108 protein-coding genes and 1 pseudogene (1 of these 109 only partly in view) are annotated in these 113,409 nt (G+C 62.9%); 46 read left to right on the top strand and 63 right to left on the bottom strand.

Annotation, left to right across the window (positions count from 1 at the left end):
* The 4 genes from B0G75_RS04990 to B0G75_RS04975 form a co-directional block, all read left to right on the top strand.
* Window positions 1–1,324, top strand: partial view of a TonB-dependent receptor gene (locus B0G75_RS04990; protein ID WP_106301232.1) — the 3' portion only. Its footprint begins 1,079 nt before the window's first position; only the last 1,324 of its 2,403 coding nucleotides appear in the window; its start codon lies beyond the left edge, outside the window; its stop codon occupies window positions 1,322–1,324.
* Window positions 1,325–1,398: 74 nt separating this feature from the next.
* Window positions 1,399–2,937 carry a PepSY domain-containing protein gene (locus B0G75_RS04985; RefSeq protein WP_106301918.1) on the top strand — a complete coding sequence of 513 codons (1,539 nt, stop codon included), beginning with the start codon at window positions 1,399–1,401 and terminating at the stop codon, window positions 2,935–2,937.
* 185 nt (window positions 2,938–3,122) lie between these two features.
* Window positions 3,123–3,917, top strand: a complete 795-nt coding sequence (locus B0G75_RS04980) for a DeoR/GlpR family DNA-binding transcription regulator (protein ID WP_106301230.1) — start codon at window positions 3,123–3,125, stop codon at window positions 3,915–3,917.
* Window positions 3,914–5,080, top strand: a complete 1,167-nt coding sequence (locus tag B0G75_RS04975; protein ID WP_106301227.1) for an MFS transporter — start codon at window positions 3,914–3,916, stop codon at window positions 5,078–5,080. The genes B0G75_RS04980 and B0G75_RS04975 overlap by 4 nt, the downstream gene beginning before the upstream one ends.
* Window positions 5,081–5,146: 66 nt before the next feature.
* On the opposite strand, the gene B0G75_RS04970 is transcribed toward B0G75_RS04975, so the two are convergent.
* The 14 genes from B0G75_RS04970 to B0G75_RS04905 all read right to left on the bottom strand — a co-directional run bounded on the left by B0G75_RS04970 (window position 5,147) and on the right by B0G75_RS04905 (window position 17,950).
* Complete coding sequence (locus tag B0G75_RS04970) at window positions 5,147–5,860, bottom strand: isoprenylcysteine carboxylmethyltransferase family protein (RefSeq protein WP_106301225.1); 714 nt, start codon at window positions 5,858–5,860, stop codon at window positions 5,147–5,149.
* 7 nt (window positions 5,861–5,867) lie between these two features.
* Window positions 5,868–7,220, bottom strand: coding sequence for a VWA domain-containing protein (locus tag B0G75_RS04965; RefSeq protein ID WP_106301222.1), 1,353 nt, complete (start codon window positions 7,218–7,220; stop codon window positions 5,868–5,870).
* 53 nt (window positions 7,221–7,273) lie between these two features.
* Complete coding sequence (locus B0G75_RS04960; RefSeq protein ID WP_106301219.1) at window positions 7,274–7,903, bottom strand: TadE/TadG family type IV pilus assembly protein; 630 nt, start codon at window positions 7,901–7,903, stop codon at window positions 7,274–7,276.
* Window position 7,904: 1 nt separating this feature from the next.
* Window positions 7,905–8,435, bottom strand: coding sequence for a TadE/TadG family type IV pilus assembly protein (locus tag B0G75_RS04955; protein WP_106301216.1), 531 nt, complete (start codon window positions 8,433–8,435; stop codon window positions 7,905–7,907).
* Window positions 8,432–9,298 carry a sterol desaturase family protein gene (locus tag B0G75_RS04950; protein ID WP_106301213.1) on the bottom strand — a complete coding sequence of 289 codons (867 nt, stop codon included), beginning with the start codon at window positions 9,296–9,298 and terminating at the stop codon, window positions 8,432–8,434. Before B0G75_RS04950 ends, B0G75_RS04955 begins: the two co-directional genes overlap by 4 nt.
* 26 nt (window positions 9,299–9,324) lie before the next feature.
* Window positions 9,325–10,281 carry a type II secretion system F family protein gene (locus tag B0G75_RS04945; RefSeq protein WP_106301209.1) on the bottom strand — a complete coding sequence of 319 codons (957 nt, stop codon included), beginning with the start codon at window positions 10,279–10,281 and terminating at the stop codon, window positions 9,325–9,327.
* Window positions 10,282–10,324: 43 nt separating this feature from the next.
* Window positions 10,325–11,302 carry a type II secretion system F family protein gene (locus tag B0G75_RS04940; RefSeq protein WP_106301206.1) on the bottom strand — a complete coding sequence of 326 codons (978 nt, stop codon included), beginning with the start codon at window positions 11,300–11,302 and terminating at the stop codon, window positions 10,325–10,327.
* 27 nt (window positions 11,303–11,329) lie between these two features.
* A complete protein-coding gene (locus tag B0G75_RS04935; RefSeq protein ID WP_106301203.1) occupies window positions 11,330–12,712 on the bottom strand; it encodes a CpaF family protein in 1,383 nt (460 codons plus the stop codon).
* Between the two features lie 54 nt (window positions 12,713–12,766).
* A complete protein-coding gene (locus tag B0G75_RS04930) occupies window positions 12,767–13,969 on the bottom strand; it encodes an AAA family ATPase (RefSeq protein WP_106301201.1) in 1,203 nt (400 codons plus the stop codon).
* Window positions 13,970–14,015: 46 nt separating this feature from the next.
* Window positions 14,016–14,309 carry a hypothetical protein gene (locus B0G75_RS04925; protein WP_106301915.1) on the bottom strand — a complete coding sequence of 98 codons (294 nt, stop codon included), beginning with the start codon at window positions 14,307–14,309 and terminating at the stop codon, window positions 14,016–14,018.
* 23 nt (window positions 14,310–14,332) lie between these two features.
* The gene (locus B0G75_RS04920) at window positions 14,333–16,138 is read right to left on the bottom strand and encodes a type II and III secretion system protein family protein (protein WP_106301198.1); all 1,806 of its coding nucleotides are present in this window, start codon (window positions 16,136–16,138) and stop codon (window positions 14,333–14,335) included.
* 88 nt (window positions 16,139–16,226) lie between these two features.
* Window positions 16,227–17,060 carry a Flp pilus assembly protein CpaB gene (cpaB, locus tag B0G75_RS04915; protein ID WP_106301195.1) on the bottom strand — a complete coding sequence of 278 codons (834 nt, stop codon included), beginning with the start codon at window positions 17,058–17,060 and terminating at the stop codon, window positions 16,227–16,229.
* Between the two features lie 37 nt (window positions 17,061–17,097).
* Window positions 17,098–17,634: a prepilin peptidase gene (locus B0G75_RS04910; RefSeq protein ID WP_106301192.1), complete on the bottom strand. Its 537-nt coding sequence runs from the start codon at window positions 17,632–17,634 to the stop codon at window positions 17,098–17,100.
* Between the two features lie 139 nt (window positions 17,635–17,773).
* Entirely contained in the window at window positions 17,774–17,950 is a 177-nt protein-coding gene (locus B0G75_RS04905) for a Flp family type IVb pilin (RefSeq protein WP_106301189.1), read from the bottom strand.
* Between the two features lie 1,358 nt (window positions 17,951–19,308).
* On the opposite strand from B0G75_RS04905, the gene B0G75_RS04900 reads away from it, so the two are divergent.
* A complete protein-coding gene (locus B0G75_RS04900) occupies window positions 19,309–20,148 on the top strand; it encodes a metallophosphoesterase (protein ID WP_106301186.1) in 840 nt (279 codons plus the stop codon).
* A gap of 57 nt (window positions 20,149–20,205) precedes the next feature.
* Here B0G75_RS04900 and B0G75_RS04895 read toward each other — a convergent pair.
* Window positions 20,206–20,847, bottom strand: a pseudogene (locus B0G75_RS04895) (amidohydrolase family protein); the annotation flags it as partial.
* Window positions 20,848–21,277: 430 nt separating this feature from the next.
* Here B0G75_RS04895 and B0G75_RS04890 point away from each other — a divergent pair.
* The 5 genes from B0G75_RS04890 (at window position 21,278) to B0G75_RS04870 (ending at window position 26,423) form a co-directional block, all read left to right on the top strand.
* The gene (locus tag B0G75_RS04890) at window positions 21,278–22,174 is read left to right on the top strand and encodes a LysR substrate-binding domain-containing protein (RefSeq protein ID WP_106301181.1); all 897 of its coding nucleotides are present in this window, start codon (window positions 21,278–21,280) and stop codon (window positions 22,172–22,174) included.
* Window positions 22,175–22,372: 198 nt separating this feature from the next.
* A complete protein-coding gene (locus B0G75_RS04885; protein ID WP_106301178.1) occupies window positions 22,373–23,122 on the top strand; it encodes an SDR family NAD(P)-dependent oxidoreductase in 750 nt (249 codons plus the stop codon).
* Window positions 23,123–23,215: 93 nt separating this feature from the next.
* Window positions 23,216–24,544 carry an MFS transporter gene (locus B0G75_RS04880; protein WP_106301175.1) on the top strand — a complete coding sequence of 443 codons (1,329 nt, stop codon included), beginning with the start codon at window positions 23,216–23,218 and terminating at the stop codon, window positions 24,542–24,544.
* A 35-nt stretch (window positions 24,545–24,579) separates the two neighbouring features.
* Complete coding sequence (locus B0G75_RS04875; protein ID WP_106301172.1) at window positions 24,580–25,425, top strand: transketolase; 846 nt, start codon at window positions 24,580–24,582, stop codon at window positions 25,423–25,425.
* Entirely contained in the window at window positions 25,422–26,423 is a 1,002-nt protein-coding gene (locus B0G75_RS04870; protein ID WP_106301169.1) for a transketolase family protein, read from the top strand. The genes B0G75_RS04875 and B0G75_RS04870 overlap by 4 nt, the downstream gene beginning before the upstream one ends.
* A 114-nt stretch (window positions 26,424–26,537) precedes the next feature.
* On the opposite strand, the gene B0G75_RS04865 is transcribed toward B0G75_RS04870, so the two are convergent.
* Both B0G75_RS04865 and B0G75_RS04860 read right to left on the bottom strand, forming a co-directional pair.
* Complete coding sequence (locus B0G75_RS04865) at window positions 26,538–26,870, bottom strand: DUF2322 family protein (RefSeq protein WP_106301166.1); 333 nt, start codon at window positions 26,868–26,870, stop codon at window positions 26,538–26,540.
* Between the two features lie 86 nt (window positions 26,871–26,956).
* Window positions 26,957–28,873, bottom strand: coding sequence for an SMP-30/gluconolactonase/LRE family protein (locus B0G75_RS04860; protein ID WP_106301164.1), 1,917 nt, complete (start codon window positions 28,871–28,873; stop codon window positions 26,957–26,959).
* 315 nt (window positions 28,874–29,188) lie between these two features.
* Here B0G75_RS04860 and B0G75_RS04855 point away from each other — a divergent pair, with 315 nt between their 5' ends.
* Entirely contained in the window at window positions 29,189–30,862 is a 1,674-nt protein-coding gene (locus B0G75_RS04855; protein WP_106301162.1) for a cyclic nucleotide-binding domain-containing thioredoxin-disulfide reductase, read from the top strand.
* Window positions 30,863–30,892: 30 nt separating this feature from the next.
* On the opposite strand, the gene B0G75_RS04850 is transcribed toward B0G75_RS04855, so the two are convergent.
* From B0G75_RS04850 to B0G75_RS04840, 4 genes are read right to left on the bottom strand one after another with little or no spacing between them, the layout of a single operon-like run.
* Window positions 30,893–32,218, bottom strand: coding sequence for a HAMP domain-containing sensor histidine kinase (locus B0G75_RS04850; RefSeq protein WP_106301159.1), 1,326 nt, complete (start codon window positions 32,216–32,218; stop codon window positions 30,893–30,895).
* Window positions 32,215–32,955, bottom strand: coding sequence for a response regulator (locus tag B0G75_RS04845; RefSeq protein WP_106301156.1), 741 nt, complete (start codon window positions 32,953–32,955; stop codon window positions 32,215–32,217). Before B0G75_RS04845 ends, B0G75_RS04850 begins: the two co-directional genes overlap by 4 nt.
* A gap of 7 nt (window positions 32,956–32,962) precedes the next feature.
* Window positions 32,963–33,085, bottom strand: a complete 123-nt coding sequence (locus B0G75_RS41165; protein ID WP_258194222.1) for a hypothetical protein — start codon at window positions 33,083–33,085, stop codon at window positions 32,963–32,965.
* Complete coding sequence (locus B0G75_RS04840) at window positions 33,082–33,453, bottom strand: GFA family protein (protein ID WP_012426489.1); 372 nt, start codon at window positions 33,451–33,453, stop codon at window positions 33,082–33,084. The genes B0G75_RS41165 and B0G75_RS04840 overlap by 4 nt, the downstream gene beginning before the upstream one ends.
* 209 nt (window positions 33,454–33,662) lie before the next feature.
* On the opposite strand from B0G75_RS04840, the gene B0G75_RS04830 reads away from it, so the two are divergent.
* The gene (locus B0G75_RS04830) at window positions 33,663–34,229 is read left to right on the top strand and encodes a thioredoxin family protein (protein WP_106301150.1); all 567 of its coding nucleotides are present in this window, start codon (window positions 33,663–33,665) and stop codon (window positions 34,227–34,229) included.
* Between the two features lie 213 nt (window positions 34,230–34,442).
* A complete protein-coding gene (locus B0G75_RS04825) occupies window positions 34,443–34,694 on the top strand; it encodes a DUF4148 domain-containing protein (protein WP_106301147.1) in 252 nt (83 codons plus the stop codon).
* 148 nt (window positions 34,695–34,842) lie between these two features.
* Here B0G75_RS04825 and B0G75_RS04820 read toward each other — a convergent pair whose 3' ends face one another.
* The 4 genes from B0G75_RS04820 to B0G75_RS04805 all read right to left on the bottom strand — a co-directional run bounded on the left by B0G75_RS04820 (window position 34,843) and on the right by B0G75_RS04805 (window position 38,629).
* Window positions 34,843–35,697, bottom strand: coding sequence for a helix-turn-helix transcriptional regulator (locus B0G75_RS04820; protein WP_106301144.1), 855 nt, complete (start codon window positions 35,695–35,697; stop codon window positions 34,843–34,845).
* A gap of 133 nt (window positions 35,698–35,830) precedes the next feature.
* Window positions 35,831–36,499, bottom strand: coding sequence for an OmpA family protein (locus B0G75_RS04815; RefSeq protein WP_106301141.1), 669 nt, complete (start codon window positions 36,497–36,499; stop codon window positions 35,831–35,833).
* A gap of 48 nt (window positions 36,500–36,547) precedes the next feature.
* Window positions 36,548–37,312 carry a flagellar motor protein gene (locus B0G75_RS04810; protein WP_012426485.1) on the bottom strand — a complete coding sequence of 255 codons (765 nt, stop codon included), beginning with the start codon at window positions 37,310–37,312 and terminating at the stop codon, window positions 36,548–36,550.
* A gap of 72 nt (window positions 37,313–37,384) precedes the next feature.
* Entirely contained in the window at window positions 37,385–38,629 is a 1,245-nt protein-coding gene (locus B0G75_RS04805) for a Crp/Fnr family transcriptional regulator (RefSeq protein ID WP_106301138.1), read from the bottom strand.
* Window positions 38,630–39,095: 466 nt separating this feature from the next.
* Here B0G75_RS04805 and B0G75_RS40505 point away from each other — a divergent pair, with 466 nt between their 5' ends.
* From B0G75_RS40505 to B0G75_RS04775, 7 genes are all read left to right on the top strand, one after another.
* Window positions 39,096–39,245 (top strand): hypothetical protein, encoded by a 150-nt coding sequence (locus B0G75_RS40505; RefSeq protein ID WP_181309163.1) that lies wholly within the window; start codon window positions 39,096–39,098, stop codon window positions 39,243–39,245.
* A 62-nt stretch (window positions 39,246–39,307) separates the two neighbouring features.
* A complete protein-coding gene (locus B0G75_RS04800) occupies window positions 39,308–39,658 on the top strand; it encodes a DUF4148 domain-containing protein (protein WP_106301135.1) in 351 nt (116 codons plus the stop codon).
* Window positions 39,659–39,775: 117 nt separating this feature from the next.
* Window positions 39,776–40,570 (top strand): alpha/beta hydrolase, encoded by a 795-nt coding sequence (locus B0G75_RS04795; RefSeq protein ID WP_106301131.1) that lies wholly within the window; start codon window positions 39,776–39,778, stop codon window positions 40,568–40,570.
* Window positions 40,571–41,130: 560 nt separating this feature from the next.
* Complete coding sequence (locus B0G75_RS04790; RefSeq protein WP_106301128.1) at window positions 41,131–43,476, top strand: TonB-dependent receptor; 2,346 nt, start codon at window positions 41,131–41,133, stop codon at window positions 43,474–43,476.
* A gap of 27 nt (window positions 43,477–43,503) precedes the next feature.
* On the top strand, window positions 43,504–44,151 hold the full coding sequence (locus B0G75_RS04785; protein ID WP_106301125.1) for a MotA/TolQ/ExbB proton channel family protein: 648 nt from the start codon (window positions 43,504–43,506) through the stop codon (window positions 44,149–44,151).
* Window positions 44,148–44,546: a biopolymer transporter ExbD gene (locus B0G75_RS04780; RefSeq protein ID WP_106301122.1), complete on the top strand. Its 399-nt coding sequence runs from the start codon at window positions 44,148–44,150 to the stop codon at window positions 44,544–44,546. The genes B0G75_RS04785 and B0G75_RS04780 overlap by 4 nt, the downstream gene beginning before the upstream one ends.
* Before the next feature lie 85 nt (window positions 44,547–44,631).
* Window positions 44,632–45,234, top strand: a complete 603-nt coding sequence (locus B0G75_RS04775) for an energy transducer TonB (protein ID WP_258194221.1) — start codon at window positions 44,632–44,634, stop codon at window positions 45,232–45,234.
* A gap of 45 nt (window positions 45,235–45,279) precedes the next feature.
* Here the strand turns inward: B0G75_RS04775 and B0G75_RS04770 are convergent, their stop codons facing one another.
* The 6 genes from B0G75_RS04770 to B0G75_RS04745 form a co-directional block, all read right to left on the bottom strand.
* The gene (locus tag B0G75_RS04770) at window positions 45,280–45,780 is read right to left on the bottom strand and encodes a lysozyme inhibitor LprI family protein (RefSeq protein WP_106301116.1); all 501 of its coding nucleotides are present in this window, start codon (window positions 45,778–45,780) and stop codon (window positions 45,280–45,282) included.
* 380 nt (window positions 45,781–46,160) lie between these two features.
* Entirely contained in the window at window positions 46,161–47,012 is an 852-nt protein-coding gene (locus B0G75_RS04765) for a carbohydrate ABC transporter permease (protein ID WP_012426475.1), read from the bottom strand.
* Between the two features lie 10 nt (window positions 47,013–47,022).
* The gene (locus B0G75_RS04760) at window positions 47,023–48,000 is read right to left on the bottom strand and encodes a carbohydrate ABC transporter permease (RefSeq protein WP_106301113.1); all 978 of its coding nucleotides are present in this window, start codon (window positions 47,998–48,000) and stop codon (window positions 47,023–47,025) included.
* A 243-nt stretch (window positions 48,001–48,243) separates the two neighbouring features.
* A complete protein-coding gene (locus B0G75_RS04755) occupies window positions 48,244–49,497 on the bottom strand; it encodes an ABC transporter substrate-binding protein (protein ID WP_106301110.1) in 1,254 nt (417 codons plus the stop codon).
* Window positions 49,498–49,587: 90 nt separating this feature from the next.
* A complete protein-coding gene (locus tag B0G75_RS04750; protein ID WP_106301107.1) occupies window positions 49,588–51,570 on the bottom strand; it encodes a beta-galactosidase in 1,983 nt (660 codons plus the stop codon).
* Window positions 51,571–51,581: 11 nt separating this feature from the next.
* Window positions 51,582–52,736 carry an ABC transporter ATP-binding protein gene (locus B0G75_RS04745; protein ID WP_106301104.1) on the bottom strand — a complete coding sequence of 385 codons (1,155 nt, stop codon included), beginning with the start codon at window positions 52,734–52,736 and terminating at the stop codon, window positions 51,582–51,584.
* A 194-nt stretch (window positions 52,737–52,930) separates the two neighbouring features.
* On the opposite strand from B0G75_RS04745, the gene B0G75_RS04740 reads away from it, so the two are divergent.
* From B0G75_RS04740 to B0G75_RS04715, 6 genes are all read left to right on the top strand, one after another.
* Window positions 52,931–53,962, top strand: a complete 1,032-nt coding sequence (locus tag B0G75_RS04740) for a LacI family DNA-binding transcriptional regulator (RefSeq protein ID WP_106301101.1) — start codon at window positions 52,931–52,933, stop codon at window positions 53,960–53,962.
* 249 nt (window positions 53,963–54,211) lie between these two features.
* Entirely contained in the window at window positions 54,212–54,976 is a 765-nt protein-coding gene (locus B0G75_RS04735) for a flagellar brake protein (protein ID WP_106301098.1), read from the top strand.
* 446 nt (window positions 54,977–55,422) lie between these two features.
* Window positions 55,423–56,427, top strand: coding sequence for a sugar ABC transporter substrate-binding protein (locus B0G75_RS04730; RefSeq protein WP_106301095.1), 1,005 nt, complete (start codon window positions 55,423–55,425; stop codon window positions 56,425–56,427).
* 90 nt (window positions 56,428–56,517) lie between these two features.
* A complete protein-coding gene (locus B0G75_RS04725; protein WP_106301092.1) occupies window positions 56,518–57,504 on the top strand; it encodes an ABC transporter permease in 987 nt (328 codons plus the stop codon).
* A 19-nt stretch (window positions 57,505–57,523) separates the two neighbouring features.
* Window positions 57,524–58,321 carry an ATP-binding cassette domain-containing protein gene (locus B0G75_RS04720; protein ID WP_106301089.1) on the top strand — a complete coding sequence of 266 codons (798 nt, stop codon included), beginning with the start codon at window positions 57,524–57,526 and terminating at the stop codon, window positions 58,319–58,321.
* Window positions 58,322–58,351: 30 nt separating this feature from the next.
* Complete coding sequence (locus tag B0G75_RS04715) at window positions 58,352–59,578, top strand: ROK family transcriptional regulator (protein WP_106301086.1); 1,227 nt, start codon at window positions 58,352–58,354, stop codon at window positions 59,576–59,578.
* On the opposite strand, the gene B0G75_RS40500 is transcribed toward B0G75_RS04715, so the two are convergent.
* The 3 genes from B0G75_RS40500 to B0G75_RS04705 form a co-directional block, all read right to left on the bottom strand.
* The gene (locus B0G75_RS40500; protein WP_181309162.1) at window positions 59,575–59,724 is read right to left on the bottom strand and encodes a hypothetical protein; all 150 of its coding nucleotides are present in this window, start codon (window positions 59,722–59,724) and stop codon (window positions 59,575–59,577) included. The genes B0G75_RS04715 and B0G75_RS40500 overlap by 4 nt on opposite strands.
* Entirely contained in the window at window positions 59,721–62,801 is a 3,081-nt protein-coding gene (locus B0G75_RS04710) for a transglycosylase domain-containing protein (protein WP_106301083.1), read from the bottom strand. The genes B0G75_RS40500 and B0G75_RS04710 overlap by 4 nt, the downstream gene beginning before the upstream one ends.
* A 195-nt stretch (window positions 62,802–62,996) precedes the next feature.
* Window positions 62,997–63,980, bottom strand: a complete 984-nt coding sequence (locus tag B0G75_RS04705) for a LysR family transcriptional regulator (protein WP_106301081.1) — start codon at window positions 63,978–63,980, stop codon at window positions 62,997–62,999.
* 188 nt (window positions 63,981–64,168) lie between these two features.
* On the opposite strand from B0G75_RS04705, the gene B0G75_RS04700 reads away from it, so the two are divergent.
* The 5 genes from B0G75_RS04700 (at window position 64,169) to B0G75_RS04680 (ending at window position 69,103) form a co-directional block, all read left to right on the top strand.
* Window positions 64,169–65,101, top strand: coding sequence for a dihydrodipicolinate synthase family protein (locus tag B0G75_RS04700; protein ID WP_106301078.1), 933 nt, complete (start codon window positions 64,169–64,171; stop codon window positions 65,099–65,101).
* Between the two features lie 435 nt (window positions 65,102–65,536).
* Window positions 65,537–66,106, top strand: coding sequence for an RNA polymerase sigma factor (locus B0G75_RS04695; RefSeq protein WP_106301075.1), 570 nt, complete (start codon window positions 65,537–65,539; stop codon window positions 66,104–66,106).
* Window positions 66,106–66,900, top strand: coding sequence for an anti-sigma factor domain-containing protein (locus B0G75_RS04690; RefSeq protein WP_106301072.1), 795 nt, complete (start codon window positions 66,106–66,108; stop codon window positions 66,898–66,900). Before B0G75_RS04695 ends, B0G75_RS04690 begins: the two co-directional genes overlap by 1 nt.
* Window positions 66,901–67,032: 132 nt before the next feature.
* Window positions 67,033–68,313: an FAD-binding oxidoreductase gene (locus tag B0G75_RS04685; RefSeq protein ID WP_106301069.1), complete on the top strand. Its 1,281-nt coding sequence runs from the start codon at window positions 67,033–67,035 to the stop codon at window positions 68,311–68,313.
* A 94-nt stretch (window positions 68,314–68,407) separates the two neighbouring features.
* On the top strand, window positions 68,408–69,103 hold the full coding sequence (locus B0G75_RS04680) for a TetR family transcriptional regulator (RefSeq protein WP_106301066.1): 696 nt from the start codon (window positions 68,408–68,410) through the stop codon (window positions 69,101–69,103).
* A 71-nt stretch (window positions 69,104–69,174) separates the two neighbouring features.
* Here the strand turns inward: B0G75_RS04680 and B0G75_RS04675 are convergent, their stop codons facing one another.
* Genes B0G75_RS04675 through aroQ form a run of 3 tightly spaced genes read right to left on the bottom strand, consistent with a single transcriptional unit; the run spans window position 69,175 to window position 71,964 of the window.
* Entirely contained in the window at window positions 69,175–70,560 is a 1,386-nt protein-coding gene (locus B0G75_RS04675) for an MFS transporter (protein ID WP_106301063.1), read from the bottom strand.
* A gap of 49 nt (window positions 70,561–70,609) precedes the next feature.
* Window positions 70,610–71,512: a shikimate dehydrogenase gene (locus B0G75_RS04670; protein ID WP_106301060.1), complete on the bottom strand. Its 903-nt coding sequence runs from the start codon at window positions 71,510–71,512 to the stop codon at window positions 70,610–70,612.
* Window positions 71,509–71,964, bottom strand: coding sequence for a type II 3-dehydroquinate dehydratase (aroQ, locus tag B0G75_RS04665; protein WP_106301057.1), 456 nt, complete (start codon window positions 71,962–71,964; stop codon window positions 71,509–71,511). The genes B0G75_RS04670 and aroQ overlap by 4 nt, the downstream gene beginning before the upstream one ends.
* A gap of 318 nt (window positions 71,965–72,282) precedes the next feature.
* Here aroQ and B0G75_RS04660 point away from each other — a divergent pair, with 318 nt between their 5' ends.
* The 3 genes from B0G75_RS04660 to B0G75_RS04645 all read left to right on the top strand — a co-directional run bounded on the left by B0G75_RS04660 (window position 72,283) and on the right by B0G75_RS04645 (window position 75,301).
* A complete protein-coding gene (locus B0G75_RS04660) occupies window positions 72,283–74,166 on the top strand; it encodes a bifunctional sugar phosphate isomerase/epimerase/4-hydroxyphenylpyruvate dioxygenase family protein (RefSeq protein ID WP_106301054.1) in 1,884 nt (627 codons plus the stop codon).
* Between the two features lie 384 nt (window positions 74,167–74,550).
* Complete coding sequence (locus B0G75_RS04650) at window positions 74,551–74,883, top strand: hypothetical protein (RefSeq protein WP_106301912.1); 333 nt, start codon at window positions 74,551–74,553, stop codon at window positions 74,881–74,883.
* A gap of 157 nt (window positions 74,884–75,040) precedes the next feature.
* Window positions 75,041–75,301, top strand: a complete 261-nt coding sequence (locus B0G75_RS04645; RefSeq protein WP_106301051.1) for a hypothetical protein — start codon at window positions 75,041–75,043, stop codon at window positions 75,299–75,301.
* Between the two features lie 121 nt (window positions 75,302–75,422).
* Here B0G75_RS04645 and B0G75_RS04640 read toward each other — a convergent pair whose 3' ends face one another.
* From B0G75_RS04640 to B0G75_RS04610, 6 genes are all read right to left on the bottom strand, one after another.
* A complete protein-coding gene (locus tag B0G75_RS04640) occupies window positions 75,423–75,752 on the bottom strand; it encodes a hypothetical protein (protein ID WP_007177862.1) in 330 nt (109 codons plus the stop codon).
* 10 nt (window positions 75,753–75,762) lie between these two features.
* A complete protein-coding gene (locus tag B0G75_RS04635) occupies window positions 75,763–76,530 on the bottom strand; it encodes an AraC family transcriptional regulator (RefSeq protein ID WP_106301048.1) in 768 nt (255 codons plus the stop codon).
* Between the two features lie 514 nt (window positions 76,531–77,044).
* Complete coding sequence (locus B0G75_RS04625; protein ID WP_106301039.1) at window positions 77,045–78,331, bottom strand: FAD-dependent oxidoreductase; 1,287 nt, start codon at window positions 78,329–78,331, stop codon at window positions 77,045–77,047.
* A 159-nt stretch (window positions 78,332–78,490) separates the two neighbouring features.
* Window positions 78,491–78,748 (bottom strand): (2Fe-2S)-binding protein, encoded by a 258-nt coding sequence (locus B0G75_RS04620; protein WP_106301036.1) that lies wholly within the window; start codon window positions 78,746–78,748, stop codon window positions 78,491–78,493.
* Window positions 78,741–79,868, bottom strand: a complete 1,128-nt coding sequence (locus B0G75_RS04615) for an FAD-binding oxidoreductase (RefSeq protein ID WP_106301033.1) — start codon at window positions 79,866–79,868, stop codon at window positions 78,741–78,743. The genes B0G75_RS04620 and B0G75_RS04615 overlap by 8 nt, the downstream gene beginning before the upstream one ends.
* On the bottom strand, window positions 79,865–80,821 hold the full coding sequence (locus B0G75_RS04610; protein ID WP_106301030.1) for a 4-hydroxyproline epimerase: 957 nt from the start codon (window positions 80,819–80,821) through the stop codon (window positions 79,865–79,867). Before B0G75_RS04610 ends, B0G75_RS04615 begins: the two co-directional genes overlap by 4 nt.
* Before the next feature lie 350 nt (window positions 80,822–81,171).
* Here B0G75_RS04610 and B0G75_RS04605 point away from each other — a divergent pair, with 350 nt between their 5' ends.
* Complete coding sequence (locus B0G75_RS04605) at window positions 81,172–82,077, top strand: dihydrodipicolinate synthase family protein (protein WP_106301027.1); 906 nt, start codon at window positions 81,172–81,174, stop codon at window positions 82,075–82,077.
* A gap of 20 nt (window positions 82,078–82,097) precedes the next feature.
* Here the strand turns inward: B0G75_RS04605 and B0G75_RS04600 are convergent, their stop codons facing one another.
* Window positions 82,098–82,838 (bottom strand): response regulator transcription factor, encoded by a 741-nt coding sequence (locus tag B0G75_RS04600; protein ID WP_106301024.1) that lies wholly within the window; start codon window positions 82,836–82,838, stop codon window positions 82,098–82,100.
* 397 nt (window positions 82,839–83,235) lie between these two features.
* Between B0G75_RS04600 and B0G75_RS04595 the strand changes: the two genes are divergently transcribed.
* Together B0G75_RS04595 and B0G75_RS04590 are read left to right on the top strand one after the other, a co-directional pair.
* Entirely contained in the window at window positions 83,236–84,537 is a 1,302-nt protein-coding gene (locus B0G75_RS04595) for an MFS transporter (protein WP_106301021.1), read from the top strand.
* 144 nt (window positions 84,538–84,681) lie between these two features.
* A complete protein-coding gene (locus B0G75_RS04590) occupies window positions 84,682–86,166 on the top strand; it encodes an MFS transporter (RefSeq protein ID WP_106301018.1) in 1,485 nt (494 codons plus the stop codon).
* A 118-nt stretch (window positions 86,167–86,284) separates the two neighbouring features.
* On the opposite strand, the gene B0G75_RS04585 is transcribed toward B0G75_RS04590, so the two are convergent.
* The 6 genes from B0G75_RS04585 to B0G75_RS04560 form a co-directional block, all read right to left on the bottom strand.
* Window positions 86,285–86,557 carry a hypothetical protein gene (locus tag B0G75_RS04585; protein ID WP_012426442.1) on the bottom strand — a complete coding sequence of 91 codons (273 nt, stop codon included), beginning with the start codon at window positions 86,555–86,557 and terminating at the stop codon, window positions 86,285–86,287.
* A gap of 64 nt (window positions 86,558–86,621) precedes the next feature.
* Complete coding sequence (locus tag B0G75_RS04580; RefSeq protein ID WP_106301015.1) at window positions 86,622–87,053, bottom strand: DoxX family protein; 432 nt, start codon at window positions 87,051–87,053, stop codon at window positions 86,622–86,624.
* A 212-nt stretch (window positions 87,054–87,265) separates the two neighbouring features.
* Complete coding sequence (locus B0G75_RS04575; RefSeq protein WP_106301909.1) at window positions 87,266–87,673, bottom strand: VOC family protein; 408 nt, start codon at window positions 87,671–87,673, stop codon at window positions 87,266–87,268.
* Window positions 87,674–87,828: 155 nt separating this feature from the next.
* Window positions 87,829–88,293: an RbsD/FucU family protein gene (locus B0G75_RS04570; protein ID WP_106301012.1), complete on the bottom strand. Its 465-nt coding sequence runs from the start codon at window positions 88,291–88,293 to the stop codon at window positions 87,829–87,831.
* Window positions 88,294–88,373: 80 nt separating this feature from the next.
* Window positions 88,374–88,799 (bottom strand): hypothetical protein, encoded by a 426-nt coding sequence (locus B0G75_RS04565; protein ID WP_106301009.1) that lies wholly within the window; start codon window positions 88,797–88,799, stop codon window positions 88,374–88,376.
* A 25-nt stretch (window positions 88,800–88,824) separates the two neighbouring features.
* Window positions 88,825–89,193, bottom strand: a complete 369-nt coding sequence (locus tag B0G75_RS04560) for a nuclear transport factor 2 family protein (RefSeq protein WP_106301006.1) — start codon at window positions 89,191–89,193, stop codon at window positions 88,825–88,827.
* 275 nt (window positions 89,194–89,468) lie between these two features.
* Between B0G75_RS04560 and B0G75_RS04555 the strand changes: the two genes are divergently transcribed.
* The 7 genes from B0G75_RS04555 to flhC all read left to right on the top strand — a co-directional run bounded on the left by B0G75_RS04555 (window position 89,469) and on the right by flhC (window position 94,615).
* Entirely contained in the window at window positions 89,469–89,840 is a 372-nt protein-coding gene (locus B0G75_RS04555; RefSeq protein WP_106301003.1) for a type II toxin-antitoxin system RelE/ParE family toxin, read from the top strand.
* Window positions 89,837–90,139 (top strand): addiction module antidote protein, encoded by a 303-nt coding sequence (locus tag B0G75_RS04550; RefSeq protein WP_106301000.1) that lies wholly within the window; start codon window positions 89,837–89,839, stop codon window positions 90,137–90,139. Before B0G75_RS04555 ends, B0G75_RS04550 begins: the two co-directional genes overlap by 4 nt.
* Window positions 90,140–90,306: 167 nt before the next feature.
* Window positions 90,307–91,173, top strand: a complete 867-nt coding sequence (locus B0G75_RS04545; RefSeq protein ID WP_106300997.1) for a helix-turn-helix domain-containing protein — start codon at window positions 90,307–90,309, stop codon at window positions 91,171–91,173.
* Window positions 91,174–91,246: 73 nt separating this feature from the next.
* Window positions 91,247–91,786, top strand: coding sequence for a GNAT family N-acetyltransferase (locus B0G75_RS04540; RefSeq protein ID WP_106300994.1), 540 nt, complete (start codon window positions 91,247–91,249; stop codon window positions 91,784–91,786).
* Between the two features lie 168 nt (window positions 91,787–91,954).
* Window positions 91,955–93,178, top strand: coding sequence for a YeeE/YedE family protein (locus B0G75_RS04535; RefSeq protein WP_106300991.1), 1,224 nt, complete (start codon window positions 91,955–91,957; stop codon window positions 93,176–93,178).
* Between the two features lie 532 nt (window positions 93,179–93,710).
* Window positions 93,711–94,031 (top strand): flagellar transcriptional regulator FlhD, encoded by a 321-nt coding sequence (gene flhD, locus B0G75_RS04530; protein ID WP_007177882.1) that lies wholly within the window; start codon window positions 93,711–93,713, stop codon window positions 94,029–94,031.
* Window positions 94,032–94,045: 14 nt separating this feature from the next.
* Complete coding sequence (flhC, locus tag B0G75_RS04525; protein WP_007177883.1) at window positions 94,046–94,615, top strand: flagellar transcriptional regulator FlhC; 570 nt, start codon at window positions 94,046–94,048, stop codon at window positions 94,613–94,615.
* A gap of 139 nt (window positions 94,616–94,754) precedes the next feature.
* Here the strand turns inward: flhC and B0G75_RS04520 are convergent, their stop codons facing one another.
* From B0G75_RS04520 to B0G75_RS04465, 12 genes are all read right to left on the bottom strand, one after another.
* Entirely contained in the window at window positions 94,755–96,083 is a 1,329-nt protein-coding gene (locus tag B0G75_RS04520; RefSeq protein ID WP_106300988.1) for an Nramp family divalent metal transporter, read from the bottom strand.
* Window positions 96,084–96,143: 60 nt separating this feature from the next.
* Window positions 96,144–97,346 carry an acyl-CoA dehydrogenase family protein gene (locus tag B0G75_RS04515; RefSeq protein WP_181309160.1) on the bottom strand — a complete coding sequence of 401 codons (1,203 nt, stop codon included), beginning with the start codon at window positions 97,344–97,346 and terminating at the stop codon, window positions 96,144–96,146.
* 156 nt (window positions 97,347–97,502) lie between these two features.
* A complete protein-coding gene (locus B0G75_RS04510; RefSeq protein ID WP_106300985.1) occupies window positions 97,503–98,159 on the bottom strand; it encodes a methionine ABC transporter permease in 657 nt (218 codons plus the stop codon).
* Window positions 98,152–99,312 carry a methionine ABC transporter ATP-binding protein gene (locus tag B0G75_RS04505; protein WP_106300982.1) on the bottom strand — a complete coding sequence of 387 codons (1,161 nt, stop codon included), beginning with the start codon at window positions 99,310–99,312 and terminating at the stop codon, window positions 98,152–98,154. Before B0G75_RS04505 ends, B0G75_RS04510 begins: the two co-directional genes overlap by 8 nt.
* A gap of 18 nt (window positions 99,313–99,330) precedes the next feature.
* The gene (locus B0G75_RS04500) at window positions 99,331–100,737 is read right to left on the bottom strand and encodes an LLM class flavin-dependent oxidoreductase (protein WP_106300979.1); all 1,407 of its coding nucleotides are present in this window, start codon (window positions 100,735–100,737) and stop codon (window positions 99,331–99,333) included.
* 43 nt (window positions 100,738–100,780) lie between these two features.
* Window positions 100,781–101,620, bottom strand: coding sequence for a MetQ/NlpA family ABC transporter substrate-binding protein (locus B0G75_RS04495; RefSeq protein ID WP_106300976.1), 840 nt, complete (start codon window positions 101,618–101,620; stop codon window positions 100,781–100,783).
* A gap of 340 nt (window positions 101,621–101,960) precedes the next feature.
* Entirely contained in the window at window positions 101,961–102,563 is a 603-nt protein-coding gene (locus B0G75_RS04490; protein WP_106300973.1) for a PIN domain-containing protein, read from the bottom strand.
* Window positions 102,563–103,030, bottom strand: coding sequence for a helix-turn-helix domain-containing protein (locus tag B0G75_RS04485; protein ID WP_106300970.1), 468 nt, complete (start codon window positions 103,028–103,030; stop codon window positions 102,563–102,565). Before B0G75_RS04485 ends, B0G75_RS04490 begins: the two co-directional genes overlap by 1 nt.
* A 192-nt stretch (window positions 103,031–103,222) precedes the next feature.
* A complete protein-coding gene (locus B0G75_RS04480; RefSeq protein WP_106300967.1) occupies window positions 103,223–104,824 on the bottom strand; it encodes an efflux transporter outer membrane subunit in 1,602 nt (533 codons plus the stop codon).
* A 13-nt stretch (window positions 104,825–104,837) separates the two neighbouring features.
* Entirely contained in the window at window positions 104,838–108,023 is a 3,186-nt protein-coding gene (locus tag B0G75_RS04475) for an efflux RND transporter permease subunit (protein WP_106300964.1), read from the bottom strand.
* Between the two features lie 56 nt (window positions 108,024–108,079).
* Window positions 108,080–109,330: an efflux RND transporter periplasmic adaptor subunit gene (locus B0G75_RS04470; RefSeq protein WP_106300962.1), complete on the bottom strand. Its 1,251-nt coding sequence runs from the start codon at window positions 109,328–109,330 to the stop codon at window positions 108,080–108,082.
* 45 nt (window positions 109,331–109,375) lie between these two features.
* Complete coding sequence (locus B0G75_RS04465) at window positions 109,376–110,230, bottom strand: alpha/beta hydrolase (RefSeq protein ID WP_106301903.1); 855 nt, start codon at window positions 110,228–110,230, stop codon at window positions 109,376–109,378.
* 183 nt (window positions 110,231–110,413) lie between these two features.
* Here B0G75_RS04465 and B0G75_RS04460 point away from each other — a divergent pair, with 183 nt between their 5' ends.
* Window positions 110,414–111,418: a LysR family transcriptional regulator gene (locus B0G75_RS04460; RefSeq protein ID WP_106300959.1), complete on the top strand. Its 1,005-nt coding sequence runs from the start codon at window positions 110,414–110,416 to the stop codon at window positions 111,416–111,418.
* A gap of 234 nt (window positions 111,419–111,652) precedes the next feature.
* Window positions 111,653–111,961 (top strand): DUF4148 domain-containing protein, encoded by a 309-nt coding sequence (locus B0G75_RS04455; RefSeq protein WP_106300957.1) that lies wholly within the window; start codon window positions 111,653–111,655, stop codon window positions 111,959–111,961.
* A gap of 222 nt (window positions 111,962–112,183) precedes the next feature.
* On the opposite strand, the gene B0G75_RS04450 is transcribed toward B0G75_RS04455, so the two are convergent.
* Window positions 112,184–113,257, bottom strand: a complete 1,074-nt coding sequence (locus tag B0G75_RS04450; RefSeq protein ID WP_106300955.1) for a purine nucleoside permease — start codon at window positions 113,255–113,257, stop codon at window positions 112,184–112,186.
* Between the last annotated feature and the right edge of the window lie 152 nt (window positions 113,258–113,409).

The following is a 113,409-nucleotide window of genomic DNA, read 5'->3' as shown; positions in this document are numbered from 1 at the left end:
AGTCGCGATCGACGGCTACGAGTACACGATTCCCGCCGCCGCGCTCGCCCCGAGTCTCGGCCATAGCGAGAACTGGCTGTATGGCGTGTCGCTGAAAACGCGCAATGCCACCGGCTGGAACGGCGAAGCGATCGCTTCGTACTACGACGTCAGCAACAGCGTGGCGCGCACCGCGAATTCCGGCGCGCCGGGCAACGGTCCGGGCACCGTGCTCTTCGGCGACGGCGCCGGCTGGAAAACACTCGATCTGCGCAGCACCTACACGCCCGCGACGAATCACGCCGGGCTCGCGAATCACGCGCTGAGCTTCGGCTATCACTACGACAACTACTTCGTCGACAACGAAAGCTACAACACGCTGAACTGGCGCGACGGCGCGGCCACGTCGTTCGCCAACGCGTTTGCGGGCAAGACGCAAACCCAGGCGCTGTACGCGCAGGACGCCTGGCGCTTTCTGCCGCGCTGGAAGCTCGTCTACGGCGCGCGCTATGAAGACTGGCAGGCTTACGGCGGCTCGCAGTCGCTGCGCGGCACGACGCTGCCGTATAGCGACGTGAGCCAGCAGCATTTCTCGCCGAAAGCCTCCTTGTCGTTCGACGTCACCGACGATCTGATCTTGCGCGCCTCGATCGGCCGCGCCTATCGCTTTCCTACCGTCGGCGAGCTGTTTCAAGGGCAGATCAACGGCTCCGCGATCGTCAACAACAATCCGAACCTGAAGCCCGAAGACGATCTGTCAAAGGAACTGACCGCCGAATGGGCGCACTGGAACGGCATATTCCGCTTCTCGCTGTTTCAGGACGACGTGAAGAACACGATCTTCAGCCAGACCGATACGACCGTGATTCCGAACGTGACGAACTTCCAGAACATCGGCAAGGTCCGCTCGCGCGGCGTGGAAACGAGCTACTCGGGACAGGACGTGCTGGTGCGCGGCCTGGACCTGCTGGCAAGCGTGGCCTACACGCAGTCGAAGATCATCGCCAACGCGCAGAACCCGGCCTCGGTCGGCAAGTACTTCTACCGGATCCCGCTGTGGCGCGCGAATCTCGCCGCGACGTACCACTTCGACGAACGCGCCGCGCTCACACTGGCCGCGCGCTACTCGGGCCGCCAGTACAACACGCTCACCAACACCGACACGAATCCGGATGTGTTCGGCGGCACCAGTTCGTACACGGTGGCCGACGCGAAATTCAGCTACAAGCCGACCAGGCTGAGTGAAGTCGGCATCGGTGTCGACAACCTGTTCGATGCCCGCTACTTCGTCTATCACCCGTATCCCGGCCGTACGTTCTACGTGGAAGCGAAGCTGCGCATGTGAGCGCGCTGAAACGAACCGCTTACGCATCCACGTCGTTCGAACTGATCGATTCATCTTTGCTTCAGGAGGATTTCATGTCCACCACCACTGGCGCCGACGCCCGGCGCGTCACGCCGGCAACCATCGCTGTCCATCCAGGCTATCGCACGCTCTGGCGCTGGCATTTCTATGCGGGCCTCTTCGTGATGCCGTTTCTGGTCGTGCTGGCGATCACCGGCACGCTGTATTGCTTCCAGCCGCAAATCGAGCCGCTGCTCTATCCGGGGCGCCTGCTGGTCGCGCCGCAAGCGGCGCCGAGACTGCCCGAAGAAGCGCTGCTGGCGAGAGCGCGTGCGGCCATGCCACCAACCGCGTTGGCGCTGACCGCGGTTGTTACGAACGCACCGGAGCGCAGCGCCGAATTCGTCTTCCGTCTCGCGGACGGCGATAAGCAGAGCGTCTATGTGAACCCCTATACCGGCGCGGTGCTGGGCACGCTAAGTGTCGAACGCCGCTTCATGCAAGTGGACCGGATGCTTCATCGCAAGCTGCTGCTTGGCAAACCCGGCGAGCTGCTGATGGAACTGGCCGCATGCTGGACGCTCGTGATGATCGGCACCGGCGTCGCGTTGTGGTGGCCGCGCGAGAAAACCACGGCACGTACGGCGCTGTTGCCGCGCTTCGCACTGAAGGGACGCGCGCTGTGGAAGAACGTCCATGCCGTGATGGGCGTCTGGCTCGCGCTCGGCGCGCTCGCGTTCGTGTTGACGGGACTGCCGTGGACGGGTTCGTGGGGCAAGCAGTTCAAGGCGCTCGCGACCGCCGCGAATCTCGGTGCGCCGCCGGGTTCGTGGGGCGGTTTGCCGTTGCGTTCCGCCATGCCAGCAAAGAATGGCACGCAGCACTCCGCCACGGATACGCACGGGGAAAACACGGCGAACGATGAGCACGCCGAACACAACGGCCACGGCGCCCATGCCGCCAACATGGACTCGATGCCCGGCATGGTGATGGACGACCTGCCGCTGCCGCTCACGCCCTGGGCCGTCGGCAACACACGCGTGCCTGACTCCCGCTCACCCTCCTCCGCCGATGAGGCAAGCGCCGCGCATCCGCTGCCGCTCGGACGCGTCGTCGCACTGGTTGCCTCGCTCGGTGTGACGGACGGCTACAACATCGTGCTGCCTGCTTCCGCGACCGGCGTCTACACGGTCTCGTACTTTCCGGACGATCCGAAAGACCAACGCACGCTATACATCGACCAATACAGCGGTGCGATTCTGAAGGACATCCGCTATGGCGATTACGGCGCGGTGTCGAAGGCCGTGTCGTACGGCACGTCGCTGCATATGGGCCGTTATTTCGGCGTCGCCAATCAGATTCTCTGCGCCGTGATTTCTTTGGGGCTGGCGGCGATGGCCGTCACCGGCTGCGTGATGTGGTGGAAGCGGCGGCCGCAACGCTCGCTCGGGGCACCGTCGCGCGAACGGGCCGCGCCGCCTATGCGCGGCTGGAAAATCGGCCTCGTCCTGCTCGGCATCGTGTTCCCGATGATGGGCGCCACGCTGCTCGCGGTGTGGCTCGCGGATCGCGCGATCTTCGGGCGTGCCGCGCGGCGTGTGGCGACGCCGTGACGGCGGTCGCGTGGCCGTGGTGCTGCGCTCGGAGTCAGATGCGGCGCGGCGTCTCTGCGCTCGACGCCGCATGTCGCGCGAAACCGGCGCGGAGCACGGTCCGAGAGAACCGATTGCCAGCCTCGCTCGTTTACGATACATTTTGCTCGATTATGATCGTTTAATAAACCGAGCAAGGTGAAGACATGCAACGAACGCGACAGGAAGCCATCGACGGGTTGTTGCCCGAGCAGCGCGAACAGCTGATTCTCGAACGGCTGCGAACGCACGGGCGCGTGCTGGCGTCGGCACTCGCCGCTGAGTTGCAAACCTCGGAACACACGGTGCGCCGCCATTTGCGCGATCTCGCCGAGCAGGGCCATTGCAAACGCGTCTACGGCGGCGCCCTGCTGATCTCGCCGGCCGACAAACCCGCGTCGGTACGCATGGGCGAGGCCGTGGACCGCAAGGCCTGCCTCGCTGCCGCAGCGGTGTCGATCGTGCGCTCACGGCAGATCGTTCTTCTGGACGCGGGGACGACGAACGTCGCAATTGCCGAGGCGCTGCCCGGCAACGCGGACTTGACCGTCGTGACGAATTCACCCGAGGCCGCTGCGCGCCTGCTGAACCGGCCCGGATTCGAGGTGATTCTGGTCGGCGGACGGATTGCGCGCGGCGCGGCGGGCTCGCTCGGCGCGACCGCCTTGCTGCAGATCCAGCAGATCCGCGCCGACCTCTGTTTCCTCGGCGCGTGCGCGCTCGACCCGGACGAAGGCGTCGCCGCCTTCGACGCCGAAGATGCCGAACTCAAACGGGCGATGATCAAGGCAAGCGGCCAGATCGCCATTGCCATGACCTCGGAAAAGCTGATGACGGCGGCGCCGTTCTCGGTGGCGCCCGCCTCCGCCGTCGACTACCTGTTCGTCGAAGCCGACCTGCCCGCTGCTCGCCTCGCCAGTCTCGAAGCGGTCTGCGACAACGTAATGGTGGCGCGCTCATGACATCGTCCGCTATCTCCCGGATCAAACCGGTCAAGGAACGCGCCGCGACCTTGGGCGTGTTTCTCGCCAACGGCTTCGGCATCGGCGCATGGGCTGTCGAAGTCCCGCGCATCAAGGAAAGCCTCGCGCTTGGCGACGCCTCGCTCGGCATCGCGCTGTTCGCCTTCGCGCTCGGCGCGATCGTGACAATGCCGCTGGCGGGGCAACTGGCGCCGCGCTTCGGCAGCGGCCGCGCCACCGCCCTGCTCGGCGCGGCGTTCGTCATCGCGCTGCCGCTGCCGGCCGTCGCACCCAATATGGCCGCGCTATGCGTCGTGCTGTTTCTGCTCGGCGCGGCGAACGGCGCGCTCGACGTCTCCATGAACGGCCACGCCAGCACGATCGAAACGCAGTGGCATGCGCCCATCATGTCGTCGTTTCATGCGGCCTGGAGCGCGGGCGGCCTGCTCGGCGCCGCCACGGGCGCGATGTTGCAAAAGAGCGGCGTTGGGGTGATCGGCGGCCTGTTGATACCGGACGCGTTCATCGCGGCCCTGATCGTCGGCGCCGCACTGCTTGCATTGCGTGACCTCGGTCCGCGGGCGGCTGGCGCGTCGAGCGGCCTGGCGTGGCCCTCGTCCGCCGTGATGAAGCTCGCGTTGCTCGCGTTCCTTTGCATGCTGGTGGAAGGCGCGGTCGCCGACTGGAGCGCCGTGTATCTGCGCTCGGCGCTGAACCGCGAGGCTAGCGTCGCCGCGATCGGCTACTCCGCGTTTGCGTTCTCAATGGCCGCGTGCCGCATCGTCGGCGATGTGTCCGTGCGCCGTTTCGGCTCGAGCAAGGTCGTTGCGCTCGGCGGCTTGATCGCGGTGGCCGGCCTTGCGCTCGTGCTGAGCTGGCCGACGGTCTTCACTGCTTGCGTGGGCTTCGCGATGGTCGGTGTCGGCCTCGCCAATATCGTCCCGGTGATTTTCAGCGCGGCGGGCCGCTCGACGCTCACGCCGGCGACCGGCGTTTCGATGGCCGCCACCTTCGGTTATGCGGGCTTTCTGGTCGGGCCGCCGTTAATCGGTTTCGGCGCGGGCCTGCTTGGTTTGCGCCTTGCCTTGTGCGTGCTTGTCATGGCGACGCTGGTCGTTTGTCTGGTTGGGGGGAAGGCGGTGCGGGGGGCGCGGTTTGCTTAGCGGGCCACTCACGCGGAGAACGGGCTTGCGCTGGCCACCGGAGGGCCGAGCGCAAGCATTGCAGCCCTAGAAAATGCCCGGAATCACGCGATAACGCACGCGGCCCTTGTAGGTCCGATAGCCTTCATCTGCGGAGAGAAGCCGCTCCTCGCGCACGATGCGCCCCACCTGCAACGCGAACTGGCATCCGTACACCAGCAGGTTTTGCAGGCCGAAGTTCACCAGCAGGAAGCCGATGTCGGTGATGAAGTAACCAAGGTACATCGGATGCCGAATGAAACGATAGGCACCGCGCGATACGACGCCGCGATTGGCGGGCAGGATGCCGAACGAGCGGCGCAGCGACGCCTTGGCGAACAGTTGCCAGCATATCCCCAGCAGTTGCAGCGCGGCGCCCACAGCCTCCGGCACGAGCTGCACGCCGGGAGCGAGACGCACGGCGAGGAAATAGTACGTGCCGCCCATTGCACACAAGAAAGCGAACGGCCGCCAATCGCGTTTCATGGGCACCCGCGATACGAGCGACAAGCCGACCGTGAAACATGCGGAAACCACCAGAAATAACAGCGTGATCCGCGAGGGTGCCGCGCGCCATTGCGTGATCGCGGCATAGGCGAACAGGCTCAGCATGGTTGCCGCGCCCGCGCGCGCGGCCACTTCCACTAGCGCCTCGCGCCAGCCGCCGGCATTGCCCGTTTCCGCCGGCATGGCACTGGTTAGGGTGTCGCATTCGGTACTGACGGCGAGTGGCAGGTCTTGCAAAGGTGTCGTCGGGGTCATGGCGCGCTCACTTGGAAATACGCAGGATTTGCGAAGCCAGTTGCGAAAAGCACGGCTTCAGATCGGCTGGTGTCGCGGCGTAGCAATACACGCCGACCGGCTGTTTTGGGTTGTAGCATCGCGATAGCGAATCCGCTGTGTTGGCCATGCACTTGAGCACGTCCTGGCCGAGCTCGTTGTCCGGACCGGCGGGCTGCGCCAGTTCGGGTCCGTACCCGAGCGTGAACACGTAGGTTCCTTCGGCGCGCGCCGCCGCAGCCATCGCTTCGAGCAGATTGCGCGACGCGCGGTTGACGTTCACATACGTAATGTTGCCGTTCGGCACGGCGCGCGGCGCGCTCACAGGCCAGATCGGGAAGACCTGTTCGTTCTTGTCGTGCGCGTTGTACCAGTGCGGCATGGCCGTCACGAGCTTGGTCACGTTGCTCTGGTAGCACGGCGAACCGAGCGTCTGGTTCAGCGAATTCATGTTGTACAGCCCAGACATCGTGCCCGCGCTGTCCGGGCTCGAGATGGTGCCGGCGGTGTTATTGCAGCCGCTCTGATTGGTCGTGAAGAACGAAGAGAAACTGTTTGGTGCGCCGTCCGAGAAGAATACGATCACTCGCAAGCTCGACGGCTGCGTGATCACCGTATTCAACTGGTTGCGCGCGTTCCAGATCGCTTCGGCAGAATTGGTGCTGCCGTTGAACGAGTATTTATTGATGTCGGCAGTCATCGTCGCGCGATCGAATCCGCGCGTGTTGCCTTTGAACGGCACATCGACCACGGTGCCATAGGCGAAGTGCATCAGCGCCACACGGTCGTTGGTGACATCGAAGTTATTGAGGAAGGCCACCGCATTCGAGCGTACCGCGGCCGGCACGCCGGAAGTATTCAGCGAGCCTGTGGTGTCGATCACGAACGCCATATCCAGCGTCTTGCGAATCGCCTGCGAAGACGAACTCACGTTCAGCACGTTGAATCCGAGTACTTTCGAGAACGTAACCGGCACGCTCGCCTGCGCGGTCATGCCGATCGTCACCGTGCCGGCGTTGAACACGATCGACGGCGTGCCCGCCGTCGCGCTCGAGCCGAGAAAACCCGCTGGATAGTTCGCCGCGAAAAACGCCGTTGCGGCCTGCTGTGCGTTATTGGTCTGCTCCGTCTGGTTATTACCGCGCGTGACTGCTTCGCCGGCCGCGATCACCGCGCCGTCGGTGGCGGCGTCCAGACGCGCCTTGATCATATAGCCGAAACCGGAATCCACCGCGAGGCCGAGGATGCCCAACAAGGCGATCAGCGACACCGCCACGAAAATGCTGACCGATCCTCGCTGCGGTCTTCTGAATGCCGCCGTTGTTTTCGCTTTTGTTTTCATTGCTACCCCCGGTCCTGCGTTCTTCTTATCTAATCAGGCATTTCTTCGCCGCGTCAGAACACCGTCATTGCATAGAGATTCGGCGAAAGCGCGGGCGTCGTGAAGCCGCGGCCCAGATTCAGCGAACCGATCAGCGGCGTCTGCAAATAGAACGCCTCGACCGCGTACGCGATCTGGCCGTCCGAAAGCTTGCCTTGCAGCAGATTGACCACCGGCGACGTCGTCCCGGCCGCGGGAATGCCGCTGCAGCTGCCGCTGCCGTCCGTCGCCCAGTTGGTGCCGCTGCTGCCGCAGCTCCACAACTTGCTCGCCGGAGCGTAGTTGCCGCCGTTCCAGCGATATTGCGCGACCACCACGCCCGTGCAATTGTTACCGTTGCTGTCGCAGTTGTTGTTGCCCATGATCTCAGTGATGTAGATCATGCCGTGTGCGCTCATGTTGAGCGGCGGCGTGGTTGCGCTGAGCGAGGACATGATGGTCTGCATCGGAAACGTAAGCGATGCGCGCGAGGACAGGTTGGCGCCTTCGCGGCTCACGTTGATCAGAATCATCTGCGCCTGGATGTTGCGCGCGATGTCGTACACCGGCAGCGCGAGCGCCACCATGATCGGCAGCAACAGCGCCATCTCCACCGTGACGATGCCTTTGGACGCGCGGCGGCTTCGCGAGGAACGTGTGCGCATGTCAGAAGCCCTCGTTGCGCATCGTCGCCGCGACGCTGAAGCTGAACTTGCCATTGGCGAAGAACGGCCTAACCAGCGGCGTCAGAAGCGGCCAGATGCAGTTGATCTGCAGCACGACGATGTCGCCCGGATTGCCGAACATGCCGGTGCTGTAACTTGTCTGCGTGTTGTAGCTTTGGGTCGCCCCGTTGATGGTGATCACGTAACTCGGTGAGACGAGCGAATAGAGACCCATCGAGCTGTTTTTGATCTCCTGCACGACAGCCAGATAGCGCTGCTGATTGGTCGCGTTCGGATCGAGGTTGGTCTGCCCCGTCACCGAATAGCGCGCGCCTTCCCGCACCGCGTATTGCATGGTCAGGTTGACCCACAGCGCAATGCCCAGATCCATCGCAAAGCACACCAACAGAAGCAGCAGCGGCGCGATCAACGCGAACTCGATCGTGGCCACGCCGCGTTGCTTGCGCGTGAGCCCGCGCTTGCCTGCGCGCGCCTCCCCGCTAAAGATGGACTTGTGGCGAGCGGATTTCATTTCGTCTCCTTGTCCAGCACCGGCACCGGCTTGCGGGCAAGCCCCGCGCTGCGTCCGGCGTGCAGACGCAGCGGCCAGCACAATGCTTCCAGCAACGAGCGCGGCTGCGCACCGTCGTCGAGACCGGTGGCCGGCCACTCTTCTTTGGCGGGCACCCACTGCGTGTCGAACAGGTGATCCCACAGCGGCAGCAGTTGCGTGAAGTTATGGTTGAAATGCTCGGCGCGGTTCGAATGATGCAGCCGGTGATACTGCGGATTGTTGACCCACGTGATGTAGCGGCCGAGGTCCACGCGCAGGTTCAGATGCGCGAAATAGTTGCCGAGCATGAAAATGATCGACGTCGACCCGACGATCCACGGTTCGACCTTGAACAGCACGCCGATCAGCGGATAGAGCAGACAACCCTTGATGAGCGATTCGACCCAGTGGTGCCGCCACGTGACCGTGACATTGAACTCGACCGCGCTATGGTGCAGCGAATGCAGCTTCCACAGCACGGGCCACGTATGCTGCAGCCGGTGAAACGCGTACTCGAGCACGTCGATGGTGAGCAGCACGACCACGAACGAAGCCACCGCGCCCACCCCGTGCGAGTTCAGAACGACCAGGCCGCCACCAAGAGCGTTCACGATCGCGACGCTCGCCGCCGCCGTCAACGGTTTCATCGCTTCCGCAAGCGCCAGATACACGCCCGCATAGGTCACGTTGAAACGCTGGCCGGCGCGCGATTGCAGCATCGCGGCGGGCCAGCGCCGTTCGAGCGCCGCCCCTGCGGCCATCATCACCAGTCCGAGCGCGTACATGCGCAGCCACAGGCTTGCGTGTTGCAGGAGGTCAGGAAACGGGCTGGATGCGAGCATGGGATTCCCCGGTGTATGCCTGGCGTTCAACCGCCCGCCATACCTTGGACGGCCGGTGACAACTGACGCACGATCTGGATCGCCGACGGACCGACGAGCACGGCCAGCAGTGTCGGAAAAATGAAAAACATCAGCGGAAACAGCAGCTTCAAAGCGATCTTCGCAGCCTGTTCTTCCGCGCGCAAGCGTCGTTTGGTGCGCAGGTTGTCGGTATAAACACGGAGCGAGTCACCCACGCTGGTGCCGAAGCGGTCTGCCTGGATCAGCATCGCGGCGAGCGTGTCAATATCTTCGACACCGGTGCGCAGCGACAGGTTGCGCAGGGCCTTCTCGCGCCCCGAGCCGGCGCGCAGTTCCAGCAGCACCATGTCGAGTTCGTCTTTGAGCGCGTGGCTTTTCACGCCGATTTCCTGGGTGACGCGCATCATCGCCGCGTCGAGGCCGAGGCCCGCTTCCACGCAGACGGTCATCAGATCGAGCGCGTCGGGCAGATCTTCGAACAGCTTGCGCTGACGGCTTTCAACGAGGCGCCTCATGACGACGTTCGGCAGATAGAAGCCGAGCGCCGAGGCAGCCAGCACGGTCAGCAGCAAATAGATGCGCTCGCCGGCCTGGAAGGCGTTGCCGAAAACGATCAGCGCAATGGCCGGCAGCGCAAGCGCCAGCACCGTCTTGGCAGCGAAATAGATGGCTGCCGCGGACGGCGTGCGGATACCCGCGTTCGCGAAGCGCAGACGCAGCACCGACCTGTCCCAGTCCTCTTTCGGCAGCGAAAGTCTGGCGACCCGCTCGGACATCTTCGTGACGGTTTCGACCCAGTTCTTTTGTGCGCCGGCGTCAGCCTCCGCGGCGACACCCGGCTGCCCGATCTCTTCAATGCGCCGTTGCACAGGGTCCGGGCGCAGCAGCGTCATCGCCTTCAGCGCCGCGCCGAACACGATCAGAAACATCACCCCCAGCAGCACGATCTGTTCTATTTTCATGGTCTGCGGGCCGAACCCGCTCTCCTCGTGTCGAAACCGTGATCTAGACGCGGATGCGCACGACTTTGCGCATCCACATGATGCCGAACAGCATCATCGTGATGGCCACGCCTGCGATCTGCGGGCCCGCCGGGTCCTTCCAGAATACGCTGATGTAACCCGGATTCAGCACCGACAGCAGTCCAAGAATCGCGAACGGCAATATGCCCAGCACCCAGGCCGACAGGCGCCCTTCCGCCGATAGCACGCGCACCTTGCCGAGCAGCTTGAGCCGCTCGCGAACGATGCCGGCGATGGATCCGAGAATCTCGGCCAGATTGCCGCCCGCTTCGCGCTGGATCAGCACGGCGATCACGAAGTAGCGCAGATCTTCGACCGGCACGCGATTCACCATGTTCAGAAGCGCGTCGTTCATCGACACGCCGTAGTTGATCTCGTCGAACACCAGCGCGAATTCGCCGCCGAGCGGATTGGGCAACTCTTCGCCAACCATGCCGAGCGCGGCGGGAAATGAATGCCCCGCACGCAGTGCGCGGGCGATCAGATCGGCCGCGTCGGGTAACTGGCGCTCGAGCTGCAGCACGCGTTTGGTGCGCTTGCGGCGAAGAATCAGGGCAGGCAGCAGGCTCGCCACCACGGCGAACACGCCCATGACCGGCGCGGGCACTTGCAGCACAAACCCGCCCAAGGCGCCCAGCACCGCGCACAGCAACGTGTAGGTAACGAAGCGCGCCACCGACCACTTCAGCCCGGACTGTTGCAACTGCCGGTCGAGCGTATGCACGCGCGGTATGCACAGCAGTAGCTGCGTGACGAACGGCGACTCGCTCAGCATGCGCTGCTTGAGAATCGAGAGCTGTTGGCTGCTCACGTTGCCGCCGGCGGAGAGCGCGCGAATGCGCTCGTCCATGCGCTTGACTTCCTTGCCGTGGTGGCTGCTCCAGAACAGATAGACAGCCTCGATGGCCAGCACCACCGCGAGAAACGCGAGCACCGCAAAGCCGATAAACGACGTGTTCATGTCCTTCTCCTCAAAGCCGTGGCGCGCTCATACTTCGAAACGCCGTGCCGGATCGAACATCTGGTCCGGCAGCACGATGCCGAAGCCCGCCAGCCGTTCGCAGAATTTCGGCCGTACCCCGCTCGCACAGAAATAGCCTTTGATCATGCCGTTTTCGTCGACACCGGTACGCTTGAACGTGAAGATCTCCTGCATGTTGATGATGTCGCCTTCCATGCCGGTGATTTCGGAGATGCTCATCAGCTTGCGGCGTCCGTCGGTGAGGCGCGAAGCCTGCACCACTACCGTGATGGCTGACGCGATCTGCTGGCGGATCGCCTTGATCGGCATCGTGAGACCCGCCATGCCGACCATGTTCTCGAGCCGCGTGAGCGCGTCGCGCGGCGTGTTCGCGTGCAGCGTCGCCATCGAACCTTCGTGGCCGGTGTTCATGGCGTGCAGCATGTCGAGCGCTTCGGCGCCGCGCACTTCGCCAAGCACGATACGGTCGGGGCGCATCCGCAGCGCGTTCTTCACCAGCGAGCGCTGCGAGATTTCGCCCTTGCCTTCGATATTCGGCGGCCGCGTTTCGAGCCGCAGCACGTGTTGCTGGCGCATCTGCAACTCGGCTGCGTCTTCGATCGTCACGACCCGCTCGTCCTCGGGAATGAAGCCGGAAAGAAGATTGAGCAGCGTGGTCTTGCCGCTGCCCGTGCCGCCCGAAATCAGTACGTTCAGCTTCGACTTGATCAGCGCTTCGAGCAGTTGCGCCATCGCGGGCGTGAAGCTCTGGTTGTTCACCATGTCGGTGACGGTGAGCGGATTCACCGCGAAGCGGCGAATCGACACCAGCGGTCCGTCGATCGCCGACGGCGGAATGATCGCGTTGACCCGCGAGCCGTCCGGCAGGCGCGCGTCGACCATCGGCGTGGATTCGTCGATCCGGCGGCCCACGCGCGAGACGATGCGCTCGATGATCTTCATCAGGTGCGCGTCGTCGTAGAAAGTCACGTCGGTGTGTTCGAGACGCCCGCGTCGCTCCACATATACGTGCTGAGACGTGTTCACCAGAATGTCGGAGATGGTCGGGTCGTTGAGCAGCGGTTCGAGCGGACCGAGGCCGACCATTTCGTCGTGCACGTCCTGAGCGAGACGGCGGCGCTCGAGTTCGTTCATCGGAATCTTGTCTTCGTCGACGATCCGCTCCACCAGTTGTGCCAGTTCGCGCTTGATCTGCTCGGGCGACAGGCGTTGCAGCTTGTCGAGCTCCACCCGGTCGATGATCGCCTGATGAATGTTCATCTTGAGCTGCTGATAGGCGCGCCGCGCCGCCAGGCTTTCAGTGGCCGCGCTGGCCACGGCAGCTGCGGGACTGGCGCCGTCGAACGACATCGCCCCGCTCTGGATCATCAACTGTTCGCGCAATGACATGGTGCTCTCCGCATTCTTTTCGATGGCAAGCTGCCCTGAACGAATTCAGGCGGTTCAGTGTCCGGGCTTCAATTGCGGCGGCGCATTCGGCCGGCTCTGGAACAGGCGCCCGAGCACGCTCTTGCGCTCCGCAACCGGCAATGGCCACAGCAGCGCGGCCAGTTGCGAGATTCCCTGAGCGAGCGCGCCGCCCTTTGCGCCGGTCACGAGCGGCACGCCATGATTCAGCGCCTCCGTGGCCTGCTTTTCGTCGCGCGGCAAGTGATGCGCGACCTTTGCGCCGAACGTTTCTTCGAGCGTCGCCAGGTTGATGCGCGCGTTCTTGTCGTACTGGTTGACGATCACTTTCACCTTGCTCGCCGGATAGCCAAGCTCCTTGAAAATGTCGAGCATGCGGCGGCCCGCGTGCAGGTACAGAATGTTCTGCCGCACCACCATGCAGATCGAGTCGCTGTGATCGAGCGCGTGGATCGCGAGCGGATTGATGTTCTGACCGACGTCGATCAGCACCGCGTCGTATTGTTCGCGCACCAGCGTGAGAATCCGTTCCAGATGCGCGGCGCGCAGTTCGCCCGACTTGACGGGATCGCCCGCGCCGGCCAGTACGTCGAGATTCGCGTGTACGTGCATCACGCAAGATTCGAAGAAAGCGGCATCGAGCCGGTCGATCTGCGAGCACAGGTCCGCGAGCGTGGCGGGCGGCGCCTTGTCGGCGACCAGCAGGCTCGCATCGGCGAATTGCTGGTTCAGATCGATCAACAGCACGCGCTTGTCGCGCAAGGCGGCCAGTGCGTAAGCGAGATTCACGGCGATCAGTGTCGTGCCGCTGCCGCCCTTGCAGGAGGTGAACGACACCACACGACCGTCGCGGCGCGTGCCGGCGTGTTTCTTTGCCGAGACGTGAGCGAGCGCGTCGGCGATCTCGGCGTCGTTCAGCGGCCAGGAGAGCACATGCCGCACGCCGACCCGCATCGCCGCCATCAGCAGCGCAGTGGACGGCGCCGGGGTGACCAGCATGCAATGCAGGTTCGGCAGATGCGACAACACCTCCTCGATGCCGCCCAGATCGCGCGGCGCCAGGTCGGCGTCGTCGACGATCAGCAGATCGGCGCTCCTGATCGCCGCATCGTGCACGCGCAATTGCTTCGCCGTACCGTGCAGCGTGCGCAGACGAAACGCAATGCCGCTTGCCTCGAGACGCGCCGCGATGTGCGGCGCACGCTCGGCGCTGGACGAAACGAGAAGGGTGTCGATCATGGTAAGTCTCCGCTGGCTCTACAGCGAGCCGCCTGGTTGTGCCGCTTCAGTACGAAATCGATGAGCCGACGCCGATCGTCAAGGAATTGGTGGGCGGGGGCGGCGCCGTGAAGGATTTGGTGTAGCTCTTCTGTGCGGCGGCGGCCGCCGTCCCGTCGATACCCGCGACCGGATCGGTGTTCGCCGAGGCGTTCGGATTGAGCGTCTGCATTTCCTTGAGCCGGTTGACCGAGTCGCCGAAAGTCGCGTCCCAGTGCGGCGTCGAACTCAGGCAGCCGGCAAGCGCGGCGCTCAAGCCGGCGCACAGCGCCGTGCGGATCAGTGTCTTGGTGTTTGTCATGTCGATCTCCGGTAGGCCGCGCATTACTGCGCGGCATTTGAGGCGCTGGTTTCCGGCGCGGCCGGGATCACAGCCACGGACGCAGCCGCGCTCGGAGCGGGTGCGGGAACCGGTGCGGGTGCTGGCGCGGTTGCCGGTGCCCCGACCGGTGCCGAGGCTCCCGCAGCCGGTACGGCGCGCTTCGTGCCTTCCATGTGGCCGGTCAGGTACACGTTCGCTTCGCTGGCGTCGCCGAAGCCGTCGGTCGGTAACGGGTAATGCTGCGGCAGCGGTTTGGCGAGGCGTGGCGTCACGACGAACACCAGTTCGGTCTTGTCCTGTTCGTAGCTGGTGCTGCGAAACAGCGCGCCGAGCACCGGCAATTCGGCGGCGCCGGGCAAGCCCTTGATCGACCCCGTGATGTTGCTCTTCAGCAGGCCGCCGATCGCGAAACTTTGACCGTCGAACACCTGCAGCGTGGTGGAGGCGCGGCGCGTCGTGATCAGCGGCAGGATCGTCTGGTTGTTCGAGTTGCCGGCGCTGACGACCACGCCGGTAGACGACAGCTCGGACACCTCAGGCGACACCTTCAGGTTGATGCGGCCACCTTCGAGCACGGTCGGCGTGAAGGTCAGGCCGACACCGTACTGTTCTTCCTGCAGCACGATGGTCGTGCCGTTCGCGCCGTTGCTTTGCGGCACCGGAATATAGACCTTGCCGCCCGCGAGGAAACTCGCTTCCTGGCCGCTGATCGCCATCAGGTTCGGCTCGGCCAGAATCTTCACGAGCTGGTCGGTCTTTTGCGCGTCGATAGCGGCCCTGAGCGGCGAATTGTTCGCCTTCGAAGCGATCAGCGCGCTCAACCCGCCCGACAGATAATCGGCCAGCAAGCCGAAACTCCAGCTGCCGATGCCGCCGTTGATATTGGCCGCCACGCCGAGTTGGTCGATCAGCGTCTTCGAGACTTCGGCAACCTTCACTTCGAGCATGACCTGCTGCGGCGCGGCCACATGCATCATGTTGATGATGCGTTCGCCGCCCGCGCCGCCGAGCGTCGGCGCCGGCATACCTATCGCGCGCGGCGCGGCGCCGACTGGAAGCGGGCCGCTGCCCATAGGCACGGCACCTTGCAAGGCGGTGGTCGGACGGGCCACGAAGGCGCGCGCCAGTTCAAACACGCGTTCGGCCTTGACCGCATCGGTGACCGTGCCGGTCAACACCAGTGTATCGGCGGCGGCTTTCACCTGGATGCCGGTTTCCTCGGGCATCAGCGCGGCGAGGGTTTGTTGCAGACCGCCCGGATCCGCGCCGACGCTCACGTCGATGATCGTGCAGGAGCCGCTGCGGCCCTGCACGATCATGTTGGTGGTGCCGACATCGGAGCCGAGCAGGTAAAGCGTTTGCGGCGAAACGAGCATGGCCTGCACGATGGCCGGATTGCCGACGCTGCGGCTCTTCACCGGTTCGCGCACATCGACCATCGTGGATTTGCCGACCGGGATCGTCACCGAGCTATGTTCGGCGACCGGGCCGCTGCAGTTCGGGCCGCGAGCGCCCTGCTGCGCGCCGCCGGACGAAGCACCCGGGCCCATGCCGCTCGCGGCGATGGTCAGATGCACCGAACCATTCGACGCCACCGTGAGCGGCACGTCAGGCAGTCCCGGCACACCCGCTGCGGCGTTCTGGCCGGCCGCTTGCGCCACCGGCAGCATCGTCAGATACATACCCAGCAGCACACACGTGCAGGCTTCGGCGATCCGGGTGCGGCCCCGTGGCAGGCGCGCATTCGCTTCGCGCGGGCCGAGCGGGTGCTGCGGCGCGCTAGCGCGCTGAGTGGTTCTGGCGTTCATGTCCTACCCCCGTTATGTGCCGCATTTTTTTTGCGTGCCGCTCTGAACGTCAGTCACGCATCGGTCACGGCCTGCAGGCTCGAGCCTGTCAAAAGCATTCTTGTCTTACGTCGGCGCCGTCGAGTACCCGCACACAGTTGGCCGGCGCGTGCGCCGCGACTTTGCGCAGGATATGCACCGGCTTCGGTTCGGGCGCGGGCACCACGGCGACCGGCGTTTGCAGCAGGCTGGCCTTGGTGGCGCCGGCGGTGTCGATCGCTTTCGGATCGATCTGGTTGCGCAACACCAGCGACAGCGTGCCGATGCTGCGCGCAAGGTCGATCTTCTCGGCCTGTTCCGGCGACACTTCGAGCGTCACCGCGTCGACCACCTTCGGCTTGGTTTCATCGCGGCCCACTTCCTGCGCGACGGCCAGCACGAGAATCTTTTCGAGCACGATCTTCGAGATGTTCTGGTCGCGCTGGGTGCCAGGGTCGCGGCCATCCTTCTGCGTGTTGACGATGATGTCGACGTAGTTGCCCGGCAGCGCGAAGCCCGCTACGCCGATCACGTCGTTCACGCGCACCGTGATGGCGCGCTTGCCTTCGCCGATCACCGCGGAGAGGCCGCCGAGCGTGCCGACCGGCGTGAGCTTCGCATCGAGAATCGGTTCACCGCGCAGCAGGCTTTCCTTTAGCACGCGGCCGTCGAGTTTCTGGATGTCGGTGTACGAGCCGGGCGGCACGCTATTGGACGGCCAGTCGGTGAGTTTGAGGTAGTCCGGTCCGATCCGTTGACCCAGATTGATGTCGGCTGCCGCCACCACGACCCTGGTCGTGGCATTCGACGACTGCGAGACCATCCAGCGCGAGGCGAACACCACTGCGGTGAGGCCCGCCAGCGTCGCGATCAGCAGCATCGTTACAGCGCGCGCGTTTTTCATTTTCAACTCCCGATTTTTTGTCCAGCTCCGGCACGCGTCACACGCTGGCGAACAACACGCATGCGCTGCCTATTGCTATCGCAATGCCGTAAGGCATGGTCCCCGTCGCACTGCCTTCGGCCACACTGCCCGACCTGCGCAGCGCGCCGTGGCCCGGCGTCGCGCAGCTGATCAGCAATGCTGCCGCGCCGTTCAGTCCGGCGCGCATCTGGCGACGCCGGAGCCATATTGCGAGCGACCCGATTGCACCGATCACACAGGTCGCCAAACCGATTTCGAATGCGCCGTAAGCGCCGCAGAAGGCGCCGATTGCCGCCATCAGCTTCACGTCGCCGGCGCCCATCAGCCGCATCGCGTAGCCCGGCAGGAAAAACGCGCCGCCGGCCAGCGTGCCGCCCATCCACATCGTCATGCCATCGACCGCACCGTGCGTGAACCACTGCACCGGAATCGCCACGATCAATCCTGTCGCCACCAGCCAGTTAGGAATCCGGCGCGTTTGCAGATCCCACAGTGCGGCGACGAGTACTAGCGTCATCACGCATGGACCAACTGGAAAAGGAACCCCGTTCATTGCCCGCTCCGTTTCGAGGATCGAATTGCCCTTCTTTACTGGAGTCGCTTCGTTTTGCGCAAGGCCGTCGCTACCCTGTCCCGAAGGACCGTCGAGACAGGGCGAGCGATCGGATTCGCATCGGGTGCTGCGCGGTGTGTCAGGCCGCGGCGCTGCTCAAGGCAGTGCCAATCGCATTGAACAAGGTTTTCAGATTGGTGGTCATGTTCTGCACCGTCACAATGATCGCCACCGCGATCAGCCCGGCCAGCAGGGCATATTCGATCGCTGCCACACCGTCTTCTTCGCGCAAAAACTTCTTGATCGTGTTCTTCATGCTAACCCCCGTAGAGTGAAAGTTGACTTCAGTTTTGTGCCCTCTGCGGCCGCCTGAAAACAGGTGCGCCGAAGCGGCGTTTATGCCCGTCACGAGGACGGAAAAAAGGGGCGAGGCCAGCGCACTACTTCATCACGATCACGAGAGGCTGATACCCCGTATCCGTCGCCGTGTCGTTGTTTATTGACAGCCGTTTTTCGTTGGCCCCGCCGCACCCCGTAAAAACGCGTGGACTTCCCCGGACGCGATTCACGAAGACTGTTGTTGCTGTCGGAGATCTTTTGCTGCCTTCCGTCTGCAACATGTTTTTCGCTTTGTGACTCTCTATTTGCAACGGCTATGCCAACAGGCCTCCAAGCCTTGCTGGGCAACGATCGGCGCTCCAGAGAAGGGTGCGGGAAGGAGTTCGCAACGCGCGATGGTTCGGATTTGAGACATCGGAAAGCGCCGGGCGGGAGTCCGCTTGCCATGCTTCGCCCATTATTTCCGCGGGGTGGAAAACCCGTAGGACCATTGGCCGGTAATGGTTCGACAAATGCTCCGGTCAAATTTGCTGCCATTGAGCGGACAAAAGTAGGTTTTACTTGGCAGGTCCGGAATGTTGCAAACCTGAGACTGACAGACTGAGACGAGCGCGTCGGCGCGGCGGCCGAAAGCGATATCCGCACGCTTCGCTATGTGGGGTAACGCGCATTGCGCAATTGACGGTGGATCGCCCCATCGTTCTCGCGTGCGATGGAACGCCGGGATCGATACCGCGGCAAAAAGTTTTGGGGTCGCCGCGAGGAATGCATGCGTTGCTCTCGGACGATGCGGCGCGCCTTTGTGGTAGCGCCTGTCAGAGCGATCCGGATTTCATTCGGCGTCGCAATTTCGCGAGCGCAACGATAAAACGACGGCTGATCGCGCGTGCCGTTTCGACCGGGACTGCGAAGAAGCCTGACGCGTCCAGTTTCGTTCAGCCCTGCGAGCCGGCCCAAGAAATGAGTGCGCCTACAACGGCGGTGGAGAGCATCGCCGTGAACGGTGAACGCCTTGCTGCTCCATATGTAACGGAGCGTAAAAGACACTGCCGACGCCACTCCATTGATGCGACGATGCCGCCGCTCCGTCGCTCCAAGGCCGCGTTCGTTCCGAAGCTCGATCGGGACGATGGGAACGCCATGCGGGTTCCAACACCTCGTTACAAATCGACACTGAAAGCGCCCAATTGGCGGTCGACACTAACTAAAGCGTAGAAAGTGCGCGCGACACCCGGCCAGCAAGGACACGTTCGCGGCCGAAACGGTAGAGGCTTCGCGCAGCAAGCCCCTCAGAAGTCTTTGGTCGTTTCACGTCAACCTCATTGCGGTGAAAACATGCAGCAGACTTTCATACCCGTGCGACGCTTCAAAAAGAACACGGCCGGTCGCGACTTCGTCGTAGGCGATCTGCACGGTTGTTTCAGCCGGCTTGGAAAAGAACTGGAACTGCGCCGCTACGACCCATCGCGCGACCGGCTGTTTGCGGTCGGCGACCTGGTGGACCGGGGCATCGAATCGCCGGCCGTGCTCGAATTCGTGGATCGATATCGCATTCAATCGGTGCGCGGCAATCATGAGGACACGATCGTGCGCTGGCATCGCCACGGCGGAAAAAACGCGTCGATTCGATCCAACGGCGGAGACTGGCTGTTCGATATGGCCTACGACAAAGCGGCGCTGCACGACATCGTCACGTATATGGCGGCCCTGCCCTACGCCATCGAAATCGAAACGGACGAAGGTCTGGTCGGAATCGTGCATGCCAACGTGCCGATGCAATCGTGGCCGAAGATGGTTCAGGCGCTCGAACAGGAGGACCGCGACGGGCCAGTGCGCCGCAAGGTCATCTGGGACCGCTCGCGCTGGATCCCAGGCAAAGCCGCAGGTTTTGTTTCGATGCGGCGGGCCTTCGCGCAACTGTGCCAACGGTTTGCGTCAGGATGGCGAGACCCCGGCAGCCGCGTCGACGGCGTGGCCGCGGTGATCGTCGGGCACACGCCGGTGCGGGAGCCGAAGATTCGCGGCAACGTCATCAATGTCGACACGGGACTCGTGTACGGCGGAGCGCTGACGCTGCTGCGTCTGGACGAGATACCCATGCTGCTCAACCGAGCGGCTCGCGAACAACCGGCGTTCGGCCGCTCGAAAGGATATCCGGCGGGTTCAGGCGCGTGATAACGGGGCGAAGAGGCGCTGCGCGCCTCTGGTCCCCTGCGAGAGCGGCCGCAGCCATCACAGCATGTACACCCGTTCCGCGTTGTCATGAAACAGCGCCGCCCGCTCGCCCGCCGAAAACTCCCGCGTAATCTCCTTGAACGCGTTGAACACATCGTCATAGCTGCTGAACAGTTTGTCGACCGGAAAGTTGCTCGCGAACATGCAGCGCTTCACGCCGAATGCTTCGATTGCGTGCAGGACGAACGGACGGATGCTGTCCACCGTCCACTTCCAGTCGCCCATACCCAGACCGGAGATCTTGCAGAAGACGTTGTCCGCCGAAGCGAGCAAGCTCATGCTCTTTTTCCATGCTTCGATCTCTTCGGGCTTGCGGTCGACCGGCATGCCGGTGTGGTTGAGCACCATCGGCGTATCGGGAAAGTCGCGCGCTAGCGCGAGCGCTTCTTCCATCTGCGTGTAATAGAGATGTAGATCGAATGACAAGTCGTGTTCCTTGAGCAGTGCGTAGCCGCGCCGCCATTGCGGATCGCTCATCAAATGCGGACTGTCGATAAACGTCTTCACCGGATCGCGGTGGAAATTCAGACATTGGCGAATGCCCCGCCCGTTCCTGTACTGACAGTGCTCTTCGATCACAGCTTGTGCGTTCGGCGAAGACAGATCGGCAAAGCCCACAATGCCATGCGGATAGCCGTGGTCGGTCCAAAGCTCTTGACGATTGCGCGCGCCGTCAACAAGTAACGCCGCTCAGCCATGTCCTTTCTCCTTTCGCGTTTTCCGCGCACGGCGCATGTTTTGCGAGTGCGCAGTACGACGTTCACTAGTACGCCGCATAGGCGCTAGCCGGTGAAATGCCTTTACACGATATGGAAGCGAACAGGACGAGAGCGCTGCGTGTGAGCGGTTGCCGATCGCGCGCTCAGCGGGAAAGTCGGATAATCCATTACTGTCTCGTGCGCAGTTGTTGCACGGCGCAACCTATGTTTATGATTAGCCACCTGGCGGCAGTGAAGCTGCCGGGTTAGTACCGAGAGGACTTCATGCATCCCTGGCTGCGCGGCTTGTCGACAGAATGGCAGTGCGAACAAGGCGGTTTCATTCAACTGCATCTGAAAAAAATTTGACTATGCGCATTCCACCGGTCAAGGCCATCGTCGCGTTCGAGAGCGTGGCCAGAACGAAAAGCGTCAACCGGGCCTCGGAAGAACTCGGGCTGACCGCATCGGCAGTCAGTCATCAGATCAGCAATCTGGAGTCTGTAATCGGCCAGCCGCTCTTCTATCGCTCGGGCCGTGGGCTCGTTCTCACGCCGACCGGCGAGCGGTATCTGTCCGATGTGACGGGCTCGCTGGCGGATCTGAGCCGCGCCACCGAGCGCGCGTCGAGCCGCACCGACGTCGATATCCTGCGGGTGCATTCGAGTCCGAGCTTCGGGCTCATGTGGCTGTTGCCGCGGCTTGCGTCGTTTCAGGAGGCCAATGACGATATCCAGTTGAATCTCGCCTGCTCGTACGAGGACGTCTCGTTTACCAGCGGTTATTACGACATCGACCTGCGCCACGGCTACGCGAATTGGCGCGACCTCGAAGTCAGAACGCTGCGCGGCGAATTCATCGCGCCGCTCGCGTCGCCAAAATATCTGGAGAACAATCCGGTCAAAACGCCCGAAGATCTGCTGCAACATCGGCTGATCTACTCGGAGACGCCGCTCGTGCAGTGGAAGCAGTGGTTCGGGCGTACCGGCGTGTCGGCTGCCCACAAGACCTTCGACTTTTCCTTCGACCGCTCGTACATGTCGCTGGAAACGGCGGCGCTCGGCCTCGGCATCGCGCTCGAAAGCGTGATGCTCGCCTCGGTCCGCATCAAGGAAGGCGCGCTCGTGCCGGTCTTCGACGATACGCACGCCGTGGAGGTCGGCGCGCATCATCTGGTCTATCCGCCGCAAAACGCCGAACTGCCGCGCGTCGCGCGCTTTATCGCGTGGATCGAGCGTGAGGTCGGGCGCATGGAGCGCAAGGCCTGAGTCCACGTCGATCTGTGTCAGGGTTTTCCGGCACCCCATGCGCGCGAGATTGCGAATGCGGCGTCGCACCATGCAATCCCTGCTTCTAAGCAGCACGTCACCTGAAAATTTCTCAAACATAGTTGAGCAGTACGTCGTTGATGCGACCGGCCGCGCGGTAGACACTTCGGCCATCACATCAACACTCAGGAGACAACCATGCTGCTCGAGAACAAAGTCGTCATCGTGACCGGCGCCGCGTCACCGCGCGGAATCGGCAAGGCAACCGCTAAAGCAATGGCCGCCCAAGGCGCCCGCATCGTCATTCTCGATCTGCGCGCAGAAGACGCGCAGCGCGCCGCCGCCGATCTCGGCGACGATCACCTCGGTCTCGCCTGCGACGTCACCGACAAGGACGCGTGCGTCTCGGCCGCCAAAGCGACGCTCGAGCGCTACGGGCGCATCGACGGCCTCATCAATAACGCCGGCATCACGCAGCCGGTGCGCACGCTGGACATCACGTCCGAAAACTTCAACGCGATCGTCGACGTCAATCTGCGCGGCACGCTCTACATGTCGCAAGCCGTGCTGCCGGCCATGAAAGAACAGAAAAGCGGCAGCATCGTTTGCATGTCGTCGGTTTCGGCGCAGCGCGGCGGCGGCATTTTCGGCGGTCCGCACTACAGCGCGGCGAAAGCCGGCGTGCTCGGTCTCGCGCGTGCGATGGCGCGCGAGTTCGGCGGCGACAGCATTCGCGTGAACTCGATCACGCCAGGTCTGATCCAGACCGACATCACCGGCGACAAGCTCACAAGCGAAATGCGCGCCGACATCATCAAGGGCATTCCGCTCGGCCGGCTCGGCGATGCGAGCGACGTGGCGAACGCGTGCCTGTTCCTCGTCAGCGACCTGTCGACCTATCTCACGGGCATCACGCTCGACGTGAACGGCGGCATGCTCATTCATTGATTGACATTGATTGATCGCGACGCGAGGCCGCTCGCTGGGAGCGGCCGCGTGACTGGCATCCGGGCCAACCCGGAGCCATGGAAGGAGACACACATGAAACCAAAGTACCCCGCGGCATCCATTGCCGCCGACACGCTGCCGCAAACCGACTCGACGAGCTTCGAGTCGAAAACCTACGCGAAAGTCAGCCGTCGCCTCATCCCATTCCTGATGCTGTGTTATCTCGGCGCTTATCTCGACCGCGTCAACGTCGGCTTCGCGAAACTGCAGATGCTCAACGACCTGCGCTTCAGCGAAACCGTGTATGGGATGGGCGCGGGGATTTTCTTTCTCGGCTACTTTCTCTTCGAGGTACCGAGCAATCTGGTGCTGCATCGTGTCGGCGCGCGCAAGTGGCTCGCGCGGATCATGCTGACGTGGGCGGTGATCTCCGCTTCGTTCATCTTCGTGAAGTCGCCTACAACCTTCTACGTGCTGCGCTTTCTGCTCGGCGTCGCGGAAGCGGGCTTCGCACCCGGTGTGATTCTCTACCTGACTTACTGGTTTCCCGCGGCGCGCCGCGCCAAAGCGCTGTCGCTGTTCTTCATGGCGATTCCGCTGGCCGGCATTATCGGCGGCCCGCTGTCGGGCTGGATCATGCACTCGCTGCAAGGCGCGATGGACATGGCCGGCTGGAAGTGGCTGTTCCTGCTGGAAGCGCTGCCTTCGCTCGTGCTCGGCGTCGCGATCCTGCTCTATCTCGACGACGGCATCACGAAAGCGAAGTGGCTGACGGACTCCGAAAAGACGCTGCTCGCACGCAATGTGGCCGGCGACAACGCGCATAAGATCGCCCACGTCTCGGTCAAGTCGTTCATCGGCGACCGCCGCTTGTGGCTGATGGCGGCGATTTACTTCTGCGTGGTGCTCGGCCAGTACGGCCTGACCTTCTGGCTGCCGACCATCATCCGCAAATCCGGTGTAGCCGATCCGCTGTGGATCGGCGTGTTCACCGCGATTCCTTATCTATGCGCCATCATCGCGCTGCCTCTCGTCGGCATGAGTGCGGACCGTCATCGCGAGCGCCGTCTGCACCTGGCGATTCCGATGCTGATCGCCGCAGCGGGCTTCATTCTGCTGCCGGCCATCGGCAGTGTGCCGGCCTCCATCGTTTGTTTGAGCATCGCCGCCGCCGGCATTCTCGCGTCGTCTTCGCAGTTCTGGTCGCTGCCGACCGCGTTGCTCGGCGGCATGTCGGCCGCGGCGGGAATCGCGGCGGTGAACTGCGTCGCCAATCTTGCGGGCTTCTTTTCTCCGGCGATCGTCGGCTGGCTGAACGATCTGACAGGCAAGTCGACCGCCGGGCTGATCTTCATCTCGGTGGCCGTCACGTTCGGCGCCTGCCTCGTGTTCCTCGTGCCCGCCAGGTCGGTGAACCGTTAAACCCTTTCTATTCACGACTGATCACAGGAGACAACATGAACAGTCCAGACCGCGTACCGACGGCAACCCTTGCCGAGCACGCTTACCGTATCCGTAGAAACGCGCTGTTGATGGGTGAAGTGCAGGGCCAGGGTTATATCGGCCAGGCGCTCGACATCGCCGACGTGCTCGCTGTCGCCTACTTCGGCGCGATGCGCTACCGGCCGGACGATCCCGATTGGGAAGAGCGCGACCGCTTTCTCCTGTCGAACGGGCATTACGCGATCGCACTGTATGCGGCGCTATTCGAAGCCGGCATTTTGCCCGCCGAGGAACTCGAAACCTACGGCAGCGACGACAGCCGTTTGCCGATGTCGGGCATGGCGAGCTACACGCCCGGCATGGAGATGTCCGGCGGCTCGCTCGGCCAGGGCTTGACGATCGCGGTGGGCCGGTGCCTCGGATTGAAGCGCAAAGGTTCGAAGTCGTTCGTGTACACGCTGTTCTCCGACGGCGAACTGGATGAAGGCGCGATCTGGGAAGGCTTGATGTCGGCGAGTCACTGGAAGCTCGACAACCTGATCGCAGTGGTCGACGTGAACAACCAGCAGGCCGATGGTCCGTCGACGCAGATCATGGCGTTCGAGCCGCTCGTCGAAAAACTGGAGGCGTTCGGCTGGTTCACGCAGCGCGTGGACGGCAACGATATCGCCGCCGTGGCCGCCGCGTTCGATGCGGCCCGCACGCATCCTGAAGCGCAGCCGCGCATCATCATCGCGGACACGCGCATGGGTCGCGGCGTGCCGTTCCTCGAACAGCGCGAGAAGAACCACTTTATTCGCGTCGATGCCGATGAATGGCAATTGGCGCTGGAAGCACTCAAAGAAGGGAGACAAGCATGAGCAACGCAACCGCGAGCAAACCGCGCCTGAAGACCTCCGCTATGATCGCGTCGATCGCGAGCGAAGGACAGGTCACACGTTCCGCACCCTTCGGCCACGCGCTGGTCGAACTGGCGCGGCAGAAGCAGAACGTGATCGGCATGACGGCCGACCTCGGCAAATACACCGACTTGCACATCTTCGCCAAGGAATTTCCGGAGCGTTTCTACCAGATGGGCATGGCCGAGCAATTGCTGATGGGCGCGGCATCGGGATTCGCGCATGAAGGCGCGCAACCTTTCGTCACCACCTATGCGGTGTTCGCCACGCGCCGCGCGTATGACTTCATGCATCAGGCGATCGCCGAAGACAACCTCGACGTGAAGATCGTCTGCGCGCTACCGGGTCTGACGACCGGCTACGGTCCCAGCCACCAGGCCGCGGAAGATCTCGCGCTGATGCGCGCGATGCCGAACATGACCGTGATCGATCCCTGCGACGCACTCGACATCGAGCAGATGGTGCCCGCGATCGCCGCGCATAAGGGTCCCGTCTATGCCCGGCTGCTGCGCGGCAACGTGCCCGCCGTACTCGACGAATACGACTACACGTTCGAGCTTGGTAAAGCGAAGCTGCTGCGCGACGGCACCGAAGTGCTGGTCATCTCGTCGGGCATCATGACGATGCGCGCACTCGAAGTGGCGAAGGCACTGGAAAGCGACCGGATCGGTGTAGCCGTGCTGCATGTGCCGACCATCAAACCGCTCGACACGGAAACGATCGTGCGCGAAGCGAAGCGCTCAGGACGTCTCGTGGTGGTGGCCGAGAACCACACGGTGATCGGCGGTTTGGGCGAGGCGGTCGCCGCGGAATTGATGCGCGCGGGCGTAGCGTGCCACTTCCGGCAAGTCGGATTGCCCGATGCGTTCCTCGATGCCGGCGCGCTGCCGACACTGCACGACCGCTACGGCATTTCGACCGCCACGATGTCCGAGGCGATCAAGGGCTGGTTGAACTGAGCGTGTCGTGTCTTGATGGACGACGCCGGCATGCTGCGGCGTCGCTTCATCGGTACGGCGCGACCGAGCGGACCGACTCGTCCGCAGCGCTACGCCGATGATAAACAACTCACTTCAGCCGGCGGCGACCACGTCGATCCGCAAAGCTTCCGCGCCCGCGGCAATCGCGAGCAGGATGTCGACGTTAGGATGCGCGCCCGGGCGATTGCGCGCATCGGCCGTGTGCTCGGCAAACACGACGAGGCCGTGCTCGGCCGCTTTGGCGTCGAGTGTGCCGAAGGTCTGCTGCAGGTAGTTGTACACCGCCAGCGAACCCTGCTTGCCCGGCTTGTTCTCGATGCTGGCCACCACGGCGCCCTTGCCATCCACCAGATCGATACGCGCGATTGCGCCGATACCTGGCATCTGCGCGACGTTGTCCTTGAATACGTTGCCCGGTTGAATCATTGAAACCACTCCTTGTGTTCGAAAAATTTGCGGCGCGGGCGTATCTTATCCGATAGGGTGGCATGCCATACCGATGCGCACGGCCGTCACGGCGTCCAGCGATACACCACGATGCTCGACCCGTTGTAGTTGTCTTTCGTGATCACGTACTCGCCCGCCGCCCTCAGATACGCACGCAGGCCGTACATCGAATCGACGTCGTTGCCGACATCCACGGTGCCCGGACTCGAATTGATCAGCGTAGTAACGAGCTGGCCGGTAGTGAGATTGAAGGCGTCGATATTGGGCACTGTGTGCACGTAGCCGACGAACAGATAATTGCCCGCCGCCGTGATCGACTTGGGATTGGCGCTGGTGAGCGCGATCACCGGATCGGGCCGCGTGGTGTTGCCCGCGCTCCAGCCGTGATAGACCTCGATGCGCGACTGCATGGCGGTCCAGTCCCAGCTTCCGGCGATGCCTTGCGCGAGGATCATGGTGTCGCTCTCCGCGAGGTAGAGGATGCGCGTGAGCGGCCGTATGCTCTGCGGTATGGAGATCGTGACCGCCGGGCCCCATGACGGTTTGCCGTTGCCGTCGAAGCCGCTGAGCGGATAGTGATAAATGTGATTGGTCCGGTCCAGACCGGCCCACACGTCGCCTCTGCTATCGATGCAGAAGCCGCCCGTGACCTGCACGTTCGTATTGAACGCCGCCCCCGGAATCGACGCGTCCGGTATCGCAATGTAACCGCTCGCCGGGTTGAAATGAAAGAAGTAGAAGATGCCCGGGTTCTGCCCGGATGCCACCAGAATCCGGTTGCCGCCGACCGTGACGAGCTGGCCGAAGTGTTGGCCGCGCTGCGTGTCGTTCATGTTCAGGCGCGGATCGGACGGATACGTAAAGGGATCGACCGTGTTCGCGACGAAGGTGCCGCCTGCCGTGCCGGTGTAGATTTGCATGCCGCTGTAGAAGTAGGCGGCGTCCGTCGATGGGTCCGGCGCGGCGATCGCCTCGAAGTTGAGCGACTGTAGCTTCCATTCGAGGTTGCCGGCGCTGTCGTACGCGTGAAGGTCGGTAGCGCCATTGCGGCCGAGATCCCAGCCGCCGCCCCACGGATTGTTGAGCACGTACAGATTGCCGGCAGCGTCCTTGCCGACGCCGACCACGCGTGTGAAGCGCTTGTCGCCCACCTGCCCCTTGATGCCGCTGGTGGTGTCGAGATAACCGCCCTGAATTCCGAACGTGCCGGCGAGCGTCGGCGTGCCCGCGATCGTGTAGCGCTTGATGTTCATGTCCGGCCCCTGGTCGCCGACCATGAGTTGGCCGGACGCGGCGTCGAAATACAATGCGGAAGGCCGCGACGCCGCCGGCATCTGAATCGTATTCAGCAGCGCGCCGGCCGGACTGAACTCGACGATCGTGCCCGCGCTCTGCTGCGCGACCCACAGGTTGCCGGCGCTATCCAGCGTGAGCGCGCCGGGGCTCGATACCTTGATGTCCTGCTGCCAGACGCCGTCGGTCGTAAACACACGCACGCGATTGCCGAAGAAGTCGCTTGCATACAGCAATGAGCCCGCGGTCGCGAGTCCGGTGATGACATCGGCATGCGGTATCGACGTCCATACGCTGACGGGGATGATCAGGTCGCGCGTTTGCTTGACCCGGTTGTAGCGTCCCACTGACCCGCTGCCGAATGACCTGTTGTATTGCAACGCTGCGAAAATCGACGTGGCATTGCCGGTAATGGCGCTGCCCTGGAAGTCGGCGTGCGTGCCGATCGAGCCGAGGCTCCGGCCATTCTGATAGATCGCGACGCCGCCCTCGTTCTCGTCCCACAACGAAGCCGTGTAGATCACGCCTTCGGGCGCGACCCACAGCGAGCGCGCGGTGTTGCCCACGTGCGCGGCGAGCGTGCCGAACGTATTGCCCAGCCAGTCGGTGGTGTATTGCGCGTAACAGGTCTGCGCGAACATCGTGATCGCCGCGCATAGCAGCGCGGCACGCAGGCGGTGCTGGACCATGAATGATGCTCCCCGAACAGTCGTTCCTCGTCAATGTACCTCGCCAGATATGAAATGTCGGTGATTGGTATGAAGATATGTTCGGGTACAGTGATTAAACCATGCAGCGTGCATGTAAAAGGAAAATGAGCCGCCCGCCAGCAAGCGGAACACCCCTGTTTTTCGCACTTTACCGACCGCCAATCTCAGGCGCACAATCTCTGCGGACAGGACGGTCCGCCGTCTTTTCCGATCAATCAGATCGTTCGCGCCGATGCCGCATCCGGCCGCGAGTTCAACCAGGGCGCAATACGCGCCCTCCATTCGGAACGCTCCATGGGCAATAAATCGTCAAGCAGACCCGAAGACCTGGTGGCGGGCGGCAGCCGTCATCATCAGATTTTCCCAAGGCTCAATGAAAAACAGTTTGCCGTGCTCGAACGATATGGTGAACGCAGGCGGCTGAAAGCGGGCGACGTTCTGTTCACTGAAGGGGACCGGCACATTCCCATGTTCACTGTCGTCTCCGGCACGATCGAGGCATCGCGAGGCGCCGGAGACAAGCACCACGTTCTCGGCACGCATGGCCCCGGCAGCTTCACCGGCGAAGTGGGAACGCTCGCGGGCCGCGGCGCGGTCGCGACGGCACGCGCCACCAGCGATTGCGAAGTGATCGTGATCGACGAGGAATCGCTGCGGGCGCTCGTCGTCGCGGAAGCCGAACTGAGCGAAACGATCATGCGCGCCTACATCCTGCGGCGCGTCGCGTTCATTCAGGATCAGCACGGCGGCACTCTGGTGATCGGCAGTTCGGCTTCGTGGAGCACGCTCGTACTGCGGCATTTCCTGAGCCGCAACGCGCAGCCTTTCGCGTACTTCGATATCGTCGAGCACGAGGAAGCCAAGGGCTTACTTGAACGTTACGACGCGACCGAAGCCGACATACCGGTGATCGTCACCCTGCAAGGCAATGTGCTGAAGCAGCCGACCAACCGCGCGGTGGCCGATGCGATCGGCCTGAGCCCCGACCGGCTGAACGGCGAACGGTTCGACGTGGTCGTGGTCGGCGCGGGACCGGGAGGCCTCGCGGCCGCGGTGTACGCGGCGTCTGAAGGGCTACGAGTCGCGGTGGTCGACACCAAGGCTCCGGGCGGGCAGGCCGGCACCAGCTCGAAGATCGAAAATTACTTCGGATTCCCGACCGGTATTTCAGGGCAAGCGCTTGCCGGACGTGGGTTGTCTCAATGCCGCAAGTTCGGCGCGGAAGTCGGCGTACCCATCGAAGTGCTTGGCATCGAATGTGAGAACGCGCCACCCTTTCACTTGCGCCTCAATTACGGCGAGCATGTCTATGCCAACGCTGTCGTCATCGCGACCGGCGCGCGCTATCGGAAACCGCAGTTGCCCCGCCTCGAAGAGTTCGAAGGACGCGGCATCTATTACAGCGCGACCTATATGGAAGCCGCGTTCTGCAACAACCAGGAATTGATCATCGTCGGCGGGGGAAATTCGGCTGGGCAGGCCGCGGTGTTCCTGTCGGGATTCGCGCGTCACGTGCATATCGTGATTCGCGGCGACGGACTCAGCGCGAGCATGTCGAACTATCTGATCCGGCGCATCGAGGCGGCGGCGAACATCAGCGTTCATGTGCGCACGCAAATCGTCGAACTGAGCGGCGAGACACAACTCGAATCGATCAAGTGGGACAGTGAAGGCCACATCGAGGAGAAACCGATCCGCCATGTGTTCCTGTTCCTTGGCGCGCAACCAAGTACGGGCTGGCTCGGCGATTGCGTCGCGCTCGACAAACACGGCTTCGTGCTCACGGGTCCCGATGCAATGCCGCAGTGGTCGTCGGACCGCCCGCCGCATTATCTGGAGACGAGCCGGCCCGGCATCTTCGCGGTGGGCGACGTGCGCAGCGGCTCGGTCAAGCGGGTCGCCGCCGCTGTCGGCGAAGGAGCGGCCGCGATTCAATCGCTGCATCAATATCTGGCGCTCAACCGCTGAGGCCGGGCGCCTGATGGTTCGCGACGGCCGTTACGCCTTGCGCAGATTCCTCAACGTCAAGCGGGCTTCCAGACCGCCGCCGGAACGGTTGTGCAGCGTGAGGGTCGCGTCCATCGCCATGGCCAGTTGCCGCGCGATGGCGAGGCCAAGCCCCGTGCCGCCCGTATCGCGATTGCGTGACGCTTCGAGCCGGTAGAACGGCTCGAACACTGCTTCCAGCGACTCGGCCGGTATGCCGGGGCCACGGTCGAGCACTGCGATCGCTGTCTCTCCGCTGGGTAAAGTAGCCGCCGTAATCTCGGCGGCGCCGCTGAACTTCAGCGCGTTGTCCACCAGGTTGCCGAGTATGCGGCGCAAGGCCTGCGGACGCGTCACCAGCGAATTGCCGAGCCGCCCTTCCAGGCTGACCGCCTGGCCGGCGTCTACATAATCGCAGACGAGGCTGTCGAGCAGTGCGTCGGGATCGACACGGCAAGGGACTTCAGTCGCGCCGTGCAGCGTGCGCGCGTACGTCACGCCCTCCTTCACCAGGCTTTCCATTTCCTGCAGATCCTGGCGCAGTTTCGCGCCTTGGGTGTCGTCGTCCATCACGTCGACGCGCAGGCGCATGCGCGTGATCGGCGTTTGCAGGTCGTGTGAAATTGCCGCCAGAATCTGCATGCGTTCGGTCATATAGGTGGCGATGCGATCCTGCATCGCGTTGAAGGCGCGCGCGGCGCGCGACACTTCCGACGGCCCGTCCTCCGGCAAGCGCGCCGCCTTCAGGTCCGGGCCGAGCGTATCTGCAGCAAGCGCCAGCTGATGCAACGGTCGCGTAGCGACCCGCACCGCCAGCCAGCAACACGCGGCGAGCACCGCCAGTTGCAACACCAGCACGAGCGGCAGCCAGCGCGACAACGGCGCGCCCGACATGGGCCGCATATCGATGGTCAGCGGCGTGCCGTCGCTCAATTGCAGATGCACCTGCAAGCGCTCCCTGTCGCCGGGAACGCCATTCACCGTCAGCGGATAGCGCCTGCCGATGCCGTCCGCGATGGATTGCGCCACACGTTCGGACAGATGCGCGTCGATCGGGCTGCCGGCAATGCCCGGACCCAGGATGAACTCATAGCTGCGTCGCGCGAGCCGCGGCAACCACTGCGCGCGTTCGTTCGGCGGCAGATGATCGAGCAGCGCCACCGAGCTGCTCACTTCCCGCTCGATGTAACCCATCATCACGTTGGTCATGGTCTGGTCCCGCTCGGTCAGCGTGATCCAGAACGACAAGGTCTGCGCCAGCGCGAGGCCGACGAACAGAATCAGCGCGAGCCGCGCGAACAGCGTGCGTGGCCAGTGCAGCCAGGACCAGCGGTTCATTGCGGATCCTCGATGGCCGTCACCGCTGAGGAAAACACATAACCCTCGCTGCGCAGCGTCTTGATGTAACGCGGCTCGCGCGCGACATCGCGCAAGCGTTGACGCAGACGGCTCACCATGAGATCGATCGAACGGTCGAACTGATCGGCCTGGCGGCCCTGTGTGAGGTTGAGCAGTTGATCGCGCGTCAGCACCCGCTGCGGATGATCGAGAAACACGCGCAGCAAGCGGTACTCGGCGCCGCTCAGCGCGACCATGGTGCCTTCGGCATCCAGCAGATGACGCACGGTGGTGTCGAGGCGCCAGTCGCCGAAGGCCAGCATCGGCGCCGATTCCGTCACCTGCATGCCGGGCGGCAGCATGCGCGCGCGCCGCAGCACGGCGCGAATGCGCGCGAGCAACTCGCGCACGGCGAAGGGCTTGGGCAGGTAGTCGTCCGCGCCCATTTCCAGTCCGACGATACGGTCCGCCTCTTCGTTACGGGCCGTCAGCATCAATACCGGCACTGCGCGGAACTTGCCGGCGCGCAGTTCGCGGCACAGCACGAGACCGTCCTCGCCGGGCATCATCAGATCCAGCACGATCAGATCGGGCGCGCCCTGCTCCAGCGCCGCGCGCATCTGCCGCCCGTTCGCCGCGAGCGACACGCGCATGCCGTTCTTCTCGAGATAACCGGCCAGCAATTCGCGGATGCCGCGGTCGTCGTCGACAATCAGTACGTGATCGATGGTTTCCATCAATGCATCATCTCTTTTGGCGTTTCAACTGCACCCGGCTCGCAGCCATCAATGAACACTGCACCGGATGCGCCAGTTCGGCGGCAAGGCCGCCGGTCAGGAAGACGACGATAGCCAGCAGGCGTTTCATGCGTCCTCCAGCACGGAGAGGCTCGCGCCGTCCGCGACCCCTGCTTCCAGACTATACGGATCGACGCCTTCCAGGCAACCGATGTTGACTCGCCACGACTGCGGGTCTTTACGCGTCTGATGAAACGGATAGATGCCGCAATGTTTGCAGAAATAGTGCCGGGCCACCCGCGTGTTGAACTGGTAGAGCGTCAACGAATCTTCGCCGCTCAGGATCTTCAACTGGCTTGCCGGGAACAGCGGCGTCATCAATGCGCCCTTGCGGCGGCACAGGCTGCAGTTGCAGCGGCCGGCCGGGGTGATCGGGCTACGTACTTCGAATTTAACGGCCCCGCAATGGCAGGATCCGTGCAGCAAGTCGGCGCTCATGGTGCTCTCCGTGATTTGGCAATGCCTGCTTTATAGCCTGGCTCGCACGGGGAATTGTGTCGCAGTGTATCTGGACCTCGTACAGATACACAACATTGCACCACGCGGTTTGGGCGACACATGCCAGATACCTGCGGACGCTTCAATACAGTCATTCGCGGCCGATACGCGAATTGCCGCTTTTAGCCTCTTCCTGAAAGGACCCTGACATGCTCTCCGCATCCAAGATCAAAACGCTTGCCGTCGCAACCGTGATTGCCGCCGCAGCCGCGAGCGGTATTGCCGCCTTCGCTGGTTCGCCCGAACCGGGCGCGAGCGTGCCCGCGCTCGGGACCAACGCGGCGGCTCCCGACTTCACCGGCATTTCACAATGGCTCAACAGCGATCCGCTCACCTTGCAGCAACTGCGCGGCAAGGTGGTGCTGGTCGATTTCTGGACTTACACCTGCGGCAACTGCATCAACACGCTGCCTTACGTGAAAAGCTGGAATCAGAAATACAAGGACCAGGGGCTGACGGTGATTGGTGTGCATACGCCCGAGTATCCGTTCGAGCGCGACACCGACAACGTGAAGACCGCCATCAAGCGCTTCGGCATCACTTATCCAGTGGCGCAGGACAATCGCTATGCGACCTGGAACGCGTACAACAATCAGTACTGGCCGGCTTTCTATCTGCTCGACAAGCAAGGGCGCATTGTCTACACGCATTTCGGCGAGGGCGACTATGCGAAGACGGAAGCGAAGATTCAAGCCCTGCTCGCGCAACAAGGATAGCCGCGGGTTCGTATCGGAATGTATCCGAGAATGGCGGCGATACACGACATTGCAATTCGCCGTTTTTCCGACACATGCGAGATACACCCGCGCGGTTCAATACATCACCGCCGCTTCTCTGACGAGAGTCGCATCGCAGCAAGTCCTGGTCGACCTCTGCTCTTGCGTTCAGATCCGCGGACGTCTCTTATCCAACCGTTCAAGGAGAACGATATGAAAGTTTCCATGATTGCTTTGACCTTTGCTGCCTGCGTGATCGGAAGTGTTGCTCACGCCGCGGTTCCGGCGCCCTCGACCGCTAGCGTCGATTCTTCGCAGATCGCACAGGCGGCTCAGCCGCAATGGTCCGCGAGCACGGACAGCGCCGCACGGAAAACGCGTGCACAGGTTCGCCAGGAACTCGTGCAAGCCGAGAAGGATGGTCAGCTCGCCAATCTGAATCGTTCGCTTTATATGGGTAGCTGAGTGACCGTTTGGCGTTGACATCGGCGTCACGCGGAGCGCTTCGGGCGCTCCGCGTGACGTGGGTGCCCGGTGATCTGCCGGGCCGATGCCCGTTTGAATTCATGCCCGCGAAGACGTCTTGCAGCAGTTTTGAACTGACCCGCGTTCGTCACGCAGCTTGAGTGGTTCGCGCGATGAGCGCTTCCACGGCACGAAGGTCCGCGGCTGAGGCCGGCGCAAAGACGACCAAACTCAGACCGTCGCCGCCATCCACGGCGAAGGCCGAATACTCGAGCGTGATCGGTCCCGCCTGCGAGTGGCGCAGCCGCTTGATTCCAATCCAATGGCTGCGCACGTCGTTCTCCGCCCAAAGGCGCCGGAAGTCCGCGCTGCTCGCCTGCAGTTCGGCGACGAGCGCCGCGGCTTCCGCAGACCCGCCGATGCGCGCGATATCGATGCGAAACACGGCGAGCGCGGCACGCGCGCTTTCCTCCCAGTCCGGCTGGCTTTCACGCACTGCCGGGTCGCCGAACAGACGTCTGAGCACGTTGCGCTCGCGCGCCGGCACAGCTGCGTAGTCGCCGAGCACCGCCACCGCGGCCGCGTTCCAGGCCACGACGTCCCACGTCGGCGTCTTCACGATGGCGGGACTGCTGGGCATGCCGTCCAGTACTCTCTGCAAAGCCGGCGTGACCTGCTGCGGCGCGAACGGGCCGAGCGGCGGCGGCCGCTGCTGGGCCAGCAGGAACACCATCTCGCGGCCAGCGGCGTCGAGTTCGAGTGCACGGACGAGCCGCTCCAGCACCTCGTTCGAAGGTAAGCCGCCACGCCCCTGCTCGAGCCACGTGTACCACGCGACGCTGACGTTGGCCCGCGCCGCCACTTCTTCGCGCCGCAAACCCGGCGTACGACGCCGGCTCGGCGCGTCCGGCCCCGGCTGTAAACGCGAGCGACGATCGCGCAGGAAACTGCCCAGTGAAGTGCATGCAGCACCGAGCGGATCAGGCGGAGTGTTGACGGGCATAAAGGATCTCGACAATTTTTTCGTGCGTCGGAATCCGTGTCGTTGCGGCGACGCTACTGTCGATACTCTAGCGCGAAATGGGTGCCCGGATCCCGCGAGGCGCGCATTAGCGCCTTACTCCACCCGCGCAAACTCAGTACTCGACGAGAATCGTCACGCGACGATTCGCGGCGCGCGCCACCGCGTCGTCGCCGATGATCAAAGGGAAATTGTCGGCCCGTCCGATCGCTGCCATTCGGTGCGCCTCGATGCCTTTGTCCGCGAAAAAGCGAACCACAGCGCCGGCCCTTGCGGAAGACAGCTCCCAATTGGATTCGTATTTCGCTGTCGAAATAGGCACATTGTCTGTGTGACCTTCGACGAGAATGTTGTTCTTCGACCGCTCGCGCAGCACGCCGGCAATCTGAGTCAGCACGTCGAATGATTCCGGCAACAAACGCGCGTCGCCCGAGGTGAATAGAATTTTAGCGTTGATGGCGATTTCCACGCCTTGCGCCGCGTTTGAAATCGTAATCTGGCGATTGTCTCGAAGCGGCTCCAGCAGAGAAAGGAGCTGCTTCTTCGACGCATCCGGCGTAGCGGGCGCCGCCTCTTTCACCACATGACGCTCCAGCGCCTTGATTTCGAGTTCTCTGGTTTTGGCCAACTGCAGCACATAGAGCGCAAGGAACAACACCATCAGCGTGGTGATGAGGTCGGAGTAAGAGATCAGCCAGCGCCCGGACTCTGCCTCGCCGTCGTCGGCGGCGTCATAGCCGGTCTTGTCCGCCGTGAGGCGCTTGTTACCCGAGGAGGTGTTCATATCCGAAAAGTTTGCGCCCGAAATTACGTATGATTGCCGTCAAGCACACTAGCCCAGCAACTCGGCCGATCTTTCCCGCACGTCACCCGCGAGCCGCGTCTCGATAGTGTGAGGCGACTCCTTGCGCGAGATCGCGAGCAGACCGTCAAGATATAAGCGCCTGAAGCGCAATTCGCTGTCCACCTGCGCCCTGATCTTTCCATACAACGGCAAAAAGACCAGATTAGCCAATGCAAGACCGTATAGCGTCGCGACGAAAGCCACCGCGATACCTTGTCCGAGTTGCGCCGGCTCGAGCATATGACCGGTCACCTGAATCAGACCGAGCACCGCGCCGAGAATGCCGAACGTCGGTGCGTAACCGCCAGCCTGTTGCCAGATGCGCGCGGCCAACATGTGATTGCGCTCATACGCATCCAGTTCTCGCTGCAAGGCGTCTTCCAGCACGGCCGTGGACACACCGTTTGCCAGCAACTCCAAACCTCGTTTGGCAAACGGATTAATGCCGCCCGCCTCGATCGACTCGAACACCAGCATGCCGTTCAGTTTGGCCTGATCGCCCCATTCGAGCAGGACGGACAGGCTCTCGCGATCGACCTGCCGCGCCTTCACAAAAGCAAGGCGCAGTTGCTTGATGCCGTCGAAAAACCTTGCCCAGGTGTTCTGAATCATCACCGCGCCGAAAGTGCCGCCCAGAACGATGACGAATGCCTCCAACTGAAACAGCGAAGTAAAGTGCCCGCCTTCGAGCGAGAAACCCGCGACGATCGCCGTCACGCCGAACACTGCGCCAAATAGCGTCAACAGATCCATATGTCCTCTCGAATGGCCGGCCGCGGCTTCGAACCCCGAAGCCGACGCGGCCTGCCGTTTGCGTGTTGCGCGTCAGGCGTCCAGATTGGAAAGCGGCGCAGCCGTGGCTGCCGGAGCTTTGATTGCTCGCACGATCTCTAGAAAGCGTTCTTCGATCTCGGCGATTTCGAGTGGATCGATCTTGATCTCCCGACGCATGACCCACGACACTTCTTTCTTTCTCGCCTCGGTCATCACCGAGAGCAACCGCTCGGCGATCGGCTGGCCCGTCACGGCGGAAAGCAGTTTCGCGAGGTCGTATGTGTCGAACGCGCTCACCGCTTCGAACAAGGTTCGCTGGTCGACAAACTCCAGATCGTCGAGCGACTTCAGGTCGGTCAAACCGCGGGTATTGCGGCGCGAGAAATAGCTGATGCCTTTTTCCTCGACGTAATTCAACACCTTGCTCTTGCGAAACGCAAAAAGGTCTTCCGCGATTTCCGCGTGGGACAGCTTGTTGAGAATCACCTTCTTCTCGACGCCAATCAAAGCTTCCAGGTCGTCCAGTTCGATCAATTCCAGTTCGCTGCTGATGGAGAGATCGAGATCGTGGTCCGCTACCTGTTGCGCACGCTCGGTGATTCGCACGGGATCGAAGGTGACCAGTTGCCGGCTCGTTGCGCCGTCCTGCGCGGAATAGCGCGCCGAGGCGGTGCTCGGGCGATCGGTCCGGCCGGGTTCAAGCGAGACGAGATTCAGTTTCTCCATTCGTTTGAGCATGGCCATCACATGCGGACGCGAATGGCCGGCGATGGCATGGCACTTTCTGATTACGTCAGGCAGAGGCACCGAGAATTCCTCCGCTTGCGCGCGACGCATGCGGCCGTCCTGCCTGTCGGCATTCTCGCCGCCCGCCATCAGCGAAAGGACATGCGCGTAGGACACGACACCCGGCAGAAAGTCCGCGTGCGTATTGGTGGCGAGGACATCGTCCTTCTTTTTCACCCGCCGGATCAGCGTGCGTACGATATGGCGAAGCAACGGCGAGACGCGTTCGAGTTCCTCCTCCACGACGTTCGCCGCGATGACGGTCAACTGGCAGAAGCTCAGTGCCTTCGCGGTGTGCGCTCGTGGTTCGGGCGGCAGCAAAGCCGCCTCGCCAAAAAACTCACCTTTACCCAGCGTGGCGAGAATCACCTTCTTCTCGTCGCACTGGGTGGAGATTTCGACTTTGCCATCCGCAATGACGTAGACGACGGCGTCGCCCGCAAAGCCCTCGGAATAGATGACTTCGCCCGGAGCCGCTGTACGCGACCATGGCGATCGTTGGTGATTCAAGATGATTCCCCCCGAAGAGCGATTTCCTCGTCCGCGCTTGCCGTGTAGAAGCTCGCGCATGTCCGATGGTCCAGATTATTTGACTGGATAACGACATGCAAAACGCAAAGCTTTAATAAATGTAATCGTCAGACTTAACGGCGCAAACGTTTGGGAGCCCGACTGGATAAGGCTTTCCGCGATACCGGTTTTTTCTTCGACAGCAGGAACACCCGTCGTCCGCGCGTCGAACGTTCAGGAAAATGTAAGACTCAAATTTTTCTATACGACAGCGAAAAAAATTTGGAATAAGAGGAGACCCGATGTGTTCGCCCCTACAAGACAGCGACAAACGCTGCACGGTAGTGACGAAACAGGCATGTACGCGCGGCTCTCATTGCAAGCGAGTCATGTTGGTGGATAAGCAAAGACGTGGCTTCACTTAATTCGCAAGGCATCTTCAATCTCTCACTAGTTAGGCATCCAAATGAAAAGCAAACTTTCCGTCATTCTCTCGCTGATCGTTCTTGCTTCGGCAGGTTTCGCCACCCAAGCTTCAGCGAAAGAACATATGCACACGAACACGCAGCAGTGTGTCGGCCCCGCAGGCTTCTGCACGCCGTACTTCGGCAGCTAAATCAGCACTCTTCAGGCAATCGTTGCCTCTCTACTCATCGCATTTATCAAGGAATTTTTATCATGAAAAAAGCTCTTGTTTGTTTCGCTCTCGCCGTCGGCACGTTGGCCGCCCCTGTTTTGAGCTTCGCACAATCGAATGGCCCCGTCACACGTGCTGAAGTTCGTGCCGATCTGGTGCGCCTCGAACAGGCTGGCTACAACCCTTCGCTTGGCGACGACGCTAATTATCCGGCTGCCATTCAGGCAGCCGAAGCAAAGGTCGCCGCGCAGACCGCTCCGCAAACGACACAGTCGTCGTACGGTGGCGTGGCGCAGAACGGCAACTCTTCGTCCGGCATGGGCAAGCACGCGTCGACAGATTCCAGCTGCGTCGGCCCCGTCAGTTTCTGCAATGTCTACTTCGGCAGCTGAATGACACGTATCGGGAATCCTGTTTCGCCCTTCATTTCAACAGGATTCCTACTTTTATAAAGCGATTTGAAAACATCTTTCCACAAATAATTTCTTACTTATAAACCGGAGTATGTCATGAAAGTTTTGCCTCTCGTCGCCACGGCCTTGTCGTTGTCAGCGGCCCTTTTCGCCTCTACTGCCGCGATGGCGCAAGACGCTCAACCGCAAACCGCGCCCGTCCACAACATTGTTCTCGTACACGGCGCGTGGGTAGACGGCTCGGGCTGGAAGCCGGTCTATGACAGGCTGACCAAAGACGGTTATCACGTCACCATCGTGCAGGAACCTCTGACATCGCTCGACGACGACGTCGCCGCAACGAAACGCGTGCTCGATCAGCAGGACGGCCCGACGATTCTCGTGGCTCACAGCTACGGCGGCTCCGTCATTACCGAAGCCGGCGTGCACCCGAAAGTGGTGGGCCTGGTGTATGTGGCCGCGCACGCACCGGCCGTCGGCGAAGATGAAAGCGACCTTGGCAAAGGCATGCCGAGCTACACATCGAAGCAACCGGGCGCCATCATGAAGACCGGCGACGGATACACTTATCTGAATCCTGCGGATTTCCCGAAGGATTTCGCTGCCGATCTGCCACTCAAGGAAGCGCAGTTCGAATCGCACGCGCAAATTCTGACGGCCGCGAAAGTCTTTTCGGCGCCGATAACGGTCGCGGCCTGGACGAGCAAGCCGAGTTGGGGCATCGTGGCAGCCGACGACAAGATCATCAACCCCGATCTCGAACGCTGGTACTACGCACGCGCGCACAGCCATACGACGGTGATCCCGGGCGCAAGCCACTCGGTCTATGAATCGCGACCGAAAGAAGTGGCAGCCGTCATTGAAGACGCGGCGAAGCACGCGCGGTCCTGAACTGCCGTGTCGACAATCCCGAGCCATTCGAAGAGCGTCATTTCACAAGGCAATCGCTCTCTGCCCGCCACGCTGCCCTCAGCGTGGCGATGCTCGTGGCTCGTCAACAAGCCACACCCTGAACTTTAGCGCCCACGGCTGGAACTGCGTCGCATCTGAAATGAACCGCGTCGTCAGCGAGAGCAACGGCTGCCTGCTCAAATCGACAAAAGCGTCCGGTACGCGATCAAAACCGCCTCCCCCGCCGCATTAGCCGGCACGCGAGACCCACGGCCAATAAGACGCATTGAACTACGCCGGCTGCCCAAAACCGGCTAACCACGTAGCCGTGAATTGCCCCCGCCATCTCATCCCACGCCTCAAAACCAACGCGCCATCAATTTGTCATTGTTTTCCGCGAATGTAATGATATAACATTCCGGCGGCGAAGCAAAAGATTATCGCGGCTGAAAGGAGATCCACCCCGCGAGTCGCAGCAGCACACGTCAGCCTCAGCAAAACCGTCGACCAAGACAGAGCAACGCACCCACCCAGTCGCCAACACACTCGAACACATAACGATGAAAATCCGCACGCGCGTCTCTTTTGCAGCTTTGCTGCTGTTCGCCATGGCCGCCCGTGTCCATGCTGCGACTGACGAAAGTTCAGTAACCGGCGCAGTCACAGACGCAGCCGGCCAACCCGTCAACAACGCCACGGTAATGGTGCAGAACGCGAGCGGCGCCGCTGTCAGTGAGGCGAAAACGAACGCCGAAGGCCGCTTCTCCATCGCGCACCTGACCCCGGGCACCTATGCGATCGCCGTCACCGCACCGGGATTTGCAAGTGGCAACAGCATCGCCACCACGAGCCCCGGCGCGGAAAGCACTGTCAGCGTTAGTCTTGCGAAGAGCGGCACACTCGACGTTCAGGTGAACGCGAAGCGACTGGACAGAGCGCGTAATGGGTTGTTGCCCGAAACCGGCAGCAGCGTGTACCGCTTCAGCCAGGCCGATATCGAAGCGCTACCCGCGGGCCAGGACACGCCACTGAATCAGGTGCTGCTTCAGGCGCCCGGCGTGGCCAGCGATTCATACGGACAACTGCACGTGCGCGGAGACCACGCCAACCTGCAGTACCGCATCAACGGCATCATCATTCCTGAACCGATCAGTGGTTTTGGGCAAGCGCTCGACACGCGCATCATCGACCAGGTCAATCTGCTGACCGGCGCGTTGCCGGCACAGTACGGTTACCGCACGGCCGGTGTCGTGGACATCCGCACGAAGACGGGTGACGCGGGCAACGGCGGCACCGTCGACGTGTTCGGCGGCAGCCACCAGACCCTCAAGACCAGCGCCGACGTGTTCGGCACGCAAGGTCCGTTCAGCTACTTCTTCAGCGGCTCGCTCGGTGTCAACAACCTCGGCATCGAGAATCCGACTGCAAGCGCGAACGCGCTGCATGACCACACCCGTCAGGGCGATGCGTTCGGTTATATGTCATACATCATCAATCCGATCACGCGAGTGAGCCTGATGTTCGGCACCACGAGCAACCAGTTCGAAATTCCCAACACGCCCGGCCTGCAGACCAATTTCACGCTCAACGGCAACAACACGTTCGATTCGAGTCAGTTGAACGAAACGCAATCGGAGTTGAACAATTTTGCGGTGCTGGCGCTTCAAGGCACCAACGGCGGCGCCCTGGACTATCAGGTCGCGCTATTCACCCGTTACACGCGAACGCAATTCAATCCCGATCCGGTGGGCGACCTGCTTTTCAACGGCGTTGCGTCCCAGGACTTTCACAGCAACTCGGCTAACGGTGCGCAAGTCGACACCACGTGGCGACTCAACGAAAAGCATACGATTCGCGCCGGCCTGTTTTTCCAGCAGGAACACGCTGTATTCGACGACAGCGTCGACGTCTTCGCAGCCGATGCCGACGGCAATCAGCTATCGGATCAGCCCTTCAACATCCACGACTCGAGCAGCAAAACCGGCTACCTGTACAGCGCATACTTGCAAGACGAATGGAAAATCACCGACAAGCTCACGCTCAACTACGGGCTGCGTTACGACAGGATGGATGAGTACGTCAGCGCGAGCCAGTTGAGTCCTCGCATCGGGCTAGTCTATGCGCTGACACCGACCACCACCTTTCACGCCGGCTACGCGCGCTACTTCACACCGCCCGCATTCGAACTGGTGTCAGGGTCCACCATCAGCCGCTTCAACGGCACCACCAACCAGAGTCCGTCGAGTCAGAACGATCAGGTGCAACCGGAACGCAGTCACTATTTCGACCTCGGCGTCACGCAGCGTCTCGGTTCGAACGTGACGATCGGCATCGACGCCTACTACAAAAAATCCACTAACCTGCTCGACGAAGGTCAGTTCGGCTCCGCCCTCATCTTCACGCCGTTCAACTATCAGTACGGACGCGTGTACGGACTCGAGTTCACCGCGAACTACAAGCAGGACAACGCGTCCGCCTATCTGAACTTCGCCTACAGCCGCGCGCAAGGCAAACAGATCGACTCGGCTCAGTTCAATTTCGAAGCGGACGAACTTGCCTACATCAACGACCATTGGGTGTATCTGGATCACGACCAACGCATCACCGCGTCATTCGGCGGCACGTATGACCTCGGCAGAACGACATTCACCTTCGACGGCCTGGTGGGTAGCGGCCTGCGAAGCGGCTTTGCCAACACCGATCACCTGCCCGTCTATGCGCAGATCAATCTCGGCGTAATCCAGCATTTCAACCAGCCCCTGGTGGGCAAGTTCGACGCGCGCTTGCTGGTCGTCAATGCATTCAACCGCGTTTATGAGTTGCGCGACGGTTCGGGCATCGGAGTGGGCGCTCCGCAATACGGCCCGCATTTCGCCGTCTACGCCGGTATCACCAAGCATTTCTAAATTTGTCACGCAGCAACGGGGTCGCTCATGCAAGATTGGACGAATATTCTGGCGGCGGTACGCGTGGGTGGATGGGTGATCTATCCGCTCACGGTACTTGCTGTTGTGGCGGTTGCGATCGTCCTCGATCGCGCCTACGTGTTTTTGCGTTTCGGCCGTCTGCCGCCGGGCACCGACGACGTGCATGAAATTCACATGCCCGCATCTTCCACCGACATGGCCAACGGATTAAGTCATGCACCGCGTCAGAACGCATTCAAACGTATGAGTACATCGTGGCGGCCCGATGTGTCCGTTCCGCTGTGGCTGCGCGAAGCCAATGCGCAATCGATCGCTTCGCAGATCGAGCGCGACATGAGCAGGGGTTTCTGGGTGCTGGAGACGATCGTCACGGCGGCGCCGCTGTTGGGCTTGCTCGGCACCATCGTCGGTATGATGCATTCGTTTCAACTGTTCGGCGGCACGGGGCTCGTCGATCCGGCCGGCGTCACCGGCGGCGTCGCGCAATCGTTGGTGGCGACGGCGATCGGTCTCGTCGTCGCGCTGTTCGCACTCTTCGCGTTCAACTATTTTTCCCGCCGGCTTGAACGCCTGATGGATGAACTCGAATCGTTCGCGACTGCGCGGCTCGGTGAAATACGTCTTGCCACGAGCGTCGCGGGAGCGCAGTCGTGAAGTTCAAGCGTTCGCGCGCGGCCAGACGTGGCCGCATCGAAATCATTCCGATGATCGACGTCATGTTCTTTCTGCTGGCGACGTTCATGCTCGCATCGCTCGCTATGCAGCGGCTCGATGCCGTCAAGCTGACGCTGCCTGCGGGCCGCGCGCAACAGATGGCCGAGCATGAGCCGCTAACCATCTCAGTCGACAGTCGCAACGAAATCTTCGTGAATCATCTGCCGGTGCGCCCCGATCAGATCGAGTCGACGGTGAAACGACTGCTGCGGTCCGACGCCAATGTCGTCATTGCCGCCGACGACGCAGCGGGCCACGGCGCAGTCGTGCAGGCCATGCTCGCCGCACGCCGTGCCGGCGCGGTGCGGTTTCTGATCGCCGTGCGTCGTGAATAGCGCGATGCGTCCGACCACTTCAATCGATGATTCGCCGACGCTTCGGATCGTACTGGCGATCGTCGTCGCCCTCGTAGTCTGGATCGTGTTTCTGCTCGCGCTTGGACATTGGCTCGACGCAACGACACCGCAGCGGGCACCAGACAAGCCGCTAGAGATGCGCGTGGTGGAACTCGATCCGCAGCCGCCAGTGCATCCCGAACCGGTGCCCACGGTCAAGCCACAGCGACCGGTCGAGCCACGTCAGCATGCTGCACCGAAACCCATTCAAGCACGCGCACCGCGGCAGCCGACACCGGACGTTCAGCCAACTCGAATCCTCGCGCCCAATGAACCCACCGCGTCCACCGAGTCCCCCGCGCGTTCACCTAACTCCCAAGAGGAACGACAAAGCACATCACAACCCACGCTCTCTCCCGGCGACACAGCCGCGCGCTCTATCGCGCAACCGTTACCCGAATTACCCGACGATCTACGCGAGCAAGCGTATCAAACCGTCGCGACCGCGCGCTTCGCGATTCATGTCGACGGCTCGGTCGATGTCGAACTGCTCAAGCCGACTCAAAATCCACGTCTCAACCAACTTCTCCTCGAAGCCCTACGCAAATGGCGCTTCTTTCCGGCATTGCAGGGCGGCCGTCCGATCGAGAGCAAGCAGGACGTCCGCGTGCATTTCAATGTGAGCTAGCGCGTCGAGGCATCGTGTCCGCCGCCGCGCCTTAACCACCGGCAACTACTGCGCACTGCCGGTCGTCGCATTCGCAACAGACTCGCCTTTCATCTTCCGAACCGCGTCGGCGGCCGAAGGCGCGAGGTTCTGTCCGGCCAGCGACGCGTCGAACGCTTCGTGGCGCGCCTGCTTCGCCTGCACGTAGTCGGCGTCCAGTTCGGCGATGCGGCGGTCGTACCAGCTCTTCACGCAAGCCTCATCGGTGCAGTTGTACTGACGCCAGAGCCATTGATGCGTACGTGCCGCTTCGAGCGCCGCCGTATCGAGCGTTGCCTCTTTCGCGCGTTGCCACGCGGCGGCAAGACGATCGTCGAGCGCCGACAGCGCCGGCTCCTTACAGACGATCTTTTCCGATGCGGACGACTTGCTCGTGCACTTGAAGCTTGCCGCGGACGCGTCCACAGCGAGCGTGGCGCCTGCGAGCAGCATGCCGATCGACAGCAATGTGGACGGCGTTGCGAGACGTTGAAGAGCGCGGGACAAAACGATGTTCAAGGTAGACATACCGGGCCTCTGTTCATGGAAATAACCAGGCTCAGGCGCGACGAGACTATGTCGCGACCTGCTGCCAGGCAATCAGGGATTGCGCTAGCTATGGCGGTAGATTAGCGGCCGCGAAATGCCGCGATGGTGGGAGAACACGCCGTGATTCAAAAGTGCTTACACGATATTTCCACGCCCGCCTATATTGAACCCGCGCGCCGAGGTCGATGTGCAACACGAGGCTGGCTGCCGGCAGTACGGGCCTGGCTTCTTCAACGGACCGTCAGCTGCAAATCGATTGTCGCGCTAATGCGCGCCGCGCTCATTGCGCTGCTCGGCATGCCGATCAAAAAAAAGCCCGCTATCGCGGGCGAACCTTCTCAACACGACACGCAACCACTTCAACCCTTCGTCGCCCCAAACGTCAAACCGGCGACAAAATGCTTCTGCATCGCAAAGAACATCGCCACCGAGGGCAATGCCGCGAGAATCGATCCCGCCGACACGAGATTCCACGCCGTGGTCCACTGCCCTTTCAACGCGGCTACGCCCACGGTAATCGGCGCGGCATCGTCACCTTGAGTCAGACACAGCGCCCAGAAGTAGTCGTTCCAGACGAACGTGAACACGAGAATCGCCAATGCCGCGAGCGCGGGCCGGATCAACGGCAGCACGATCTTGAAGAACACCGTCCATTCATTCGCGCCCTCGATGCGCGCCGCCTCGACCAGTTCGAATGGCAACTGCTTGATGAAGTTGCGCAGAAACAGCGCGCAAAACCCGGTCTGGAACGACACATGAAACAGAATCAGCGCGCTGACGGTATTGAACAGACCGAGTTGCAACGACAGATCTCGCACCGGAATCATCAACACCTGCACCGGCACGAAATTGCCCGCCACGAAGGTCGCGAACAAAGTCGAATTACCACGGAACCGGTAGATCGCCAGAGCGAAGCCGGCCATCGCCGCCAATGCAATCGAACCCACCACGGCAGGCACCGTGATCAACACGCTGTTCCAGAAGTAATGCAGCATGGGCGACGTGGTCAGCGCCTCGCGATAGTTATCGAACATCGCGAAGTGCTTCGGCCATCCCCAGTAGTTGCCCTCGCTCAATTCTTCCGTTGAACGCACGGACGTGACGAGCACGGCGATCATCGGCAGCAGCCAGATCAGCAGCGCGACCGGCAGCGTCAATTTGTACATGCGGCGAGTGGCCGGCTTCCATTTGTCGATGGGAATCGGAAACATGGTCGGCTCCTTATTGCTCGGCGCGCAGCATCCGCCGCAAGTGATAAACGATGTACACCAGCATGATGGCGAACAGCACGACCGCCACCGCCGCCGAATAGCCGATGCGGTAGTACTTGATCGCCTGGTCGTACATGTAATACGCGAGCACGGTCGAGCTTTCGAACGGCCCGCCGCTCGTCATCACCGAGATGAGATCGAAACTGCGCAGCGCGCCGATAATCGTCACGACAATCGCCATGAACGTGGTGGGCCGCAGTTGCGGCAGGATCACATGCCACAACATCGACCAGCCGCGCGCGCCTTCCATGCGCGCGGCCTCGATCTGCTCGGCGTTCAGCGAGGTTAGCCCGGTCAGATAGAGAATCATGCAATAAGCGGTTTGCGGCCACAGTGCCGCGAACACGATCCCGAACGTCGCATAGCGCGGATCGCCGAGTACTGGAACGCCGTGACCGAGAATCATCGCGAGCAGGCCGAAGGTCGGGTCGTAAAACCACGAGAAGATCAAGCCGACCACCACGCCCGACAACACGAACGGCGCAAAGAATAGCGATTTGACGATACGGATGCCGGCCACTGCCTGATTCAGATACAACGCGACGGCGAGTCCCAGCGGCGGGGCGAGCAGGAACAGCAGCAGCCAGATGACGTTGTTCTTCAGCGCGGTGTAGAACGTCTGCGCATGAAATAACTCGACGTAGTTCGCGAGTCCGACGAACGACGGCTCGCTCATTCCGTCCCAGTTGAAAAAGCTCAGGCGGATCGTGGAGAGGATCGGCCACACCACGTAGACGGCCACCATCACGCAGGCCGGCGCGAGGAACAGAAAAGCGGCGCGCCGCTGCCGGCGCGCGGTGGGCGACGGACCGCGCCGCCGCGAACTGGCCGGCTTGCCGCCGCGCACGGCGCCGCCCGGCGTGGGCAAGCCCGGGCCGCCGGCTTCAGCAGGACCGCTCACAGTGTGGCGGGTGACGGAATGCGACACGATCGTTCTCCTGTCGACCAGAGTTGGCGCTTTAGCGCTTACTCTGGTCCCATGCAAAGCTGTCGACCAGAGTTGGCGCTTTAGCTGTCGACTGGAGTTCGCGCTTTAGCGCGTTACTCCAGTCCCATGCAGAGCACTTACTCTGGTCCCATGCAAAGCTATCGATGGAGGTAGCGCTATAGCGCTACCTCCGGTCCATATACAACTCAATGCAACGAAAGACGGCCCCGCGGCCGCCGTCGCTCACTTCTTGTAGATCCGCTTGCGCGTCTGCTCGAGTTGCGCGAGCACGTCGTCGAGCTTCGTGGGGTCGGAGATGAACTGCTGCATCCCCTTCATGCCCTCGTCGGCCATTTCCTTGGTCATGTCGCGATCATAGAACTGCGCAATGCCGCCCTTGGTGTTCGCAAGAATCTGGAAGCCGATCCTGGAGATCGGATCTTCCGGTTCCGGCGACTTGCTGTTGGCCGACAGAGAGCCCAGACCGGTCGCCAGCTTCGCGCCGATTTCCGGCGTCTCGACGAACGCCAGGAACGTGTGCGCATCCGCCTTGTTCTTCGCCTTCGACGGAATGTGCAGCGACTCCACCGGGCCGTCTTCAGCGGTCGGCACCTTCGCGTCGATGATCGGGAACTGGAAGTAGCTCATTTCCGGCTTCACGTTCGGCGGAAAACCGGCGGTAATGAACGTGCCCATCAGCATCATCGCGGCCTTGCCCTGGAACAGGAACGGCTGCACCGAATCGAGATCGTAGGAGAGCGAGTTGTCGATGAAATAGCCCGCATCGATCAATTGCTTCCACGTCGTGTAGACCTTCTTCACGCGCGGATCGGTGTACGGAATCTCACCCGCCATCAGCTTCTGATGGAACGCGTTGCCATTCAAACGCAAGTCGAGATAGTCGAACCACCCTGCGAGTGTCCACGAATCGCGGCCTGCCACGGCGATCGGCGTGATGCCGGCGGCCTTCAGCTTCTTGCAGTCTTCGAGAAACTGATCCCACGTTTTCGGCTCGCCGCTAATACCTGCCTTTTGAAACAGATCCTTGCGATAGAACATGCCCCACGAGTAGTACACGGTCGGCGCGGCATACTGCTTGCCCTTATACGACGACGCCTCTTTGGTCGATGCATACATCTCGTTCCAGCCGTTCTTCGCCCAGTCTCCGCTCAGGTCTTCGAAAAGACCGCGCTGCGCGTAATAGGCCATGCGTTCGCCGTCATGCCAGTTGACGATGTCGGGCGCGACGGTCGTCAGCCAGCCGGGCAATTGCACCTTGTACGCTTCTTCGTCGACGAACGACACTTTCACGTCGATCCCGGGATGCGCCTTCTTGAAGTCGTCGATGACCGACTGCCAGACCGCGCGCTGGCTCGCGCCCTTGAACGCGATATTGGCCGTGAGCGTGCCCGCCTGTGCCGTGCTGACGGCAGACGTCCCCACCGCCGCGGCGGCCAGCGCGAGTGCCAGCAGAATCTTGCGTGGTTTGATTTTCATGTTGCCTGTCTCCTTGATTCCTTGATTTTGCGTCGTTGTCGTTACTGCATGGAATTTCGTTGGACACTGCGTCGGCGCATCAGGTCGTCATCATGATCGATAGACGGCCACGCCCTGCGGTTCGATCGCGTGCGAACCGAACACGAAGGCGTCGTCGGCTACGCCGGTGAGCGTATGCGTTTCGTCGCCGTAGTTGAAAACGTAGGTCAGCGCACCGCGGCGGCTCACTCGCACGCCGTCGCCGAGCGGCATCGTTTCGAGTCCCGCTTCGTGTGCGATCCGCGCGAACAGACGCACCGTGAGCGCGTCGTCGAACAGACTCGCCAGGTAGTGGAACGCGCCGCCGTGTACATACGCGGGATGGCCGTCCCCGAATCGGGCCCGAACCTCGAGCGAATCCGCCGCGTCGGTGTCGATGAAATCACGCCAGTGACGGGCGAAACCGTCTTCTCCGCTAGCACCTTCGCCGTCGGCGAGCCGCACTGCTTCTGTCACGTTCGGCCGCATCGATTCGACGCGCCACACGCGCAACGGCAATACCGAAGCCAGCGCGCCGGGCGGCAGGTTCGCCGGAATCTGCAAATCTTTGGTCTTCGAACCCGTGCGCGGACCAAGCACGACCTGCGCACCCGAACTCGCCAGACGCTCCGCAAACGCGTCGGGCACGACCGGCAGCGGCGGCACCACGATCAGGCTATAGCCGTCCAGCGGCGCGTCGACCGGCACGACGTCCACGTCGAGCCCAAGCGCGCGCAACGCCGAGTAATATTCGAAGGCGAAGCGCGGATAGTGAAAGTCCGCTCCCTGCGGATGAATCTCGAACAGCCACTTCGCCTCGTAGTCGTAGACGAGCGCGACCTTCGAACGGACCGCGGCGTCGGCGTCGGCATGCGCGGCGAGCACCGCGCGAATCTCGGCGGCAACTTGCGATGCTTCGTTGCCGCCCACGTCCAGGCGGTTGTCCGGCGTGTTCAAGCCTGCATGCATCTGCTCCTGCGCAAACGGCGCCTGACGCCAGCGGAAATACGACACGCAGCCCGCGCCATGCGCGAACGCCTCCCAACTCCACAGCCGCACCATGCCCGGCAGCGGCGCCGGATTCCACAGTGCCCAGTTCACCGGACCCGGCTGCTGCTCCATCACCCAGAACGGCAGCTTCGACATGCCACGATAAACGTCGTGATTGAAAGACGCGAAGTCCGGATGCCCGCTGCGCAGCCAACGCGCCTTCACCTCCGGCGCGAACCATTGCTCTTCTAGCGCGCCGAGCGGATAACTGTCCCACGTAGCCACGTCGAGATCGGCGGCGACCTTGTAGTGATCGAACTCGGTGAAGAGTTGCATGAAGTTGTGCGCGACCGGCCGCCCCGGCGAATGCGCGCGGATAATCTCGACCTGCATGCGGTTATAGCGCGCCACTTCGTCGGAGGCGAAACGCCGGTAGTCGAGGCGATGCGAAGGATGCGCTTCCGTCACGGTCGCTACAGGCGCGTCGATCTCGTCGAAGCTGCGGTACTCCATGCTCCAGAACACGGTGCCCCAGGCGCGGTTCAACGCGTCAATGGTTTGATAGCGCGCTTTCAGCCACTCGCGAAAGCGCCCGACAGCCGCCGGCGAATAACTGACCACAGTGTGGTGGCAGCCGAACTCGTTATCGGTTTGCCAGTAAGCGACAGCCGGATGCTTGCCATAGCGCTCGGCCACCGCCGTGCAAATCTTCTGCGATGCGGCGAAATAGGACGGCGACGAAAAGTCGTAATGACGCCGTGAGCCGAACGCACGCGGACGGCCATCGGCGCCGACCGGCAGAATGTCGGGATGGCGGTCGATCAGCCACTTGGGCGGCGTCGCGGTCGGCGTGCACATCACCACTTGCAGGCCCGCCGCGCCGAGCACATCGATCGAACGGTCGAGCCAGCCCCAATCGTATTCGCCCGGCGAGGGCTCAATGCGGCTCCAGGCAAATTCGGCGATCCGCACCTGCTCGATGCCGAGGGCTTTCATCCGGCGAGCGTCGTCTTCCCACATCGACTCCGGCCAGTGTTCCGGGTAATAACAGACTCCAAGGCGCATCCGAATATCCTCTATGCGTAGTGTTCGACGGATTCCAGCGAAGCGGCGGCAAAGCCGTCTTCGGCAAATAAATGGCAGGCGGAACGGGGCACGCGCAAGCTCGCGCGCTCGCCGGGCGCGAGGCGCGTATTGCCCGGCGCTTTGGCGATCAGCGCGGCGCCGCCGGGCTGATCGAGGTGGACATAGCTGTGTTCGCCGAGTTGTTCGACGAGCGACACGGTGCGTGTCAGCACGGCGTCGCTAGGTGCGACGGAAGACGGACCGACAAATTCCAGGTGTTCAGGACGCACGCCGAGCGTGACCTCTTGCGAGGTTTCCAGCCCCGCGCCGTTCACCGGCACGCGCACAGTCTCTTGCGTGTGATCGAGCGTGACGGTGACGCCTTGCGCATCGACCGAGGCCACTCTTCCCGGCAGAAAGTTCATGCGCGGCGAACCAATGAACCCTGCGACAAAGCGGCTCTTCGGACGGTGGTACAACTCGAGCGGCGCGCCAATCTGCGCGATGCTGCCGTGGCGCTCGGTGTCCTTGCCGGCATGCAGCAGCACGATCTTGTCGGCGAGCGTCATCGCCTCGATCTGGTCGTGCGTCACGTAGACCACGCTGGCTTTGGCGAACTGCTTGTGCAGCCGCGCGATCTCGATGCGAGTCTGGCCACGCAGCGTGGCGTCGAGATTGGAGAGCGGCTCGTCGAACAGAAATACACCCGGCTCACGCACGATGGCGCGGCCGATCGCCACCCGCTGCCGCTGGCCGCCCGACAGCGCCTTGGGCTTGCGTTCGAGCAGTGCTTCCAGTTGCAGAATGCGCGCGGCCTCGCGCACCTTGCGGTCTATTTCATCCTTGGGGGTTTTTGCGAGCTTCAGCCCGAACGCCATGTTCTCGAACACGCTCATGTGCGGAAACAGCGCGTAACTCTGGAACACCATCGCCACGCCGCGTTGCGCGGCCGGCACGTCGTTCATGAGTTTGTTGCCGATCGAGAGGTCGCCGTCGGTCAGGTCTTCGAGTCCGGCAATCATGCGCAGCAAGGTCGACTTGCCGCAACCGGACGGACCGAGAAATACGCAGAACTCGTTTTCGCCGATCTCGAGATCCACGTCGCGGATCACCGGGGCGCCGTCGCCATACGCCTTCTGCACGCCTCTTAACGAAATGCTCGCCATTGCATCGACTCCGTGATTTAATCGGCTCGAAGTCGGAGATTAAGCGCTTAATCAGCTTGGCCGAAAAAAATCGATCGCTTGGGATCGTTTGGGCCTTGCCTGTCTCCGAGATCGTTTTGTCTGTGCGACAGATGGTGCCGCGCCTTGGCGCGTGATGCAAATGTCGGGCAGTCATCCCAAATAATGAAAACATCATGCCCACACTCAGCGAAGTCGCGCGTCATGCCGGCGTCACCCCGGCCACGGTATCCAACGTGCTGCGCAATCGCGGCCGGGTCGGCGCGACCACCCGGCAGCGCGTGCTCGAGGCCGTCGAAGCGCTCGGCTACCGTCCGCATCTCGCCGCTCGCGCCCTCGCCGAAGGTCGCGCGCCGACGCTCGCGCTGATGGTGTCGAGCATCGCCAATCCGTTCTATCCGGAGTTCGCGCTCGCCGTCGAACGCGCCGCGCGCACGAGCGGCCACTTCGTGATCATCTGCAATACGAACGAAGATCCGCACACCGGCCGCGCGTATCTCGACCAGATCGCCGGCACGCTCTCCGAAGGCGTACTCGTGACGAACGCGAACCTCGATTTCGCCGATCTTCATACGACCGAATCGCGCGGCACGCCGGTCGTGCTGTGCATGTGGGAACGGCCTAACGAGCCGCCGGGGTTGCCGTGCGTCGCGGTCGATTTCCGGCGTGCCGGCGAACTGGCCGGCGCGCATTTGCTGGAGCTCGGCCATCGGCGGATCGGCGCGATTGTGGGCAGCAAAGCGTCGGGCATCCATGCGGCCCGTTACGAAGGTTTCGTCGATGCACTGCGCGCCGGCGGCGCGCCGAAAGGCCGTGTCAAACATGCGGCCGATACGATCCAGGGTGGCTACGAAGCGGCACGCGCGTTGCTCGAAAGCGATCCGAAGCTCACCGCGATCTTCGTCACCAACGACCTGCCCGCGCTCGGCGCGATGCACGCCGCCGCCGACCTCGGCCTGAACGTGCCAACGGACCTGTCCGTGATCGGCATCACCGACATTCAACTCGCGCGCGAATCGCGCCCCGCGTTGACGACGGTCGCCGTGCCGACGGTCGAAGTCGCCGAACTTGCGGTATCGCTGTTGCGTGAGCTGATCGAGTCGTCGTATGGACAGGGGGGTCGCCCAACGGCCAGCGTGCCGATGCGCATCGCCTCGCCGCCCGAACTGGTTGTGCGCGCATCCACGAGCGTGCCGCGTTCGCGCTGATGTGGCCGTAACAGCATCGCGGACGTTACGTAGCGAACCCTCGCTACGCGCGTGCCGCTTTCCTCACATGCAGCCCGCAAACGCCCGCCGCAAGCGGTCCCGCAGACTGCGCGCGGCATTCATCCAGCGATCCATGCAGTTGGCACGGTCCCTGCAATAACTCAGGGAAAGGCCGAGCGCCGCGACGACCACAGGCCGCCGCGCTCTCCAACCGGCCGGGCCAAGGCCGTAACACGCATGGATATTCGAATGATTGCCGATCTCTCGCTGGATGCCGACGTCGCCGAACAAACCCTCGACGCCGATTCGAACTTCGCGCAGCGCCATCCCTTGCAAATTGCCGTGTGTCTGCGTCAACTGGTGTCCGGACAGGACTTCGTCACGGTCGAATTCGGTGGCCGGCAAATCGTCACGCAGATACTCGATGTCGACTCGCGCAATGCCCGCTTCGTCTTCGATGCCGGCAGCGTGGCCAATGACAACGATGCCTTACCCGCTGCCCGGCAACTGACGTTCCGCAGCCTGCCCGGCGGCATTCGCACCGAGTTCACGACGTTCGCTGCCACGCTGACTCAGTTCGATGGACTGCCGGCTTTCGAAGCGCCCTTACCTACGTTGCTCCACTACGTTCAACGCCGCGAATTCTTCCGCGTGCAAACGCCCGTGCTCGACCCGTACATCGCCAGCGGCCCGTATGCGGACGGCGGTTCGTTCCGTCTGGAGCTGCTGGACCTGTCGCTGGGCGGCATTGCGTTGAAGACCGCCGACGAACGCTTCGGCTCGCTCGAACGCGGCACGGTGCTGCGCGACGTCGCATTGCAACTCGGCAGCTTCGGCATGCTGCAACTGGATCTGGAAATCGTCGCGCCACGGCAGGTGAGCACGGTGAAGGGCGACCGACGCTTTGTGATCGGTTGCAAGTTCGTCGCGACGCCGGGCCCTGCCGAGCGGACCTTGCAACGCGTCGTCACGCAACTCGAAACGAGGCGGCAAGCGCTCGCGCCGCGCCGTTGAGCCGATTCGTCACGGACATCGCGATAACCGCCATGTCCGCACACTTCAGGGTCCGCTGAATACCCTCGCGACGCAAACGATCTAGCGTCGAGAAAGCCTTAATAAGCTTTCAATATGCCTTCATTCGAGCCAGGACTTTCCCCAAGCCCGAACGCTCGGTCTCGCGCCGCACTACTCCGCCGAAGCCTTGTCACATAAGGCGCTCAGCCCGAAGGCCACGGTCCGCGCGCAAACTTCCATGCCGATGATTTACTTGACGCGAATCGACGCGCCTGCTGTACTAAATCAACCAAAGTGATTTAGGCGGCGCGAATCGACCCAGCTGCAAATCGTTTCGAAGCGCCTTCATCTCGCAGCAGATCGCAAACCAGGTTGCCAGCACGCAGCGTTCGCGCAGGCAACCACCAGTACCACAACGTCGTTGCCAAAAACCGGAGGAGCGTCCCATGAATCTGAATTCCCGCAGGCTTCCTGTCGCCAGGAAAATCGTGTCGATGTGCGTCGCGGCATCGGCGGTCTGGTGTGCGAGCGCGAGCCAGGCGGCTGACCAGCCTGTCGTCGGCCTCATCACCAAGACCGACACCAACCCGTTCTTCGTGAAGATGAAACAGGGCGCCGAAGCGGCCGCCTCGAAAGACGGCGCGAAGCTGATCACTGCTGCAGGCAAGTTCGACGGCGACAACGCGAGCCAGGTCACCGCCATCGAAAACATGATGACGGCCGGCGCGAAGGCGATACTGATCACGCCGAGCGACACCAAGGCGATCGTGCCGAGCATCAAGAAAGCGCGCGCCGCCGGTGTGATGGTCGTCGCGCTCGACACCCCCACCGATCCGCAAGACGCCACCGACGCCCTCTTTGCCACCGACAACTTCAAGGCCGGCGTGCTGATCGGCAAGTACGCGAAAGCCGCGCTCAACGGCAAGCCCGCGAAGATCGCCACGCTCGATCTCGCGCCCGGCGTCTCGGTCGGCGTGCTGCGTCATAACGGCTTCCTGGAAGGCTTCGGCGTGAAGGAAGGCGACCCCTCGGTGGTGTGCAGCCAGGACACCCGCGGCGATCAGGCCAAGGGCCAGACGGCGATGGAAAACTGCCTGCAGAAGTCGCCCGACATCAACGTGGTCTACACCATCAACGAACCGGCGGCCGCGGGCGCTTACCGCGCGCTGAAAGCTGCGGGCAAGGACAAGAGCGTGATGATCGTCTCGATCGACGGCGGCTGTGAAGGCGTGCGCAACGTCAAAGCCGGCGCCATCGCCGCGACCTCGCAACAGTATCCGCTGAAGATGGCCTCGCTCGGCGTGACGGCCGGCGTCGAATACGCGAAGACCGGCAAGAAAGTCTCCGGCTATCAGGACACCGGCGTGACGCTGATCACCGACAAAGCGATGTCCGGCATCGACAGCAAGGACACCAAGTTCGGCCTTGATAACTGTTGGGGCAACAAGTAACGCGCACTGAACAGCGGCCTGCTTCGCCGGGCCGCCATCGGACTTGCCGCGTGGCCAAAGCGCCACGCTTCTGCATCGAGGTCATCCATCATGTCGACTCCTTCCGCACCCGCCAGCCACTCGCGTTCGTTCGCCGAACGCATGCCATCGCTTGCCGAGGTCGGGCCACTCATCGCGCTGGTACTGGCGTGCGGCTTCTTCATTTCGCAGAGCAGCCGCTTCCTGTCGTTCCAGAACCTCTCGCTGATCCTGCAGCAAACCATGGTGGTCGCGGTCATCGCCATCGGCCAGACGCTGATCGTGCTGACCGGCGGCATCGACCTGTCGTGCGGCATGGTGATGGCGTTCGGCTCGATCATCATGACCAAATTCGCGGTCACGCTCGGCGTACCGCCGGTGCTCGCGATTCTGTGCGGGGTCGGCGCGAGTACGCTGTTCGGTGCGCTCAACGGTGTGCTGATCACGCGCATCAAACTGCCGGCCTTCATCGTTACGTTGGGTACGTTGAATATCGCGTTCGCGCTCACGCAGATCTATTCGAACGCCGAGAGCGTGTCGAACCTGCCGGACGCGATCATGTTCTTCGGCAACACATTCAAGCTCGGCCCCGCGGATGTCACGTACGGCACCGTGCTCACCTTGCTGATGTATCTGGCCACCTGGTTCGTCTTGCGCGACACCGTGCCGGGCCGGCATCTGTACGCGCTCGGCAATAACCCCGAGGCCGCGCGCCTGATGGGCCTGTCGTCGCAGAAGATCCTGCTGACCGTGTACTCGCTGGCCGGCGCGATCTACGGCATCGCCGCGCTGTTGTCCGTGTCGCGTACCGGCGTAGGCGATCCGCAGGCGGGGCAAACGGAGAATCTCGACAGTATTACCGCGGTCGTGCTCGGCGGCACGAGTCTGTTCGGCGGACGCGGCTCGATTGTCGGCACGCTGCTCGGCGCGTTGATCGTCGGCGTGTTTCGCAATGGGTTGACGTTGATCGGCGTGTCCTCGGTCTACCAGGTGTTGATCACCGGCATGCTGGTGATTCTCGCGGTCGCCGCGGACAAACTTTCCCATCGTCGCGGTTGAACAGCCAGAGGAATCCGTCATGTCTACCCCCATTTCCGCTTCTTCCGCGATGCCCGTTCTGCAGGCGCGTGGACTCATCAAACGCTACGGCAATGTGACCGCGCTCGACGGTTGCGACTTCGAAGTGATGCCCGGCGAGATCATGGCCGTGATCGGCGATAACGGCGCGGGAAAGTCGTCGCTGATCAAGGCCCTTTCCGGCGCCACGGTGCCGGACGAAGGCGAGATTCTGCTCGACGGCAAACCGGTCAAATTCCGTAGCCCGCTCGACGCCCGCGCGCAAGGCATCGAGACGGTGTATCAGGAGCTCGCCGTCGCGCCGGCCATGAGCATCGCCGAAAACCTGTTCCTTGCGCGCGAACTGCTGAAACCCGGCTGGCGCGGCTCGATCTTCAAGATGATCGACAAGCGCCGCATGCTGGAGGAAGCGACCGCGCATATGAAGGACTTGCAAATCGGCATCCGCTCGATGCGCCAGGCCGTCGAAACACTCTCGGGCGGCCAGCGTCAGGGCGTGGCCGTGGCGCGCAGCGCGGCGTTCGCGCGGCACGTGGTGATTCTCGACGAGCCGACCGCCGCGCTCGGCGTGAAGGAAGGCAACATGGTGCTGGAACTGATCCGGCGCGTGCGCGATCGCGGCCTGCCGGTGATCCTCATCAGCCACAACATGCCGCACGTGTTCGAGATCGCGGACCGCATTCATATCCAGCGGCTCGGCCGGCGCGCGGCGCTGGTGAACCGGGCGGACATCCACATGTCGGAGGCGGTGGCAATCATGACCGGCGCAAAGGAAGCAGACGTCAAGGCGATTGCATGATGCGCGCATCCTGCTGAGCGGGCGCCCGCCATGGAAACCACCGGCACCCGCTCGCCCCTCAAACGCACGGTCGGCTCGAATCAGGTCGGCATGCGGCAGTTCAACGAGCGCATCGTGTTGCAGGCGATCCGCTTGCATGGGCCGCTGCCGAAAGCCGACGTGGGCCGCCTCACGCGTCTTTCGATGCAGACCGTGTCGATGATCGTCGAGCGCCTCATCGAAGACGGCCTGCTCGAAAAGCAGGCTCGCGTGCGCGGCAGGATCGGCCAGCCGTCGGTGCCGATCGCGCTACGCGCGCAAGGCGCGTACACCATCGGCATCAAGGTGGGACGCCGCAGTCTCGACGTACTGGCGATGGATTTTGCCGGCCACGTGGTGCACCGCGATGTCTTCGACTACGCGTATCCCGATCCACGCACGCTGTTTCCCGCGCTCGAAAATAAACTCGCGCGCGTGAACCAGACACTCGGCGCGAAGGCCAGCCAGGTGGTCGGTGTAGGCGTCGCGGCGCCTTTATGGCTCGGCGGCTGGCGTGATTTCCTCGGCGCGCCGCCCGACGCGCTGGAAGCATGGAACGAGATCGATCTGCGCTCGCGCATCGGCACCATGACGGGCCTGCCCGTCGAGTTCGCAAAAGACACCACGGCCGCCTGCGCCGCCGAACTCGTGATGGGCCAGGGGCGCGGCATCCACAATTTTCTGTATCTTTTCGTCGGCACGTTTATCGGCGGCGGGCTCGTGATCGACGGCCGTCTGCATGGCGGCCCGCACGACAACGCGGGTGCGGTCGGCTCGATTCCGTTGCGCGAAGGCGGCGCGCGCAAACCGGCGCGCCAGCTGTTGCACGCTGCGTCGGGCTTCGTGCTCGAGAAGCTCTTGACCGATGCGGGCGCGCCTGCTGCGGCCGCGCACGATCATCGCGCGTTGTCGCCGGAACTGTGGCGGCACACCGAGCAATGGCTCGACGGCGCATGTCCCGCGATCGCCACTGCGTTGACCAATGCAGCCGCCCTGCTCGATCTCGACGCGATCGTGATCGACGGCGAACTCGACCGGCAACTGTTGCGCGAAATCATTCGCCGCACCGAGCGCGTGCTCGATCGCTTCGAATGGGAAGGCATGGTGCGTCCGCAATTACTGGAAGGCGCGATCGGCGCCGACGCGCGTGCGATGGGCGGCGCGATTCTGCCGCTTTATGCGCATTTCGCGCCGGTACATGAGCTGTTCCTGAAGCCGGCGGCGGAGACGGTTTATTAGGCGCTGCCGGTGTGGCTAATCGAAATGAACATCAGCAGGCTGCGCTCGATGGTCATTGCGCCGCGACCTTTCGTAACCGAAGCCGTCGTCACAAGCGGATCGTTCAACAACGGCTGCAACACCGGCACGCTTCGCCCGATGCTCATTGCGCGGCAACCTTCGTAACCGAAGCCGTCTTCACAGGCGTCTCATTCAGCAACGGCTGCAAGACCGGCGCCATGGATTTCAGCAATTGCACCGACAGCGCGCTCGTGAATTCGTAATGCGCGGCATACGGTTCATGCACCCACGCGGTCAAGGTGCCGTAGAACCGGTCGCCCATCGCGAACACAAAGGTCGCGCTGCGGTTCACCTTGCGCGACTCGATCAGCCGCGCGCCTTTGGCGAACACATTGAAGCGCTGATCGCCGGTTCCGGTCTTGCCGTACACCTCGAGCGTCTGGCCATCGGGGAACGTCATGCCTTGCGCGAGACGCTTCGCCGTGCCGCCGGTCACGACGTCGTGCAACAACGCTTTCACCGTGCTCGCGATTTCCGGCGACAACTGCTGCTCGGGCGCCACCGCCGCACGCTTGAAATGCGTTTCGTAAGGCGTGTCTTTCGCGAAGTCGAGTTGCGTGAGACTTTCCGTCGGCACCTTGTTGCCGTTGTTGGCGATCACGCCGATCAGTTGCGCGAGCGCGGCTGGCCGGTCGCCCGACGCGCCGATTGCCGCGGCATACGAAGGCGTGAGCGTCGCGAACGGATAGCCGAGCGCCTGCCATGATTTGCCGATGGCATCGTAGGCACGCAGTTCGACCATGCGTTTGATGCGGCGGTCTTGCGTCGCGTGATAGCGCGTCTTGAAGAGCCACGAATAAGTCGACAGACGTACATCGCGGCTCGCGCTCTGGATCTGTTCGAGCGTGGCGTCGGGATGCTCCCGCAGATAGTTGAGCGTCCACAGTTCCAGCGGATGCACGCTCGAGATATAGCCGCGATCGTTCAGATTGAAGCGGTCGATTGCGTATTTGGCGTACAGGTTCGCCAGGTCTTCGTCGTCGAGCACTGAGGCGGCCGGCGTGTTTTTCAGCGCCGCGCGCATTTTGACGTTGAACCACGCATTCGACTCGTCCGGCGCAACGCTGCGCAACACCGTCGCCACCTTGGGCGGCGATTTGCGCACACCGAGCAGCAGCAGTGACAAGGCCTGATCGGGTGTCTTGCCGTGATACTTCGTGTAGAAACGGTTCATGTACACGCGGCTTTCCTGATCGGCGAAGCGCGTCAGATACATCTTGCGCATCGCAGGATCGCCCAGCCATTGCGCCGACGGCCCGGTGGTCTGCACCATTTCGTAGTGGACGATGTCGCGCATCAACCGCACGAACACCAGATTCACCGAATGCTGGAACGCGCGGTGCACGGTCAGAATGCGGCTGTTGTCGTCGGATTCGAAATTGTTGAAGGTCTGCGCGCCGCCGCCCGTGTAGAACGTTTCACCGGGACTGGCCGAGTATTTGCGCTCCACGGCCGCGTCGAGCATGGCTTGCAGTGAGCGATTCGAGGTGTGCGCGAAATAATCGAGCGACCAGCGCGTGAGCTGATCGTTCGGATCGTACTTCACGGCTTTCAGTTCCGCTGTGCTCAGCGGTGCATAACGCTTGTGCAGGTCGGAGACGATCTGCAAATACGTCACCACGGTACGCAGTTTCGCGGTCGAACCGAGATTCAGGCGCGCGCCGGAGTTGATGTCGAACGGCTGGTTGACGCTGTCGGTTTGCACCCGCACGAGGTTGGCACCGTCGCGCCGCTCGAACAGCGTGAAGCTATAGGCGATCCTCGAAGGATCGTCCGACGCGCGCAGCATTTCGAAGCCGACCAGACCCGCGGCTTTCGCGCCGTCGCGCGTGGCGGCAGCGGCGAGCCGGTCGCTCACGGCTTGCTGAACCGCGTTATTGAGCGTGCCCTTCGCCTGCAGATCGAGGCGGTCGAGTTCGTAAAAACTGGGAATGCCGAGCGCCGCCAGCAGATGCGAACGCATGGACGTCACCGCCTTGCGCGACACGAAGGAATCCGCACTGGCGGTTTTGACGGGCGCACGATGCAAATCGACCACCGCGGAGAGCGCGGCGTCGCGCAACGGGACCGACACGATGCCGCCGTTCGCCAGCAGCCGCAGATAACTGTCGGTCAGCCGTTCAAGTTCCTTGTAGCCGTGATGCAGGAAATACGACGGCGCACGTTGCGCGATCATCAACGAAAGCACCTGCCGGAATGCGATGCCCTGCTCCGGCAGATTCTGTTCGGTCGACGGCGCGATCAGGATGCGGTTGACGTCGTTGAAATCGCGGCCATACCAGGCGGCGAGACCGTCGCCAATACCGTTGATTTCGCCGATGCCCGGCTGCGCGGCCAGCGGCACCGAGTTGAGATAGTGGACCACGATCTGCTGGCGCGCCGGCATGGTTTGCGGGCCGTTTAGATAAGCGCGCACCGAAGCCGACGCGATCTGCCGCAATTTCTCCGGCGGCGTCGCCGTGCGGCCGCCCGCCGAGTGGCGGAATTTTTCGATCTGCGTGGCGAGCGTGCTGCCGCCGGGCTGCGACTGATGGTGATTGAACACGCGCACGCCCTGATCGGCCAGCGCGCGGCTAAAGCGCCCCCAGTCGATGGCCGGATTGCGGTTCGGCTGGTTCGGATCGAGCAGATAGCGGTCTTCGATAAACAGCAGCGAATTCACGACCAGCGGAGGAATCGCATCGAAGTCGTCGTACACGCGGCCGGGAAACTGCGCGGCGAAGAGCGGCGCGCCGGTGCCGTCGAAGAGTTGCAGGCCCGCTCGATCTTTTTCTTCGTACGGCAGAAAAAGGCCGTTATCCGCCAGCGACAGCATCCGCTCGGAATCGCGCGCCTGGGTGGTGATTTCAAAGCCGCGTTGCAGCAGACGCTGCTGGATCGACGGCAGCAACGCGTAGCCCAGACGGCTGTCGTAAGGGCCTTTGTCGGCTTCGGGGAAACGGATGGAATGACTGGCACCGTCGGCGACGGAAAAACCTACGTCGCGAGTCAATTCGGAAAGATAGTGCGCCTGCAATCGCGAGGTTTCGATCTCGTTCTGGCAAAAGCGTGCCGCCAATGCCAGCGCGAGCAAAAATGCCGCGACCAGCACCCATTTGAACCATTTGCGGACAGACGCCGTGCCTGTCGTGCGAAACGGTAACCGAACCAGCGGCCGATTCATGCTGCTCTCCCCGAGCGGACGCCGGTTTCTTCTGGCCCAGCGCACCTTCGAAGCAGTGTAGCGCGGAACGTGAACCTACGATCCGTTCGGATTTACCCGAGAGTGTCGCGGCTACAACACCCGTTTGCGAAGCATGGCGCGGCGTGAATTGCCATGCGATATTCAGCGTCTTTCCTGTGATGAAAAACCGCCGCTTCAGGCGGTTTTTTGCTTTCTCGCAGGGCGTTGCGGCAACCGTGCTCGCGCCTGTTCACCCGGCTGCGCGCACAGCAATTCGATGAACTGTTCCGCCGGCGGCGACAGCACACCGCCCTTGCGCGTGACGACGCCAAAAGTCTGCGAAGGCGACTTCAGCTTCACCGGCACGAGGCGCAGCATTTTCTGCCGAACGAACAAGGCGGCGATCGCCGTGGGCAACAGCGAAACCAGATCGTGACTGCTTTGCAGGAGCGCCACCGTCACGAACGTCGAGGCCGTGGAAACCGGGTTATCCGGCATCTGCAGACCGGCCAGATCCATCTCACGTTCGAGCAGCGCGTGCAGCGGCATATGCGACGGATACATCACCCAACGGTGGCCCGCCAGATCGCGCAGTTTCGCCTCTTTCTTCGGCAACGGCGGATGGCCGTAGCCGACCACCACCGAGAGCGGTTCATCACCGAGCGGACGATAGTGATATTTCGACGGATCGGCCGCCACCGCCGCGCGGCCGATCACCAGATCGAGCCGGCCGTCGTCGAGTTGCTGCAGCATGCGCGCGCTCGTGTCTTCCACCACTTCGACGGAAAGACCCGGTTGCGTGGCATGCAGTTGATTCAGCGCCGGCACGACGCACTCCGGAATCGCGCCCATGATCGCGCCGATTGCGAGCCGCCCGCCGCGCCCGGAACGTATCTCGGCGACGTCCTGGCAGAGCGCGGTGAGATCGGTCGTCATGAGGCGCGCGTAGCGGATCACGCAATGGCCGAGCTGGTTCGGGATCATGCCGCTTTTCGAGCGTTCGAAGAGCGGCGCCTCAAGCATCGACTCCAGTTCCTGCAAGGCCTTGCTGGCGGCCGACTGCGTCATGGACATCGCGCCGGCGGCTTTGTGCAGGGACTTCAGGTCGTCCAGCGCGATCAGCAATTGGAGTTGCTTCATGCGCAGCTTCGACAGCAGGACGTTGAGGGTGTCTTTCATGGCGGATCGAATTGCAGCGTAGGTGAATCGCAAAAGCGATCACAAGATGGAAACAATTCAATATACCTGCCGTGTTCCGCGCCGTATAGTCGGCTGAGTTGCATGGGACCAGAGTAAGCGCTGATGCGCCAACTCTGATCGACATGCCGGCACGCCGATATTCCAACGCCAACGAGACACCCATCACCATGACGCAGTCATCTCATCCTGCCGCAATGCGCGGCGTGTTCCCCGTCGCGCCGACCATCTTCGACGACGCCGGCCGGCTCGACCTCGAAGGCCAGAAACGCTGCATCGACTTCATGATCGACGCGGGTTCGAACGGGCTGTGCATTCTGGCGAACTTCTCCGAGCAGTTCGCGCTCTCCGACGACGAGCGCAACACGCTCATGCAGGTCGTTCTCGAACACGTCGCGGGCCGAGTGCCGGTGATCGTCACGACCACGCATTTCAGCTCGTACCAGTGTGCCGAGCGCAGCCGCAGCGCGCAGGCCGCGGGCGCCGCCATGGTGATGGTCATGCCGCCGTATCACGGCGCGACGATCCGCATCGGCGAACGTGGCATCTACGAGTTCTACCGCACCGTGTCCGACGCGATCGGCATCCCGATCATGATTCAGGACGCGCCGGTCAGCGGCACGCCGTTGTCCGCGCCGTTTCTCGCCCGCATGGCGCGCGAGATCGACAACGTGTCGTACTTCAAGATTGAAGTGCCGCAAGCAGCGAACAAACTGCGCGAGCTCATCGAAGTGGGCGGCGATGCAATCGTGGGTCCGTGGGACGGCGAAGAGGCAATCACGCTGATGGCCGATCTGGATGCGGGTGCAACCGGTTCGATGACAGGCGGCGGCTACGCCGACGGTATCCGCCTGATCATCGACGCCTACGCGGCCGGCGACACCGAGGCAGCCGCCGCGCACTATCAACAATGGCTGCCGCTGATCAATTACGAAAATCGCCAGGGCGGCCTCGCTTCGTGCAAGGCGCTGATGAAGGAAGGCGGCGTGATCCGCTCGGATGCGGTGCGCCATCCGTTGCCGCAAATGCATCCGGCCACGCGCGAAGGACTGTTGAAGGTTGCGCGGCGGCTCGATCCCCTGGTACTGCGCTGGGGTCGTTAAAGCGCGCCTCGAAGCAACCAGACGCAAACGAAACTGACAAACCCGCACGAACAAATAAGCCCATTCCGGTCCGGGCGATTGCCGACGAATCGTCAACCGCCCGGACCTGGTCTCAGGAATGAGCCGCGCCCCCCCGCACATCGCCATGCCGCCCGCGACGCCTCATCGCTCCTGCGTCGCCTAGCTCCATTGCCGGCCTCTGGTTTCGTCAGGCAAGCGCAACGGCCCTGCTCTCACTCACACGCACCCCGTGTCCGGACCGGCCTGCAAGCGCGGCGCGCCCTATCGTCAAGGCGCAAGGACACGCAACGCCGGGCTCTGCAGCCACATACGCAAACCGCTTCCTGATGGATGCAGGCCGACGAAAAAAAACCACGTACAAGCTGGCGGCGAAGTTGAGTAACATAGGCGCGCAAGCTCACCCTAACTCCCTCCATGACCGCCAATCCTCGAGAACTGACGCCGGAAACGCTCGCCGAGCTGCTCGAACGTGTCGCCAAACAAGATGGCGCGGCGTTGCGCGAGCTTTATGATCTCGCCGCCCCGAAACTGTTCGGTCTCGCGCTCCGTATATTGAGCAGGCACGAGTGGGCCGAAGAAGTTTTGCAGGACAGCTTCGTCAATATCTGGCGCTTTGCCGGCGACTATCGCCGCGCCTTGTCCGCTCCGATGACGTGGATGTCGGCGATCGTCCGCAACCGTGCTCTCGATCACCTGCGGCGGGTCAACATGCAGGAAACGGAATGGAGCGATGCGTTGGACGATCTCGTGGCGACCGGCGACCCGGACCCCGAAGCGCTGACCGCGGTCAGCCTGCAGGCGCGTTTGCTGGCCGGCTGCATGCAGCAGCTCGAACCCGCGCAACGCCAGGCGGTTGCCCTCGCGTATCTGCGCGATCAGAGCCATAGCGAGATCGCCGAGGTGCTGAGCGTGCCGCTCGGCACTATCAAGTCGTGGATCCGGCGCGGCCTCGCCAAGCTGAAGACCTGCCTGGGAGGCGAGTAATGAATCTCCATCGCTATCCTCAGCTCGTCGATCTGCTGGCCGCCGAATATGTGCTCGGCACATTGCGCGGCAGTGCGCGCCGCCGCTTCGAACGCTACGCGGACCACGACGCGACGATCCGCAAAGCCGTCGACGAATGGCAGCGGCGCATCTCTCCAATGGCCGAACTCGCCGAACCTCGCATGCCGCCGGCCGCCGTGTGGGACGCCATCGAACGGCGACTCGGCCTCACGGCCACGCGCGAGGTGGCGCGTCCTCGCACCGTGGTGGAAACACCCGCGCGGCCGTCGCGCAGCATCTTCGAAAACCTGGCGTTCTGGCGCGGCTGGGCGCTCGGTGTCACGGGCCTCGCAGCGGTTGCCGTGGTGGTCGCCGTGCGCTCGCTGTTGCCGTCCGCCACGCCGTCCGCCACGCCGCCTGTCACGGCGCCGACCGTTGCTCAGCAACCCGAAACGGCCGTGTCGCATGTCGCCGTGCTGAACAACAAGGACGCGCATCCGGTCATGCTGGTCGCCTGGGACGAGGCGCATTCGACCATGACCGTGCATCCGCTCGGCAAGGTCGAGCTGCCCGCCGGCCGGGCGATGGAACTATGGGGCATCCCGGCGAGCGGCCATCCGGTCTCGCTCGGCATGCTGCCAGACAGCGCGAACGGCAAGGTCACGGCCGGCCAGCAGAAGCCGGAGAACTATGAGGCGCTGGCGGTGTCGATCGAAGCGCCGGGCGGCTCGCCCGATCACAACGCGCCGAGCGGTCCGGTGGTGTTCACCGGCAAGCTGTTGCCGGTGTCCTAGGCGTTTCATGGTCAGCCGGAGAAAGGCCGGCATTCGCTCGACGCGAATGCCGGCCTTTGTTTTATACGCGCTTCGACACCGCGATCATGCGACGGCTGGACGCGAGCGCGCGATTGCCGCTACCCTAGCCGTATGCAAAGCTTTTACGAAGCCACTGTCACCCGTTCTTCCGCCTATGCGCCGCTAGCTGGCCGGCGCGCCGTCAATGTCTGCGTCATCGGCGGCGGCCTGGCGGGATTGTCCACGGCGCTGGGACTCGCCGAGCGGGGCGTCGCGGACGTCACCGTGCTCGAAGCCCGGCAAGTGGGTTTCGGCGCGTCCGGCCGCAACGGCGGGTTCGTGTTCGGCGGCTATAGCCTCGATTGCGCCGATCTGCTCAAAACCCTCGGCGCCGTGCGCGCTCGCGAACTCTATACGCTGACCACCGACGCCGTCGATCTGATGCGCGAACGCATCGCGCGCTATCACATCGATTGCGACGCGACCGACGCCGGCGTAATCCTCGCCAACTGGTTCGACGAACCGGCTCGACTGGAATCGCAGCGGCGCCTGATGCGCGATTCGTTCGGCGTCGAGTGGGAACCGGTGGCGGCGCAGCAACTCGCTTCGCAGCTGAAAACTCGCCGCTATCACGGCGGTCTGTTCGAGCGCAACGCGTTCCACTTTCACCCGTTGAAGTATGTTCTCGGCGTGGCCGACGCCGCGACGCATGCCGGCGTGCAGATCCACGAGGATTCGCCGGTCGTGCGTCTCGAGCGCGACGGCGCCGGCTTCGTGGTGCACACGCAGCACGGTGCGCTCGACGCCCAACACGTCGTGATGGCGGGCGGCGGTTATGCGCGCCGCGTCTATCCGTTGGTCGAACGCGCGGTGCTGCCGATCGCCACCTACGTGATGGCGACCGAACCGCTCGGCGCGCGTCTGCAAGACGCAATCGACACACGCGCCGCCATCTACGACACCCGCTTCGCCTTCGACTATTACCGCCCGCTGCCCGACACGCGCATTCTGTGGGGCGGCCGCATCTCGGTACGCGACCGCGAACCCGAGGTGATCGCGCGCCTGTTGCGACGCGATCTGCTGAAGGTCTATCCGCAGTTGCACGACGTGCGGATCGAGTACGCGTGGGGCGGCCTGATGAGCTACGCGCGGCACAAGATGCCGCAGATCGGCCGCAGCGCGGATGGCGTCTGGTACGCGGTCGGTTTCGGTGGACACGGCATGGCGCCGACCACCGTGTCCGGCGAACTGCTGGCCGCGGCGATTGCCGGTGAGCGTCCGGTGCCCGAGGCGTTTGCGTCGTTCGGCCTGACGCCCGCTTACGGCGCGCTCGGCCTCGCGGCCGCGCAACTGACCTACACCGCCATGCAGACGCGCGATGCGCTCGCCGCGCGTCGCCGGCCTGCCGTTTGACCTCGGCCGACACGTCGCCGCTCATGCCCGCGCGCCGGTTAAAAGGCCAATTTCGCCATGCTAGAATGCGCCGTCACTGCCGCTCGAATACACAATGAAAAAGGGAAGCAAGGCCGCCGAGCCTGATACCAACGGCATCCCGTCCGACACTCCGCGTACCGACGCCCGGCGCAAGTACGATCCCGAACAGACGAAGCGCAACATCCTCGACGTCGCGACCCAGGAGTTCTCCGCGATGGGACTGACGGGCGCACGCGTCGACGCGATCGCGGAGCGCACGAACACCACCAAGCGCATGCTGTACTACTACTTCGGCAGCAAGGAAGGGTTGTACCAGGCGGTGCTGGAAAAGGTGTATGGAGACATTCGCGCACTCGAACAGGATCTGCACGTCAGCGAACTCGATCCGATCGAGGGCATGCGTGCGCTCGTCGAGTTTACGTTCGACTATCACGACCGTCAGCGCGATTTCGTACGGCTCGTCACCATCGAAAATATTCACGGCGCCAAATATGTCGAGCAGGTCAAGACGTTCAAAGGCCGCAACGTCACCGTGATTCATACGATTGAGGATCTGCTCTCGCGCGGCATCGCGGCCGGACAATTCCGCAGCGATATCGATCCGATCGATCTGCATCTGCTGATCAGTTCACTGTGCTTTCATCGCGTGGGTAATCGCCATACGTTCGGCACGGCGTTCGGCCGCGATCCGTCGCATCCGCGTTTGCGCGCGCGGCATCGCGCCATGATCGTCGATGCCGTGCTGCGGTTCGTGCGCAAGGACGATTGAGGGAATCGAGCCTCAAGTAAAAAACGGGACGCGCAGCGTCCCGTTTTTTTCGTCCGGCCTCAGGCAGCAGCTTAATCCGCCAGCACGATCCGCTTGATATCGCCGACGATGAAGATGTACGACAGCGCCCCGACCAGCGCGATCGCACCGATGAAGACCAGCGCGCCGACGAACGAACCGGTTGCCGCGACGATGAAGCCCACCACCAGCGGCGTCACGATGCCGGCCAGGTTCGCCGCGAAGTTGAAGATGCCGCCGGTCACGCCGAGCAGGCCGTCCGGCGCGATGTCGGACACCAGCGTCCAGCCCAGCGCGGCCATGCCTTGCGCGAAAAACGCCACCGACAGGATCGCGATCACCGCCACGTTGCTGTCCACATAGTTCGCGAGGATGATGGTCGACGCGAGCAGCAGGCCCGCAATGATCGGCAGCTTGCGCGCCACGTTCGGCGACTTGCCGCGGCGCAGCAGCCAATCGGAAAAGATGCCGCCGAACATCACGCCGATCGACGCGGCAATGAACGGCATGATCGCGAAGAAGCCGATCTTCAGCCAGGCCATATGGCGTTCGGTGGCGAGATACGTTGGGAACCAGGTGAGGAAGAACACCAGCGTCGAGTTGCCGGCGAACTGGCCGAGGCAAATGCCCGTCAGTTGACGATGCTTGAGCAGGCGTCCGATGGTGCGCCATTCGAAGCCGCCGCTTTTTGCCGATGCCGCCGATGCGGCGTCCGTGCCGCCCGCCGCATCGGCATCCTTCTTCCGATGCGTGAGACCGCCGCCTGCTTCGATATAGTCGAGCTCCGCCTGATTCGCCGACGGATGGTCGCGCGGTTCGCGATAGAACATCCACCAGATCCCGCCGAACACGATGCCCACGCCGCCCACCACGTAGAATAGCGAGCGCCAACCGAACGCGCCCATCAGCATGAACAGGAACGGGCTGAAAAAAGCGAGGCCGATATATTCGCCGACGGTGTATGTGCCGGTCGCCATCGCGCGTTCGCTCTGCGGGAACCACGTGGCGACCACGCGGCTATTGGTCGGAAAGCACGGCGCTTCGGAAACGCCCAGGCCAAGGCGGAACGCGAACAGCGCGCCGATGCCATGCACCAGCCCTTGCGCAAGCGTGCACAGCGACCACAAGGTCATCGACAGGAAATACGTGAGCTTGCTGCCGAAGCGGTCGAGAAACAGGCCGCCCGGAATTTGCGAAACCACATAGCTCCACGAAAACACGGAGAACAGCAGCCCCATCAACGCAGCGTTGATGCCGAGTTCCTTGGTCAACTGCGGCGCCGCGATGCCGAGCACCGTGCGGTCTAAGTAATTGATCATCGTCCCGACCGCGAGCAGCGCCAGAATCTGATAACGCGCTTTGGAGCGGCGCGCGGTGCTTGCCGTCACACCTTGCGGCGTGGCGACGTCGGCGGGACTGGATTGAATCGGTTGCTGCATGGGTTTCTTGTCTCCTCGATCTGCTCGTTACCGGTCGGCACGCTGCCGGTTAGCGTTGCAACAACGACTGAAAGTGGGTGTAGACGCGCTCGGCGTCCGGTTCGAGACCGGTGAAAATGCGCATGGCGTCGACTGCCTGATACACCGCCATGCCGCCACCGCTCAGCGTACGGCAGCCGAGCGCTTCGGCCGCCTGCAACAGCGCGGTGCGGATCGGGAAATAGACGATGTCCGCGACCCACAGATCGCGGTGCAGCAATTCGACCGGTAACGGCAAGCCGGGCAATTTCGCCATACCGGTGGGCGTAGCGTGAATCAGGCCATTGGCGGCCGCGAGCGATTCGGCGAGCGAACTGCCGGCGCAGACGGTGGCGGCAGGAAAACGCTTCTGCAATTCGTCGGCGAGCGACGCAGCGCGCGTGGCATCCACGTCGAAAAGCGTCAGCGACTTCGCGCCCATGTTCAGCGCGGCGTGCGCGACTGCCGCGCCGGCGCCGCCCGCGCCGAGTTGCACGACACGCTCTAGCGACACGTCCGGCAAGCCGCGCTGGAACGCACGCGCGAAACCGGACCAGTCCGTGTTGTGGCCGATGCGTTTGCCGTCCTTGAACAGCACCGTATTGACCGCGCCGAGCGCGCGCGCGTCGTCGGAAAGCTCGTCGAGCAGCGGAATCACGGCCTGCTTGCACGGGTACGTGATGTTCAGACCGTTGAAGCCCATGCGTTCGGCGGCCATCAGCAGATCGGGCAGCGCGGCGACGTCGAGTTTCAGTGCTTCCAGGTCGATACGGCGGTACACATAGTGCAAACCGAGCTTGCTGCCCTCTTCCTCGTGCATGGCCGGCGTCAGCGATCCGCCGATACCCGCGCCGATCAGGCCGACCAGATAGGAATGAGGTGTTGCCTGTGAGTTCGCTTGTGCGTTCGTTTGTGTGTTCGCTTGTACGTTCATTTCGCCGCCCTATTCTTAAGAATGGTCGCCATCCGCTCCAAAGCCAGTACATAGCCTTGCGTGCCGCAACCGATGATGATCGCGTCCGCCACCGCCGACACGTACGAGTGATGACGGAACGCTTCGCGGCGATGCACGTTTGAAATATGCACCTCGATGACCGGCTTTTCGATCGCGGTAAGCGCATCGGCGATGGCCACCGACGTATGCGTGTAAGCCGCCGGATTGATCACGATGCCGTCGACCTTGGTGCGCGCCGCGTGCAGCCAGTCGATCAGTTGATGCTCGGCGTTCGACTGACAGAAGTCGATCGACAGATTCAGGCGCTCTGCCGCATCGCGGCAAAGTTTCGCGACGTCGTCGAGCGTTTCCGAGCCGTAGATGGTCGGCTCGCGCGTGCCGAGCAGATTGAGATTCGGTCCGTTGAGGACCAGCACTGACGCAAAACTCATGACAACCACTCCTGCTAGATGAGGCAAGAAGCCAGCCACGGCAATCGCCGTGGTATTGCAACGTGAGCGAAGTGTGCGCGCATTGGGCGTTGCCGTCATTCGGGGTTTCTACGAATTTGTACCATCTAGTTAGTTTGTATAAACTGTCGGGAATTTCGGTTAGTGTGGGAGAGTTCGGCTTGCGTCTTGCTGACGCGTGTAACGAACTGGTCCATTTTCCGCATTGCAGCATGCCCGTCGCCGGACCTGCGAGCGTCGCGCGCCGGCCGCTGCGCGCCTTAGTCAACAGCCGTTTGAGTATTTTTGCAGGAGTCGTTCATGCAACGTTCGATTGCCACCGTGTCGATCAGCGGAACCCTCGTCGAAAAGCTGACCGCGATCCAGGCGGCGGGCTTCGAAGGCGTCGAGATTTTCGAAAACGATTTGCTGTATTTCGACGGCTCGCCCGCCGACGTGCGACGCATCGCTGAAGATCTCGGGCTGAAAATCATGCTGTTTCAGCCTTTCCGCGATTTCGACGGTGTCAGCCCGGAGCGCCTCGAGCGCAATCTGGACCGTGCGAAGCGCAAGTTCGACGTCATGCATGAACTCGGCACCGACCGCATCCTGGTGTGCAGCAACGTTTCGCCCGACACCATCGGCGACGACGCATTGATGACCGACCAGCTTGGCGCGCTGGCCCGCGCGGCGGAGGCGGCCGGCGTGATCGCGGGCTATGAAGCGCTCGCGTGGGGCAAGCACGTCAAGACCTACCGGCACGCGTGGAAGCTCGTGAATGCCGTGAATCATCCGAATCTCGGGCTCGTGCTCGACAGCTTCCACACGCTGTCGTTGAACGACACGCCGGACGCGATCGCCGACATTCCTGGCGACCGCATTACCTTCGTGCAGATCGCCGACGCGCCGAAACTCGCCATGGACGTGCTCGAATGGAGCCGCCATTACCGCTGCTTCCCCGGCCAAGGCGATTTCGATCTGGCCAATTTCACGGCGCAGGTCGTGAAAACGGGCTACAGCGGGCCGCTTTCGCTGGAAATTTTCAACGACGGTTTTCGCGCCGCGCCGACCACCATCACGGCCGCCGATGGTCATCGCTCGCTTCTGTTTCTCGAGGAACAGACCCGCGCGCTGCTCGAAAGCACGCAGCAGCCGGTCGGCGACCTGTATCGCTCGCCTGCGGCGCCCGCGCACGTCGGCTACCAGTTTCTGGAGTTCGCGGTCGACCACAGCACGCGAGCGCAACTCGTCGACTGGCTCGGCAAACTGCGTTTTCGCGAGGCGGGCCGGCATCGCTCGAAGGAAGTCACGCTTTATCAGCACGGCGCGGCCTCGATCGTGCTGAACGCCGAGCCGGATTCGTTTGCCAACGCGTTCTTCCAGCAGCACGGCTTGTCGCTCTGCGCGTCGGCATTTCGCGTGGACGACGCCAATCAGGCGTTCGAACGCGCCGCCGGCTTCGGTTACGCGCCGTTTTCCGGGCAGATCGGCCCGAACGAGCGCGTGCTGCCCGCCGTGCAGGCGCCGGACAGCAGCCTGAACTATTTCGTCGACGAAACGCCGGATCAACCCACCTTGTTCGAGGCCGATTTCGTCCTCACCGACATCAACGGCCCGAGCGAGGTGGGGCCGCTCAGCCGCATCGACCATGTGTGCCTGTCGGTGCCGGCGAATTCGCTGGATACGTGGGTGCTATTTCTGCGCACTGCTTTGGGCTTCCAGGCCGAGCCTGGCGTGCTGGTACCCGATCCGTACGGCCTCGTGCGCAGCCGCGCGCTGCGCAGCCACGACGGCTCGGTGCGGATCGTGCTGAATGCCTCCGTGGACCATCACACGGCGGTGGCCGAGGCGTTGCATACGTATCACGGCTCGGGCCTGAACCACGTCGCCTTCAGCACCAGCGACATTTTTAGCGCGATTCCCGAGTTCGTCGCCGACGGCTTGCCCGTGCTGCGCATCCCGCGCAATTACTACGAGGATCTGGCCGCCCGCTACGCGTTGCCGGACGAGACGCTGGACGCGCTGCGCGCCAATAACATCCTGTATGACCGCGACGAGCGCGGCGGCGAGTTTTTCCACGCTTACACGGAGCAGCTCGACCAGCGCTTCTTCATGGAGATCGTCGAGCGGCGCGGCGGTTACGACGGCTACGGCGCGGCCAATGCCGCAGTGCGGCTCGCCGCGCAGGCGCAGCGGCGCAAATAGGCCTTTGGCGATTTGGCGATTTGGCGATTTGGCGATTTGGCGATTTGGCGATTTGGCGATTTGGCGGTTTGGCGGTTTGGCGGTTTGGCGGTTTGGCGGTTTGGCGGTTTGGCGGTTTGGTGGTTTGGTGGTTTGGTGGTTTGGTGGTTTGGTGGTTTGGTGGTTTGGTGGTTTGGTGGTTTGGTGGTTTGGTGGTTTGGTGGTTTGGCGGGCAAATTCTAGTCGGCGACTTCGGCCAGGCGGGCACGGCGTGTGCGGCATCGGCAGGGGTAGCCGCGCCACATCGATATAATGGCGCCTGATTTCGCGGCCGACGCCGCGCTGTTGCGTCAGAAGCAGGCGCCGCGCGTGCCTTTGTCGGCCGAATCTAACGTCAGGAGAGATATGAAGAAGTTTGCCGTAGTTCTGACAATTCCCCTGCTCTTCAGCGCTTGCGCGTACTTCCAGAAGAATCCGGATGCCGGCGAGCCCGTTACGGACACCACCACGCAACGCTCCGTCAACGACGTGGTCTCGTGCCTAACGCAACTGGCCACCAGCCACGACGCAGCGTTCAAGTCCACGGCGATCCCACAAGGCCAGATGCTCGACTTCGGCGATTCGAATATCGTCAAGGTGCGCAGCGATAACGGCGCGACGACTTACCGTTTCTATGCGGGCAAGCGCCACGTGAGCAATCTGTGGATCGAGTCCGCGGGCAAAACCTGCGCCCCGTAAAGGTTGCGGGAGGGAAAGAAGGTGTAAGTGTGACAATCGGTAACATGGTTCGATGCAATCTTCGTGTCATGGTGTTACAGGACAATAGACTCTTAAGAATCGTTTAAGACTTCGTCCGCATCATCCATCCGACACGAAACCGCACAAGGTGCGAACCATGAACCAGCCCGATCACAACACGAACGACACCCCGGCGCCGGCCAAGCGACCTACTATTTTGCGCCGCCTGCTGAGCCACCACGAGCTGGCAACGCTGCTGCTGTTGCTGCACGCGCCGATCGACGCGTTTGCCAAACCCGAGATTCCGCAGCTTCACGAAGCCGGATTGATTGAAACCGTGTCAAGCGACGCAGGCGGTTCGCGTATCCGTCTGACGCCCGAGGGCAACGCCGTACTGCGCGGCCTCGGCATAAAGTAACGCACGTCGCCGGATTCGCGCGCGAAAGCGCGCAAAGCGCGCGTATAAGTCTCAGGCCGCTTAACCTGACAGAGCACCGGCCAGACTCACGCTGACAAGCGCCGCGACCGGCTCTCGAGCATCACGCTTGCCACACGCCGTACCCCGCTTCGCGCAGTCCAATCGCCAATTCCACTTCCATATCCTGTGCGCCGCGGTAAGGCATGGGATTGAACACCTCGTACAGTTCGGGCACAAGGCGCAAGCCGTAATCGCGCACATAGCGATTGGCCTGAATGCCGGCCTTGTGCCGATCGAAGCGCAGATCCGGGTCCAGTCCCGTCATTCCCACGTACACACAAGGCTTGTCGAACCGGTAGTCCGGATTCGCGCGGCGAAAACGCGCCTCGTTCCAGACCTTGTCGTCCAGCGCAACGACGTAGACGTAGTAATGGTGCTTGCGACGAGCCATGTGCTGCGGTTCAACTCCGCGAAGTGCCGTGTAGCAGCATGCGGTATTCGGTCGGCGTGATGCCGACGGTCGCCTTGAATTGCCGCGTGAACGCGCTGTGATCGGTGTAGCCGCACAGCGCGGCGACGTCGGTGACCTTGTCGTGCGACACCAGCAGCGCCGTGGCGGCGTCCAGGCGGGTTTTCAACAGCACCTGGCGCGGCGTCAGATGAAACACCTTGTGGAAATAGCGCTCCAATTGCGCGACCGACATATTCGCCATGGCCGCAAGTTGCTTCAGACTCAAAGGCTGGACGTAATTTTCCTGGATGGACTGCACGACCGCGGCGAGGCGACTGTAGGCGGGATGGCTGCTTTCGTCAGCTTTCAGATCGCGGGAAATACCGGCGAGGCCGACCACTTTGCCGGCAGGATCGCGCAGCGGCTGTTTGCAGGTCAGACACCAGCCCGGCTGGCGGCCGGGATACAGATGCAGTTCCAGTTGGTCGATCATCTGGTTGCCGACGTTGATGATCGCCTTGTCCTGCGCCGTGTAGATGCGGCCAAAGCGGCGCGGGAACACGTCCTCGGCGGTCCGGCCGAGCAGCGCGGACTTTTCCTTGAAGCCGCAGCGCGACGCGAGCGTGCGGTTGACCAGCGCGTAACGCGCCTCGGCGTCCTTGACGAAGAACACGACGTCCGGCATCGCGTCGAAGACAGGCTCGAGCAGCCTGAAGTGCGACAGCATGCCGGAGAGGGTTGCGTCGTCCGGTTCGAGCGGATGAGCCAGCGTGTTCATCTTGCGGGTTCCGTTGGTCGGGGCGTTAGTTGGGGCGGTTGGGGCAGCTGGGGCAGCGTTTGGTTTTGTGGTCTAGGGCTTCGGGCTTCGGGTTGCGGGCTTCGGGTTGCGGGCTTCGGGTTGCGGGCTTCGGGTTGCGGGCTTCGGGTTGCGGGTTGCGGGTTGCGGGTTGCGGGTTGCGGGTTGCGGGTTGCGGGTTGCGGGCGGCTGGTTGCTGCCGGTCGCTCACCTGCCGATTGCTCGGTTGCTCCGCTGCTCGGTTGCCGATTGCCGGTTGCTCGGTTGCCGGTTGCTCGGTTGCTCGGTTGCTCGGTTGCTCGGTTGCTCGGTTGCTCGGTTGCTCGGTTGCTCGGTCGCTCGGTCGCTCGGTTGCTCGGTTGCTCGGTTGCTCGGTTGCCGACCGACGCTCAGTGCAAGAAACTCGGCGCTCGGCCCGTGCGCCCGACACGTGCGGTCGATTATAGGGCCGCGCCGCCACCGACAATATCCGCCGGACGCGTGGACGCACCGCGGCTCATTCAACCGGCGGCGGCTCCGCACCCACCGCCATCAACGTACCGATTCGCGCCGGACTGAAAGGCGGACGCGGCGCGGCGGCCTGCCACCCAAAGTACACGCTGGCCGCCGCGCCGCAGATTCTTCCCTGGCAGGCGCCCATGCCGCAACGCGTATGCAGCTTGGCCGCGCGCCAGTCGGCGAAGGCGCGCACCTCGCCGATGCTCACGTCCTCGCAGCGGCACAGCAGCGTGCTATCCGCGGGCGGCGTGCGCGCGGCGTCCCGCAATGCGAATGCCGTGTCGACGCGGCGCCCGAACCGGCGCCAGCGCGCGCGCTGCGCGTCGAGGGCGGCATGGTCCGCGCCGGCGCCGCTTGCGGCGAGACCCGCGATCTCGCCTTCCACACCGGCCAACTCCGCGCCGCCGACACCGGTGCATTCGCCCGCCGCGAACACGCTTTCGACCGACGTACGCTGCTCGCCGTCGACGACGATCTCGCCCGCTTCGCCGATCGCGCAGCCGAGCGCCTGGGCCAGCGTGATGTTCGGCACGAGTCCATAGCCGCAACCGACACGATCGCAATCCAACGTCACTCGCCTGCCGTCGCGGCCACGCCTGACGGTGACGCGCTCGACGCGGCCCTCGCCCTGCGCCTCTTCGATCATGCTGCCGGTCCAATAGTGCAAGCCCGCGAAACCGCGCGTCATGCCGACGGCTTGCCGCAACTTGGCAGGCGCCGCCAACAGGGAAACGCCGAAGCGCGCGACGTCGAACGCCGAAGCCTGCTCCACCACCGTCACCACCCGTGCTCCAGCAGCGCGCGCGGTAGCGAGCGCCGCAATCAACAAAGGACCGCTGCCGGCAATCACGATCCGCTCGCCACGCACCGGCATGCCGCCCTTGATGAGCGCCTGCAGCGCGCCCGCGCCGGTTACGCCGGGCAAGGTCCAGCCGGCGAATGGCAGAAGCCGTTCGCGTGCGCCGGTCGCGAGAATCAGGCGCTCGTAGGTGACGCACGCGCCGCCGAATTCCGTCGATTCGAGCAGCAGGCCGCGAGAACTCAACGGCGCAACGACGCGTGTCGACGGCCAGTGTGCGATGGCGCTTTGCCCGCCGATCGCCGTCAGAAGAGTGCTCAGTTGCGCCTGCGGCGCGTGGCTCGGACCTTGACGCCAGATCTGGCCGCCCGCGCGTGGATTGTCGTCGACGAGCGCAACCGTGGCGCCCGCGCGCGCGGCGGCGGACGCGGCGTTCAAACCAGCGGGACCGGCGCCGACGATGACGATGTCGAAGTGCTGTTTCATCGCGAGCCCGTAACTTGGTTCAACTCGGCCAGGCGGCCTCCCATGGCGACGATAATTAAGTGGTGTTTCATCAAATGCCCACCGCTTCGTGCAAGCCGACCCGGCTACCTTCGACGACCACAAGATCGAAGTGCAACCTCATTGCGCACCCCGCGCGTCCTAAGTACTAACACTCTGCCCTTCCCGACACAAAGTCTGGCACGCCAGCGCATGCGCCCGGCCGTCGATCGTCACGCGGCATTCCTGACACACGCCCATGCCGCATAGCGCGGCGCGAGGTTGACCGCTCACCGACATTCGCGTGCCGCGAACGCCCGCTAACACGAGCGCCGCGGCCACGGTCGTGCCGGCATCGACGTCGATACGGCGGCCATTGATCGTCACGCTCACGCGCGTCGCCACGCCCGCGCTATTCATGAATCACCTTTTGGGCAAAACGAACCGGCAAATAAGGATCGAGAGGAATCGCCGTGCCACTCTGCACGATTTGCGCCGTAAGCAGCTTCGCAGTCGCAAGCGAGGTCGTTACGCCCAGCCCCTCGTGTCCAACGGCGAGCCACACGCCTGGCGCGAAGTCGCCGGCCGGACCGATTAGCGGCAGGCCGTCCGGCGATGCCGCGCGAAACCCCGTCCACGCGCGAATGCCGCTGAGGGTCGGCAGCACCGGCAGATAGCATGCGGCGCGCTGCAGCATCTGCGCGAGTACGGGCATGTCGACGGCGGGATCGGTGGTGTCGAACTGGCGCGACGAGCCGATCAGCAATTGTCCCGTGGGCCGCGGCTGTGCATTGAACGCCACCGAGGTGCCGGCCGCATGATGCGCGCTCTTGATGTAGCCAAGTTCGAGCAACTGATGCCGGATCAAGCCGGGATAACGGTCCGTGATCAGCAGGTGGCCTTTCTTCGGCTGCAAAGGCAGCGACGCCACCAATTGCTGCGCACCCAGACCATTCGCCACGATCACGTGCGCCGCGCCGATGTGTTCGCCGCTCGTCAGCGTGACACCGCTTGCGCTGACCGACGCCACCGCGGCACCTAAACGCAAATGGATATTTGCCGCGCCCGGCGATCGTGTCAGCAGCCACTCGGCGACGGTCGGCGCGTACACGATGCTGTCGTGCTCGATCCGCAAACCGCCCGCCATCGATGCCGCCAGCGCCGGCTCGCAAGCCCGCAGCGCGGGCGCGTCGAGCAATTGCGCGGCGATTCCCTGAGCCTCGAACGCGGCATGCATCGCGCGCGCGGCCTGCCACTCTTCTTCGTCGGCGGCGACCCAGAGCGTGCCGCAGCCCGCGAACGCGTCGCGCGGACGCAGTTGCGGCGCTAGCTCCAGCCACAAGTCTCGTGAATAGCGGCTTAGCGCGAATTCCGCCGGCGAATCGTTCATCACGACGATGTGCCCCATGCCCGCCGCCGTCGCGCCGCCGCCGATGCCCTGCGCGTCGAGCACCTCGACCCGCATGCCGAGCGCCGCCAGTTCCGCCGCGCATGCCGCGCCGACAATACCTGCGCCGACGATCAACGCGTCCGCCGTCATGCCGCGGGGATGCCCCACGCGAACGGGTCGCGCTCGTCGAAGCAAAGACGCGCTTCTGCCGCGATGTACGCGTGACCGGTGATAGTGGGAATCACATGGACGCCATCGCCGGCGTGGCGATAGCTCGCCTCGAACACGCTGCCGATAATGCTTTCCTGCCGCCACACCGCGCCTTCGGCCAGTTTGCCGTCGGCAGCAAGGCAGGCCACTTTGGCGCTCGTGCCGGTGCCGCACGGCGAGCGGTCGTACGCGCTGCCGGGACAGAGCACGAAGCTGCGGCTGTCGAGGCCATCGCGCGAACCTGGTCCGAAGAGTTCGATGTGGTCGATCAAGGCGCCGTCCGCGCCGGTGATGCGCTGTGCAATCAGCGCGTCGCGAATCGCACCGCTGAACGCCGTCAATTCGCCGATCTGCGACGCTTCCAACGCGCGCCCGTGGTCGGCGACGAGAAAGAACCAGTTGCCGCCCCAGCCGATGTCGCCGGTCAGCACGCCGTGACCCGGCACGTCCACTTGCACCGACTGGCGATACCGGTACGCGGGCACGTTGCGCACCGCGACGCTGCCGTCGTCGTTGAGCGCCGCTTCGACAATGCCGACCGGCGTCTCGATCCGATGCCGTCCCGCCCCGATCCGTCCGAGGTGCGCCAGCGACACGACGAGACCGATCGTGCCGTGCCCGCACATGCCGAGATAGCCGACGTTGTTGAAAAAGATCACGCCGGCCGCGCACGTCGGGTCGTCCGGCTCGCAGAGCAGCGCGCCCACCACCACGTCCGAGCCGCGCGGTTCGGTGACGATGCCCGCGCGCCAGTCGTCGAACCGCGTGCGGAACACGTCGAGCCGTTGCGCCAGCGTGCCGCCGCCGAGATCCGGGCCGCCCGACACCACGAGGCGGGTCGGTTCACCGCCGGTGTGCGAGTCGATGATGTCCAAGGTTTTCATGATGCCCATGGTAGAAACGGCGGGCGGGCGAGTCTTGGTGTGCTTACGCGTGGATTGTGACGATTTCGGCATAGCCATGCGATGACGCGACGGCCTTGCCCGCTCGCACCGACCGCAGTCGGAGCCGGCGTGCAAGACGCACAACGGACGTGACCTGGAGCGCACGCCGTCATGCCGCTGACGCGCACTCAACGGACCTCGCCCTTCATCCTGAAATAAGCCATCGAATCTTGATCCGACGACTCAACGGGCGAAGCGGTTATGCTGAAATCGTCATTTGCCACGCGCGATTCACGCAAGACGGCAGGATTTTCCCTGCTTACACTGCGCTGAACACATCAACACTCAGGAGAGCAGTCGTGGCGCATATCTGGGAAGGCGTATTGCCCGCAGTCACCACTAAATTCAACGCGGATTTCAGCATAGATCGCGCGTCGACCGGCAAGAATATCGAGGCGCAGATCGACGCCGGCGTGGACGGCATCATCGTGTGCGGATCGCTGGGCGAAGCGTCGACGCTCTCGCTGGATGAAAAGCTGCAAGTACTCGACATCGCCGTCGAGGCTTCGCGCGGCCGCGTGCCGGTCCTGCTGACGATCGCGGAAAACAGCACGCTCGACGCCTGCCGTCAGGCCGAAGCCGGCAGCCGTCATGGCGCGGCCGGTTACATGGTGCTGCCGGGGCTGCGTTACCTGTCGGACCGCCGCGAGACGCTGCATCATTTCCGCAGCGTCGCCGACGCGAGCGCGCTGCCGCTAATGATCTACAACAATCCGCTCGCCTACGGCGTCGACATGACGCCCGACATGTTCACGGAAATTGCCGACGAGAAGAAGATCGTCGCGATCAAGGAATCATGCGGCGACGTGCGGCGCGTGACCGACCTGATCAACGCGGTCGGCGACCGTTTCGCGATTCTCTGCGGCGTCGACAATCTCGCGATGGAGGCGATCCTGATGGGCGCGCATGGCTGGGTGGCCGGTCTCGTGTGCGCGTTTCCGCGTGAGACGGTGGTGATCTACAAGCTGCTGAAAGCGGGGCGCATCGAGGAGGCGCGGGCGATCTACCGCTGGTTCGCGCCGCTGCTCGCGCTCGATGTATCGGCGAAGCTGGTGCAGAACATCAAACTTGCCGAAGCGATGGTCGGACTCGGCACGGAGCCGGTTCGCCCGCCCCGTCTGCCGCTGGCCGGCGACGAACGCAAGGCCGTCGAAGCATTGATTCGCAAGGCGCTTGAAACGCGGCCCGCGCTGCCGCAGATTTGATCCGACGCGGCTGGTTGGCGTCAGGCCGCCTGCTTCTCGGCGTCGATCTCCGCATCGATAACGGCGGCTTGACCCTGACGCAGATGCAGCAGCCGGTAGCCGCTCTTATAAACCGGTTGCAGCCGGAATTCGTTTTGCGGCTCGATCTCGAGCAGAAGGCGCAGCCGCGAAACGTGACTGTCGATGGTGCGGGTGAATTCGCGGAACTCGCGGCCCCATACCATCGCGAAGATGTGGTCGCGCGACAGCACGCGGCCGATGTTGGAGAAGAACAGCGACGCCAGCCGGTACTGCGTGCCCGACAGCTGAACCGGCTGGCCGCGCAGCATGACGAGTTGGCGGTGCGTGTCGAAATGGTATGGACCGACATCGAAACTGGCGGAGCTGAACCGGTCCGGATACGCCCGCCGCAGCAGTGCGGCGACCCGCTCGCGAAACTCGGCTGCGCGCAGCGGCAACCCGACATAGTCGTCTGCGCCCGCGACGAACGCGCGCACGATGTTTTCCTCCGCCGTGTCCGCCGATGCGAACATGACCGGCAGACGGTCGCCGCCCACCGCGCGCGCCGCGCGCAAAACCTCGGCGCCCGAGAGGCGCAGGCCCTGCCAGTCGAGCACCAGCAGATCGACCGTGGAACGCGCGAGCGCTCTCGACATGCTCAGGCCGTCGTCATAGGTCGAGCAGGAATGGCCAGCGCTCGTCAGGACCTTTTCGATCGACTGACGCATGACCAGGTCACGCTGAAGAATGGCAATACGCATGGGATGACTCGGAAGATAGCTCGGACGCGATTCTCAGAGGCGCGCCGATTCCATCCCATAGGAGCAATCCTAATTACATATGAATCGATTGGCCCGGACAACGCGGCTCCGCATTCCTACATTCGCTACCGACAAGTCCTGAGAACACGGTCGTCGCCATTGCTGTCGAAAGAGCACATTCCCGGGAACTTTTCCCAATCTAATTAAGCACTTCCCGAAGCAATCGGCTTTCATCCTGTAAAATCCCGCCTGGCCTCAATCGTCATCGCGCTTGCCTTACCCGGGCTAGCGCGCCGGTGTCCCGTGCTCTACCCAGCGCTTTCCACACTTCTCGCTCGACGACCGCCGTATTTCCACGCGCTACGTGTGGCTCCCAATTCAAGACATGACACAAGCAATGCAAGCGACAAATCTGGGTGGAGCGCAGGCTGTCACCCCACGCCCTCTTGGGCGCAGCGATTACAAAACGCTCGGACTCGCCGCCCTCGGCGGGGCGCTCGAGTTCTACGACTTCATTATCTTCGTATTTTTCGCGCCGGCGATCGGCCAGCTATTCTTCCCGGCGGCGATGCCGGACTGGCTGCGTCAGGTGCAAACCTTCGGCATCTTCGCCGCGGGCTATCTGGCGCGGCCGCTGGGCGGCATCATCATGGCGCATTTCGGCGACCTGTTCGGCCGCAAGCGCATGTTCACGCTGAGCGTGCTGCTTATGTCGGTGCCTACGCTGATGATGGGCCTGCTGCCCACTTACACCAGCATCGGCGTGCTGGCGCCGGTCCTGTTGCTGCTGTTTCGCGTGATGCAAGGCGCGGCGGTCGGCGGTGAAGTCCCGGGCGCCTGGGTGTTCGTCTCGGAGCACGTGCCGCAGCGGCACATCGGCTATGCGTGCGGCACGCTGACGGCCGGCCTCACGGCGGGCATCCTGCTCGGCTCGCTGATCGCATCGGCGGTGAACCGCAACTTCGCGCCGGCGGAAATCTCCGCTTACGCGTGGCGCATTCCGTTCCTGGTCGGTGGCGTGTTCGGCATGTTTTCGGTGTATCTGCGCCGCTGGCTACATGAAACGCCGGTGTTCGCCGAGCTCAAGCAGCGCAAGGCGATTGCCGCCGAAGTGCCGCTCAAGGCCGTGCTGCGCGACCACGGCCGCGCCGTGATCGTGTCGATGCTGCTCACGTGGATGCTCTCCGCCGCAATCGTCGTGGTGATCCTGATGACGCCGACGCTGCTGCAAAAGCAGTTCCACATCGCGCCGGCCACGGCGCTGCTGGCGAACTGCGTGGCAACGCTGTGCCTGACGATCGGTTGCGTGATGGCGGGCTCGATTGCCGGCCGCATTGGCGCGGGGCGCACGATTTTCGTCGGCGGCCTCGCGCTGGCGGTGACGTATTACGTGATGTTCCAGCAACTCGCCGTCGACACCTCCGCGCTAGTGCCGCTGTATGCGGTGGCGGGTCTGTTCGTCGGCGTGATCGGCGCGATTCCGTTCGTGATGGTCAAGGCGTTCCCGCCGGTGGTGCGTTTCTCGGGCATCTCGTTCTCGTACAACGTGGCATACGCCGTGTTCGGCGGCCTCACGCCGATCGCCGTGTCGCTGATGATGAAGTCGAACCCGATGGCCGCGCCGATGTACGTCGGCGCGATCTGCATTCTCGGGGCACTGACCACGCTGTTCATCAAGGACGCGCCGCAAAAGCACTGATCGGCAGCTTGCGCTTTGTCACAACGGCGTGCCGCAAACGGTGCGCCGTTTTTGTTTGCATCATCGGGCTCGACGGCTCGCGCTTGCGGGTGACATCCACACTTCACGCCGCGCCGAAACATGGTGCGCTGCATCGAGCCTACGATGTACCGCATGAACTCCTCAAATTCCTCCCACTCGTCCGCACTCGGCCGCGTCCTCGCGACGGTCAGCGTCGGCTTCGTCGTCACGCAACTCGACGTGACCATCGTCAACATCACGCTGCCGAAAATCGGCGCGGATCTGCATGCGAATGTCGCCGCCCTGCAATGGGTCGTCGACGCCTACACGCTCGCGTTTGCCGTGCTGATGCTGTCCGCCGGCGCGCTCGGCGACCGCTTCGGCGCACGGCGGCTGTACGCGGCCGGTATTGTGCTATTTGCGCTCGCGTCGCTCGCCTGCGGTCTCGCGCTCGACTCGGCCATGCTGGTAGCGGCGCGCGCGGTGCAAGGCGTCGGCGCCGCCGCCATGCTGCCGAACTCGCTGGCGCTGCTCAATCAATCGTACGGACACGATCCCAAACTGCGGGCGCGTGCGGTCGGACTGTGGACTGCGGCGGGCGCGATTGCGATCGCGGCGGGGCCGGTGGTCGGCGGCCTGCTGATTGCGGCGTTCGGCTGGCGCAGCATCTTTCTCGTCAATCTGCCGATTTGCGCTGCCGGCTTCCTGGCGACCCTGCGGTGGGTGCCACGGCCCGAAGCCGCGACGCGTCGAAAGCCGTCGTCGCCTGCGGCCGTCGCTTCCGACACGAAGCCGCGCGGCATTGACCTGGGCGGCCAGTGTCTCGCCATTGTCGCGCTGACCGCGTTCGTCGCTGCTGTGATCGAATGGCGGCCACTAGGTCTCGGCCACCCGCTCGTGGCCGGCGGCTTCGTGCTCGCGCTGATCGCGGCGAGCGCCTTTGTCCTCGTGGAATCGCGCGTCGCGGCGCCGATGCTGCCGCTCTCGCTCTTCAGCAAGCGCTCCTTCAGCGTGGCGGTGCTGTTCGGTATCTGTGTGAATCTGACGTACTACGGCATGGTGTTCGTGCTGAGCCTGTATCTGCAGCGCGTGCGTGGCTATACGCCGTTGCAGGCGGGCCTTGCATTCCTGCCGCTGACTGGCGGCTTTTTGCTGTCGAATGTGGCGAGCGGCTGGGTGGTCGGCCGCTTCGGCGTGCGGGTGCCGATGATTGCCGGCGCGATCACCGCCGGGCTCGGCTATGGCCTGTTGCATTGCGTCGATGCCGGCACGCCGCTCATCGACCTGCTGCTGCCGTTCCTGCTGATTCCATCGGGCATGGGCCTGGCTGTTCCGGCGATGACCACCGTCGTGCTCGCCTCGACGGACGCGCCACGCGCCGGAACCGCGTCCGCCGTGCTGAATACGGCGCGGCAGGCAGGCGGCGCGGTCGGCGTTGCCGCTTTCGGCGCGTTGGCGAGCGGCGCCGCTGCGGTGCAGATCGTGACGGGCATGCGGGCGTCGAGCGCCGTCTCGGTCGGCTTGCTGGTGATCGGCGGCGTGCTGAGCTGTTTCGTGCATCCGCAGCCGCAGTCGTCGGACGCCGCGCATCGCCATGCAGGTCGCGAACGGGTCGGCGAATCGCGCTGAGGGTGGCGCCTGTCGGGATCGTGTGCACAAAAAACGACCCCCGCGATGCTTGCGCATGGCGGGGGTGGTGACGGGTGGTTCGACGGCAACTGGCTAGTTCGCCACGCCGCCTCCCGGCTTACAGCGAAGCTTCCTGAATCGTGCCGGTGTCGATGGCGCGCTCGATCAGCCCTTCGTTTTGCGCTTTGGCGATGGCGTCGGCGATCAGTTTCTCCGGTTCCTCGATTTCGGCCTTGATCGTGCTGATGAACCCGGACGCATCCAGAACCACCAGCGTCTTCGCCGAATCAGCCAGGCTGATGATCACCCGATGCGGCGTGGGCCCCTCACCAAGACTCGCGCACAACTGCGTGGCCTTGCCGCCAATGATTTGCTCAAAACTCTGAATCATTATTTGCTCCCTTGGTTACGGCCAGAATCGAAAGCGACTCGCACAGACTACCTCAACTGCCGCGTCAAAGCCCGAGTCCGCCGCGCGGCGCTCGCGCTCCGTCGATGCTGATACGGCCCGCGCCCGTCACGAACAGCAGCAGGAAACCGCCGGCAATGCCGATGTTCTTCCAGAAATGGATCACCATGTCGCGTTGCAAGGCGGCGTCGGTGACATTCCAGAAATCGTGGCCCAGCACTGCCGTCGCCACCGTGTACACCGCCATGATCAGCGCGAGCGGCCGCACCTTGAAGCCGACGATCAGCAACAGGCCACCGAGCGCCTCGACCGCCGTTGCGATCGGTGCGGCGATCTGCACGAACGGCACGCCCTTCGAATGCAGGTAGCCGACAAAGCCCGCGTAGCCCAGCAGCTTCATCACACCGCCCCACAGGAACAGCACAGCAAGCGCAATACGAGCGATGAGGATAACGCCGGAATCGACGGGACGCGACATGAGGGACTCCAGTAAATGAATAAGCAGCAGACCCGGCCAGCAGCCCGCAGTTCCCCACTTTGCACCTGACAACAGGGCTTTTGCCCGCCTTTTCCTAGCACGGACAAGGATGAGCAGCGCGGGACGCGCCGCATGCCGGGAATGGAAAAACGTCCGAGCGGGCCGCCCGGTAGCGGCCACGGCGAGTGCCGATGGCGGAATTGCCGCCGTGCTTATGCGTGAGGATACGTTGCGACTTCGATCAGATTGCCGTCCGGATCGCGGCAATACACCGAAGTCATCTTGCCGCGCGCGCCGTCGCGCTCCACCGGACCGGCCTCGATTTCAACGCCTTGCGCAAGCCAATGCGCCTTGACCTCGGCCGGGCCCGCGGTCGTGACGAAGCACAGATCGGCGCTGCCGGGCACCGGCTCGCGGCCGGTGAACCACGCGACGGTGTCGGCGGTTACGGGACGCAGATTGATCTTCTGATTGCCGTAGAACATCGCCACCCGCGTGCCGGTGCGCGACTCGAACTCGGCGCGCCGCATGCCGAGCATACGTGCGTACCACGCCGCGCTGACTTCCACGTCGGCGACGTTCAGAACGAGATGATCGAGAGTGTCTATCGAGAAGCTCATGGTTTTCGTCACCGTGATGTAGGGCGATGCGCCGCGACGGATCGGCTCGATCCGCCGTCAGCGGCCAGACGAAAAACTAGCACGTGCGCGAGATCCGCGTGCGGCGACCGGCGCGTTGCGCTTATGGCTTCGCGCCGCAATGGAGTTGGCGAAGGTTACGACTGAGGCGCGTCCGGCGCGAGCAGAACGCCCTTGGTGAAGACGAAGCAACCATAGCCGCGCTCTTCACCGGTCGCGATCACACAATACGCTTTGCGCGCCCGTTCATAAAACGCAAACCGTTCGATCGACGCGAACGGCACGTCGCGCCCTTCCGCGGCGTTGATCTCAGCCTGCGCCTCGCGCTGCACGGCCGGAATGGTGTGCGGCTCGCCCACCACTTCCATGCGCGACGCGGGATGCTCGATGAATGTGTCCAGCGGCATCACCGACAGCACCGCGCGAATCGCGCGCGGCGAGCTCACGCCGTCGAGGCGGAGCACTTTGCCCAGCACGCTCTCACGCGCAACCGAATCGCCGGGGAAATTGGCGTCGCAGATGACGAGTTCGTCGCCATGGCCCATCGCGCGCAGTGCATGCAGGATGTCGGCATTCAGCAGCGGGTCCAGATTCTTCAGCACGGTGTCTCCTTGTGGTCCGGTTGGCGGTTTTGACCGCCGAGGTTTGGACGTGGGTTATCGGGTCGCGCGAAGCGAGTGGCTCATGCTCGCGTTCGGGTCGGGCCGACGCGGCGGGCGCCCGGCTCGGCGAGCGCGTGTCCGCGCGACGGATCGCATTCCAGCGGACGATTGTAGCAAGCAACGTCGCGGGCATTCGTCGAGGGTGGCGCGAGGCGGCTGGGCGTCGCGTTGCTGGAGCGGTGGGTCGGGAGAACGCGCTGCGTGGCCGGCACAGTCACGCCCTCACCGCACTGGCAGCGCAACCAGCCGACCACCGCCAGCAGCACGAGGCCCGCGCCGCCCAACACCGGCTCGCGCCAGCCCAGCAGCGCGATGAACATGAACGCGCGCGCTCCAGCGAGCAGCGCGAAGCCGGCGATCACGCCGGACAGCGAGTCGAGTGCGCCCGACAGGCGCGCCAACGTGATGGCCGATTGGGGCGTCGTGGCGGCAGCGGGCTCGTGCATGATCGTCTCCGTAAAAAAGGGGTGGTCAGACGCCGCCGGGCACCTGGTCGAGGAAGCCGGTGACGGTCTGCAAGCGTCCATGCGGATCGATCACGCCGAAGTCGGATCCCTTCACGATCGCGTCGCCCGCGGGCGTGGTCAGCTCCCACGAGAAACGCAGCCGGTCGGCGAAGCCGTCGACCTGGCCCGTACGGCGAAACGTGTGATGCGGGAAGCGCTCGTGCACCGCGCGAATCATCGCGTCGATGCCGGCGTGGCCCGCGCCCGCCAGCAGCGGGTCGCGATAGTCGGCGTCGGCGCTCCAAGTCGCGGCGATCAACTCGCGACGGCGCGCGCCATCGGTTTCGTTCCATGCGTCGAAATAACGGTCGATCAGATCGGTATGCGCGTTCATCTCCAGACTCCTTGATTGGCAGGACTGAGCACTACGCTCGGCAGACTCGTTGTATGCGGCGGGCTCGGAGTGAAGATTGACGGCTCGGGCGCGCTGCGTCGATTACGTGCGAGGTAAGCATCCTCGCGTTTCGTAGTTCGTCGGATTGGCCATCCGGCCGAGTCGTCAGCCGCGCTGGCAGCCGCTAACCTCGTGTGGCGAATGGGGGCCGCGCGGCGCTCGCGCGCGGCACACGACGTACTCGACAATCACGGACACGGGGGGCCTTTTTCAATATGGTTTTCACACTTGCAAGATCGTATCCACAAGGATACACTGCTCAGCAGATCAGTTCACCGCCTGTGTACGAAGTCAACCGCACCGAGCAATTCGACGCATGGCTTGCACGGCTCGCGGATTTACGAGCGAGGGCAAAAATACTCGTGCGGATCCGGCGTGCGGAACGTGGGCATTTCGGCGACGTGAAATTGCTGGAAGACGGTGTATCCGAGATGCGCATCGACTGCGGCCCGGGCTATCGGGTCTATTTCGCGCGTGAAGGGCGCATGGTGTATCTGCTTCTCTGTGGTGGCGCCAAGGCCGCCCAGCCGGCTGATATCAAGCATGCCAAAACAATGTGGGCAGCAATCAGAAAGGAACTGTCATGAGCAAAATCAAAACCGCGCGGTTCGACGCGTCGGACTACCTCGATAGCGAGGAAGCGATTGCTGAGTATCTCAACGCAGCGCTTGAAGACGGCGACTCCGACGTGCTGCTTGCCGCCATCGCCGACATCGCCAAAGCGCGCGGCATCGCCAAGGTTGCGGCAGACGCCGGACTCGGGCGCGAAAGCCTGTACAAAACGCTCGCGCCCGGATCCAAGCCGCGTATGGACACGGTGCTCAAGCTGCTGCGCGCGCTCGGCGTCAGACTCAACGTGGTGCCGGAAGGCGTGGCGGCAGCCTGAGTCGCATTGCCGCTTGTGGCGACTTCACAGGGCCCGTCAGCATGTTGGATGAGCTGGGCGGTCAGGACTGTTTCCGGGGTTTCGTAGGCCTGGCCGGGCGTATTCCGGGGTATTCCATTACCTCTCAGGTAATGGATGGCTAGCGCGGTTTGACTATCATCGGTGGCATGAACACACTCTCTCTTGCGCAAACCGTCCCGTCGCATGCATCGGCGGCCAGCCGCACGGTCGGCGATCTGCTGCGTGAATGGCGCCAGCGGCGAAGAATGAGCCAGTTGCTGCTCGCAGCCGAAGCCGATATTTCGACCCGGCATCTGAGCTTCGTCGAATCGGGTCGCGCGGTGCCGAGCCGGGAAATGGTCATGCATCTTGCCGAACGGCTCGACGTACCGCTGCGCGCACGCAATGCACTGCTGGTCGCGGCCGGTTATGCGCCGCTGTTCCGCGAGCGTCCGCTATCGGATCCGCAACTGGCCGCCGCGCGCGAGGCCGTCGAGTTGGTGCTGAAGGGACACGAGCCCTACCCGGCGCTCGCCATCGACCGGCACTGGACCATCATTGCCGCGAACAACGCGCTCGCGCCTCTGCTGACCGGCGCCAGTCCGGAACTGCTGAAGCCGCCGGTCAATGCGCTGCGCCTGAGCTTGCATCCGGAGGGCATTGCGGCGTCGATCGTCAATTGGCACGCCTGGCGCGAGCACATTCTGGCTCGGCTGCAGCGGCAAATCGACGTGAGTGGCGACAGCACACTGAGCGCGCTGCGCGACGAACTGGCCGCCTACCCGGCGCCGCCGAACGCGGAAGCGGGCGGCCACGACAATGCCGCCGTCAATCAGATCGCGGTGCCGCTGCGGCTGCGCACGCCGATCGGCGTGCTGTCGTTTTTCAGCACGACCACGGTCTTCGGCACACCGATCGACGTGACGCTCTCCGAGCTCGCCATCGAAGCGTTCTTTCCGGCCGATCAGCAAACTGCGGCCGCACTGCGCGAATTCGGCGAGAGCCAGCGCGCCGAGGCGGCCCGCGAACCTTAGCCTGATGGTGGAAGACGAGGCACACTGCCGCGTTAAACCCATGTCCTTTCACTCGCCAGATTGACGCGGAGAAATGCACTTGAACGACAACGCCGTACTCGTACGCCAACTCGGTCCCGACGACCGCGACGACTATTTCCGGCTTCGCCTGCGTGGACTGAGGGCGCATCCGGATTCGTTCGGCCAGAGTTACGAGGAAGCGCTCGCCAAAGGTCCGTCACAACACGACTCGATGCTGAAGGGCTCACGTGCGGCGGAAGGCGATTTTCTGCTCGGCGCTTACGCATCGGCCGGAACGCCGTTGATCGGCGTGGTCGGCCTGATCCGCAATCCGAGCGACAAGCAGCGGCATAAAGCCGCCCTGATCGGCATGTACGTCGCGCCGGAAGCGGCGGGTCGCGGCGTCGGGCGCGCGCTACTCAACGAATTGCTGGCGCGGGCCTCGCGCGTGGAGGGTTTGCGGCAAATCCAGTTGCACGTCGGCAGCCGTAACGAAGCGGCGCGGAAACTGTATGAGTCGCTTGGCTTTCGCAAATTTGGCTGCGAGGTCGGCGCGCTGAATGTCGGCGGCGTGTTCCATGATGCGGATCTAATGGCGCTGTTTATCCAATAGATACTGGCGCGGCGAACGTCGCGCCCCGTCACCCTCATTCAACCACCGTGCCGCAGCACGCGATCCGTGCTACTTTTTTGACTGCCTTGTCGCCACAGCCGCCCCGAAAATGGTTCTCCAACCGCCCTCAGGTTGCTCTCGACCCATCGCTTGTCAGTCAACTCACACATGTCCGACCTCTCCACTTCGCTTCCGCGCGTGCCGCGCCGTTTCGATATCAATCCGAAACCGCTCAGCGCCGCGCTCGTTCTTATCGCGCTCGGCGCGGTTTATCTGGCGCAGACCGTCAGCGGCCGCCAGGCGGCGCTCTATCTCGTCGGCGCGCTGCTCGGCATGTCGCTGTACCACGCGGCGTTCGGCTTCACTTCGGCATGGCGGGTTTTTATCGCCGACGGCCGCGGCGCCGGCCTGCGCGCCCAGATGCTGATGCTCGCGCTCGGCGTGTTGCTCTTCTTCCCGGCACTGCAAGCCGGCACGCTGTTCGGCCATCCGGTGGTCGGACTTGTCGCGCCGGCGGGCACGTCAGTACTGGTCGGGGCCTTCATGTTCGGCATCGGCATGCAACTGGGCGGCGGCTGTGCGTCCGGCACGTTGTACACCGTGGGTGGCGGCAGCACCCGCATGATCGTTACGCTGGCGGCGTTCGTTATCGGCTCGGTCGTGGCAACCGCGCACATGCCGTTCTGGACCGCATTGCCGTCGCTCAAACCGCTCTCGATGGTGACCGCACTCGGCGCGGGCTGGGCCATCGCGCTGAACCTGGTCGTGTTCGCCGCCATCGCGGCACTCACCGTTCTGATCGAACGGCGCCGTCACGGCCAACTGGTCAACGAACCGCCGCGCCAGCCGCATACGTCGCCGTGGCTGCATGGTCCGTGGCCGCTGTTTGTCGGTGCGATCGCGCTGGCTCCGCTCAACTTCGCGACGCTGGCACTCTCGGGGCGTCCGTGGGGCGTGACGTCCGCGTTCGCGCTCTGGGGCGCCAAGCTCTTTGCCGTGCTCGGCATCGATGTGGCCGATTGGCCGTATTGGGCCGCTCACGCCAATGCGAACTCCCTCGCCGCCCCTGTTACACATGACGTCACCTCGGTGATGGATATCGGCATCATCCTGGGCGCAATGTCAGCCGCCGCGCTGGCCGGACGTTACGCGCCCGTGTGGAAAGTGCCGGCGCGCTCGCTGATCGCGGCAGTGGTCGGCGGCCTGATGCTGGGCTACGGAGCCCGCCTAGCCTACGGTTGTAACATCGGCGCCTACTTCAGCGGCATCGTGTCAGGCAGCTTGCACGGCTGGCTGTGGCTGGCCGCTGCTTTCGCCGGAAACGTACTGGGCACGCGCCTGCGGCCGGCCTTCGGCCTCGAAGTCGAATGCGTTCGATCCACCGGCTGCTAGATGTTACGTAGGACGTTACAAATGCGGCCTAGTTTGTAACCGGGGCCGCACCAAGCTGTTACACCTCTGTTGCGTCCCCATTGCAGTGCCTAATACCGGTATTTATTACTTTATATCGCACTCGCTTTCTATTTCCTTTCCGAGCCAGGCGGGAATTACCGATTCGCAACCGCCCCATCTGCTTTCCTCAGACAAACTAGCAAAACACCCGTAATACAAGGGTTTCCATGGATCAGACAAACGTCCCCGATAGCGGAAAATCCGCCTTGCATCGTCTATTACACGACTGTGAAAGAGTTACCGAAATTTGATGTATCTTTTTGAGATATTTTTTGAGAAGGGATTGATTTCTTGTTTTACCCTTCATACAATTCGTCCCAAGCTGTTACGAAATGTAACGCGATGTATCAAAAGGTCGCTATCTGTATCAGGTGGTGACCCGTAGCCGGAGGACAACGTTTCCGGCGAGGCACAAAAGACATAACGGCAAAAAATGCCGACATAGTAATTCGGGGCTTCGGAAAAAACAGAAATGGACCGTAGCAGCGAGACGCTGGATTCTATCCGCGAGATTAACTTGTCTTACATCATGCTTGCGCAACGTATGTTGCGTGAGGACAAACCGGTCGGCATGTTCCGGCTGGGACTGTCGTCGGAACTGGCTGATTTGCTTGCCGGGCTGTCGCTCGCGCAGATCGTCAAGCTGGCCGCTTCCGATCAGCTTTTGTGCTTCTTCCGCTTCAACGACCACTCGATGTTGTCGGCGTTGACGCAAACGACGAAGCACACCGCAGTGGCACCGACTCACGCGGCGATCCTGCTTGCAGGCCAGCCGGCTGAACAGTTCGCTTAATCGAGGTGACTGCGATGCTCAAGCGTAGCCTGACGGAAGACGCACAGGAAGTATTCCGCGCCATTGCACTGATCGAACTGGGCGCACGCATGCAAGTGCTCGAGAGTGAATTGACGCTCTCGCGCGACCGCATGATCCGCCTGTATCGCGAGGTCAAGGGCGTGTCGCCGCCCAAGGGCATGCTGCCGTTTTCGGCGGACTGGTACATGACGTGGCTCGCGAACATCCACGCGTCGCTGTTCTACAACACGTACCTGTTTCTGAAGAACGAAGCGCGCTGCTCGCATCTGGACGCGCTGACCAAAGGGTATCGGCTGTATCTGGAACATTGCCAGCACAGCGAAACCGAACCCGTGCTGGACTTGACGCGTGCGTGGACGCTGGTGCGTTTCTTCGACGCCGACATTCTGCAATTGACCAAATGTTGCCGTTGCACCGGCAAGTTCGTGGCGCACAAACACGATCTGCAGCACAACGTGGTGTGTGGCGCCTGCCAGCCGCCGTCGCGTGCCGGCAAGACCAAGAAAGCCGCGGCCGCCCGACAGGAAGCGCTCGAAGCAGCACAGATCGCGCAAGCTGCCTGAGTGGAGCGCCGCTGACTCGATGAGGGCAGGTCCAGCCCGATTCGAACCGAAGCCTTGATTAGAAAGTCCGCCTGCGAGCGGACTTTTTTTCGTCCCATTCGCGCCGTCGCCTGCATAAGGCGCACGGCGAAAAGCCAGATCAGCCGGCCAGTCCCACCGTCTGCACCACCAGCCACAGGTTCGCCGCGCTGATCACCACGAACAGCGTCCACGAAACGAACCGCGTCAGCAGCGTGTTGGCGAATTCACCCATCAATGCACGGTCGCTGGTCATGCGGATCAGCGGATAAAGCGCGAACGGCAATTGCAGGCTCAGCACGACCTGGCTTGCGACCAGCAGCTTGCCGACCGCACCGTTACCCATCATCTGCACGCCGATCAGGGCGGGGATCAAGGCCAGCGCCCGAGTGATGAAGCGCCGCTGCCAGCATGGAATCTTCAGCTTCAGGAAGCCTTCCATGATGACCTGCCCCGCCACGGTGCCGGTGAAGGTCGAGCTTTGTCCCGAGGCGAGCAGGGTCACCGCGAACAACACCGCTGCGAAGCCGGTGCCGACGATCGGCGCGAGCAGCTTGTAAGCGTCTTCGATATCGGTGACCTGATTGTGGCCGGTGGCATGGAACGCCGCGGCGGCAAGAATCAGGATCGCCATGTTGATCAATAGCGCGAACACCAGCGAGCCGATCGTGTCGATGCGCGACATGCCGATCGCCGAGCGGATGCTGGCGGGGTCGCGCTTCACTGCGCGCGTCTGCACGATCGACGAATGCAGATAGAGGTTATGCGGCATGACCGTCGCGCCGAGAATGCCGATCGCCAGATACATGGGTTCGCGCGAGCTCAAAGCCTGCCACGACGGAATCAGCCCCTGCGCGACCGACGGCCAATGCGGCTGCACCAGCGCGAGCTCGATGATGTATCCCACGCCGATGGTCGCGATCAAGCCGAGCATGATCGCTTCGAGATCGCGGAAATTCTTGCCCTTCAGGCCGAGCACGATCAGCGTATCGAACGCAGTCAGCAGGACGCCGGTGGTCAGCGAACATTTAAATAGCAGATGGAAGGCGAGCGCGCCGCCGAGCACTTCGGCCAGATCGCAGGCCACGATCGACAGCTCCGCGAGCAGCCATTGAAAGCGCGCCACTGCCGGCGAATAACGATCTCTCGACAACGTCGCGAGATCGCGTCCGGTCGCGATGCCGAGGCGCATGCTCAGGCATTGCAGCGCCATCGCCGCAAGACTCGACAGCATGACGACGAACAGCAGACTGTAGCCATAGCGCGATCCGGCTTCGATGTCAGTGGCCCAGTTGCCCGGGTCCATATAGCCGATCGAGATCAGCAGGCCGGGGCCCGCGAATTGCAGGATCTTCTTCCAGAAAGGCGCGCCCGGCGAGACCGCCACTGAGCCTTGCACTTCGGATGGGCAAAACGGCGCCGTTGCGGTGGTCGGTAGTTTGAACTGCAATCCGGAAATCTCTCGAAGGGGATAAAACGCGGCGCCTCGTGCGGGCCGCCGCGAACCGCCTCAAGTGTACAAAGAAACTTCCGGCAACGCGCCGGTCAGCGCGTATCGGCCGACGTCGCGCACGCGATAGTCGAGCGGATCATGCAGCGTATGCACGCGGGCATTGCGCCAGAAACGATCGAGCGCGAGCGGCGCGTGCGTCGCGCGGGCGCCACAGACGTCGAACAGTTTTTCGCTGACGTCGAGCGCGGCGCGATGCGCGACGATTTTCGCCTCCGACGTGGCGAGCGCAACCTGCGCGCGGGTTTCCGCGCAAAGCGACGAACCTTGTTGCCATGCGTCTTCCAGCAGCCAGGCCGCACGCGTCGCCAGCGCTTCGGCGCTCACCGCCTGCAGCCGCATTTCGCCGAAACGCTGGATCAGGTAGGGATCGTCAGTGGCCTTGTCGACGCCGGAATAGATCCACGCCTTGCCGTTCCGCGTGACGTAGGCGCGCGCTTCGTCGAGCGCGCCCTGGGCAATGCCCACGAACAGATTGGTCAGCACCTGCTGCGAGATCAGCGTGCGCAAACTTGCATACGGTGTGTCGGGTCGCACCATCACTTCATCGGGTTCGACCTTGACCCGCGTGAAGGACACACTGCCGCTGTCGGTCTGCCGCTGGCCGATCGGGTTCCAGTCTTCGTGAACGGTGATGCCTTCACGCGTCGTCGGCACGACGCCGAAGACCGGTTTGCCGGTGAGCGGATCGTGCGCGGAGACCGTCATCATCTGCGAGCCGCGTGTGCCGGAGCAGAAGCCCTTCTGGCCGTCGAGCAGATAGCCGCCGTCATCGGTTGCGCTTGCAACGAGCCGGGTGTCGAGCGGATTGACGGCGTTGCCCCACCACCATCGTCCTTCGACGGTGCCGCTCAGATAGCGGGCACGTTGTTCCGGATTGCCCCATACATTGACGCTGACCACCTGCAGACAGGTGAAGCCCAGCAAATGCGCGAGCGCGCTGTCCACTTGCGCGATCTTGCGGATCGTCTCATAGATGTCGGGCCAGCGCGCGCCGAGGCCGCCGAATTCGCGCGGCACCGCGAGCGTGAGCAGCCCCGCGTCGGCGATCCATTGTTTTTCCTGCGCGGCGTGGCCGCCGTCGATATCGCGCTGTGCGGCACTGGCGCGCAGCGCGTCGAGCAAACCCGCGAGATCGCGCACCTCGGACGCAGCGAATGCCCGAGGCGTTTGCAACGCATCGGCGTGACGAGGATCGTTCATGCAGTTTCCACTTGAAGAATTGTTCGGCGAGCGGCGCCAGACGGAGCGCCTACGGCTGAGCTCGATGCCGTAGCTAGCATGATAGGCGGCGATTCGCGCGCGGCAAATGTGAGCCGCTATTTCTTCATGCAAATAGCGGCCTCACGGTCAATACGATCACACCCGTTGCGCAAGCCGCCGCACGAACCGGTCGCCGACGAACTGCACCGCCGTGACGATCGCGATCAGCAGCACGATCACTGTCACCATCACCGTCGTGTCGAAACGCTGGTAGCCGTAACGGATCGCCAGATCGCCAAGGCCGCCGGCGCCGACCGCGCCCGCCATCGCCGAGGAACCGATCATCGCCACCACGGTAATCGTGAAGCCGCCGAGAATGCCCGGCAGCGCCTCGGGCAACAGCACATGCCAGATGATGTGGCGGCGCTGCGCGCCCATGGCCTGTGCGGCTTCGATCAAACCGCGGTCCACTTCGCGCAGGCTCACTTCGGCCACACGCGCAAAAAACGGAATCGCCGCGATACTCAGCGGCACGATCGCGGCCCATACGCCGATCGTCGTGCCGATCAGCAAACGCGTGAGCGGCAGCAACGCTACCAGCAGAATGATGAAGGGCGTGGAACGGAACGCGTTGACGAGCGCGCCGAGCGCGCTGTTCACCGCGCGCTTTTCAAAGATGCCGCCGCGCGTCGTCGTGACCAGCACCAGCGCCAGAGGAATGCCGATTAGCGCCGCGAAGAATGCGGACACGCCGACCATGACGATGGTGTCGCGAATCGCGTCGGCGAGTTCGGAAAGCCACAACTCAGACATAGCCCAATACCTCGACATGATTGGCATAGCGACGCGCGCTGTCGAGCAGCGCCGCGATCTGCTTCTGCACTGTGTTGCCATCGTCCGCGCGCACTTGCGCCGACACCACGAGGCGCCCTTGCGCATGCCCCTGAATCCGGTCGATGCCGCCATGCACGAAACTCACCCGGCCGCCATCGACACTCAACGCCGACGCAAGACCACCGAGATCGGGCTCACGCCCATCGACGCCGGTGAAACGCACGTCCAGCAGAATCTGCGCGTCCGCTTGCGCGATGTCGTGCAGCGGCTTGATCCGTTGCGCGAGATCAATCGGCAAGTCATGCACCAACGTGCGCAACAACGCGCGCGTCGCATCATGTTGCGGATCGCCAAACACGCGCCACACGGCACCGGTCTCCACCACTTCGCCGCGCTCAATCACCGCAACCGTATCGCAGACCTCGCGAATCACCTGCATTTCGTGCGTGATCAATACGATCGTCAAATTCAGACGTTGATTGATATCGCGCAGCAGCGCGAGAATGGCTTGCGTCGTTTCGGGATCCAGTGCGGAGGTGGCCTCGTCGCACAGCAGAATGTCCGGGTCGGTGACCAACGCGCGCGCAATGCCGACGCGCTGTTTCTGGCCGCCGGACAAGCTCGCCGGATACGCGTCGCGTTTGGCGGACAGACCCACTAATTCCAGTAGCGCATCGACTTCCTTGTCGATCGCCGCTTTCGGCACGCCGGCAATTTTCAGTGGCAACGCAATGTTCTCGCGCACTGTCTTCGCCGAAAGCAGATTGAAGTGCTGAAACACCATGCCGATGCGCCGGCGCAATGCCACGAGTCCGCGCTCGTCGAGTTCGCCGACACTCACGCCATTCACGCGCACCGCGCCCGAACTCGGTTTTTCCAGACCGTTGACGAGCCGCAACAGCGTCGACTTGCCGGCTCCGCTGCGGCCGATAATGCCGAACACTTCACCACGTGCCACATTCAACGTGACGTTGGCGAGCGCCTCGGTCGACACGCCGCGGGCGTCGGCGAACACTTTGCCGACGTCGTCGAATATCACGGCGGGCTGCGTCGCTGTTGCATGCGAATCAGGATTGACGGCGAGAGACGGCGCGTCTTCGATGAATTGCGGCACGTCGAAAAGATTGGTCATGGTTTTGCTCCTCTTTTTCTACGCTTCCGCCGCGACCGGCGCAGCGGCCTGCACGCGCCGGCGATGCTGCGCGCCCACATGCACGTCCGGCAGCCGGGCACGCCCGCCGCCGAACAGTTTCTCGCGCAGCGTCGGCGCGGGATCGTAATCTTCCTTGTAGACGCCGCGATTCTGCAATTCCGGCACCACCAGATTCACAAAATCTTCGAACGATTCAGGCATCACCGTGCGCGTCAGATTGAAGCCGTCGACGCCCGCTTCCTCGATCCACGACACCAGTTCGTCCGCGATCTGCTGCGGCGAGCCGACCACCGGCTTGGCGCGGCCGCCGAGCGTCATCTGTTCGAGCACTTTGCGTTTGGTCCACACACCGCTTACGCTCTTTTTCGAAATCGCCTCGACGGCCGATTGCATCGACTCGGTCTTCACGTAGGAGATCGGTTCGTCCAGTTCGTATTGCGAGAAGTCGATGCCGGTCGAACTGGAGAAATGCGCGATGCCGCCTTCGGCGCTCGCATAACGGCGGTATTCCTCGAATTTCTCCTGCGCGGCCCGTTCGGTTTCGCCGACTACAACGGTGATGCCCGCGAAGATCTTGATGTCGTCCGGCGCGCGGCCAAAGCTCACCGCGCGCGCACGGATGTCGTCGACAATAGAGCGCGTCAATTGCTTGTTCTGGCCGCCGACGAACACGCATTCCGCGTGACGTGCCGCGAAATCGACGCCGCGGCTGGACGATCCCGCCTGGTACAACACCGGCGTGCGTTGCGGCGACGGCTCGCTGAGATGAATCGCGTCGATCGAATAGTACGGACCGTCGTGCTTCACGCGATGCACCTTGTCCGGATGCGAGAAGATGCGCGCCGCGCGGTCGCGCACCACCGCGTCGTCTTCCCAGCTCTGCTCCCACAGCTTGTAGACCACGTCCATGTAATCGTCGGCGCGGTCGTAGCGGTCGTCGTGGCTGATCTGCTGCGCGAGGCCCATGCCGCGCGCCGCGCTGTCCAGATAGCCCGTCACGATGTTCCAGCCCACCCGGCCTTTGGTCAAATGATCCAGCGTCGACATGCGACGCGCGAACAGATACGGCGGCTCGTAAGTCAGATTCGACGTGACGCCGAAGCCGATGTGTTTGGTCACGTGCGCCATCGCGGGCACGATCAGCGATGGATCGTTGATCGGAATCTGCACCGATTCGCGCAGCGGCGTCTCCGGGCCACCTTGATAAACGTCGTACACGCCGACGATATCCGCGAGAAAGATCCCGTCGAACTTGCCGCGTTCCAGCGTTTGCGCAAGATTCGTCCAATAGTCGAGGTCGGTGTAATGCGCCGAACGGTCGCGTGGGTGCGTCCACAACCCGTGATTGATGTGGCCGACCGCATTCATGTTGAACGCGTTCAGCAGGATCTTTTTCTTCGCCATCGTGCGGCTCCTTGGGCTTTCCAGTTTCGGCTAAGCGCGCGGGTTACCACGCGACGGCGTAGAGATTGCCGAAGGCTTTGTCGAGCGCGGCGCGCACTGCCGGCGAATGCTGATAGATCGCAATGAACTTGCGGATACGCGGATCGTTCGCACTTTCCGGACGCACGACCCATTGAATCGCGTAGTTCTTGTTGTCCAGGCCGTCGAACAGCAGCGCGCTATTCGGATCGGTGGTGCCGGCGAGCTTGATGAAACTCGGGTAACCCTGTGCGAGATCGACGTCGTCGAGCGAACGCGCCAGTTGCGATGCTTCCAGCTGCACGATCTTCAGATGCTTCGGGTTGTCGATGATGTCGAGCGTCGTCGCGCGATAGTCGATGCCCGGCTTCAGCTTGATGAGGCCGGCGCGCTGCAGCAACAGCAAACCGCGTCCGCCGTTGACCGGGTCGTTGGCGATCGCGACCGTGGCGCCGTCTTTCAATTCGTCGAAGCGTTTGATCTTCTTCGAGTACAGACCGATCTTCATGATCGTGCCCGGCGCGATTGCGACGAAGTTATAGCCGCCTTGCTTCTTCGCATTCTCGAGAAACGGAATGTGCTGGAAGTAGTTGACGTCGATGTCCTTGTTGGCGAGCGCCGCGTTCGGCGTGTTCCAGTCCGTGAACTCGATGATCTTCACGTCGAGGCCTTGCTCTTTCGCTTCGCCCGCGGCAATTTTGAGCGCTTCGATTTGCGGACTGGTTGCGGTGCCGATCTTCAGCGTGGGCGAGTCGGCCGCCGAAGCGGGCGCGGCCTGCAACGCGAGCGCGAGACCGAACGCGCTGATGAGCGAGACAGCCGGCGTGTGGAAAAAGCGCTGCACGGTGGACAGAAAAATGCGCATGGTGAACTCGTCAGTTTCGGGCGTGGTTTGATAAGGCGAGCCGATCCCGCGGCATGCTTTGAGGCGTCTACGAAGGGATCAGCTTTGAGACGCAATCAGGCTTGCCGGATAGGTCGGGCAACGGAAAATCCACTACGTGCGGCTTAAACCGCGCGTGGCAGCGACAGGACGCGCAATGCGGTCAGCGCGGACAGCGGAAGGTCGGACAGGTCATCGCCTCTCTCCAGATGAGGTGCGACTCATCATAGTGGGCGGCAAAGCGGCGGTCTACGAAGGGATTTTTGTAAGGAAAGCGGGAAAAATGATTTGGGCATGACGCGCGCGATGGCCAGATCCGAAGTTATAGCAGCGGCAGCACGTCCGCGCTCGACAACCACGCGCTGGTTTGAACCAGACCAGCGCGTATGAGCCGGTCCAGCATTTCGTCCACGGACCACGGCGGTCGACGCTTACGGGCTCGCAAATCCCTGAACGCAGCCAACGCGCGCTTCTCATTCAGATCGATCAGATCGAGGATGAAAACATCAGGATGCTTCACTTCGATACGCAGGCAGGACTCCAGTTGTTCCGCTGCAAAGTCCTTCAGGTTGAAGGTGACGATCGCATCCGCGCGAGCCGCGACCGCCGTCATGACGACATGCCGGTCTTTCTCGTCGACGTCGATAATTTCGCCGGAATCCGGAAGTACCTGTGTGACCAGCGCGTCGGGAAACGTTCGGTCCATCGCGTTGCGAATCGCAGCGATCTTCGGCGCGGCGTCGTTAGCCGCGCTTTTGTCCGCGAAACGGGCGGCGAGATTGCGGGTCCATTCTTCGTGAATGCGCGCCGACCACTTCGGCGCATAGAACTCGTGATCGGCGAAAGTCAGCAATACGTCGCGGACCACCATGGGAAATAGCGAACACGCATCCAGCACGACGGTAAAGCGATCAACCGACAGCATTACAGATCGTATCCGCCTATCGATTCGCTGTCCGCCACGATCTCGTCCAGGGCGCTCTTGCGTGTTGCACGCATGGTTTCCTTGTAGCGCATCACGTCGTCCATCAGCATGCGGCGATGCCGCCCAACCTTGCGAAAAGGCAGTTCACCAGCTTCAAGGCGAGCGATCAAAAATGGCCGCGACACGCCGAGCAAATCCGCCGCCTGCTTGGTGGTCAATTCGGTGTCGGCAGGATAGAGAACGAACACCTGCTCACTGGCCATCATGGCCAGCACACGCGAGAGCACCCGTAGCGTGGCGGGTGGAACCTCGATACGGGCGATATCGCCGTTTACGCCTTCTTCCACTAACGCCACGCTGTTCGCACGCGAATGGTCGAGAGCAGCGCCCATCAGGCGGCTCGCGGCGGACAGGATAGTTGCGTCGTCGTCCGACAAGATGATGCGATCGGGTGTGGCGGTGGTCATGTTCGACTCCAGATTACCCTCGAGTATAAGTCAATCCTCCCTCTAAACGCAATAAACGCAATATGTGAAATATTTGCAACGCGATCGCATTGCACCGTTTCCCCCTTTCTCCACGTGGATGCGGTTAACGAAAAACGCCGGGCCGCGCTTCCGCGCGACCCGGCGTCTACCACTCGTCTCTGATTCGACGAATTACTGCTTCGCAACCTGTTGCACAGCAGCGGCCGCCGCCACCGGCGCGGATGCCGGCGCAACCGCACCCACCGCCGTATCCGCCGCTTTCACATCACCCCAGCCACCGCCCAACGCGCGAATCAGATTGACGGTCGCCACCGCCTGCGTGCCCGACAGATGGCTTGCCTGCAGTTGCGAAGTCAGCACCTGCCGCTCGCCGTCGATCACGTCCAGGTAGCTGACCGCACCCTCCGTGTACTGCGTGCGCGACAGATGCGCCGCCCGTTGCGAGGCCTGAACCGCATCGTTCTGCTCGCGCATCTGGTCGTCGAGCAAACGCAAATCGGACAGGTTGTCCTCCACCTCACGGAACGCCACCAGCACCTGCTGACGATACTGCGCCACGTCCTCGTCATACTTCGAACGGGCTTGCGCGAGGTTCGCCTTGCGGCGGCCGCCGTCGAACAACGGCAGCGTCAACGCCGTGCCGGCAAACGGCCCGAGAATGAACGCACGGCTCGACCACTTGAACAGATCGCCGAGCGTCGCCGATTCGAAGCCGGCCCCGCCGGTGATATCGAGTTTCGGGAAGAACGCCGACTTCGCAAGGCCGATACGCGCATTCGCCGCCTGCATCGCGCGCTCCGCCGCCGAAATATCCGGCCGGCGTTCCAGCAAATCCGAAGGCAAGCCCGCCGGCACGCGCACCGTCACCGGAGCCAGCGGCGCTTCCGCGAACGAGAAATCCGCCGGCGGCTTGCCGAGCAGAATCGCGAGGCTATGTTCCGATGCCGCGCGTTGACGCGCCACGCCCACGGCGTCCGCACGCGCACTCGCCAGTTCGTTGCGGGCCCGCGATACATCCAGTTCGCCGATATCGCCTTCCTTGAAGCGCCGCTCGACCAGCTTCAGCGTGTCCTCACGCAACGCCACCGTACGACGGTACAAGTCCTGATCCGTATCGAGCTCGCGCAACTGGAAGTAGTTCTGCGCGACGTCTGCCTGCAAGGACAATTGCACCGAACGGAACAGCGCTTCGCTTTGCTGTTCGTCCGAACGCGACGCGTTCACGTTCGAGCCGACCCGCCCGAACAGATCCGCTTCGTAGGACGCGGTGGTTTGCGCACGCCAGATGGTGGCGGTGGTGCCGCCCACGCTATCCGGCTGAAATTGCGACGCCGCAGAAGCACGCTGGCGCGTCGGGCCGAAGCCTGCATCGATCTTCGGGAACCAGTCCGACTTCGCTGCCTGCGTCACCGCACGCGCCTGCTGCACGCGCGCCGCGGCGGCCTTCAGGTCCTGATTCGCGGCGGAAGCCTGCTCTTCGAGTGCATTGAGTTGCGGGTCGCCGAATATCGTCCACCATTCGCCGCGATGTGCGTCGTCGGCGGGCTGGGCCTGTTTCCACGTGCCGTTGTCCTGCGCCGATACACCCGACGCAGACGAAGGCGCAGACGCAACCGACGTAGCCGATGCCGCAGGCGCTTCCTTGAACGCAGCCGGCGCATCCACCTCCGGCCGCTTATACGTGGGCTCCAACGAGCAGGCGGCGAGCAACGCGACCAGCAAACCGCTGGCAGCCGCCCGGCCCCACCCGCTCAAAGATTCAAAGCGTTTCATTATTGTTTTCTCCTCAAGCGTCCGTCACCGGCGCGCCATAGTGCGGCGAATCTTTCTGCGCGACGTGAATCGTTCCGCCCGCCAGCGTACGCAGCACCACATAGAACACAGGGGTCAGCATCAGACCGAACAACGTGACGCCGAGCATGCCGAAGAACACCGCGATACCCATCGCATGACGCATCTCCGAACCGGCTCCGCTCGACAACACCAGCGGCACCACGCCCATGATGAACGCGATCGACGTCATCAGAATCGGCCGCAGACGCAGGCGGCTCGCCTCGATCGCCGCCGACAGCGGCGTATGCCCGTCATGCTCCAGTTCGCGAGCGAACTCGACGATCAAAATCGCGTTCTTCGCCGACAAGCCCACCAGCACCATCAAACCGATCTGCGTGAAGATGTTGTTGTCGCCGCCAGTGAGCCACACGCCGGTCAGCGCGGACAGCACGCTCATCGGCACGATCAGGATCACCGCGAGCGGCAGCGTCAGGCTTTCATACAGTGCGGCGAGCACAAGGAACACGAGCAGCACGCTGATCGGGAACACCCACAAGCCTGCGTTGCCCGCCAGAATCTGCTGATACGTCAGGTCGGTCCACTCCAGCTTCACACCGTGCGGCAAAACTTCCGCCGCCACGCGCTCGGCCGCGGCTTGCGCCTGGCCCGACGAGAAGCCCGGCGCGGGTCCGCCGTTGATGTCGGCAGCCGTATAGCCGTTGTAACGCACCACCATTTCCGGACCGAAGGTCGGCGTCACCGTCACTAGCGACGACAACGGCACCATGTCGCCCGCGGCATTGCGCGTCTTCAGTTGCAGGATGTCGTCGGCGCGCTGACGGAACGGTGCGTCCGCCTGCACCCGCACCTGATACACGCGGCCAAAGCGGTTGAAGTCGTTCACATACAGCGAGCCGAGATAAATCTGCATCGTGTTGAACACGTCCGTGACCGGCACGCCGAGCTGCTTGGCCTTCACACGATCGAGATCCACGTTCAACTGCGGCACGTTGATCTGATAGCTCGAGAAGGTCGGGCCGAGTTCAGGCGTCTGCGCGGCCTTCTTCACGAACGCCTCCGCAGCCTTGTTCAACTCCGCGTAACCGAGCGCGCCGTGATCCTCCAACTGCATCTTGAAGCCGCCGAGCGTGCCGAGACCGAGCACGGGTGGCGGCGGAAACACCGCGACGAACGAATCCTTGATCGCACCGTATTGCTGATTCAGCGCACCGGCAATCGCACCGGCCGAAAGCTTCTTGTTACCGCGATCCTTGAAGGGCTTAAGCGTGACGAACACGATGCCCGCGCTGGAGCTATTCGTAAAACCGTTCACCGACAGACCCGGGAACGCCACCGCGCTCTCCACGCCCGGCTGCTTCAGCGCAATCGAGCTCATGTCGCGAATCACCTTCTCCGTGCGATCCAGCGACGCGCCGTTCGGCAATTGCGCGAACGCAATCAGGTACTCCTTGTCCTGCGCCGGCACGAAGCCGCCCGGCACCACGCGCGAGATCAGCACGGTCGCGCCCAGCAGAATCGCGTAGACCGCCAGCATTGCGCCCTTACGGCGCAGCACGCCGGTCACGCCGCGGCCATATTCCGTCGAACCGCGATGAAAGACCTTGTTGAAACGCTTGAAAAAACCGCCCAGCACGCGATTCATCACACGCGTCAGGAAGTCTTCCTTCGCGCCATGGCTGCGCAAGAGCATCGCGGACAACGCCGGCGACAGGGTCAGCGAGTTGAACGCCGAGATCACCGTCGAGATCGCGATGGTCATCGCAAACTGCTTGTAGAACTGGCCCGTCAAACCAGTCATGAACGCGAGCGGCACGAACACGGCGACGAGCGTCAGCGCGATAGCGATAATCGGCCCGCTCACTTCCTGCATGGCCTTATAGGTCGCGTCGCGCGCACTCAGCCCGTTTTCGATGTTCCGCTCGACGTTCTCCACCACCACGATCGCATCGTCCACCACGATCCCGATGGCGAGCACCATGCCGAACAATGACAAAGCGTTGATCGAGAAACCGAACGCGAGCAGCAACGAGAACGTCCCGACGATCGACACCGGCACCGCGATCAACGGAATGATCGAAGCGCGCCACGTCTGCAGGAACACGATCACGACGATCACCACCAGCGCGATTGCTTCGAGCAGCGTATGCACGACCGCCTCGATACTCGACCGCACGAACTGCGTCGGGTCGTAGACAATCTTGTATTCCACGCCGGCGGGCATGTCTTCCGCGAGTTCCTTCATCGCGGCACGCACCTGATCGGAAATCGCGAGCGAGTTCGCGCCCGGCGCCTGGTTGATGGCGAGCGCCACCGCCGGCTTGTTGTCGAGCAGCGAACGCAGTCCGTATTCCGACGCCGCGAGTTCGATCCGCGCAATATCTTTCAGGTAGGTCACGCCACCGTCCGGCGTGGTCTTGACGATGATGTCGCCGAATTCGCCCTCGGTCTTCAGACGGCCACGCGCATTCACCGACAACTGCAATTGCGTGCCCGGCACCGAAGGCGATGCGCCGATCACACCGGCCGCCACCTGGATGTTCTGCTCGCGGATCGCGTTGACCACCTCGGTCGCCGTCAGGCCGCGTTGCGACACTTTCTGCGGATCGAGCCAGACGCGCATCGCGTAGTCGCCCGAACCCCACAACTGCACTTCGCCGACGCCCTGAATCCGCGCGAGCCGATCCTTGACGTTCAACAGCGCGTAATTGCGCAGATACGTCATGTCGTAGCGATTGTTCGGCGAGATCAAATGCACCACCATGGTCAGCGTGGGCGAGCTTTTGATCGTCGTGACGCCGAGGCGTTGCACGTCTTCCGGCAGACGCGGCAGCGCCTGGTTCACGCGGTTCTGCACGAGCTGCGTCGCGAGGTCCGGATTGGTGCCGAGCTTGAAGGTCACCGTGAGCGTGAGATTGCCGTCGCTATTCGCTTGCGACTGCATGTACAGCATGTTCTCGACGCCGTTGATCTGCTCTTCGAGCGGCGAGGCGACCGCTTCGGCGATCACCTTCGGATTCGCACCCGGATACTGCGCGTGCACCACCACCGAAGGCGGCACGACTTCCGGATACTCCGAGATCGGCAGCTTGAAGAGCGAAATAATGCCCGCCAGCAGGATCAGTACCGACAGCACGCCGGCAAAGATCGGTCGATCGATGAAGAATTTGGATATGTTCATGGGAAGCTCTTAACGTTGAAGCAAGCGCCGCGCAGTCAGGCCGCGGCGCGCGAGGCTCACGAATTCTTGTCCGCTTTGGTGCGCGTCTGCGTTTGTGCCTGCGATTGCGGTTGTGCGGGCGTCTGCTTTTGTGCGAGCGGTGCGCTGTTCGGATCGCCATCCGTTGTCATCGGCACCATGTGCGCGCGCACCGCGTCACCCGGACGCACTCGCTGTATGCCGTTCACGACGATCCGGTCGGTGGCTTTGAGGCCGCCCTTCACCACCCGCAGATTGCCTTGCATGCCGCCCACGTCGATCGAGCGATACACAACGTGATTGTTCTGATCGACCACCAGCACGAACTTCTTGTCCTGATCGGTGCCCACTGCGGCGTCGTCGATCAACAGCGCCGGATGCGGCTCGCTGCCGCCCACTTTCACGCGCGCGTACAGACCTGGAATCAATGCGCCGTCCTGGTTATCGAAACGCGCACGCACGCGGATCGTGCCCGACGACGTGTCGAGACGGTTGTCCACCGACTCGATCACGCCGCTGCGCGAGTAGCCGCTTTCGTCCGCGAGACCGAGTTCCACCGGCACCTTGCTGCCGTCTTTCGCGCGGCTCAGATATTGCAGATACGTTTGTTCGTCCGCGTCGAACGATGCGTAGATCGGCGACACCGACACCAGCGTGGTCAGCGGCGTTGCAGTTGCCCCCGCCGAGATCACGTTGCCCACCGTGATTTCGGCGCGCGACACGCGGCCCGAAACCGGCGCGACAATCTTCGTGTAGCCGAGATTGATGCGGGCGGTTTCGAGCGCGGCTTGCGCGGCCTTCAGGTTGGCGCTCGCCTCACGCGCGGCGTTCTGCTTCTCGTCGTAGTCGCGTTTGGCGATCGCGTTGTCGGCGATCAGGCGTTGCGCGCGCTCCCAATCGCTTTGCGTGTAGCCCGTGCGCGCCTGTGCTGCGGCCAGTTGCGCTTCGGCGCGATCCACTTCGGCCGCATACGGACGCGGGTCGATCACGAACAGCGTGTCGCCTTTCTTCACGAGCGCGCCGTCCTTGAAGTTGACGGACACGATGGTGCCCGGCACCTGCGAACGCACGTCCACTTTCTCGACGGCTTCGAGACGGCCCGAGTAGCTCTGCCAATCGGTGATCGTTTTCTGCACCACCGTGGCCACATCGACTTCCGGCACGATGGTCGGCGCGGCGGGTGAGCTCGCGTCCACGCGAATCGCGCCGAACGTGCCCAGCCCGGCCACGACAATGACGGCAAGTGCGGCAATCGCCACGCGGCGACGGGAAAGAGGAAGGATAGTCATGTGAAGCTCCCGAGATCGTTGATTAAAGTTCTGCTTATTTCTGTTTCAGCGATGGGCGCGTGCATCGAAGCGCCACTGAAAAAATCGCACCGCTTCCTGCAAGGCGGGCGGATGATCGGCCAGCGCGGCATGCGACACGCTCGGATAGCGGACCACCTGGGTCAGCACACCGGCGTCGATCAGGCTGCTGGCGTATTTCTCCGCTTCCACATGCAGGACGTCGTTTTGCGCCGTCGCAATCAGCGTGGCCGGCAGGCCCGCGAGGCGCGACGATTCGAGCGGCGCGGCGTACGGATGCATACGCTGCGACGCTTGCGGCAGATACGCGCGATAACACGCCGCGCACTCTTTTGCCGTGATGTCCGAGCCGAGGCGCTTTTCGTCGCCAAGGCGCGTAAGACTCGGATCGAGCATCGGCCCGAATAGCGCCTGCGCGGAAATTCGCACGTCGCCGCGATCCCGCGCGATGAACGCGAGGCAATTGGCCAATTGCCCACCCGCGTCGTGGCCGGCTACGCCAACTTTCTTGCTGTTCCCGCCAAACGCACGCGCCCGTGTCTGCACCCACAGCGCCGCGCGGTGCGCGTCTTCAGGCGCGGCCGGAAACGGAAACTGCGGCGCCAGCGAGTACCCGACCGACACGACCAGAGCCGGTAAGTGTTCTGCGAAATAACGCGACGCGTAGTCGGCCTGGTCGATCGAGCCCTTCGTAAATCCACCACCGTGGAAATAAAGCAGTACCGGCAGTGAGGTTTTCTTTTCCTGTCTGTACAGCCGCAACGTGATGTCCTGCGCGTGCCCTTCGATCTGCACGTCAGAGACTTCGAGTGCCGTGCTGTCGGCCTCTGCCGGGCTGCTGCCGGTGGGCACAAAGGAGTACGGCGGTTTAAATGCTTCCATGTCGAGCCGCGCAATGCGCATAGAACTTCAATGGTGCGAATTGTGGGTTCGGCAGACTCGTAAATAAATGCCTATAATCCGGCAACACAATTCGGCGCCCCTGAACAATCGAATCCGATTGCCTGCGGATTCGCGGTGGAGTCCATTCCTGCTCAGTGCGCCAGCCCCTATTGGAGGTCTGCAATGGACCGGCTTCAGGCCATGCAAGTGTTCACTCGTGTCGTCGACACCAACAGCTTTACTCGCGCGGCGGAAACGCTCGACCTGCCCCGCGCATCGGTTACCACGATTATTCAGAACCTCGAAGCGTTCCTCGGTACGCGTCTGATGCACCGGACCACGCGCCGTTTGTCGCTCACGCCGGACGGCGCGGCGTACTACGAACGCTGCGTACGCATCCTCGCGGACGTCGAAGAGACCGAAGCCAGTTTTCAAAGCGGCAATAAAAAGCCGCACGGCAAGCTGCGCATCGACATGCCGGGGTCGATCGGCCGCTTGCTGGTGATTCCTTCGCTGTGTGAATTCCACACGCGCTATCCGGACATCGACCTGCAACTCGGCCTGACGGACCGGCCGGTCGACCTGTTGCAGGAAGGCGTGGATTGCGTGGTGCGGGTCGGCGCGCTACAGGATTCCTCGCTGGTGGCACGCCGGATCGGTTTGTTCGAGGGCGTGACCTGCGCGGCCCCCGACTACATCGAGCGCGCGGGCATGCCGACGTCGCTCGAAGACCTGGAGAATCACAAAGCAGTCAATTACTTTTCGAGCCGCACGGGTCGCACGCTCGATTGGGCCTTCCTGGTTGATGGCAAAGAAATCGAAGTGAAAATGAAGAGCATCGTCTCGGTGAACGACGCGGACGCCTACGTGACCTGCGGGTTGGAAGGCTTCGGCCTGATTCAGCCTGCGCTCTTCATGGTGCTGCCGCATCTGCGGTCGGGCCAACTGGTCGAAGTGCTGCCAGAACTGAAGCCTTTGCCGATGCCAATTTCGGCAGTCTATCCGCACAGTCGGCATCTGTCGCCTAAAGTCCGCGTTTTCGTAGACTGGATCGCGGAGCTGTTCGACCGTTGTCCGTTATTGAGCGGACGTGGCAGCCTGGACGCAACGTGCACGAAGCGCACTTTGGAAGAACGCGAGTCTGCTCCAATGCTCGACACGCCCGTGATAACTGAATGGGTCGCATAACACGCGTGAATTGAAGTACAGAATCTGGAACAGTGAATTTCAACCGCGGCTCTAATGCCGCGGTTTTCTTTTGCGGCAACGCCGGCAAGGCGTTTCACTCAGCGTTGAAACGATTGTTCTGGAATCGCGACAATTCATTTCGCGAAAGTGCGATTTATCCGCACCGCCTCGAAGCCTACATTTCACCCTGTCGCAGCGCCGCTCGCGCTGCAAACGAATCGACAGGAGTGAATCATGAAACGCAATTTCTTAGCAGGTCTGGCTCTTTCGCTGCTCGTGAGCGCCCCGGTGTTTGCACAAAGCAGCAGCGGCGGCATTGGCCGCGCCGGCTCGTACGATACGCAACCCGCGCCGACCACGACCGCGAAGTCGCGTGAAGAAGTGAAGGCCGAACTGGTCGCAGCATATCGCGACGGCTCGCTGCCTGCGCTGAATCGCACGACGTACCCGAACAAAGGCCTGATCGGTCAAACCCAGGCCCAACGCATCGCGCTGCAGGAAGGCACGAGCGGCGACGTTACGCGCGTGGCCAACGGACAGTAAAACCAGCTTGCCGCAATGATTCGGTTTCCAAAAGAAATATTCATTGCGGCGCCATTCATGCACTCTTCAAAAAGGAGCTCATCATGACACCCTCGGAACTCGACCATTGGGATACCGACGCCCCTGTGTGGACGCCGTACCGCGCGCCGCAACACTAAATGTCGAAAGTAGCAGCGAGTGCCCGCGGATCTGGTCCGCGGGCACTGTCACATGGGCAGAGACCTAGCGCCTCGGCACGCCGTCACGCCACTCGCCCCAGTGCGTGGAGATATCCTGCACGAGCGGATTGCCCGACAGGAACAGGTTCTGGATGGCGATCGTAAAGCCGCCTTGCGCGGCATAGTTCAGCAGGTTGTCCGCACTCGTCTGCCCGTCGTAGGGCCGATCGAAATCGGAGCCCGCCCGCAACACGGCAACGCGATTCAAATCCACTTTGTGTACTGAAGCCGCGCGCTTGAGCGCCTCGTAGGTGGCGTTGTCCTCTTGCTGCGTCGTGCAGTAGACGCCTTTTTTATCGGTCAGGATTTTGGTCCAATCGCGGGCTCGCTGCCCAAGCAGCGTGCCTGACCACCACGTGTCGCCCGCAAGCGTATCGCATTGAATGACGGCCGGCGGAAGGTTCGCCGGCGGATATGAGTACTTGGCCCGCGCGGCCTGAGCCTGCGCGTTATCGGAGAGCGTCACATGGCGAGATAACGCGAACGCCGTATTCACGAGCCGCGTGTTCAACTGGAACACCTCAGTGCGGTAATCGAGCGGCGGCTTGTCCGACGGACTCGTCGTATTGATACCGAGGTAGCCGGTATTCCAGTTGGGCGGAATCTCGCGCCCGTCGATCTCCCATTGAATCCCGAAGTCCACCAGATATTTCGCCCACGCGGCGGAGCCCACCGTGCCCTGCTGCGGATCGATCCCGGCAATGCCGGCAACCATGAAGTACGTATGCCGCAAATCGAAGCGCGGCGAGAACGTCAGCGCCATGATCGACGCAGCAGCGTTGGTGTGTCCCATGCCGGTGGTCATCACGCACACGTCCTGCTTGTTGCAATGGACGGTCGGGTAATCGGGCGACAAGCCGTCCACCGTAATTTCGCGCCACGGGCCGAGGTTATCGAGCCACACCTGGCCTTCCGGCCCGAACATCGAAATGATCATCACCTTGACGGGCTGCCCGTGCGAGCCGCCGTCGCCGCGCGAGAAACCGTCGTTGTCGTCCGCACTGGCCGGCCCGGACGAAAAGGCCGCGCATGCCGCGAGGGTTATGGCGCAGACGGCGCCGAGTGAGCGAGTCAGCATCGTGATCTTCCTTTTGCTTTTGATGCAGGTTGGGAAAGAGTGCTGTTTTCAGGCCGAAAGAAGTATAGGTGCGAAGAAATTATTTTTCACTACGTGATGCGCTCCCGGTCAGCGTTGACGGGCCCTGCTGGAAAACCATGCAGATCGGCTCC

This window comes from Paraburkholderia sp. BL18I3N2, from assembly GCF_003001875.1.
GTDB lineage: Bacteria > Pseudomonadota > Gammaproteobacteria > Burkholderiales > Burkholderiaceae > Paraburkholderia > Paraburkholderia phytofirmans.
The sequence above is the reverse complement of the archived record's forward strand: the minus strand, read 5'-3'. Positions and strand labels throughout refer to the sequence as shown.

Bases quoted from the DNA above. Each gene is read 5' to 3' on its own strand.
- B0G75_RS04640 (WP_007177862.1), bottom strand. From the start codon at position 75,752: ATGGCTCGTCGCAAGCACCATTACTACGTCTACGTCGTTGCGCTGGAC.
- B0G75_RS04560 (WP_106301006.1), bottom strand. From the start codon at position 89,193: ATGAACGCGCATACCGATCTGATCGACCGTTATTTCGACGCATGGAAC.
- B0G75_RS04595 (WP_106301021.1), top strand. From the start codon at position 83,236: ATGCAAGCGACAAATCTGGGTGGAGCGCAGGCTGTCACCCCACGCCCT.
- B0G75_RS04540 (WP_106300994.1), top strand. From the start codon at position 91,247: ATGCACTTGAACGACAACGCCGTACTCGTACGCCAACTCGGTCCCGAC.
- B0G75_RS04925 (WP_106301915.1), bottom strand. From the start codon at position 14,309: ATGACAAACACCAAGACACTGATCCGCACGGCGCTGTGCGCCGGCTTG.
- B0G75_RS04470 (WP_106300962.1), bottom strand. From the start codon at position 109,330: ATGACTATCCTTCCTCTTTCCCGTCGCCGCGTGGCGATTGCCGCACTT.
- B0G75_RS04455 (WP_106300957.1), top strand. From the start codon at position 111,653: ATGAAACGCAATTTCTTAGCAGGTCTGGCTCTTTCGCTGCTCGTGAGC.
- B0G75_RS04765 (WP_012426475.1), bottom strand. From the start codon at position 47,012: ATGTTTCCGATTCCCATCGACAAATGGAAGCCGGCCACTCGCCGCATG.
- B0G75_RS04910 (WP_106301192.1), bottom strand. From the start codon at position 17,634: ATGAACGGGGTTCCTTTTCCAGTTGGTCCATGCGTGATGACGCTAGTA.
- B0G75_RS04550 (WP_106301000.1), top strand. From the start codon at position 89,837: ATGAGCAAAATCAAAACCGCGCGGTTCGACGCGTCGGACTACCTCGAT.
- B0G75_RS04675 (WP_106301063.1), bottom strand. From the start codon at position 70,560: ATGCAGCAACCGATTCAATCCAGTCCCGCCGACGTCGCCACGCCGCAA.
- B0G75_RS04770 (WP_106301116.1), bottom strand. From the start codon at position 45,780: ATGTCTACCTTGAACATCGTTTTGTCCCGCGCTCTTCAACGTCTCGCA.
- B0G75_RS04635 (WP_106301048.1), bottom strand. From the start codon at position 76,530: ATGAACACGCTGGCTCATCCGCTCGAACCGGACGACGCAACCCTCTCC.
- B0G75_RS04800 (WP_106301135.1), top strand. From the start codon at position 39,308: ATGAAAAAAGCTCTTGTTTGTTTCGCTCTCGCCGTCGGCACGTTGGCC.
- flhD (WP_007177882.1), top strand. From the start codon at position 93,711: ATGGACCGTAGCAGCGAGACGCTGGATTCTATCCGCGAGATTAACTTG.
- B0G75_RS04620 (WP_106301036.1), bottom strand. From the start codon at position 78,748: ATGAATAGCGCGGGCGTGGCGACGCGCGTGAGCGTGACGATCAATGGC.
- B0G75_RS04555 (WP_106301003.1), top strand. From the start codon at position 89,469: ATGGTTTTCACACTTGCAAGATCGTATCCACAAGGATACACTGCTCAG.
- B0G75_RS04695 (WP_106301075.1), top strand. From the start codon at position 65,537: ATGACCGCCAATCCTCGAGAACTGACGCCGGAAACGCTCGCCGAGCTG.
- B0G75_RS04580 (WP_106301015.1), bottom strand. From the start codon at position 87,053: ATGTCGCGTCCCGTCGATTCCGGCGTTATCCTCATCGCTCGTATTGCG.
- B0G75_RS04970 (WP_106301225.1), bottom strand. From the start codon at position 5,860: ATGACCCCGACGACACCTTTGCAAGACCTGCCACTCGCCGTCAGTACC.
- B0G75_RS04680 (WP_106301066.1), top strand. From the start codon at position 68,408: ATGAAAAAGGGAAGCAAGGCCGCCGAGCCTGATACCAACGGCATCCCG.
- B0G75_RS04535 (WP_106300991.1), top strand. From the start codon at position 91,955: ATGTCCGACCTCTCCACTTCGCTTCCGCGCGTGCCGCGCCGTTTCGAT.
- B0G75_RS04700 (WP_106301078.1), top strand. From the start codon at position 64,169: ATGACGCAGTCATCTCATCCTGCCGCAATGCGCGGCGTGTTCCCCGTC.
- B0G75_RS04505 (WP_106300982.1), bottom strand. From the start codon at position 99,312: ATGACCAATCTTTTCGACGTGCCGCAATTCATCGAAGACGCGCCGTCT.
- B0G75_RS04610 (WP_106301030.1), bottom strand. From the start codon at position 80,821: ATGGGCATCATGAAAACCTTGGACATCATCGACTCGCACACCGGCGGT.
- B0G75_RS04725 (WP_106301092.1), top strand. From the start codon at position 56,518: ATGTCGACTCCTTCCGCACCCGCCAGCCACTCGCGTTCGTTCGCCGAA.
- B0G75_RS04870 (WP_106301169.1), top strand. From the start codon at position 25,422: ATGAGCAACGCAACCGCGAGCAAACCGCGCCTGAAGACCTCCGCTATG.
- B0G75_RS04865 (WP_106301166.1), bottom strand. From the start codon at position 26,870: ATGATTCAACCGGGCAACGTATTCAAGGACAACGTCGCGCAGATGCCA.
- B0G75_RS04840 (WP_012426489.1), bottom strand. From the start codon at position 33,453: ATGAGCGCCGACTTGCTGCACGGATCCTGCCATTGCGGGGCCGTTAAA.
- B0G75_RS04940 (WP_106301206.1), bottom strand. From the start codon at position 11,302: ATGAACACGTCGTTTATCGGCTTTGCGGTGCTCGCGTTTCTCGCGGTG.
- B0G75_RS04900 (WP_106301186.1), top strand. From the start codon at position 19,309: ATGCAGCAGACTTTCATACCCGTGCGACGCTTCAAAAAGAACACGGCC.
- B0G75_RS04955 (WP_106301216.1), bottom strand. From the start codon at position 8,435: ATGAAATCCGCTCGCCACAAGTCCATCTTTAGCGGGGAGGCGCGCGCA.
- B0G75_RS04905 (WP_106301189.1), bottom strand. From the start codon at position 17,950: ATGAAGAACACGATCAAGAAGTTTTTGCGCGAAGAAGACGGTGTGGCA.
- B0G75_RS04795 (WP_106301131.1), top strand. From the start codon at position 39,776: ATGAAAGTTTTGCCTCTCGTCGCCACGGCCTTGTCGTTGTCAGCGGCC.
- B0G75_RS04460 (WP_106300959.1), top strand. From the start codon at position 110,414: ATGGACCGGCTTCAGGCCATGCAAGTGTTCACTCGTGTCGTCGACACC.
- B0G75_RS04685 (WP_106301069.1), top strand. From the start codon at position 67,033: ATGCAAAGCTTTTACGAAGCCACTGTCACCCGTTCTTCCGCCTATGCG.
- B0G75_RS04465 (WP_106301903.1), bottom strand. From the start codon at position 110,230: ATGGAAGCATTTAAACCGCCGTACTCCTTTGTGCCCACCGGCAGCAGC.
- B0G75_RS04880 (WP_106301175.1), top strand. From the start codon at position 23,216: ATGAAACCAAAGTACCCCGCGGCATCCATTGCCGCCGACACGCTGCCG.
- B0G75_RS41165 (WP_258194222.1), bottom strand. From the start codon at position 33,085: ATGAAACGCCTGCTGGCTATCGTCGTCTTCCTGACCGGCGGCCTTGCC.
- B0G75_RS04730 (WP_106301095.1), top strand. From the start codon at position 55,423: ATGAATCTGAATTCCCGCAGGCTTCCTGTCGCCAGGAAAATCGTGTCG.
- B0G75_RS04945 (WP_106301209.1), bottom strand. From the start codon at position 10,281: ATGAAAATAGAACAGATCGTGCTGCTGGGGGTGATGTTTCTGATCGTG.
- B0G75_RS04715 (WP_106301086.1), top strand. From the start codon at position 58,352: ATGGAAACCACCGGCACCCGCTCGCCCCTCAAACGCACGGTCGGCTCG.
- aroQ (WP_106301057.1), bottom strand. From the start codon at position 71,964: ATGAGTTTTGCGTCAGTGCTGGTCCTCAACGGACCGAATCTCAATCTG.
- B0G75_RS04830 (WP_106301150.1), top strand. From the start codon at position 33,663: ATGCTCTCCGCATCCAAGATCAAAACGCTTGCCGTCGCAACCGTGATT.
- B0G75_RS04485 (WP_106300970.1), bottom strand. From the start codon at position 103,030: ATGACCACCGCCACACCCGATCGCATCATCTTGTCGGACGACGACGCA.
- B0G75_RS04575 (WP_106301909.1), bottom strand. From the start codon at position 87,673: ATGAGCTTCTCGATAGACACTCTCGATCATCTCGTTCTGAACGTCGCC.
- B0G75_RS04785 (WP_106301125.1), top strand. From the start codon at position 43,504: ATGCAAGATTGGACGAATATTCTGGCGGCGGTACGCGTGGGTGGATGG.
- B0G75_RS04510 (WP_106300985.1), bottom strand. From the start codon at position 98,159: ATGTCTGAGTTGTGGCTTTCCGAACTCGCCGACGCGATTCGCGACACC.
- B0G75_RS04690 (WP_106301072.1), top strand. From the start codon at position 66,106: ATGAATCTCCATCGCTATCCTCAGCTCGTCGATCTGCTGGCCGCCGAA.
- B0G75_RS04625 (WP_106301039.1), bottom strand. From the start codon at position 78,331: ATGAAACAGCACTTCGACATCGTCATCGTCGGCGCCGGTCCCGCTGGT.
- flhC (WP_007177883.1), top strand. From the start codon at position 94,046: ATGCTCAAGCGTAGCCTGACGGAAGACGCACAGGAAGTATTCCGCGCC.
- B0G75_RS04875 (WP_106301172.1), top strand. From the start codon at position 24,580: ATGAACAGTCCAGACCGCGTACCGACGGCAACCCTTGCCGAGCACGCT.
- B0G75_RS04850 (WP_106301159.1), bottom strand. From the start codon at position 32,218: ATGAACCGCTGGTCCTGGCTGCACTGGCCACGCACGCTGTTCGCGCGG.
- B0G75_RS04645 (WP_106301051.1), top strand. From the start codon at position 75,041: ATGAACCAGCCCGATCACAACACGAACGACACCCCGGCGCCGGCCAAG.
- B0G75_RS04980 (WP_106301230.1), top strand. From the start codon at position 3,123: ATGCAACGAACGCGACAGGAAGCCATCGACGGGTTGTTGCCCGAGCAG.
- B0G75_RS04590 (WP_106301018.1), top strand. From the start codon at position 84,682: ATGTACCGCATGAACTCCTCAAATTCCTCCCACTCGTCCGCACTCGGC.
- B0G75_RS04815 (WP_106301141.1), bottom strand. From the start codon at position 36,499: ATGAACACCTCCTCGGGTAACAAGCGCCTCACGGCGGACAAGACCGGC.
- B0G75_RS04710 (WP_106301083.1), bottom strand. From the start codon at position 62,801: ATGAATCGGCCGCTGGTTCGGTTACCGTTTCGCACGACAGGCACGGCG.
- B0G75_RS04475 (WP_106300964.1), bottom strand. From the start codon at position 108,023: ATGAACATATCCAAATTCTTCATCGATCGACCGATCTTTGCCGGCGTG.
- B0G75_RS04790 (WP_106301128.1), top strand. From the start codon at position 41,131: ATGAAAATCCGCACGCGCGTCTCTTTTGCAGCTTTGCTGCTGTTCGCC.
- B0G75_RS04930 (WP_106301201.1), bottom strand. From the start codon at position 13,969: ATGATCGACACCCTTCTCGTTTCGTCCAGCGCCGAGCGTGCGCCGCAC.
- B0G75_RS04670 (WP_106301060.1), bottom strand. From the start codon at position 71,512: ATGAACGTACAAGCGAACACACAAACGAACGCACAAGCGAACTCACAG.
- B0G75_RS04705 (WP_106301081.1), bottom strand. From the start codon at position 63,980: ATGAAAGACACCCTCAACGTCCTGCTGTCGAAGCTGCGCATGAAGCAA.
- B0G75_RS04975 (WP_106301227.1), top strand. From the start codon at position 3,914: ATGACATCGTCCGCTATCTCCCGGATCAAACCGGTCAAGGAACGCGCC.
- B0G75_RS40500 (WP_181309162.1), bottom strand. From the start codon at position 59,724: ATGAGCATCGGGCGAAGCGTGCCGGTGTTGCAGCCGTTGTTGAACGAT.
- cpaB (WP_106301195.1), bottom strand. From the start codon at position 17,060: ATGAAAAACGCGCGCGCTGTAACGATGCTGCTGATCGCGACGCTGGCG.
- B0G75_RS04965 (WP_106301222.1), bottom strand. From the start codon at position 7,220: ATGAAAACAAAAGCGAAAACAACGGCGGCATTCAGAAGACCGCAGCGA.
- B0G75_RS04750 (WP_106301107.1), bottom strand. From the start codon at position 51,570: ATGCGCCTTGGAGTCTGTTATTACCCGGAACACTGGCCGGAGTCGATG.
- B0G75_RS04960 (WP_106301219.1), bottom strand. From the start codon at position 7,903: ATGCGCACACGTTCCTCGCGAAGCCGCCGCGCGTCCAAAGGCATCGTC.
- B0G75_RS04650 (WP_106301912.1), top strand. From the start codon at position 74,551: ATGAAGAAGTTTGCCGTAGTTCTGACAATTCCCCTGCTCTTCAGCGCT.
- B0G75_RS04855 (WP_106301162.1), top strand. From the start codon at position 29,189: ATGGGCAATAAATCGTCAAGCAGACCCGAAGACCTGGTGGCGGGCGGC.
- B0G75_RS04860 (WP_106301164.1), bottom strand. From the start codon at position 28,873: ATGGTCCAGCACCGCCTGCGTGCCGCGCTGCTATGCGCGGCGATCACG.
- B0G75_RS04755 (WP_106301110.1), bottom strand. From the start codon at position 49,497: ATGAAAATCAAACCACGCAAGATTCTGCTGGCACTCGCGCTGGCCGCC.
- B0G75_RS04920 (WP_106301198.1), bottom strand. From the start codon at position 16,138: ATGAACGCCAGAACCACTCAGCGCGCTAGCGCGCCGCAGCACCCGCTC.
- B0G75_RS04585 (WP_012426442.1), bottom strand. From the start codon at position 86,557: ATGATTCAGAGTTTTGAGCAAATCATTGGCGGCAAGGCCACGCAGTTG.
- B0G75_RS04950 (WP_106301213.1), bottom strand. From the start codon at position 9,298: ATGCTCGCATCCAGCCCGTTTCCTGACCTCCTGCAACACGCAAGCCTG.
- B0G75_RS04745 (WP_106301104.1), bottom strand. From the start codon at position 52,736: ATGGCGAGCATTTCGTTAAGAGGCGTGCAGAAGGCGTATGGCGACGGC.
- B0G75_RS40505 (WP_181309163.1), top strand. From the start codon at position 39,096: ATGAAAAGCAAACTTTCCGTCATTCTCTCGCTGATCGTTCTTGCTTCG.
- B0G75_RS04565 (WP_106301009.1), bottom strand. From the start codon at position 88,799: ATGCACGAGCCCGCTGCCGCCACGACGCCCCAATCGGCCATCACGTTG.
- B0G75_RS04985 (WP_106301918.1), top strand. From the start codon at position 1,399: ATGTCCACCACCACTGGCGCCGACGCCCGGCGCGTCACGCCGGCAACC.
- B0G75_RS04600 (WP_106301024.1), bottom strand. From the start codon at position 82,838: ATGCGTATTGCCATTCTTCAGCGTGACCTGGTCATGCGTCAGTCGATC.
- B0G75_RS04450 (WP_106300955.1), bottom strand. From the start codon at position 113,257: ATGCTGACTCGCTCACTCGGCGCCGTCTGCGCCATAACCCTCGCGGCA.
- B0G75_RS04495 (WP_106300976.1), bottom strand. From the start codon at position 101,620: ATGCGCATTTTTCTGTCCACCGTGCAGCGCTTTTTCCACACGCCGGCT.
- B0G75_RS04735 (WP_106301098.1), top strand. From the start codon at position 54,212: ATGATTGCCGATCTCTCGCTGGATGCCGACGTCGCCGAACAAACCCTC.
- B0G75_RS04615 (WP_106301033.1), bottom strand. From the start codon at position 79,868: ATGACGGCGGACGCGTTGATCGTCGGCGCAGGTATTGTCGGCGCGGCA.
- B0G75_RS04935 (WP_106301203.1), bottom strand. From the start codon at position 12,712: ATGTCATTGCGCGAACAGTTGATGATCCAGAGCGGGGCGATGTCGTTC.
- B0G75_RS04820 (WP_106301144.1), bottom strand. From the start codon at position 35,697: ATGCCCGTCAACACTCCGCCTGATCCGCTCGGTGCTGCATGCACTTCA.
- B0G75_RS04545 (WP_106300997.1), top strand. From the start codon at position 90,307: ATGAACACACTCTCTCTTGCGCAAACCGTCCCGTCGCATGCATCGGCG.
- B0G75_RS04885 (WP_106301178.1), top strand. From the start codon at position 22,373: ATGCTGCTCGAGAACAAAGTCGTCATCGTGACCGGCGCCGCGTCACCG.
- B0G75_RS04480 (WP_106300967.1), bottom strand. From the start codon at position 104,824: ATGAAACGCTTTGAATCTTTGAGCGGGTGGGGCCGGGCGGCTGCCAGC.
- B0G75_RS04825 (WP_106301147.1), top strand. From the start codon at position 34,443: ATGAAAGTTTCCATGATTGCTTTGACCTTTGCTGCCTGCGTGATCGGA.
- B0G75_RS04740 (WP_106301101.1), top strand. From the start codon at position 52,931: ATGCCCACACTCAGCGAAGTCGCGCGTCATGCCGGCGTCACCCCGGCC.
- B0G75_RS04490 (WP_106300973.1), bottom strand. From the start codon at position 102,563: ATGCTGTCGGTTGATCGCTTTACCGTCGTGCTGGATGCGTGTTCGCTA.
- B0G75_RS04660 (WP_106301054.1), top strand. From the start codon at position 72,283: ATGCAACGTTCGATTGCCACCGTGTCGATCAGCGGAACCCTCGTCGAA.
- B0G75_RS04500 (WP_106300979.1), bottom strand. From the start codon at position 100,737: ATGGCGAAGAAAAAGATCCTGCTGAACGCGTTCAACATGAATGCGGTC.
- B0G75_RS04845 (WP_106301156.1), bottom strand. From the start codon at position 32,955: ATGGAAACCATCGATCACGTACTGATTGTCGACGACGACCGCGGCATC.
- B0G75_RS04515 (WP_181309160.1), bottom strand. From the start codon at position 97,346: ATGAACGATCCTCGTCACGCCGATGCGTTGCAAACGCCTCGGGCATTC.
- B0G75_RS04890 (WP_106301181.1), top strand. From the start codon at position 21,278: ATGCGCATTCCACCGGTCAAGGCCATCGTCGCGTTCGAGAGCGTGGCC.
- B0G75_RS04810 (WP_012426485.1), bottom strand. From the start codon at position 37,312: ATGGATCTGTTGACGCTATTTGGCGCAGTGTTCGGCGTGACGGCGATC.
- B0G75_RS04720 (WP_106301089.1), top strand. From the start codon at position 57,524: ATGTCTACCCCCATTTCCGCTTCTTCCGCGATGCCCGTTCTGCAGGCG.